The organism is Flavobacterium sp. GQ95 (assembly GCF_059758655.1).
In genome coordinates, this window is the sequence record NZ_JCAXEB010000006.1 from 115,343 (window position 1) to 230,397 (window position 115,055).

A 115,055-nucleotide genomic window follows, 5' to 3' on the forward strand; every position below is an offset into this window, starting at 1 on the left:
AAGACAAAATGATTTTCTAGGCTCTGCTTCAGATCGTTGCAGTATTTGGGAAAATTGTTTGGCAAATCAATCATTTTCCCAAATAACCAACAGAAGACAACCCAATCGTAATCTGCATAATAAGCATAAAATTCAGGTATATCCCAGATTTCATCTATATTTTCTGAAAATTTAGAAGTAAATAATTCAATATCCGTTGCAATCTGTTTATTAGCTTTACCATATACAGAAATTAGGAGTCTTAGTGAAGAGTAATTAAATTTGAAACCTTTAATGTTTAGTAGTTTGTCTGGATTTTTATCGTCGCCAAGCGCTTTTAGGTATAATTCATCATAAATAGGTTTCAATACATTATTGCGAAGCCAATAATCCTTATATTGTAAACCAATTCCTGTCTCCCAATCTATTTTTATATCAAAACGATTCCAAGCTTCTTTTAAATTGAATTCATTTGAAATTGCATAATATTCTTTCCCATCTTCAGCGACAATTCCAATACTTATTAAATCAATAGTTGGTTTTGTCTGACCAATTTTGAAACCTAAAAATGTTTTGTCCTGTGGACCTTCGATAAATTCTGTATCTAAGAAATATTTCATTATTTTAATTTTTATGAGGATTATATAAGTTTGTTTGGATCAGTCTTTTCATAGACTACTTTCTTTTGTTTCAAGAGCCACTCAGGTGCAGTTAAGTAGTATTCGGGAATACGGTTTGTTTTCTCTATTTTTTCTAGAGAACAAAGTGATATTGCAAACCATTCTAAACGGCTGGCAGAATGCCTTTGTGTTTCTTTATCAATATGAAAATCGACCAGAACGCCATAGCTTTTTTCGCTTTGCCCATGAAATCCTACTCTTACGGTATAATCAGACATATACTTTTATTATTAAGCGTTAGTTTTTTATGATCGTGTTTTATATTTAATTCTAAAAAATGCTTTATCAACTTGTCTGTTACGCGAGTTTAAATGATCTAAATGATAATGATATACTTTATTATCAATTGCAGAAACTACAATGAAAAGCGGCTTCTTGCTAATCGGAATTCTGTTCATCTATTGTCTGTTTTTAAATAATTTACTAGCCATTAAAGCATACCCAAATGCTATTACATGATCACTTTCTTCTACTCGGATTTTATATTTAGAGGCAATTTTGTGAGCTAATTCATATTTTCCAGTATTTAAACATTTTCGATGAAGTATTTTAGCTTTAGAAGTTTTTGCGTAGTGAACCATGTCATCAAGTAGTTCATTAGAATGGGAGGTCGTCTGGTTCATTTTCATTTAGGTTTGATGTTTGATTTGGTTGAGAATTTTGTGGTGATGGTGATACTGGCGTTTGTGAGGGGCCTTGTACAACCAATCTTTCAATTTTCCAGCCTTGAATTGAGTTAAAATATCTACTTTCTCCTTGAGGATTGACCCATTCTCGCCCTTTCAAATTGATTTGAATTTTTACCTTTTCACCGATTGCATACGGGTCTAATAAATCACTCTTTTGGCCTGCAAATTCAATTAGAATATGCTGTGGATATTGTTCATCTGTAGTTACTACAACTTCGGATTTCTGAAAACTAGCTGAAACTTGTTGATTCAGGTTTAAATTTTTTATTTTCCCTACTACTTCCATTGTACTTTCTAAATATTAAATTTTGAATACCCTAATTGATATGCACGATATGTAAATCCACGCTGTTTAATCAATTTTTTCCAGTCGCCGAATCTCATTTCTTTTTTCCAAATTTTACCACTTGGACTTATTTTGATAACTTCAATTAATACATGAACACTTAAATAATTGTTCGCATATTGCGAGTTACCTCGTTTTTTTACCTCTTCCTCACTCTGGTTTTTTAAATCGAATAACATTTTCTTCAAGTATTACATCTAATCCGGATTCGATAGCTTGTTTCTTTATCCAATCGAAGATAGCGCGAGTGCTAACTGCTCTTAAAATTTTCGAATCTTCCGAATCGACTAAAAAAATATCATCGCCGGTAGATTGGAATTTTTCACCTTCTCTTATTTTTGCCATTTTTGTTTTTTATTAAACCATATTTTTAATTCTATTCCGAATACACATAATTTGTAACAAAATTTTTCAGGCCCTACAAACCAAATTGAAATTCCTATAATTGTCCAATCACAATTTCTTGCATATACATGCTGCTTCCATCTATTGTAAAATGTTATTTCGTCGAATTTCATTATTTCATTATTTTAGAAAATTTATTTTGCGGAACAAATGGGATTCGAACCCATGACCTAACGATTAACAGTCGTTTGCTCTGACCAGCTGAGCTATTGTTCCTGGAATTCAACCTACTATTATTCAATTGAAATTTGTAATTAACGCTTTCCGTATATTTAGTAAGTAAGAGCTAAAAATGATTTTGTAAACTGATCTGTTTTGTTAATTACAGGGTATGAGTTTTTATTTCATGATTTTGATTATTTGAATTAGTTTTTAGTGGAAAAGGCAGGATTTGAACCTGCGACCTCTTTAATGCTTTACACTGTCTCTACTTTACGAGTATATTCGAGACTACCGTTACCGACATCATATTAGCGCTCTGGCCACTGAGCTACTTTCCCTTGCCGTCTTTCCGGCTGTCCACGAGTCCCAAACGCTTCGAGTGTCTAGCAACCCTCACTGGTATCCCACCTTTTGTGTATTTGCTAATTAATTGAGGGCTTGGTGGAGAAAAACGGACTCGAACCGCTATAGTTGCTTTCACACTAATCTATCCTTTGGTAGCTACTTCCATACTTTCGATTCCATGTTTCCATTACATCATTTCCCCATTGCCGGCTAAAAAATTTCTCTGTCGTAAAAGAAACCGACCGCATCAACTTTGCAATATTTCCGCCGGTATCTAAAAAGAGACCTAACACTCTTTTCGGCTTTGATAATATTAAAGCATTCAACTCTTTTTAGTAAAAGGCCAAACAGTACTCAATTTTCTTTAAGCTGAAATGCTTATTTGGTTTATTCCAAATGGCTAGATACTAACCAATAGCTTTGCTGCCTTGTGGGAGAAGCAGGATTCGAACCTGCATTCACGTCTGATCTTTCTACCTCGGAGGACGATACCTTTACATCTGCTCAAAAACAAATTCCTACACGTTGAAAAGCGTCTACCAATTCCGCCACTCTCCCAATATAATTTTATGTCATAAAACATAAATCGTGACCTTTATTAAATAAAAACCACTGCTTAGGTTTTGTCAAATTGAGCCAAAATTCCTCCGGCAATAATCGCTCGTCTCCAAACGATGGCGTTTTGTATTTGTCTAGCGGTACATAATGAACACTACCTTTCGGGCAGTTTTTTATAATTTTCAGGATATCCTCATTACTGAAGTGTTCCAAAAGTCCATGTGTAACCGCAAATCCTTTTTTATCAAGTGAAGAAACTGTGACAGCATCCTCAATAACTAATTCTATATTCGAAACATTTTCAGTTAGATTTTGAACGCTAAGTGATAGCATACTTACATCGATATCTGAAATAATAGCGGTGTCTTTTTTACCTAATAACGCTTTTGACACAGATGAGATTCCGCAGCCTACTTCAAAGAAGGTACTGTCAGTTTTTACCATTTGTATTGTAATGAATTCCAGAAAGGGCCCATATCTAAGTTTAAAATAATTCTCATATTCAAGATTGTTAACCCTGTTCTTGTAAAATTCAGTCCAATTGCTCATTTAGTGATTTTTTATTTTGTCTCCACCGTGTGTAACATTTTGACTCAAGCCTTATAAATGCTGAGTTTGTGAAAAAGTGATTTCGGTAAATAATCGCATTGTTTCTTAATCACTTGGCAATATTACGCCAAAAAGAAATATTACGCAAATAAATAGTGAAATAACGTATTTGTTAATGTGAAATTTAGTGATTAAAAATAATACTTTGTAAGGGGTGATTTTTATATCAGCGGTACGGTAATACGGTTTTAGGTATTTTTAAACGCCAGTGTGGCTAAAACGATCAAATTTCGAGGTATAAGTATTGTATGAACGCAATACATTGATGTTTATTCGACTTAGTAAAGGTGAGCATTGAGGCCAGACGCTCGATACAGCCTGCTTCCCCCGATCCCGAAACGCTTTATTTGGAAGGGGTGGGGTCTGTTTTATGATTTCGTTTTTCAAATCATTTCAAATCCGGCTTTGTTTCTTATCGCCTTGTCTTTGAAGGAACTAATTATTATTTGTGCTTCTACTGCTCTCTAATTAATTAAAAACTAATCTTAGTATGATTAGTATAAATTAATATTATAGTATTGATTATAAGATAATTGTGTAATTTGTATTTATTTTTACTCCGACTTTATAATTATGTTAATGTGAATCCATTTCTAAACTGATTTACAGATTAGATTTTTGACTTTAGTCTTGTTTTTGCTTTACGTTGGTAGCGCGTGCGCGCTGCTCTCTCTCGTGTCATTTCGCACATCTTAAAAGTTGCTTCAAAATGTGTTTTGCTTTGTCTTGCTCTCTTGTGTATAGATAGATGTTTTGCTATGCGGTTTATTAGTGTCTTATGTAATCGGTGATAAAGGATTGTTTGCGTTGGGATAATACAACTTGTCTATCGTTTTAATTGCTTAGAATGCTTTGTTTTGGGTTGTGACTATTTTGATGGTGTGCTATGGTAATTTGCTAGATGTTTTTATTCGGTTCTTATGTCTTGTTATTGCTGGATTGTGTAATAAATTAATTTAAAAAGTAAGTATTTTCTTTGTTTTTGTAATTCACAAGTATTTTTATTGCCTAATTTCTATTATGTCGCATGGTGCGTAATTATTGAATTTAGTGAAAATATTTCCATTTGTAAACGTTTAATGTCGTTTTATAGTGAAATTATTTCGCAATTTGTTTTGTAGAACAAATCTTTTGGCATAATATTGCCATATCAAACTGAAACAAATATCATAACAGCAGTTTGTTAGTTGTAGTTCTTCCGAATGAGTAAAGTAGGATGATAAGAACGAAGCGACTTCTTGGACATTATGTAATAACAAACGAATACCAAAGCATAGTAATATGTGTATTTATACGAGGTGATTTAATCAGGAAGATTTGCCGTGTCAGTAGTTAAGCCGTTTGTTGTTATTGTTGAGAGTTGTGACGCAAGTATCATATAAAACTACTATTAATTTAGAAAGTGATTGCAGGGTACGAGACAAGGCGCAAACTCGAATAAACGGTATTACTAAGTAGTATTTACGAGTGTTCGCAACCTCTACCGTTTACTAACTTAAATTATACAATTATGAAAAAACATTTGAACATCTTAAATATTGTTTTGGTTATAAGTCTCTTGCTACTTGGGTATTGCGGTTATGATTATTACAAATACACTCAATTCGAAGCTAAATTTGAGAAGATGAACGCCAGAATTAGGCAATTGCATGACGATGGTTACAGCTGGGAAGCAGCTCGCAAAATTGGAGCAACTGAGGCGGGTTTTATCCCTCGTGATGCTGAGTACAACTCACTAATTGACGATTAATAATTAAGCCCTTTTTGGGCTTGATTTAACACAAACAAAGTGCATTAATAATGCAATTCATTCACTAAATAATTAACGTATGTCTTATATATCAACATCACATGGTCTTTTTCTAGTTTCCTTTAATGGGAATCTACAGCAATATATTTTTAATACAGATAATGAAATACTTGGCAATTTGATTGCTGAGCATGGAAAACACGGAATAGTTTTTATTAAGCGCTTTCATCCGGTTTCATCAAGTTTTAAAAATATGTCTAAAAGAGAAATAAATTCATTCTTTTCTTATGACACGCACACAATGCAACAACTAAAAAAAATGAACTTTATTAAATAATAGAAATTATGAAACGAATATATATAGTTTACGAAATCAACGAACATAATTCGTTAAATACATTTGTTTTAAAAGTACTTAATACAAATAAAAAAATTGCTAAAGATTTTTATAAATCCCATAAAAAAGAATACAAAAAAGACTTTCGCTTAGTTTTAGCCTCATGTTTTCAAATGGATTTTTCAATTGACAACAATCTCATGCGAGACTTTAACACACTTAAAACCAGTTTCTAAATTTTAAATTCCACACTATGAATTCACAATCTAATACTTACGAAAAATATACAGCAAATGTATTTGTAGCTAGATGCGCAGAACAACATGAAAAAGGCAAAACTATTATTCTTGAAACTAAATACGGTAAAGAACACGAATGTATAGTGTTTAATTTGGTTGCCCGAGGTAAAGACGGATGTTTTTACTATTCCATTGTTCGTGCAGACGGCTTCAACTATCAGGAGTATTGCAAACAGAAAGCAGAACGTTATCAAAAATGGTCTGCGAGTGCTGAAAACAAATCAAATGCATATTGGGAAGCTTCTCACGAAGGAAGAGATTTTCTTTCTTTGGGCGAACCAATAAAAATTGGGCATCATTCAGAGAAAAGACACAGAGCGTTAATCGAAAGAAATCATAACAGAATGAGCAAATCTGTTGAAATGACGAAAGTAGCCGAACAGCACGAAAGCAAAGCGGATTACTGGAAAGCCAAAGCAAACAAAATTAACTTATCGATGCCTGAAAGCATAGAATACTACGAGTATAAAGTCGAAGAAACAAAAGAATATCATGAAGGCTTAAAATCTGGAAAATATGAGCGTTCACATTCATTTTCTTTAACCTACGCTAAAAAAGCCGTAAACGAAGCGGAAAAGAATTTAGCTACAGCAAAAAAACTTTGGGGAGAATAAATAAACTAATCAAAAGCCAAATGATATAATTCATTTGGCTTTTTTAATACTTCACATCATGGACTATTTTAATTTAGACGGTTCTTGGAAATCTTCTGAAAACTTAGAAAAAGAATGGGATTTAGAAATAAAAAAATTAAGTGCTATTGATATTTTCAATCATGCAACCCTTGAAATGTATCACGGTGGTCTTTATTCAGACCCTAAAACATTTTGCGGTCGATGTTGGCAACTAATTTCTAACGAAATTCCAGGTGAACGCCTTATTAATTGGAACATGTTTGAAGACGAAATTAAAGAAATTTTAGATGTTCTCGACTATCAAAAAGCAGATAAAACCCATAAAGATTATAAATTCTTACGCTCTAAATTAACAGCAATTCAAGCCCGAAAAAAAGCAAACTTAATCGAAGGCTTAGATTATACCGATTTAGAAGTTTCTGCGCTTTCCTTTACTGTTAATGGTAATCGTTTGGAAATCCCGAAAGATATTTTCATTGCAAATTACAATGATTTAAAAGTTGTAATGAAAAACTTTGAAGGAAGATATTTAAAAAATGGTTTCGATTTTCCTTATCCTGCTGATCAGGTTTTAAACAGAATTCGCAACAAGGAAACTATTAATCTAAAAAAGAAGTTTCAATACTTTGGCACATCAAAAAAGCTTAGTGACTTGATGTGTGATAAAGTTTTTGACCCTTATGAGAATAAGAAATTAAAAGTTGTTGAACCATCTGCAGGACAGGGAGCAATTGTAAAAGCTGTTTTGGAATGGTTTGCAACTAAATCAGTTCATTGCGAATTAGATTCGATTACGGCAATTGAATACATGGCAGAAAACTACCAAATTTTAGAAGAAACTTTTAAGGAAAATGATTTGGTCAATACTATGCATATGGATTTTTTAAAGTATGACGAATATATTAATTATTATGATGTTGTTATTGCAAATCCTCCGTTTTCTAAAAATCAGGACATCACACACTTTCGAAAAATGTATGAAATCTGCAAGCCAGGTGGCTACGTCATTTCAATTATGAGTAACGGATTTTTGTATAACTCGGGAAAAGTGCATAAAGAATTTCGTGATTTTATTGGACTGCCTTACGACGCACAAACAAGATATTCTGCAAAATCAGGTGGTTGTGTTTGCGAAAGTGAAAACGGGCAATTATATGTACAAACTTTTGATTCAGGAGGATTTAAAGAATCAGGAACAAATGTAGCGACAGCATTAATTTGTTTTAGAAAAGATACTGTAAGCGGTTTTGATGCAAAACCACTACCACAGGAAAAACCAAAGAAAATTCTAAAAGAAAAGGCTAAAGAATTCATATCAAAAAAAGAAGATCAACTTAGTTTATTTTAAATTAAATCAAAAGTCAAAGGAAAATAGCAGGCGCGATAAATAAGCCGTTTTAAACGCACAAAAAGTCGTTACTACTTTGACTTTTTTATATAAATCACATGCAAACAGATTTAACAACATGGAGCAGAGCCAGTTTAATTGACTGGCTCTCTACTAATGACCGTAACGGAGTTTATAAAGATGAAGATTCTTTAAGAGAGTTCGGAAATGTGCTCTCTAAAGAGGAAGCAATCGAAATAATAACTAAACAAATGGAAGGATGAAAGAATTATTAAAACCCTTATTTATATTCATTACTATTGTTCTACTTGGTGGAATTATGGGGTATAACATAGCTAAATATGAAATTATTCAAAGAGTAAAAGAAAACAAACAAACGTGTTACGATTTGTTGGACGTTGTCAATTTAATAAACGGCTAAAAGTTATGAAAACATATAAAGAAGCTAAAGAACACGCACACGATTCATGCGGTATTGAAACTCCCGAATTATGGCTATGGGAAAAAACAAACGGAATTTATTACCCAGTCCAAACAACACTTGAGCCCTTGACAGGCAATAGTGTTAGGAAAGATTTATTTCAATACCCTGACAAAATACCGCAAGAAGTAGCGGACATTTTAGATAAATACGACTTATCAGCTATGAGTTATGACGATTGTAAAAATCTACTGGCACAAGTTCAACAAATAGGTTACACGTTTGATTATGATTTAAGCGCAGAACCTTATGGATTACAAAGAGTAAAAATTATGAGCAAGGAAAATAAAAAGGATGTAGGATTTATTGATCTTAGAAAAAAAAGCAATGTTAATTCTATTGTCGAAAGTAACAAATTACTAGCCATTTTTATGGGTGGCGAAGATCAATCTCGATTTGTTGGAGGTGCTTCAATTATTGTATTTGACAAAAAACAATATGCAGGAGGAGTTTCAACATGCAAATTATTCAGTTATGAAGAATTGAAATATCATTCAGATTGGAATTGGTTAATGGAAGTTGTAGAAAAAATAGAATCGTTAGGTTATAATTTTCAAATAACTTCAAAAGATGCTACAGTATTGAAATATCATTCTGCAATTTATTCAAGTCTAATTTATAGAGTTGACGGACCTAAGAAAATAGATGCAGTTTATCAGACGGCTGTAGAGTTCGTAAAATGGTATAACCAACAAAACAAATAATCATGTGTACAGATTTAAAAATAAATGAATTCGAGCAATATAGAATGTTATTTGAATTCACAAACGAAGAGCCATTGAAAAATTGGGTTGATGAATCAAACTACGAAAACAATTTCAAGACAGACTGGAATAGCGCAATGGAAGTTGTGAAAAAAATCTATGAACTTGGATTAAATGGGGGAGTTTTAGAAGATATAGAGGAAGCTTTAATGAAAGCAGACATTGATGAACTTTTCACAGCATGTTTTGAATTTGTAGAATGGTACTGCAATAATAGATAATAAGGAAACCGCCTAATAAGCGGTTTTTTTATGCAAACAAATTAAGATAGTGTAAATTATTAAAGATAAGATCATGAAAGGTTTAGATGAATTTAAAAAGGAAATTGGAGAGTATTTAGAGCAAAGAGGTAAAGAAGATGCACTTTTTGCTGAAACTCTAAAGAAAAAAAATAAAGATCTTGATAGTTGCGTCAACTATATATTAATACAAGTTAAAAAGTCGCAAAAAGTAAGGATTCCTGATAATGACGTTTTTAATATGGCAGTTCATTATTATGATGAAGATGATATTAAAAACGAAGAACTTCCAAGTGGTATCGGACTTGGTGTAGGTTCGAGCTCTGCTAATGCTTCAAAATCAAAAACAGATGTAAAGCTTTCCCCCGAAGAAATAAAAGTCGCGGAAGAAAATGCAAAAAAAGTGGTTTTTGATAAAGTACTTGCTGATAGACAAGCAAAAATGCTAGAGAAAGCTAAAAAGAAAAAACCTGCAACAACGCAAGACAATCAAGAACTAACATTATTTTAAAGCTATGCAACCAAAAACTAAAATTGAAAAAAGAATTGTTGAATTAAGTTCACAGCTTCCAAATATAACAGAAAAACATAAAGAATGGGCTTCGCAGAATTTATTTGATAAGTGGGGTGTTATTTCAAGAAATCGAAATAATTGTCTTGAATGTAATCACCGATGGAAAGATGATTTGGAAGCCTGGACAACTCAAATCGAAAAGCCTATTTGTCCAAATTGTAAATCTGAGCTTAGATTTTTCGGCTACAATCAATCTCAGTTTTCAGAAAAAATGTACTTCGCAATTCTAGTAAAAAAGAAAGAATATCAAGTTGTCCGAATTATTGTTTCATATAAGTACATGTCTAAAAGCAAAAAGCCTCATTATTTTTCTACAGAAGTAATGCAACATTGGATTGATGAACAAGGGGAAGTTCGTTCAATGGCTAATATGTCCAATTCTATGGGCGCATACGGTGAAGTTGATAGATGGATATTTGGAAGTAGTTTTGAGATAAAACCCAAATACTTTATTAACGATTATAAATATCAATTAAATCCTTATAAAGTATATCCTACTAGAAGTGTTCACCCGCTTATAAAAAGAAACGGTTTTAAAGGTAGTTTTTATGGTGTTACACCTCAAAAATTATTTTCGTCTCTACTAAAAGACAATACAACTGAGTATCTACTTAAAAGCAAACAAATAAATCTACTTAAATATCATATTTCTGAATCGTCATATAAATTGAAAGATTATCTAAATTCAATTAAAATATGCAATAAAAACGGGTATCCTATAAAGGATTTTCAAACTTGGAAGGATTACATGGACTTACTAAAATTTTTCAATAAAGACCTCCATAATACAAAATTTATTTGTCCAACTAACTTAAAATCTGCCCACGATAAACTTGTTAAAAAGAAACGTGAAATTCAAAGAAAACAAAAGCTTGAAAAAATGAAAGCAGAAATTGAAATAGCACAAAAGCAATACGAACTTGATAAAAAACCTTTTATCGGCTTAGAATTTAAAGACGAGGAAATTAGTGTCAAAGTCCTTTCTACAGTTGCAGAATTTATGGAAGAGGGAGACAATTTGAAACATTGTGTCTTTACCAACGAGTATTATAAAAAAACAAATTCATTAATACTCTCTGCCCGTGTAGGTAAAACATCTATTGAAACTATTGAAATTTCTCTTTCTGAAATGAAAATATTACAGGCGCGTGGAACAGGAAATAAAGCATCAAAACATCATAAAAGAATCGTCGAATTGGTTAATGGCAATATGAATTTAATTAAATCTCGTTTCCGCAAAAAGAAAGATAAAAAATTAACTAAGCTTATATAATACTTATTAATATGAAAACAATCATAAAAGTTCTTCTGTAAATGAAAAGAAAAAAAATATCTCTAGAATTAATCATAGTGATTGTCATTTTGGCAATCACTTTTTTTATAACCCTAATCTAAATATCAGGTAATGACAGCAATAGAGAACTCAGAAAATTTCGCAGAATGGCTTTATAATATTTGCGATAATGTAGTTAGTCAAGATTATTTACTAAAACTAAATAAAGCAGATACAGGAACATTAAAATTCAGTTCCTTAAAAAAGAATCCAGAAAGGATAAAACAATTATATAACCACAAATTTAAGCTACATGGAAAGCATAGAAAAACTTGAAAATATAGACATTAAAAGCTTAGATGCATTTGAAATTACTATGTATAACGAGTATGTACGAAAAATGGATAAACCGGAAGCTTTGCAGATCATTATTAATACAACTGACGGGGATTACTCCCAATTGAGCGATAGCCTTGCTGAAATTGCAGAGCAAGAAAAAGCATCATTGCCATGAGTAAAAAAATCATTTTAGGACAAACTTACTATACTGCACATGGACGCGAATTTGTTCCTGTAAAAATGGAAACAGGTAAACCAAAGCCTAGTATTAATTTTTGGGTTGTAGGACAACGGCAGCCGTCAAGATATATTGATAAAGATGGCAACCGAATAAAAAAGACAAATCTTTACTTAGATAGATTTGGCAGTCTAAAAATTGGTTCTATTGTTTCACATGAAGATTATAGCAGTGAATTATTTAAAGTAACTCACATCGACAAAGAAACCGAAATTGTAACGACTAAGGGAGGGAAAAATGGAATTTGGATAAATCATATTGACCTCATAATTCGGAAATAATGAGAAAAATGACTTCTTACGAATGGGAAGTGTTTAATTGGTTTGTTTTGAAAGCGAAAACACTTCAAAAATTGAAAAAACTTTGCGAAAAGCATTTCGATACCGACAATGTTGATGTTTTAACGGAAGCAAAAGTTATCGAAATGTACGAAAAAGAAAATAAAAATAGGGGAAAAAGAAAGCCATATGCTCCTAATCAATTTAAATAATTAGACATGGAAAACTTTTTTTACTTACTGATATTAATTGTGGTCGTTTGGTTTATGGTGTTATATCAGCCCGAACCGCTCAAAGAAGGTGAACTTGAAAAAACAATTGAAAGTTATCTTAAAGCAGAAAAGGAATTGCAACACATAGAATGGAAATGTTCTGAAATCGCTAGAATATCCACAGAAAAAACCAACGCTATAAAATCACATGATTGGGATTTGCTTAGAAAGCTTTGGGAGGAAGAAGAATTATTAAAAATAATGTAAGCAAAATAAATCTTTTTAACGATGGAAAACTTAAAATATGCTCAAGATTTTATTAAAGCTAATGCATCCGTGAGCTGTGGATTCAACTCGTTTATAAACGGGGAATCAACACCTAAAAGATCTGATTACGGTTGTGCATCCGAATGGGCAGCAATGACACACGGATATGATCTCGCTAGAAAAATGGCACAGGAGGATGGTGTTGCATTTACCCATGTTTTTAAATGCCAACAAAGCGGATGCTTCCCTTTTAAATTTGGAGGTTCATTTGTTTGTAATAATTGTAATAAAAGTGGAGTAGATAAAAAATGGTGGGAAATAAAAGTTGAAAAATACGGCAATGAATTTTGCTGTCACGGATTAGATTTTATCAATATGCAGGAATCAGAAAACTATGCTTTTGGGAAAACATTTGAAGAGGCTATCAGTAATTATTGCACTTTAATGTTGTCTAAAATTTAAAACTAACATTTGTAGAATTAAAAATATGTTTTTATGGAAATACATCCTCATGTTGACGATTTGATTTTTTATACAATCATAAAAGTAATTGGAAAAGACCGTAATGCAATTGAAGTTTATTCATGGAAACTTCCTTTTCATTTATCAGTAAAATACAGTTGGTATTTCAAGTATAGACATGCTTTACTTCAAGTGAAATATCCTAGACTGGAAACCGTCACCTATCAAGGAAAGATTATTAAAAAAGAGCAGGAACTGCAAAAGAACTTAGATAACAAAATTAGAAATGCAAAAGCTAAAGTTACTGAACTTAAAAATAAACTTGAGAGAGCGAGAAAACTAGCTTCAAATGAATTATTTGGAATTGAAGATGAACCAATCATAATTGATTTTAAGAAAAGAATTACATCTAGAGAAAATGATTTAAAAGAACTACAAAATTTATCAATTAAAGATTTCTATATAAAATTTAAATATAGATATCCGGAAGTTGATATTTCAAAATTATAATTATGGCAAAAGTAATAACATTCAGTAGATTTTTTCCTGCTTACCATCCTCGTAAAGGCGAGCCGACATATTTTGTTGAGGCAATTTATAAATCAATGTTTGCAATGAAAGTAATTCCTGAAGAATTAAAAGAGACTTTCTCGCATGATGTTTTTTTAAATGGATTTGCTAAGCATCATACAATTAGAGCCGGTAATCGCTTTAAAAAAGGGGATTTTTTTAGTCCCAGAGTTTGGAGCGGCAAACCGTATAATTCAAAGCAAATTGCTATCGCGGCAGATACTGAAATTTTGCAGACAATAGATGTAGAAATAGACGAGCTGCAAATCATTCATATCAACGGAAAGATCCTATCAATAGGAAGAGAAACAGAATTGGCAAATAATGATGGTCTAACTTGGGATGATTTCTTCGACTGGTTTTCAGATTTGCCTTTCAAAGGCCAAATAATTTGCTGGAATCCTTCGGTAACATATTAAAAGGAAAAGCTGGGTTAATCATTCCCAGCTCTAAACCAAAACAAGTATTAAAGTACACAAAAATTAATCAGATTAAATCTAACTAAAAATGGAAAATATAAATATAGAAGCCTATTTAGAAACATACTATGAAGTAGTTGAAGCTATTACTATTGAATTACAAAAGGATAATCCCACAGGAATTATTGGAGAATATTACTTAGCAAATGGAGTTGGCGGAATGTATGAGCTCGCAAAAAAATGGACAGATGAATTTGAAGCTTTGCATGAGGAAACAGCATGGGGCGAAGAATTAGATTTCTTTGACACTATTGAAGAATTTATAAAAACTAAAAACAATGAGTGAAGATCCAGATAAGCAAAATGATGTCGATTATGTGCCGTCATTTGTAGTATTATTTATTGTAATTCTAATTCTATTTTTTATTTATAACTGACAAATTATGACTTCAGCACAAAAAATAGGTGAGATTATCAAAGCAAAACGCGAAGAAAAAAAAATATCTCAAAAAGATTTATCAATGAAAATTTTTAACGATGATACACACCATGCGCAAATATCAAGGATTGAAAACGGAAAGTATAAAAAGGTACATTTTGACACAATCTATAAAATATTAAAAGCGCTGGATATTGACTTATTTAAAATATTAGTTAACCAATAAACCAATTAAATTATGAAATTTATTTTAACTGAAGCAGAAATTCAAGGAACTGAAGCTTTTAAAAATTTAGAGCCATGTTATAAAAACATCATATTATCCTCATCGAATAAAAAGACAATTAGCCAAGGACTTTTGGTCTTTCGCAACACCGGAGCGATCCCCACAAATATTCTTGGTAACAATCTGAAAGTTTTGAAAGAACTTGTAAGCAAGGAACTAAACAATCCAGTAGATAAAGCCATTATTGGAATTATTCAAGATGCTATTATTTGGGATCGAACAAGTAAAGGAGTGGAGGCAATTATAAATTCGTATAATCCAGAACCAAACAATGAAGAATTTAAAAGCGGTCAAAAATATCAAGGATTTGAGAACGCTTTATTACTAATGGAATTAGATAACAATACTGCTTTGGAAGAATCCTTACTAGCTATTTACGGCTCCGAAACATTTAATAGTGATGCGAATGCGAAAGTATTAGCGGAAGCAATTTACTCTAAATGGTTAAAATTGCGTACGAAGTTTTAATTTATCTATTAAAACGGTTGCATAGTGACAAATACGCCCTGAAAACCGGAGGGCGTATTTTAATTCTTTTTAAGAGAGCTTGAAACTAACATGTAAACATTAATGTTTTTTATAGTTTCTGTTTTAAGTTGAATAAAATATTCATTGTATGAATATGATTGTGTCATTACGTTATTTTCATTCACTGTCTCTATATATTTTCCATTCGCTTCCAAAATTGATTTATAATTTAAATAAACTTCTTTTTGAAAAAATCCATGAATAATAATTTTAGTTCCATCGTCCTCTATGAATCTGGTTAAAGATAAATGTGCTTCAGGTAAATATTCAATATCACACATGTAATCTTTCTCTTTTGTATTGTATGAATATCCATTATTTAAAGCGAAGGTTTCAAACTGTGAAAATGAATATTCCGTTGATTTGTATAAATCATCAAATGGTATGATACATTGCGCATTTGATTGTAGTGTAATAATAAGTAAAATAAGGACTAAGTTGTTTTTCATCACAAAAGTTTAAGTACAATTGGTAGTTAAACAAATGTAATATTATTTTTATATTTTATTGTGATCTTGAATTTTATTTGTAATCCAAATCTCTAACGATATCAATATTAAAGAAATGTTTGAGTTAAAATTTCAAGACAAAAAATCCTTAGGTATCACCTAAGGATTTTTTGTCTTGAAACAATTATCGAAAGTAAATCTTTGTATATTTCATCCTCTCTGCCCCAAGCTTTACCAAAAGTAGAAATTATATATCTAATTGTTTTTTTAAGCTCTCCTTCATTATTTATGCCGGATGTTCCCTTTAATTCCTCATAGATTAATTTAGCCATATCTAAAGTTATGTATGGACCATCATCGGAAGTCTTTTTAATATCACGAATAATAGAATCAATTTCAAGACTTACATGTTTGAGATATTCGAGGTCGTGGTATTTTTTAAATGGGTTCATATCTCTTTTTTCAATAAAATAAAAATATCTTCTTCCAATTCAGAGTAACCTTGATCGTATACAAAATAGTATGTGTTGCCTGTTTTAGCGTTTAAGACACTTGTGAAAAACTCAAAATCAAAACCTTTCTTTACAAGTAATTTTTTCTCAACTTTCACTTTTTCATCTGGATTAAGTTCGTTCAAAATTCTGTAATTTTTTCGAAGTCGATTATTAACGTTTCGAACTAAATTAGTAACGTCCTTATTTTGCCTATTGTTGTAGCTATTACGACAAGAATCTGAGCAAAACATCTTATCTGATCTCCCTATTACTTCCTTACCACAATTCAAACAACATTTTTTAACTTCCTCCATTCGCATTCAATTTATTAATTTTTTCGCTCCAGTTATTTTGCATTTTTTCTGCATATTCTCTTTTACTGGTTTTATTATAATGATCCCCTTGTTTACTCGTTTTGCTCCATCCTAAAACTGAATTAAGAACATTTTTGTCCGTTCCATCGGAGTTGTTTGTTACAAATGACCTACGGCATACGTGCGAGGAAATGAGTTTATATTTTTCAAAGTATCCAACTTTTTTTCGTTTCAATTTTTTGTCAAATAATTTGCCGTACACTAAATAATCAATTTCGCAAATTTGACAGATTGTTTTAATGTGAATATTAAAGTCCGTACGACTAATTTTTGGCGGTAAATTTCCGAAGTTTGAAGTGATTACTTCTGTGACGATTGGATGTATAGGAATAACAACCTTAGTATTTGTTTTCTTCGTTCGTACTTCAAATACGCCGTTTTCCATATTGGAAGTGTCAAGTTTTAAAAAGTCTGATATTCTTAAGCCAGTGTGGATTCCGATTAAAAAATTCTGTTTTGTAATATTTAAGTCGTAATTGTTTGAAAAGTCATGTTTAATAATTGTATTAATTTCTTTTTCCGTCAGATATACACCTTCAATATCATCGTCTTTATCAAAATAAATTCTTTGTTTAAATGACAGACTTACTTCAATATCATTTTCAAGTGCCCGGTTAAGGAAAAATCTAAATCTTCCTATTTGCCTTTCGATAGTTGATACCTGGTAACTTTCCGTCTCTAAGTAATCTACAACTGAATTTAAATCTTTAATCCGAATACTTCGCAATTGTAATTTTTGGCCAATAACCTTTTCATACTCACCAAGTATTTTTATGAACTTACGATATTGACTTTTCAATGCTTCACCCATTGTTTTCTTACGTGAAACCATCCAACTATCTGATTGGGTTTCCAGCCACCAAGTAGCAAAATCAGACACATAAATTGTATGATCTGGCGTAATTAGCATTTCTTCATATTTCGGTCGCATAAAGCTTGTTTTAATCACTTTTTGTAGCCAAGATTTATCTATAACTATCCCTTTACAATAATCTTTGTTGTATTCCTTCAAAATAGAAACTTTCAATTCTTGTAAAGCAATGTTGACATCATTGTTTCCTATAATATTTTGCTCTACTGCATTCCATTCGGAATCCAAAAGCATAACAGTCGTCATAGACGAAATGTCTAGTTTATTATGATAGAATCTAACATATAATTTTTTGATTGATTTTCTCCCCTGAAGATTGTAAGTGATATTCATGGTTAGTTATTTGATAAAAACAAATTTACACATAAAAACCGATTTGACAATATATTTAGAAATAATTTCACTTTTTTTATTTTCAAATGAAATAGTTTCTCTATATTTGTCTAATAATACACATTTGCAATGAAAAAAAATATACAGATAACTCTAACTAAAGAGCAAGTAGATCATGTTATAAAAACAAATAAAGAATCTACCAAAGAGAAGCCTGCTACTTATTCAATTGCTGCTGCTGCACGAGAATTAGGTATTAGTATAGCTACAATTCGCCGATTAATCGAAAATGGTGATATATCTAAAATCTTTATTGGTACATCACCGCGAATTAAACAAGAGGAAATAGATAAATTTTTAAAAACTTAGTATGAAAAGATCAATAACAAAATTCAGATTTTTTGATAAGGAATCAAATAAATTCATGTATGACATGGATGAAATTTTTAAAGATCCGAGCGTCACACCCTCAAAAGTTTTCAGTGGACACGACAGAAGATACAAGGTAGATTTCTATGCTTGGAAAAGCGCAGCAAATGGAAACTTGATTTATGAAGGTGATGTAATTAGAGGGAAATTTGCACCGCCAGCACCTAAAAACTTTTATGGTCCGTCTCCAAGAGAAATTGTGGTTTATGGGATAGTAGTGCGAAATGCTTTTGGGTTCGTTTTGTATAATCTGCGAAAAGGGAGTACAAAAAATGCTTGGAAGTACAAGAACATGAGTAATATAAATTCAATCGAAATCATTGGTAATGAATGTCAAAATCCTGAATTATTATAATTGAAACACAATGAGCAGAGCCGGAAAAAAAATATAGCAAAATGATAACAAAAACAATTCATGAAAAAGGTTTTCAGCTAGTAAAGTTAAAATTAAAAGAAATGCAAAAAATTGGTTCGCCTGGTATTTGCGATTATTGCGCTATACAAATGACAGCTGGGACATTTATTGGTGCTTTGGATAAAATCTATTGTGAAACGTGTTTTCCGGAGTGGGAGCGAAGAGCTGTTTTCTACGATCAAGACGTACCATTCGAAACCAGAGCAATTAATCGTTTGCTTTCTGCGGTTAACATTAATGCCAAAGATTTAACTAAGCAAGACGTATAATATTTTAGTACATGGGAAAGAATAAAGATAAAATTATCATAACCTTTACTTGGGGTTGTGTTGTCTTAGGGACTATAGGTTGGGTTTGTTTTATATTTTTCCTTGTCAAATCAGTAATGTAAAATGAAAAATTCAGACAGAATTTATGTAACACTTGGAGGTAAACAATTAAAGAAAAAGCCGTACCGAGAACAGATTAAGAATTTCTTAAAATGTAATGGTACGGATTTCTTTTTTGTATGGTCTATGAACTTAAAACCTAAACAGGAATTCGTTTGGGTTTATATTGTAATAGGTGATAAGGTGCGCTGGCGTGCTCGTTTTATCGGTTGGGATGATCGTAATGCAGTGGTAGTAAATGACGGTTCAAAAGAACTTAAATCGAAACATCTCGCTCAGTTAATTGACTTCGAGAAACTACCATTTCCATACGAAGAAAGAAAAGGATTTCAAGGATTTAGATATAAGTCATGTTAGACGAAACGAAAACGTATAGCCGTAAGGAGAGTATTGTTTATGACGAAAATGGTACTCCAATCGTAAAATTTAATTCTTACTTACCTGATTTTAAAAAATTATCAGTTGACGGGATTAAATATATGAACCGATATTTCAAAGCTTCTCCCGAAAAATTTGAGGTATACGGACAAAAGGACATCAAAGAAGATAACCAACAACTACAATTATTTTAAATCATGAAACAAACTTATTTAAAATTTATTGCTCAAAGAACAACTGATAATCATACGATTTTGGTAACAGTTATTCCAAATGAAATGTTAGGTAAGGATTTAGCAAATATTTATGAATTACAAGGCTTTAAAATGCCTTCAACAATTTATACTGGCACTTATCCTCAGTTAAAACTAAATACAGACACTATTAAAGAACGTGATGATTTGAAAGGATTAGGGATAGCAGGCATTTTAACTTCTGAGCAATTCTATTGTCAAGAAGAAAATATATCTGATCCATTGGGAATTTCACTAGAAAATCGCTAATTATTTTATCATGACACAAGAAGAAAAATACGAGCAGTTTCCAGTTTTATTGGAACTAAAAAAAGAATGTGAAAACGTTAAATTAAACACGAAAGAATATTGGAAACTTCGATGTAAATATCTTGAAAAAACTCTAGATCAAACTTATACTGTTTTTGAAAGAAACAATTGTCGTGAGTTTTATAATATTCTTAAAAATAAAGAGCGAAACCATGACTAAAGAAGAAAAAATTGCCGAAGCGTATGGAGCGTATTACGACCATTTAAAAAACGGAATAAACGAAACCGGATGGATTAATATTTCTAGGAAGCAGGAATTCGTGGTAGATCTTGATTTGGATTTAAAAACTGTTTTTGAAAACGGTATAGGTCAAGATTTAGCTCGTCCAAAATCCTTACAAGGAATCGAAAACAACAACGGTTACATCAAAATTGAATCTGAATCTGATTTACCAAAAGATCATGGAATATACTGGGTTTTAAGAAGAGGCTTTAATAAGCCAATGTATCGTGTAATTGAATTTTTTGATGAAAAAGAAAATAAATACTGGATGGACTCCTATACACATTTTCAAAAGGCTCAGAGACCGGACGATTTACCGTTATACTAACCTCCTGCGAGAAAGAAACTAAATTAATAACTAATTAAAAATATAATTATGGGGAAGATCGAAAACAGAATCGAACAACTAACAATTGACCAAGCATTAGAACAAGGATATACTCAGTGTGGATATGATGGAACTGATTTTCAACATCTGATGCAAATTAAAGATTTATGTGCAGACGATTTCGAAAGATCAAACATTATACTTGTTGCCGATACAAAAGAAAATTATGTAACAATAGATAATCAGGATATTATGGATTTATTATTAGATAAATATTCAGATGAATCACCTGACGATGATAGCTACGATATTCAATCACGTTTTGAAGAACAATCTGAAAAAATAGAAGCTTTTGTTTCTGAAATAAATGAAGTGTATGCTAAAAAGCCGTGGTATTATTTATGTCACTCAATTCAATTAATACCTAACAAACCCAATTAAAAAACTATACATAAGAAACAGCTACAGAGAATTTTAGAAATCATATATGAAAGTCATTTTTAGAAATCCTGTTTCGGCAATCGAGACCAGTGCCAATTATTACAAATGTATTAATTGCAAACTTGAATTTAGATGGTCAGAAAATTGTCTCAGTCGAATAATAATTGAAGACAAATATAATGACCGGACTGATTGTCTTTGTGAAAAATGTTCTGACTTGTATTTAAGGGATCAAATAAAAATTTAAAGAGAGCCAATATTTTCATTAAAAATTAAAATGCAAGTATTGCGCGTAAATAATGATTTAGCCACCTTTGCTTACTTTGATAGTAATAAGAAAGCCCCTCATTAAAAGCGGCTTTTTCTATTCTCCCAGTAATTGCCTAAACTTAATTTGTATCTGCAATTTTAAAGGCTCAATTATTTCGGAAATCTTTTTGTATGCTGTAACAGGAATCAACCTTTCATTTCTATCTTGAGTAATTCCAGCGCGATTATTAATTTGATATAGATTATAATCACCATACAAGTTTTTAACTTCTAATAAATAACTTCCGACCAGTTTCGCAAGTTCAGTATCAAAAAAAATTACATTATCATTAAAATAACCGACAAATTCAAAATGAGCCTTTCTAAAGTTTTCCTCTAAGTTATTCTCAACTTCACTAGTTGTAGTGTTATTAGGAATAAATTTAATAGGTGCAATATAGGATTGCAGATATGAAAGCGATTTATTTAAATGCGCGTAAGTTTTTTTAAGTACATCAAATCTTTCGTCATGTAATTTATTAAATTTAAAACTTTCTTTATCTTTCAATAAATTAATTTGCGACTGAAACTTATACGTATCGAGAGCATGATTAGATTTTATTTTTTCGATCTTCTTTTCAAATATGTACTTAAGTACTCCGGCAACAAGTAGCGGGAAAACGATTGAAAACACTGGGTTAGAAACTAATTCCGCAAATGAAAAATTTTCCGTCATAATATTTTTTAGTAAATATAGATAAAATAGAATAAAATAAAATGGCTAACGGGTAGTTATATTCTACGTTTTTTAATCTTGCTTATCCTGTGTACGTAACCATCCACTATCATCACCTTTATACGTTTTTTCGGAATGGTGAAAAATAGATTTGCTCTTATAAGGTTCCCTTTTGGAGTCGATTTCTTTGATATAATAATTTGTCTTCGCATTTTCCATAAGTTCAATACCATCAGTAAAAAAACGATAACCAAGATCTATTTTATCCAATGTTTTTGCAAACTCAATTGTGTCGTTTACTCCTAGTCTGTCATTCATTAATACGCCCATTCGCAGCAAGGTCAGTAGTGCGTTGTAGCTACGTTTATCTTTTTCTAGGCCTGATGCTGCTAAAATATGATCATCAACTGTGCCTGTGTTTTTTTCGTTCGTTATCATCGATATTAAATTTAGAGATACAAAATTAATACAGATTGTAATAGGTATTGTAAATTAGCCGTTCTAAATTATAACAAGTTTATAAAAGTTTCTTATTACATGTTATAGCTTATACGATATTGTAAATAAAATAGCTCTAGGCAAAATATAAGTGGCTTGTTCGCTTATCATATAATCAGAAAACGAATAACTATTTTTCTTTCTAACATCAAACAAATTATTGATTGATAATTCAAATCCAAATGGTTTATTTTTCTCTTGATAAAAAAGAGAGGTATTTGCTATATCATAAAAACTAGATTGCTTCACATTGTTTGTGTTTTTTAAACTTTCATAGTCAATTTTGCATGTCCAAAATTTCAGAAAAGTGATTTCAAATGCTGCTGTTATAGCATCAGTTTGATATTTAGATTTTGTTACACCGGAAAATTCACTAAAACCTTTGGTATAGCCAATACTGAAATCCGGCCATTTTTTATATGCTGTTTTAAAAACCAGTCCAATACTTTGATTATTTCTTTGATTCTCCGTAGCAATATCATTTAATACCTGAGTATAGCCAAACCACGACAATTTTGCGTTTAATTTTAAATTAAAACGGTGAATTCTTTTCGAAAAACTACCATTAAGAGCAGTACTCGTTTCAGGATTATCTGTTAAAACGGGAGTGACAAATTGATTTATTCCATCGAGTTCAACCTGATCACGAATTACTTTTACTTTTTTAGAATAATTTAGCATTCCATTCCAGGTAATTCCTCTGTAAGAATTCATTTTTGAATAACGCAGGTTTGCCGAATGGTATTTTTCATTTTCTAATAATGCATTCCCTTTGTAAACCGAATTATAATATTGCAGAGTGTATCTATTTGCCAGTTGATTTACTTCCGGAAATTGATTTTCTAATTTATAATCAAAACTTAAGCTTTCTGATTTATTAAACTCATATTCACTATTCAATTGAGGTTGCAATAGTGTTCTTGATACTGAGTGATCGACATAGTTTTGAAGTGTACTTAAATTGTACCAGTGCAAATAAAGCCCCACTTTATTTAACCATTTTCCAATTATAAATTTATATTCCAGTCCGATATACGCATCATTTAACCTGTAACTAATATTATTTCCGAAACCCGCTGTTGCAAAATCATTAATAGAGCCATCAGTTAAAATTTGGCTTTCAGAAGTTTTAAAATTTGATTTTTCAAAATTATTGCCCAAATTAGTATATAAATGACTTACGTCATTTATAATCCAATAATGTTTAAAAAGAGCATCTATACTGTTAACCTCAGATCCTTTTATCTGCTCAATTCGGTAGTTTTCATCTTCCTGCAAAGGAATTAATCCTTGTAAAAAAGGTTCACTTGTAAACCATCTATTTTTTGGGGTTATTTTGTTATAAGCCTGATTTACAACAAAAGTTGTAGTGTGATTTTTATTGTAATTTTTATGCCATTCAATATATTGCTTAATCGATAAATTATCTGCTTTATTGATGGTTTCAAAAAGATTGGACCCTAAGTTTGTTACAGAATTTAAAGTGCTAACCAGGTCGTTTGTACTGGATTGGTATTGACCGTTATAATACCATTTTTCATTATTAGATGAGGAATAATCCAGTTTTACATTTCCTATTCCTAATACCGATGTGCTTTCTGCATTTCTAATCTTTCTCTCATAATCAATTGTACTATTGTTTAAATATTGATTGTTATTTTCTATTCTTGAGCCCATTAGAACTTTAGATAAAATACCAAACCCGGAAACTGAAAATTTATCTGAAAAATCATGGCTAAAGTTGATAGCACCAAACTCAGATTTATTTTTTACAACATCTGTATTGTCATTAGAAAACGAATATAGATTAGTTAGTGCTTTTCTTCCCGAAAGAAAACTGCTCGCCCCGCCATCAAATCTCATTAAATCATCAAATGTAAAAGTACTTTTACCAATATTATTGGCGTCACCTATAAAACTAACATTGGTTTTTGGTGTATAATAAAATAATGCAGCATGCGCTAAATAAAAACCATTATCTCCTGCTCCGGCTTCTATGCCTGACTGAATATCTCCAAAAACAAATTTCTTTTTATTCTCTTTTAACTTGACGTTCATCGCAAGATCATCACTGTCGGAGACTTGCTTCATAAACCCAACCTCATTAAAATGATCAATAACCTCAATTTTATCCAATGCATCTGCAGGAATATTCTCAACGGCTAATTTAGATCCGCCTCCAAAAAAAGACTTGCCTTCAACCATCATTTTAGTTACTCTTTTACCTTGTACAGTAACATTGCCTTGTTTATCTACTTCAACACCGGGCAGTTTTTCCAGAATTTCTTTCATTTTACGCTCGTTGCCGTTTGCAAAACTATTGACATCAAAAATTAATGTATCTTTTTTAACAACAATAGGCTTAAACTCATGTTTGATGATAATTTCTTTGAGTTGTGCTCCAGTTGGTTTTAATTTAAAATCATGGTTAATTTTTTCAGAATTGGATTCTAAAATTAAAACTTCTTCAATATATCCAATATAGGAAACAGTAATCTCGTATTTTACATTTTTTTCAAGTTCCAATTTATATCGCCCTTTACTATCTGCAATAGCAAATTTTATATTTGCTTTTTCCTTAACTGGTTTGGCAATAATATTGGCTGATTCTAAAGGTTTATATGTGTCATCAGATACTACTCCAATAAGAACTTTTGTCTGAGAAAATGAAAATGTAGATACTAAAAGAAAAAACATAAATAGCTTTGTCATTATCTGTCCATATTTTCTTGCTCTTTTATTAATCTTTTTTGATATTCTACCTCAGTTAAAAATTTAACATTTGGAGGATCTAAATTTATTTTAGGTGCAGAGATATTAAATTCTATTTTAGTTGCGTAGAAGTGTATACCACCTGCCCCATAGTTAGCTTCTAAAACTAGTCCTGGCACTCCATCTAAGCCCATTGGTCCAAAAGATACAGGAATTTGTGGTGTAAACCATACTTCGGAATTAAAAACAGCTGTTGAATTTCTTCTCGTATTAAATTCCTCCCATTTGCATATTGCTTTATAACATGTATAACCGCTTATTTTTTTCGTTTCTGATGTAATTTCCCAATTATACTGATCGAAAGGTATAACTATATTTAATTTTTCTCCTTCTTGTTCCTCGAAACGTATTTTTTTCTTGTTATTAAAATCTATATAATATTTATTACCAACCAGCGATGCAACAAACGAATAATAATCAAAATCTTCATTGGATAATGGTTTATCAACAATTGTAAAAAGACTTTTGCCTCTTGAATAATAAAGTTCACATTCAATTCTTTCGTAAGCGTTCTCAAATTTAATCATATCATCGATTTCCTCTTTATTGAAATCTTTGCTTTTTAGTCTTTCTGGAGGCTGAAGTTTATAAACTACCTTGTTTATATTAGAAGATAATAAATCATTCTCCAAGTCTTGAGACAAGAGAATGTTTCCAGCAAACAATAACAAAACATTCAAAATAAATTTCAATTTTTCCATTTTCAATTTTTTTATTAAAATAAGAATCAAGCCAATTTAATTAGGAATTAAATTGACTTGATTCAAAGGATATTCTAAATTAAATGCTTACAATTCAATTGAATCAAATCTCGGAAGTTCTGGTTGTAACATTTCCACCGGTTTATTTAAAGTCTTACATGCTGCTGCATATTGTTTTTTAATGCTGTTGTACTGACTTGAGGTGAAACAAAGACCATATCGATCGTGAAATGCTGCTTCTTTTTGATTAGTAATGATAGTTGCAATTTGATCACAATTTGTCACAACTTCAATACTTGTGCTTTTAACTTTTTCTTTCGCTAAAACAATACAATTAAATGCCATAATTGTTAAAGCAGTAAACATTAATTTTTTCATAAATAAAATTTTAATTAATTATTAATATAACAAAATGATTTCTGCAGATTCTTTTTGTTATTCAATATTAAATTATATCAAGTATTTACGCACATATTAAATATACTTAAATATACACGTGTATAAATAAAAAATTTAAATAAGTGAGCAGTAATTTTTTAAAACTCACTCTGCGTTGATTATAAGAAAAAAATATTTTAAATTTTGATTTAATAAGGAAAATAGATGAATTTCAAAATATCAATCATTGTTAAACAGAACTTTTTTATTGTATTCTTCTTCTGTAATTGTTTTTCCCTTAGGAAGTACTACTTGCTTTTTTTCTTTTAAATCTATAGAAGATACATAATATGTAGTTTCTCCTTCTTTCAATTCTATAATTAAACCCGGCAAACCATTATAATTTTTAGGACCATACGGAAAAGGAATACTTGGAGAAAACCAAGCTTCTACAGTCTTAATCTTAACTTTATTATCTCTTGCAACATATGACTCATTATATATTGCTTTATAACACAAATAATCTCCTATTTGCTTGTTCTCCTTACTAATTTCCCAATTAATATTTTTCCTAATCTTTTTTATAATAACGCCACTACCATCATCATAAAACTCAGTATTCTCATTTTTGTCGAAATAATAGTCATAATCACAGGTATATAAGCTTGATGCCAATTCTGAAACTGCTCTTTCATGTTCAGTTTCCAGTGCTTTATTTTGCAAAAAACAAATCTTCGAATCATTAACTATTAATCTAAATGCCTGTTTTTCTGCAATCTCTTTAACAGCTATTACTTGACGATCCATATCGTCATTGAATTGGGCTTCAAAAAAAATTGGCTTAATTTTATAGGTTACAACTCCTGATTTACTTTGTGAAAAAGTAATTCCATAAAATAAAATCATGTAAAACGACAAAATTACTTTGTTTTTCATATATTGTTTTTTTAGTATTTAGTTAAAAAGGAAATACAACGTTAAATTGTATTTCCCTTTGGTTTTTAAAATAGCTTATGGCTGAACATCAAAGACTTCGTCTTTCTCAGCGTATGGCGCCTCATAAGCTGCGGTAGCACATGTTTTATAAGCTTTTTGATATATTCTATAGGATGCTGGCCCAGATAATTTATTTCCAGGATCAGCCCTATCTAAATGTCTGCCAGCATAAGCCCAACAATCAGTAACTACCACTTGATTTTTTTCTTCCTTTTTGTCTAAATCATCTTTCTTGATAGATGAATTTGCAATGGCAGCACCACTAAATCCCAACACTACTAAAGTAGTAAATACTAATTTTTTCATAATATATAAATTAAATAATTAAATAGAACAAAAATGTTTCTGCAGAAATTTTTGTTTTTCAATATTAGAATATATTAAGTATTTACGCACATATTAAATATACTTAAAGATACACGCGTATAAATAAAAAGTTTAAATAATTGAGTAATAATTTTATAAAACTCACTCTGTGTTGGTTATAAGAAAAAAAAATATTTAGATTTTAATTTTTGACGAAAATAAATGAAATCCAAAGCAAAATAAAATATAAATTAATATTAGACTGACTTGTTTTTAAAAGTCTGGAGATTTATCTATGACCTCTTGTCTGTTTATTTCATCTTGATTTGTCAGATAAATTAAGGTTGTTTCTTTTTCAGAATGTCCAAAAACACCTTTTATTGCATCTAAACTTATTCCCGCTGCAGACTTTTTGTTTCCTCCATATTTTTTAATTGAATACATTGAGTGATTAATCTTCAATCCTTTCTTGACGATGGTTTCCCATCGTCTAGTTGCGGTATCACGATTCATGTGAGTTGGACCCGGTATAAAGTCTTCATGTTTTCCAACATTTCCTGCTCCAGGTGTTCTGAAGCTTCCAAATAAATAGTAGTTTTTTGGTAAATTCTCAAAATTCATTTTTTCAAGATCTGCTTTTAGGTATTTATTTATTGGCAGTGTTCTATATTTTTTTCTGTCTTTGGTGTTTTTTGGAATTAGCTGGATAATATCCTTATCCATATCGATCATCGAAAGTTGGATTAAAAGGATTTCTTCTGGCCGAATTCCTAAGTGAAAAATTAGTGAAATGAAATTATAAAAATTGTGATGATTTTGTTTCAGTTCATTTTTAATAATAGCCATATCCTTATCACTTGGTGGTAAATTGGCAATACTATCTTCGACCTTTAAATTATTGATTTTAAAAGCAGGGTTGTCTTCTATTATTTCCCATTGTATTAATTCACTAAGAATCGCTTTTAAATGATTTAAATGTTTGTTGTATGATTTGTTAGTCCAATTATGGGTAAACATGCATTTTTCCATTATAAGCTTTAAGTGCGCTCGCTTTGTGTCTTCTATTTTTAGATAATCTAAACCGGCTACTTTTATACCTTCCTCTATATAATTCAAAGTGGTGTTATATCCGGAATATGTTTTTTTAGCAACATGATCTTCTTTCTTCTCCAAACCAAATTTTAGAGCATCAATAATATACATGTCTTTTTGATTCTGTATCTCGTCCGGTAAATTTGGATTCCAGCCATTCTTCAGATCAATTAGTAGAGCCCTGCAGATTTCATTATATTCAGATTCTCTTTTTTTTAAATCAGTAATTTTATTGAGTCCAAAAGATTCTCTGAATTGTTTACCTTCATATCTGTAATGAATGTACCAGCCTTTTTTAGCTTTGGAAAGTTTAGGTATTGTGTATTTTATATTCATTTGTGTGCATTTTGTGTGCAATAAAGATATAAAAAAACGGGAAACCCAGTGTTTGTTGAGTTTCCCGTTAGAGTGCGGAGAAAGAGGGATTCGAACCCCCGGACCTGTTACAGTCAACAGTTTTCAAGACTGCCGCATTCGACCGCTCTGCCATTTCTCCAGTATGTTGCGATCATTTGCTGATTGCGAGTGCAAATATAAGACGCTTTTTCGGTTCTCAAAACTTTTTTAAAGCTTTTTTACTGATTATTTTAAATTAATTTTTAAGTCATTCATAATCAGTATTTATTTTAAAAACAATTTTACGTTAAATAACGGGATTAGTCCAAAATAGGCACCGGTTTTTTGTTTTCATCGACTGCGACAAACGAAAAAGTTCCTGAAACTACCGTTTCGCGAAGCTCTGAATACATTTGTTCCATGAAAATATCAACGTGAATTTTACAACTTGTTCTTCCTACACTAATCACTTTCGCTACTAATTCGATTAAAGTTCCAGCCGGAATAGCTTTTTTAAAGTCAATTTGTCCAGTTGAAATTGTTACAACTTTCTTTCTGCTGAATCTTGTAGCGCAAATAAAAGCAACTTCATCCATCAAATGAAGTGCAGTTCCTCCAAATAAAGTATCATAATGATTTGTCGTACTCGGAAAAACGGCCTTAAATATATGAGTTTCTGATTTTACGATGCGTTCTTCTAATGTACCCATATTAGTAGTTTACGTAATCAGTAATTTCAAGTCCGTAGCCAATCATTCCGACACGCTTTGTCTGTTCTGTGTTCGATACTAATCTAATTTTAGAAATATCGATATCATGTAAGATTTGAGCACCAATTCCGTAGTCTTTACTGTCAATGATTACTTTTGGAGCTTTCATTGTACCTCCTGCCTGTAATGATTTAAGCTCAGAGATACGGCTTAATAGGTTTACTGCCTGCATATCCTGATTGATAAAAACTACAGCACCTTTTCCGTTTTCATTAATAACTTTAAACATACCGTCTAATTGTTGTTCGGCATTGTTGGTTAAAGTTCCTAATAAATCATTATTTACTTGCGAAGAGTGAATTCTGGTTAAGATTGGTTCCCCAAGATTCCATGTTCCTTTAGTTAAGGCAATATGAATTTGTTTATTGGTAGTTTGTTCGTAAGCTCTAAGTCTGAAAGTGCCGAAACGGGTTTCGATATCAAAATCTTCTTTTTTAACGATCAGGCTGTCGTGCTGCATTCTATAAGCAACAAGGTCTTCAATCGAAACTAATTTTAGATTGAATTTCTTCGCCACCTTTACCAATTCAGGCAAACGAGACATAGTTCCGTCTTCATTTAAAATCTCACAAATAACACCAGCAGATTTAAATCCGGCTAATCGTGCGAAGTCAATTGCGGCTTCTGTGTGCCCCGTTCTTCTTAAAACACCACCTTGCTTTGCAATTAAAGGGAAAATGTGTCCTGGACGTGCTAAATCATGTGGTTTTGTATTACCATCAACTAAAGCCTGTACTGTTTTAGATCGGTCAGCTGCTGAAATTCCTGTGGTAACACCATGTCCTTTTAAATCTACAGAAACAGTAAAAGCGGTTTCCATATGATCAGTATTGTTGCTTACCATAGCACGTAAATCCAACTCCTTGCAACGGCTTTCAGTAAGCGGTGTACAAATTAAACCGCGTCCGTGAGTCGCCATAAAATTGATCATTTCCGGAGTTACTTTTTCAGCCGCAGCCAAAAAATCACCTTCGTTTTCGCGATCTTCATCATCGACTACAATGATTACTTTACCTTGACGAATATCTTCTATAGCTTCTTCAATGGTATTCAGTTGTATTTTTGTTGTTGACATAATTATTATTGCTTTTGAGCAGGAGTAAACCGCTCAGAAATTTTTTGAAATAGTTGTAAAATCGGAGTTGTGATCGCATCAAAATTTATTAATCCGTTGTCGTTTGTAGCGCGATACGTCAATAAAACAGCTAATGGAAGTAATATAAAGGATGACATCCATGATCCCATAAAAGGACTCATTCCGCCTTCCTGAGAAAGTCGTTTTCCAAAAGTATTGATGAAATGAAAAGTAATAAAAATTAATACCGCAAAGACAATAGGTAATCCTAGTCCGCCTTTACGAATGATTGCGCCTAGCGGGGCACCAATAAAAAACATTAAAAAGCACGCAAAAGCAATAACAAACTTCTCGTATAAAGCACTTAAGTGTTTATTGATATCTCTTTGTTTGTCTTTTAGTTCTTTTTGAGTAGCGTCTATAGAATAAGTGTTGCTGGTAACGTTGCTGGCGGCCATTTTTATTATATCCAGCTTTTGTTTATTTGTATAGAGTGATAAAAGATCGTTAGGCAACGATTTTTTCTTTTTCTCAGTTTTTATAACAACAGGAGGTTGTTTTTTAATTCCAACACGTTGATTTATATTTTCTGAAAATGAGAGGATTTCATTATCCAGGTTTTTATTTAAAGAGTCTAATGTATAACGTAATTCATTTACATTCAGCATTCCGTTGGTGCTGCTAATTTCCTGATTATCGTCAACCTTATTTAATTCAGATAAATCAATATTGATGATTTGTTTCTTAAATGCAGCTTTTACAAACGGCAATTTAGCACGGTCTTCGTATTTTTTTGGAGTAACATCCTGATAGTAATAGCCGTCATTTAAAACTAGTTTTAAAATGCTGGATTTCTCATTACTGATTAACTTACCATTCTTAGCTTTGATAACGGTTTTATTTTCACCAACGTTATTCGCTTTTTCGTGAATGGTAACTCCGGTTAAGATATTGCCGTTTTCTCCCGACTTTTTGTTTACCTTAATGTTGTAAGTTCCAACGTCGTTAAACTGACCTTCGGCAATAGCCATGGCAGGTTTTGCCTGAGCGATGTTTTTTCGGAAATTAACAAACTTGTATTCAGCGTACGGAATCACATTATTGGCAAACCAAAACGCCACAATACTCAGAACAAAGATGAATACGATTAAAACGCGCATCGCTCTTTGCAATGATATTCCGGAAGATTTCATAGCGGCGAATTCATAATTCTCAGCCAGATTTCCGAAAGTCATAATAGAAGCCAATAAAACCGATAATGGTAAAACTAACGGAATAATTCTCGGCATTGAGAAAAGAAGGAATTTTACAACCAATATCAAATCAAGGTCTTTACCTGCTAATTCTGAGATAAAAAGCCATACGGTTTGAAGTATGAATATAAAAAAAAGGATTACGAATACCGTAGTAAACGTAATCAGAAATGTTTTTAGTAAGTATTTGTCTAAAATTTTCAACCTTGTAATTAATCTAATTTATTGATGTAGTACTTTGGATATTTACTCGCTACAAAGGTAAATTGATTTTTTGATAAAGGCTGATTGGTTTTAAAAGAATTAACGGTTAAAGTGGTTTTTGTTCCATTTTTTCCGGTTTCAATCAAATTATAAATGTGTTTTGTTTGTACATCAATTCCTAAAAGAATCTCTTTTCTTTGATCTTTAGTGTTTGTTGGTGCTAATTTGATGTATTGAATTTTTCTTCCTTTAACATTTTGAACGATGTCCATATTGTATTTGTAACCAGAATTGAAAAAAGTAAGCATTTTTGAAGGTGTTATTGCATTATCATCCTTTTCGTTTACTTTAGAAATAGTAACTTCTTCATCTTCAGGGTTGATTGTGTATGTTTTTTGGCCATCGAATATTTTAGTAACACCCATAAAATTCAATACATATTGATTGCCTTTCATGATCACATTTCCTTTACTGTCCTGATTAATGTTTTCTTTGGCGTTGTTTAAAGAGTATTTAAAATCAATAGAAATATTATCGTAGCTTTTTATTTTTGCTGTCACCTGGTTCAATAAATCTTTGGCTTTTTTATCCTGTGCCTGAATAGAAGTAAAGCTCAAAAGCAATAAAATTGCTATTTGAAAGTACTTTTTAGTCATGTTAGTGATAGAATTGTTTGTGATTTCCTGAATTTTCGTTTTCATGATGGGGTTAATTTTGTTCATTGTTAAAAAATTGATCAAGAGCACTTAAGTCAGAAATATTCACGCTTCTTGCCTTACTGCCTTCAAATGGACCAACAATTCCAGCTGCTTCCAGCTGATCGATCAAACGACCGGCCCTGTTGTAACCCAATTTTAATTTTCTTTGCAATAATGAAGCGGAACCTTGTTGTGCATTGACAATAATCTCTGCAGCTTCTCTAAATAAAGTATCTCTTTCGGAAATATCCATATCAAGATTGATGCCAGTTTCTTCTCCAACGAACTCCGGAAGCAAATAAGCCGTGGCATAAGCTTTTTGTGAACCAATAAATTCCGTAATTTTTTCTACCTCCGGCGTGTCAATAAAAGCGCACTGAACACGAACCACATCATTTCCGTTAGTATATAATAAATCTCCACGACCAATCAGCTGATCGGCTCCTTGTGTGTCTAAAATCGTTCTCGAGTCAATTTTTGAGGTTACCCTAAAAGCAATCCTCGCAGGGAAATTTGCTTTAATTAAACCTGTAATTACGTTAACCGATGGTCTTTGCGTCGCAATAATCAAGTGAATACCAATAGCACGCGCTAACTGTGCCAAACGCGCAATCGGAATTTCAACTTCTTTACCGGCAGTCATAATTAAATCGGCGAACTCGTCGACAACCAAAATAATGTAGGGTAAAAATCGGTGTCCGGCTTCCGGATTTAATTTTCTTGCTCTGAATTTTTCGTTGTATTCCTTAATATTACGAACCATCGCATCCTTTAGTAAAGAATAACGATTGTCCATTTCAACACAAAGTGAATTTAACGTATTGACTACTTTGGCGTTGTCTGTAATAATGGCATCTTCAGTATCAGGAAGTTTGGCTAAATAATGTCTTTCAATTTTATTGAATAAAGTTAACTCTACTTTTTTCGGATCCACCAAAACGAACTTTACTTCGGCTGGATGTTTTTTGTATAAAAGAGAAGTTAAAACCGCATTCAAACCAACCGATTTTCCTTGTCCAGTAGCACCTGCCATCAATAAGTGAGGCATTTTGGCTAAATCGACAACGAAAGTTTCGTTCGAAATGGTTTTCCCCAAAGCAATTGGTAACTCCATTTCAGCTTCCTGAAATTTAGCAGATCCAATAACACTTTTCATAGAAACCATAGTTGGGTTCTTGTTCGGAACCTCGATACCAATTGTTCCTTTTCCTGGAATTGGCGCAATAATACGAATTCCTAAAGCAGATAATGACAAAGCAATATCATCTTCTAAACTTTTGATTTTAGAGATTCTGATTCCGGCTTCCGGTACAATTTCGTATAAAGTAACCGATGGACCAACGGTTGCTTTAATCTGGGCAATTTCAATTTTGTAGTTACGAAGTGTGTCTACAATTTTGTTTTTATTTTCTTCTAATTCTTCCTGATTAATCGTAATTCCGCCAGTCGAATATTCTTTTAATAAATCGATGGTTGGGAATTTATAATTCGATAAATCCAAAGTTGGATCAAATAAACCGAAATCAGCAACCAGACGAGAAGCTAAATTTTCTTCGATGATATCTTCCTCTTCCGCTTTTTCAATAACAAATTCCTCTGTATGAACAGGAACAGTTACTGTGGCGGGTTTAATATCCATTTGAACTGGTTTTACAACCGGATTCAAATCAATTTCTGATGAATTTGAAATCGTTGGTTTTAAAGCTTCTTTGTTGATTTCGAATTGAGTGTCTTCTGTTTTTAAATGAATATTGTCTATTTCAGGATCTTCTTGCTCAATAGCAAATTCTTCTAAATTGTAAGCACTTTCAGGTTGTTTCGATGTTTTTATAGAATCCAATTCTGATTTTAACTCATTTTTAGTTGAATCAAAATAAGATTGAATTTTCTCCGGGGATAGTTTTATTTTGAAAATTAAATACACGATCAATCCAAAAAGGAGGGCTAATAAAGTTCCTGTTTTTCCAATATAATCTTGTGAAAATAAATTTAGTTCATATCCAATAGTTCCGCCTAGTTCAGGTGCTGAAGTGGCGAAAAATCCAAATAATATAGAAACAATAATAATGGCAAATAAATCCCAGAACCAAATACTTTTCAGTCTTTTGGTTGACATTTCTAAAGCCAGAAATAATCCGGTTAAGAAAAATAAACGTACTAATATAAAAGAAGCAAGCCCAAAACCTCTGTATACAATCAGATCAGCAAGATAAGCCCCGAATTTTCCGAGCCAGTTTTGCACTTCTTCAGAACGATCGCCAAGATGGCTTACCGCACTCTGATCTGTTTGCCATTGTCCGTTGACATAAAATGAAATAAATGCAACTAGTAATGCAATAGAAAAGAGTACCAAAAGACAGCCCAGAACAAATTTTTGTTGTTTGGTTATTGTCAGGGATTTTTTAATCCCTGCTTTTGGTTCGTTTTTTTTATCTACAGTTTCTTTTTTGGTTGTTTTTGCCATTCTTGCGTTTAGTATTGCCTATATAAATTTTGGGACATAAATAATCAAACCTATCGCTATTGCTGTCATTGCGGCAAAAAATACCGCTCCAGCTGCAATATCTTTGATAAAACCGATTCGTTTACTGTAATCAGGGTGAATAAAATCGGCGATTTTTTCAACTGCTGTGTTTAATCCTTCAATGCTCATGACAAGTCCAATTGCCAGAACCTGAAAAAGCCACTCAGTTTGTGAAATATGAAAATAAAACCCGGCAATAGTCATTATGATTCCCAATGAAAATTGAACCATAATGCTATGCTCTGTTCTTATAAGTTTAACAGCTCCGTTAAAAGCATATGTCATGCTTTTTAACCGGCCTGTTACAAAAGTATTGTCTTTTTCGAATGCCATTTAATGGGTATTATAGTGCTGCTAAAGCTGCTTCGTAATTTGGTTCATTTGCAATTTCTGCAACTTGTTCTGTGTGCAATACTTTTCCATCAGCATCAACAACAATGATTGCTCTTGAGTGTAAACCTGCCAATGGTCCGTCAACGATTTCTAAGCCGTTTGTTTTACCAAAATCTCCAGCCTGGAAATCAGATAAGTTTACTACATTTTCTAAACCTTCAGCACCACAAAAACGTTTTTGAGCAAATGGCAAATCTCTTGAAATACAAAGTACAGTTGTGTTTTCTAAATTACTTGCACTTTCGTTGAATTTTCTAACAGAAGTTGCACAAGTTCCTGTATCGATACTTGGGAAAATGTTTAAAACTAATTTTTTACCAGCGAAGTTGCTTAGTGAAGCTACTGATAAATCGTTTTGTACTAATTTGAAATCAGCTAGTTGTGATCCAACTGTTGGTAATTCTCCTGAAGTATGAATAGGATTTCCTCCTAATGTTATTGAAGCCATGATTTTTGTTTAAATTAATGAGGTTCAAAAGTAAGGATTAAAATTTGAATCTAAAAGTATTTGTTGTGGGTTGTGAACACAATTAGGCGAGTTTTAAGAGTAACGGAAAAATAGGCAATTTATGTTATAAACGTGATGATTTGTCATTGCGAGGAACGAAGCAATCTCATGTAGTATGTGTATTTCAAGAATTTCTAAGGTTTGATTTTGATCGTGTGGTTGCTTCGTTCCTCGCAATGACTTTGCATGTGTTTACCTTTGTCAAAGTTTTAAACTTTGACAAAGGTTTTGTGAATCATTATTGGCATTTTGAAAACTAAAAAACTGGGACTGAAAACTGAAAACTGGTCCCGCGAGAGGGATAGGAGCTAACTGCCGAAGCAGTGTGGATAGCCCGACAGCATTAGGGAAAGGGGCGAATAAAGACAAAGTGAAGTAGCCCCTTTTTCTAATGGTGTCTCGCCCAAATGATGATTTAGATTGCGGAGTTTCTAGTGTGATCCTTCGTTCCTCAGGATGACAAGATTGCGCAAAAAAAAAAGCGTCTCTAAATATAGAAACGCTTCTTCTGTCTTTGTTTTTTGTTTGCTTTTGAAAATATAGTGGTATTCTTATTTATCAATTGAACCTAAAACACGTTTCATGAACGCATTTAAAGCTTCTTTTTTATCCGTGCCCTGAACTACCATTTTGTGTACTTCAAGCGCGCCATACATGTTGGAGATCAATTCGCCAATTACATCTAATTCTTCATCTTTTAGAGACGGAATTTCAGTCATCGCTTCCAGAACTTCAATCGTTTCGATGATGTAATCCTGATCGTTTTCTTCGATAAATTGGGTCAATTGCTTTATTACGGGTAATTTCATTTTTTAGATTTTTAGATTACTGGATGATTCGATTTTTAGATAAGATTCGAAAAATCTAACAGTCTAAAAATCTAACGATCGATTTACGCAATTGCGTTTACCAGGTCGATTAAAACTTCTTGTTTGTTGGTTTGAGTTTCACCAACCAATTGTCCGTTTACGAAAGTAGCGAAAGTAGGCAGGTTGCTTACATTAGCTAATTTTCTTGATTCCGGAGAATTCTCAGCATCAACCAAAACAAAAGTGATAGCTTCATTTTCTGTTGCTAATTTTTTGAATTTTGGTTTCATAATACGGCAATTTCCACACCATGAAGCTGAATATTGTACTACTACTTTTTCGTTTTTAGCAACTAAATCTGCTAACGTATCTTCGTTTAAGTCGATTAACATATCTTTTTTGAGTTTCTAAGTCGCTAAGTTTCTAAGATACTAAGTTTTTGATCGTAGAAGCTCGTGACTTTATTAGAGATTGTAATTTATTGTTGTGCCTAATTTTAAATCTTAGTGACTTAGTTACTTAGGAATTTTTCTTTTAGTTTCTAAGTCGCTAAGATTCTAAGAGGCTAAGTTTTTTGCTCTTAGAACCTTGTGACTTGTTATTAGAAATTGTGATTTTTAAAATTCTGTTTTATCCAGTTTGAATCTTAGTGACTTAGGAACTTAGAATCTCAGAATCTTAGAGAATTAGTTTGCGCTTAAATACTCAGCTGTACTCAATCTGTCTGCAGACATTGCTTCTTTTCCAGCTTCCCAGTTTGCAGGACAAACTTCTCCTTTAGTTTGAATGTGTGTGTAAGCGTCAACCATTCTTAAGTACTCGTTTACGTTACGTCCTAATGGCATATCGTTAACACTTTCGTGGAAGATTTTTCCAGTTTCGTCAATTAAGTAAGTCGCTCTGTAAGTTACGTTTGAACCTTCGATGATAACTGAATCAGTTTCTTCGCTGTATTCTGTAGATTCGATATCAAGAATACCTAAAATGTTAGCTAAGTTACGGTTTGTATCCGCTAAGATTGGGTAAGTTACACCTTCGATTCCACCGTTGTTTTTTGGAGTATTTAACCAGGCAAAGTGAACTTCGTTTGTGTCGCATGAAGCTCCAATTACGATAGTATTTCTTTTTTCAAATTCTGGTAATGCAGCTTGAAAGGCGTGTAATTCAGTTGGGCATACAAAAGTGAAATCTTTTGGATACCAGAACAATAATACTTTTTTGTTGTTGTTTACTGCTTCTTCAAAAATGTTGATTTTTAAGTTATCACCCATTTCTGAGATAGCATCTACTGCAATACTTGGGAATTTTTTTCCTACTAAAGACATCTTATTCGTTTTAAAGTTAAAAATTTATTTGTGCTGCAAAAGTAGGGTATAAGTAGAGTTACTTACAATAAGATGTAATTATAAATATTTATTAAGTGATAGTATTTAGTTATAGGTTGAAATCATGGTTTTGTAAGTTGCTGAAGGTCAATATTTACGGGCAAATTTCCGTTGCAAACTTTATTTTCAAGAAATTGAATTGCTGCATTTTTTTGAAACTCTTCAAAATCCTGATATACCTGAATTAATCCGGAAGCCTTAGAAAGATTCGGAATAATAGGTAAAACGTACGGATTTCCGAAAACGTAAAGGATACATTTTTTGGTTTGAAGCAAATCAGAAAGCAATGCTAAAACTTCGTCGTTAATTTCGAAATTGTTCATTGGTTTAGCCTTTGGAACAAATAAAGAAATTAGAATCGTTTCGAAATTTTCAAGCTCTTTTTTGATGGTAGCAATATCAGAAACCTCTAAGTTTTCAAAAGCAAATTCCGGAGATTTTAGTTTTGAATTTAGAGTTTGGAAAAAAGTGTTTTCTACATTTTTGTGCAAACTCAATTTGGCGAATTGATTGTTTTTTTGAGCTTCAAACGCCAATTCTGTATTTGAATTGTCAATGATTTTTGTGATAGAATCCTGAGCGATTTCGAAGTTTAATTCGGATGCTTTTTGGTAGTTTAATTCGCCTGAAGTAAAGTTGTTTTCAGATAAGATTCCAACTTTTTTCTTGGCTTTCATGATTCTGTTGAAGCTTTCTTCGATTCTTTCCGGAGAAGCATTTTTAAGAATGGATTCAATTCCTTCGGGAACATTTTCGGCAAAACATAAAACATCATTTCCAGCATTGAATGCTTCCCATTCTAAATCGCCTTTTGTTTCGTATAGTTTGGAAACGCTGTGCATATTCAAGGCATCAGAAATAACCAAACCGTTATAACCTAATTTGTCTCGTAAAAGATCCTGAATCACTGCTTTTGATAAAGTAGCCGAAGTATCTTTTCCGTCGTTTAAACTCGGAACCGCCAAATGCCCAATCATTATAGAATCGACATTATTTTCGATTCCTTTGATGAATGGGTATAATTCGTTATTCATCAATTCTTCTAAAGTTTCTTTTAAAACCGGTAATCCTAAATGCGAATCGACATTGGTATTTCCGTGTCCGGGAAAGTGTTTCAGACATCCTAAAACACCAACTTCCGACATTCCATTCAGATATTCAACGGCAAAATCAGCGACCTTTTCTTTGTTTTCACCAAAAGAACGATAACCAATAACCGGATTATTTGGATTGTTGTTGATATCTGCCAAGGGCGATAAATTATAATGAATTCCGGCAGCTTTTAAGTCTAAACCAATTTGTTTTCCAACTTCGTAAACCAAACCTGATTTGCTTTCCGGCAAAGCACCCAGTGTAATCGCGTACGGATATTGTGGTGTTTTTTCGATGCGCATGGCTAAACCCCATTCGGCATCAATACTGATTAAAAGTGGAGTAGAAGCCGACTTTTGGTAACGAACAATAAGTTCTTTTATTTTTTGATAGCTGTCATCATTAAAAACAACCTTTTTCTTGCTTTCATAATTCGTTGCCGCGCTCGCACGGCTGTGAAAAAAAGTCAGTCCGCCAATATTGTGTTCTTTTATTAAACGTTCGGTTTCCTGAATATTTTCTTCGGTATCGTTGATGAAAACTGCGGGAAAAAAGAATTGTCCCACTTTTTGTCTTAATGCTTCAGCTGTCATTTTCATTATTATAAAGTCTTTTTCATGCAAACACTATTATCCATTGTTTCGTAAGGCGGATAATTTGGAATGATAGTGTAATCTTGTTTTTGGTATAAATTAATCGCTTCCGGTTGGTTTTTTCCGGTTTCTAAAATCGTATAAGCATAACCAACTTCTTTCGCCCAAATTTCCAGTTCTCTCAGAACAGCAGATGCGATTCCTTTTTTTCGAAAATCGGGATGGACAAACATACGTTTGATTTCGACTATATCACTTTCTTTTTCCCTAAAAGCGCCACAGCCAGCAGCGATACCATTTTCGTAAAAAACGATAACGTGTTTTATTTTATCGGTTTTATTAAACTGATTGTAAAAGGCGTGATCTTCTCCGTCTCTGATGGCTAAATCCCGGTCTAATAAAACAACCAGGTTTTTAAAATCAGTATCGTCTGAGTTTGTTCTTTTGAGCGTAATCATGATAAAATGCGTAAAAGTTTATGCTTATTTCAACTTTTGCTTTTCTTTTGCTTAGCCAGTTGTTTTTTGGTTTCAATTGCTTTTTCTAAACGGTTTTTGAAACGGAAAAGTTTCGGTAAACCTTCGAGTCGGTCTTCGAGTGTGATTTCTTCAAAAACTATAATAGCTTTTTCGAGAACCCGAATTTCGTTGTCAATATCATTTTGGTTTTTGTAGATCGTAGCTAACCGATCATAAGGATGATTTCCTTTAAAGCTTTCCGCGACATTTTCTTCATATACTTCAATTGCTTTTTCAAAATCTCCTGTTTTCTCGAACTCAGCTCCTTTTAGGTTGCGTTCGGCTTGCAGATTTTCGTTGAATTCCATATTTAAGATGTTTGATTTGGGGTTAAACTTCTTCAGATTTTTTCCCAAAGTCTTTCGGGAAAATTAAAAAACGGGAAAGAATCAATCCCGGAATTGTTGCCAACAAAACCCAGATAAAAAAGTTTTGATAGCCTAAAAATTGTTGTATATAACCACTTAACATTCCCGGAAGCATCATTCCTAAAGCCATAAATCCGGTTGCCAATGCGTAATGTGCTGTTTTTGATTCTCCTTCGGCAACATGAATTAAGAACATCATAAAGCCGGTAAAACCGAAACCGTATCCAAACTGTTCTAATATAACAGTGATGCAGGTATAGAGATTAAGCGGGGAATTTATTTCGAAAAAATAAAAGTTTAAATGCAGGTGGAAAAGTTCTTCCGGTTGAAAATGAGCCAATCCAATAAAACCAATAATTGGTAAATGCATGGCCAAAAACATAGGAAACATCCATTTGGTAAGCCCTTGTTTAGAGATAGCAATACCTCCTAAAATACCTCCAACTGTTAAAGCGAAAATACCTAAAGTTCCGTAGATGATTCCGACAGCTTCAGTGTCTAATCCCATTCCGCCTATTTCTTTTTTGTCTAATAAAAAAGGACTTAGCATTTTAAGCAATTGCGATTCGCCTAATCTGAAAACCAGAATAAAAGCCAATACTAAACCAATTTGTTTTTTCTTAAAGAAACTGATAAAGATAGTGGCAAAGTTTTGATGATGAACTTCGGTATTATTTTCACCAGCATTGATTTCATTTTTTGGAGTAAAAAAGAAATTATAAACCGTAATAAAAGTCATTAATAAACCAACGGCAATCATCGTGTATGACCAGGCTTTGGTATTGTCACCATATTTATGTTCTAAATATCCGGCAAACAAAACGATTAATCCGTTTCCGGCTAAAAGTGAAAGTCGGTAAAAAGTACTTCTGATTCCGAGGAAAAACGATTGTTGTTCTTTTGGTAAAACCAATAAATAAAAACCGTCACTGGCAATATCATTAGAAGCCGAAGCAAAGGCCGCAACCCAAAAAATCGCCAATGTCATGATGAAAAATCCACTAGCCGGAATGGTGAAACCGACCAGCAAAAATGCAATCGAAATAAGCAATTGCATCGATAAAAACCATTTTCTTTTAGTTCCGTTCAACTCAATAAACGGGCTCCAAAGTGGTTTTATAACCCAGGGCAGATATAATAAACTGGTGTAAACTCCAATATCTTCATTAGAGATTCCGAGATTTTTGTACATGATAACCGAAACGGAAATGATGACGGCATAAGGCAATCCAGATGCAAAATTTAGAAGCGGAATCCAATACCAGGGTTTATTATCTGTTTTCATTTGGTTGGTTAGGGTAAGCGATTTTAAATGTGTTATTTAAGTCAATAAAAGTAGCTGTACTTTCGTTTGCAAAATAGTCAATAAATGTTACAGCGCAAGCTTTATATTGATTCATTTTTTGAGATGGTATAGAAAATGAAATTGTTCCATCAAACTGATTCACGGTTACTTTGTCAATTATTTTTGACGCATCATTAATATCCACTTTCGAAATGTGTTCTGCACCATATATCACCATGTAGCGTACTTTCGTATTCAATGGAGATTTGATATTGAAGGAATATTTTATACTATCTTTTCCAAATTCATTGACAACCGGCGTATCGATAATAACATGTTTTAAATTGGGAACCGGAGCCGGAAGCGCAGGATATTTATATTGATTTTCTTCTAAAAGCTTTGTAATATCAAAGTTTTTATCCATGAACCATTTGGAACTGAAATAAGCACTTCCGCCCACTTTTTTGAAACTTCTGGCATAATCAATTTGTGTTGGAATTTCACTTACGTAGTTCCAGCTTTTATCAGCATCGCCTCTAATTTTATAAGAAGCATGGCCAATATAAAGTGCGGTATTATCATTTGAATTTTCAGACCACCATTTTACCAATTTAGAATATGATGCTCTCGGATTATTCATGCTCCAATACAATTGCGGCATAATATAATCGATCCATTTTTGGTCCATCCATAAGACAGGATCTGCATATAAATCGTCGTAATTGGACGTGGATTGCGTTTCAGAACCTTTAGGATCTTGTGATTTATTTCTCCAAACCCCAAACGGACTTATTCCGAATTGTACCCACGGTTTACTAGCTTTAATTGTGGTAGAAATCGTGTGTACAAAGTTGCTCACATTCGCACGACGCCAGTCGGCAAGACTTAGGCCAGATCCATATTTTCTATAGGAAGCATTGTCGTTAAATGATTTTCCGGGAACGGTATATGGGTAGAAATAATCATCAAAATGAATTGCGTCGATATCGTATTTATCAACGACTTCTTTTACGACTTTTGTTAAATGTGCCTGAACTTCAGGCAACGCAGGATCGTAATATATTTTTCCGGCGTATTCGATCATCCATTCGGGATGTTTGAATACGTCATGTGTTGGACTTAAAAGGTTTTTGTTTAAATCGAAAGTCGCACGGTACGGATTCAGCCAGGCATGAAACTCAAAACCTCTTTTATGCGCTTCTTCAATCATCCAGGCCAATGCATCGTAATAGGGGTTAGGAGCCTGACCTTCTTTTCCGGTCAGAAATCGTGACCAGGGCGCCAGTTCTGAAGGATAAAAAGCATCCCCCACACTACGAACCTGTACAATTACCGCATTATAATTTAGTTTTTTATAGGCTTCTAAAGTTTCAATATAATCTGCTTTTTCTTTGGCAACGCCGTCAATGGCTGTTTTTGGCCAGTCGATATTTACGACGGTGGCGATCCACACCCCTCTAAATTCGTTTTTAGGATGTAGTAGTTTTTCCTGCGCGTTGGATGTCCATCCTAAGAAAAGTAAGAATATGATAGAGAAGAGTAGTGGCTGATTTTTATGCATTGCAATCTTTTTTAACAGAAACCAAAAATAGTTTTTTTAGCTGATTATCGTAAATAATTAATAGATTATAATTTTAACGGTATTAATTTGAATTTCTTATACGTGCCTTTTGCTAGGAAGGCGCTAGGGCACAAAGTTTTTTTGCCACATATTACAGGATTAAAATGATTAATGCTTTTTTTAACCACAAATTACACAAATTTTCACTAATTATTTTTCCCAATATTGAGCGGAAAAATTTGTGGGAATTTGTGTAATTTGTGGTGAAATTTTTTTTCAAACAGAATGATTAATCCTTATTAATCCTTTAATCTGGGGCATATTTTTTTATCAATTCGTGGCAATCCCTTTTTAATCAGGTAAAGAAATTTTTCCCATTGTGATGGAGGGAATTCCTTTTTTTGTACCGAAGTTATAATCTCCGCCGGCAACCGTTTCGTTGGCTAAAACGGCAAATAAAACCGCTTCTTTCGCGTCGCCTGAAATGCCCAGATCGTCACTTTTTTGGAACGGGCACGACAATAATTCTTTTAACCATTTTACCAATAACGGATTACTTGCGCCTCCGCCCGACATATAAACCGTGAAATTTTCGATTGGCGCTCCTGTGTTTTTTACGACAAACAGAATCGCTTCTGCAATTGTTTTTGCGCTTAGTCTTGTTAAAGTGGCCAGCAAATCTGGGGCCGAAATATTTTCGAGATTCGTTTTTGCTAAAGCCGAATCGACAAAAGCTTTATTGAATAATTCCTGACCGATGGTTTTTGGGAAGCTTTTCCGGAAGAAAGTATTGCTTTTTAATTCTGTTAAAAGGGTTTGATTTACGGTTCCGGTTTGGGCGATTTCGGCATCTTTATCGTAATTTTTTTCAGGGAAAAAGTGTTTGGTAAAAATATCTATTAACGTATTTGCGGTTCCGGTATCGGTTACAAAAACTTCCTCGGCGTTTTGGGAAGCGGGTAAATAGGTGAAATTCGCGATGCCGCCCATGTTGAGCATAATGCGGTTTTCGTCTTTTTTGCTGAACAATAGATAATCGCCATAAACTGCCAAAGGCGCGCCTTCGCCACCGCCAGCCACATGTTTTTGCCTGAAATCGGATAACGTTATAATTCCGGTTTTTACGGCAATATGATCGCCGTCGCCAATTTGCAAAGTCGCATTGGGGAATTTTTCCTGCTGATGCAAAAACTTCGGAGCGTGCAAAACCGTTTGTCCGTGCGAGGCAATTAAGTCGACTTCGTGTGCGGGAATATTCCATTTTTGAAGACAATCGTTGACCATGCCAGCGTGCAAAAGACCGATCCATTCGTTTAATAAAGCCAAATGCTGAAAATCGATCGTTTTCTGGGCAAACACTTTACGGATTTCGGTTTTAATATCTTCGGTATAGTTGATGGTTTCGAATTCCAGAATTTTTACAGCCGTATTTTCGCCCGCACCAGAAATAGCACAAAGCGCAATATCAAGCCCGTCAAGCGAAGTTCCGGACATTAAACCTATTATTTTTCGGGTCTCTTTTTGAGCGATTTCAAAAAGGGCGCTTATATTTTTATTCATTAAAATGGGGTTTTAAGGAGGTGTTGTATTTGGTAATGCTAAAATGGGATTTATTTGCATATAAATATAATGAAAAAGAAATTTTGTTAATTATTACGATGTATATCTTGCAACTGATGATAAAACAAAAGCAATCGAAACTTTTGAAAAGGCTTAGGATTATAGGTAATTGCGGAAATTAAAGAGAAGCTAGAGAAGTTGTTTTGGTTGGGTTTTTTTGAGGAGAAAATCAGGTATAAGTACTTGGTTGTTTAGAATTGTTAATTTATACTTTTGAGATATATGATTTAATTCTACAAAAAAAAGGTTTTCCGTAAATCATTTGGAAATCAATAGTCTACATTTGAAAATTGCATTAATGAGCGAAACACTCCCGCAAGTAGGGCAATCATTTTTGCTATTGTGTAGAGAATTGAATAAAACCAAATAAAATCAGTACATTTTAGAAACACCAATATATTAAGATATGGAAGCAGATTTAAGACTAAAACTTGAGCAATTACACAAAAGAGTTGATTCACTAAAAGATCAAATTAATACCGAAGAAGCTACTAAAAATGCATTCGTAATGCCATTTATTCAAATTTTGGGATTTGATATTTTTAATCCTACAGAAGTAATTCCAGAATTTATATGTGACATTGGTACAAAAAAAGGCGAGAAAATAGATTATGTAATTAAGAAAGACGGTGAACCTATTTTAATTATTGAATGTAAACATTGGAAAGAAAATGTTGATGCACATAATTCACAACTTCACAGATATTATCATGTTTCAAAATCTCGTTTTGGAGTTTTAACTAATGGTCATACTTATAATTTTTATGCTGATTTAGAACAACCAAACATAATGGATGAAAAGCCATTTTTTACTTTGGACTTGGCAAATATTTCTGATTCCAGCTTAAAAATTCTTGAAAATTTCACCAAAAGCAGTTATAATTTAGAAAATATTTTAGACTCGGCAGAAGCACTAAAATATATAAAAGCAATAAGAAATGAATTTGAAAAAGAATTACAAAATCCGTCTGATGAAATTGTAAAGCTTCTAGTAAGCAAATTTTTCAATAAACCATTAACCGCATCAAGATTAGTAGCTTTTAAAGAATACACAAAAAAAGCTTTTTCTAACTCTATAAATGAATCAATAAATTTCAGGCTTAAAAATGCATTAAATATTGGTGAAACTATTCCATCAAAAGAAAATCAAAAATTATCTTCTGTAGATGAAGAAATTGAAACTCCAAGATTTATTACAACCGAAGAAGAAATAGAAGGTTCACAAATTATCAAAGCAATTTTAAGAGAAGCAATCCCTGCTAATAGAATATTTTTTAGAGATACACAATCTTACTTTGGAATTTTATTAGACGATAATAACAGAAAACCATTATGTAGATTACATTTTAATTCTGCTAACAAATACGTAGAATTATTTCATAATGGAAAAGATAATGGTGAAAAGCAATCTTTGCAAAGTCTTGATGAAATTTATAAATTCAAAAAAGAATTACTTTCTACTATAAAAAACTATGAGTAAGAAATTACTCGATATTTTCGAAATATTTTCAATTATGTCTGCTGGCGCGAGCGTCTCGCTCGTGCGCACAAAGTTCAGTAAAAATTAAAGGTCCATGAGATAGACGCTCCCGTTAGCAAGAGGATAAACGTTATTAGTAAGCAATGAGATAACAAAAAACGAAAAATTTACAATAAAGTATGGACGCAGGTAAAAGAACGATTAATGATATTTTTAACGGAAACAGAATTTTAGAAATTCCATTTTTTCAGAGAGCGTATGTTTGGGGTGACGAACAATGGGAAAGACTTTTAGAAGATATGGAACATGTTAGTCAGACAAGCAAGCCATATTTTTTAGGTTCAGTAATCTTGAAACAACAACCAACAAATACAGGAAACAAGGTTGGTGACAAAAGAACATTAATTGATGGACAGCAACGCTTAACAACCCTTTCAATTTTTTTTAAAGTTTTATCTCTAAAATCAGGCGATGACTATGAGTTTAAGCGAATGTTTAAATTGAGAGATTTAATTGCAATTCAACATAATCATAACGATATTGATGCTTATGAACTTGTAATGAATTTGAATGAGTTAAAAGAATTAGTAGGAACAGACAACATTACTCAAGCATACAAATACTTCAAGAGCAACCTAAACGCAGATAGATTAGATATAAACAACATACTTGCTAAAATTCTATTTGTTGGTATTGACCTTGACGAAAACGAAGATGAACAACAAATTTTTGATACAATAAATTCGTTAGGTGTTAAACTAACTACTGCTGAACTTTTAAAAAACTACTTTTTTAATCGTGACGAAATTTTAACTTACACTACTTATTGGAAAAACGTTTTTGAGAAAGATGAAGAAACTAAAAATTATTGGGACAGAGAGATTACAGCAGGTAGATTAAAAAGAGAGTTTATAGATTTGTTTTTCTTTTCATACTTGCAAATTAAGATTCAAGACAAAAATCTAAATGTAAAAACAGAAGACAAAATTGAGTTTTCAAAAGTTGAACAACTTTTTGAATCATATAAGAAATTCATAAAAGAATATTTAAACAACGATAAGAAATCAATTCTATCAGAGATCAAAGACTATTCATTATTATTTAAGGAAAATTTTGACTACGATATTATAGAAAGCGAGCTTACAGACAAGTCAGGTATCGAAAGAATTAATGCTATAATTTTTGGACTTGATACTTCAACACTAATTCCTTATGTGCTTTATGTTCTAAAAAATGTATCAAATGATAATGATAGAAATGAGTTATTTGATTTCTTAGAAACATTCTTAATGCGTAGAATGGTTGCTCATGCTAATACAAAAAATTACAATCAACTTTTTACAGACAGATTAATAAATAACGAAATCCTGTCAAAGTCAAAATTTTTAGAGTTTTTAGAAGGTCAAGCAGACAAAGTAAACTTTTTGCCTTCTAACGATGAATTGAAAATTGGTTTTGAAAGTTCATATTTAATCAATAAACAATCCGCAGGAATTCTTTATTTAATTGAGTCTAAAATTCGTAACAGAAAATTACAATCAACCCAACTTTTAGGAATTAATAAATATAGTTTGGAGCACTTGATGCCAAAAAAGTGGGAAAACAACTGGGGTAAACTTTCAAGTCAAGAAGAAAAAATAAAACGCAACAGAAAACTATTGACATTAGGAAATTTGACAATTATAACACAAGCCTTAAACTCGACAATTAGGGATGCAAATTGGACAATCAAAAGAAAAGGCAAAGGTGACAAAAAAGGTTTAAATACTTACTCAGCTGGACTTGAAACAATAAGTAGTTACTTAACACTTGACGAATGGAATGAAGAGACAATAGAACAACGTGCAGAATTTTTATACGAAAAAGCAAAAGATATATGGAAGTCTTAACAAATTCCTAGCTTCTCGGAAGTTTTGACAAAATGTAGGTTAACTTCGCCAAGTATCAAATGTTGTCAAGCATTTTTACCGCAAAACGAAAATAAAAGAATGAAATATATTGTTGAATATTACAAAAATGAATTGGGAATTGATTTAGCAGATTTATCTCACCCTATATCTTTTAAAATTAATACAATTCTGGAGCACACTTATATAGAAAGAGAAATTAAAAAACATCATTTAAGAACTCTTGGTTTAGCATTAATGGATATTAAAAATTATGATGAAAACATGTATAATATTTATCTTAAAAGAATAGTAAATAATAAAGATATTTCAATTCACGGTCATATTTTTGAAATCAAAGAATGTGCGCATTTTATTAACAAATGTTTATCTGAAAAATTGGTATTTAGATTTGGAAAGGCAGATTTAAATGAACCAGATTTTATAATAGATAATTGTGGGTTTGAAATTACTTCAACTAGGTTTTCAGATACAACAAGAGAAATAAATCCTGGAAATAAACTACTAAACACTTTTAAACTTAAAAATGGAAAGCAATATGCTAAATCAAGTACTGCTTTAATAATAGATGTTTCAGAAATTACATACCAAACATTAGAAAAAAACTCTCCTGTCAAAATATCATTGAAAGATGTACAAAAAATAATGTTGACAGAAATGAATTTTGGAGTTGTTTTATGCTTAATAGAATGGACTGAAATAAACCAAAAACAGATTAATTTTAAAGGCACTGTCTATCCTGTTTATTCTGAAAATTGTACAATTGAATTAAAAGATATAATTGAAAACAAATTCATAAAAGGACAATTGAATGAATTTAAAGGTAAAACTTTTATTTCATCAAATTAAAAAACGATGTGCTAATACCCGATAGAGCGGATTTGCAATCCATGCCCGCAACGAAATCAAACAAAAAAACCTCGATCTTAAAAAAATCGAGGTTTTTCCATTTATTGTAAAATTAAAATCTTATTCCAAACTCAAATAAGGATTTAAAACTTCGGCTAATTCATTCAGCCAATAAAAGCTGTTTTCTAAGGTGTTTATTTGGGTTTGAAGGGTTTCATGTTCCCTCATAACTCCTAAAGCGAGTAAATAATTTAGCTGCCTTATTGCCTTGGCCATTCCTTCAGGTTCTATTGTGTTGTTAAAAAAATCTGTCAACCTTTTTTCGGCTTCTTTTGAAAGGGTGTTGGTACTCATAATTCTGTAATTTAGGAAATATAAAACCCATGAGGCTAAGGTGTCCTACACTTACAGAAGTGTTACGGTTGTTTCCAATACCGCCACCATACCACATGGGCAAAAGTTTTTTAGATGTCATGATTCTGTAATTTAGGAAAGGCAAATATAGTAAAACCCTTATGTGTAAAAAGAAGTTTTTGAATTAATTCCGAGTATTATTCAAAATAACCTATATTCGTTTTATTAGTTGTTGCTGTTATAATAAAGCACGAAAAAATAATTAAATAGTCAATAATAAGAAATGGATTTAATAAAAATTCAACAAGATATTTGTAATAAATACGAGTTCAAATTTGAAGCTTGTGAAATGCATTTGAAAGTTGGAATCGATTTGGATATAAAAGAAAAAAGCAAAACAATGCCGATACATGCATTGCGACTTCCAATGGTAGGAGATACAAATGGTTGGTATATTTGGTCAGGAGAATATTTAGAAGATGATGATTTTTTTAAGCCAATGCACGCTGTACATTTGGAAGAGTATTGTCCATTGATACTTCCTTATTTAGGATTGCCTCCAGGAGCCAGACTTTTGATTGCAGAAAATGGAAATTATGTAGATGTTTGGGAAGATTTGTCTTTATTGAGTGTTTAAAGTATGATAAAATGAATATTATCATCTGATTGAAATATATTTTTCTTAAATTAGAGAAACAATTAAATTCAAAAAACATGAATCCATCAAAAATAATAGGAATAATTCTAATCGTTATTAGTCTCGGTGTGGGATATATAGGTATCAACAAAATAGCTGATAATACAAAAGAAATTAATTTATTAGGACTAAAAATTAATGCGTCCAACGAATCCGGTAAACAACAGGGATACCTTTATTTAGGACTGGGCGTCATTTTACTTGTGGGCGGAATTTACACTGTCAACAAATCAAAATAAAGTGCTGTAAGCAGGGATTGTAAATATTGCAAGAGGGCATTGTTGGGTAACTATTTCTTGTCAATTAATTTTACAACAAAACTTCTTATGAAAAAGAATGCCCTAGTCCTGATGGGAGGGAAAATCCTTTTGTGCCGGGGTTCGGCACAAAAGATTTGGAAGGACAGCAGGAAAGAGCTCCTCAAATAACGAGAAATTCTATTTCCGGGCTCTAGTTATTGTCTCGTAACTCTTCACTTTAATTTAAAAAGAGTGCAAAAAAAACTCCGCACTTTAAGTGCGGAGTGATTAATTGTAATAATTTAGAAATTGTACCCAATTCTTAAGTGTAAATCGGCAACCATTTCTCCTTTTTCATTATTTGTGTTTTCTAAAAAGTATCTGTAACCAAGACCAAAACCCGTTTCATAATGGAAATGATTTCCTAAGTTTCTTCGGATACTCCATTTAGGAATAATAGAAATGTTGGTGATTGCATCTACATTACTATTTGAAACCACAAATAAGTCAGGTTGATATTTTAGATTTAATGCAATAAAATTGGCATTATTGTTTGATGTAGTTTTGTTATTACGTGCTCTTTTTTCAATATTGTAATAATATCTGGGTTCTAACGTAATTACTGGAACAAGTAGGGTACCAATTTTGGTGTCAGATCCTCCGCCAAAAAAACCGGCATCAAGACCTAATTCACTTTTTAATGATAAATTAGAAATTAGTCTGGTTTCGTTATTGACCCAAAAGCCTAAAAAACCGGTTTCTACTCCAAAAATCGAATTTTCTAATGTTCCTTTATTCTGCGATATACTCTTTGGTCCAAATGTTAAGACAAGTAAAAGAGTTATTATTTTTGATAATTTCATTGTTTAGATTATTTAGTATATTTCTATTCCTATTTTAAATCCGGCACTTTCAATATTGTGATAATCTATTTTTCGATTATCCTGATTGATAAATGTTTTATATAAATTTTGATTGGAGTAGCATAATTCAAAATTGCCAAGTACTTTTTTTGCAAGCACAAATCGATATCCAACGCCAATTCTCATTAAAACGCCAAATTTTTCTACTTGTCCCAAATGTCCTCCCAAATCAAAAGAGGTGAAAAGGCTTTCTTTTGTATCGTTTAGAATCCATTTAATTCCACCAGTGATTGGGATGTAAGCAATTTTTGGCTGGTTGATAGATTCATAACCACTACTTGTTGTAAAAGCAAAACACTTAGAAATGTAATAGTTTAAGCGTATGCTTGTACCTAATATTTTAGATTTTGTACTAGTCTCGGATATTTCATCATGTTCTGAAGCTATACTAAAATCATAGGGAAATAGAATTAGCGCTGATGCATCAACGCTAAATCCTTTATTTTTAAATTCTTTATCCTGACAATACACCATTATCGGAATTAAAAATATAATATTAAAAAACCATTTTAAACCCATGCCATGTTCCATTTTTTTTCGCCATCCCATAAATATTTATTCCTGTAACTTTTGGATTTTTAAAGTCGAATTTTAAATCATTAAAACCGGTTTTAATATTAAAGTCGCCACCATTGCCCACTCCAAAATTGTAAGTTATTTTTGGGCTGACGATTCCCCAATCAAAAGTCTTATTCCTATCAGAACAGTTCGTGCAATTTGTACCTAAATTATAATATTGCACAATGGTTTGACCTCTTTGATTTAATATTACTCCAATTTCGTTCATTGGTTTGTTCAATGATTTCATGATTTTTTCAGCCTGTCCATATATAGATCCATAAAATAATTGTCGTATTTGATATTCTGTAAGATCTTTGCCTATAAAATCTGCCGCAACTTCAATTATCATATTAAGACCTTTAATAGGTAAATTTGGGATTGGTTTGTCTGTTCCGGCATATATTGCATTATTATAACTATTTAAGCTTGTATAAAGTTTTCCATTGTCAGTTACATAATAGTTAACGATCATATTATTTGTAGTATTATTAAATACCTTTGAATTATCAAAAAACCATGTTACACTATTAACTCCCAAGGCAATTTCGTCTGTGTTTTCCTCTCTCCAAATTCCAGTCCAACCTCTAAATTGATGTTGTAGATTAACTCCAATTGAATAGGCTAAAAATAAATTCACATTGTAATATTTTAATTTTACGCGACGCTTACTTTCATAATTTGTTGTGCAGATTTTAGTTTCCCCGAAAAGATTTGCCAGCCAAGGACTTCTTGGATCACATAATTGAAGATTATTTACAAGATTGGTAAAACCAGGGTCAATTGAAACTGCAAAAGCTTCTGATGAAACTGGTTTAGCGAATTTCTTAGAAACGGGAGAAATATTTTCGCTTTCTTTTATATCGACAAATGAACTTACGTGAGTTGTGACTTGTTTTAAACCGCCTTCAGTATTAAATTTTGGATATTCTTGATTCACGTTTATTTCTCCGATATCACCTAATGAGTTAATATCATTATTTTTCATAAAGTCATAAATTTCACTTACATATTCTTTATTTGAAAATAAGAGCCCCTTGTCAGTGTATTTATATACTATATCTCCAACTTGTATTTCAGCATTTTCATTTAGTAGACTTTGGAATAAATCATCACCTAATATATCATCTAATTCATCATAGTGTTCTATAATTGCATCATCTGTTATTAAAGTACTTTTGGCATTTACTGATTTATTAACTAATTGGTTATGTTTAATTTTTGAAAAGTGTTTTTGAATTTCTTTAATTTCCGTCTCATTATTTACAAGTGGTTTTAAAGAATAAAAATTTTGGTTATAGAATTTTTCTTCCAGCATGGAAGCAATTTCATCATTGCTATCATTTTTTGAATTATTGTAGAATTCTAAAAATGCATCTTTATTAGAAAAAGATATTCTGCCATTCTCTACCGTTATTTTGTCAATTGATACTGATTGTGCTTCTTCATTGTGATTATCTTTTTCACAAGATATACAACATATCAATATTAGAAATAATACAAAAAGTGTTTTTTTACATTTCATGGTTTAAGTTTTAATTGTTAAATAACATCAAAAGTAAAACCGTGTAAACTTATATTTTATAAGTTTTAACTTACTTATATAGTTTGTAATTGTAAATTATTTTCTACTTTTATGCAAAAAAATGATTGGTGAAAAGATTAGAAAAATTAGAGTTATTAAAGGATACTCTCAGGAATATGTCTCTGATTTGTTGAAAATATCTCAAGCTGCATATTCTGATATTGAGACAGGTAAAACAAAAATGACTATGCAAAGACTAAAGGAAATAGCTTATGTTTTTGATTTGGAAATAAACCATCTGATTAACTTCAGTGAAAAAGAGGTGTTAGAAAATACAATCAATAATAATTTAAAAAAATGTCAGGATGAAAAAAAAATCATAATAGATCTTTTTGATAACGAAAGAGAATTATATAAGGACTTAATAAACAATTTAAAAAGGGAAATTATGTATTTGAAAAATAAATTGGATAAAAATTAAGATGTTATCTATTATCGAAGAATAAAAAATCATAGATAAATTTTTCGATAATTATCTTTAATTTCCAATTCTAAAAATGCCATCAAAGAAAAACCTCTGAACCTTTGTTCCTTTGCACCTCAGAACCTAAAAAAAAACTATTTTTGTAATTCATTTTCAGGTCATAAATAATGTCACTACTTAAGGATTTAGAACAATTATTAGCATCGTTGGAAGGAACACTTTTATACGATGATCTTCATAAAACACTTTATTCGACCGATGCTTCGGTGTACCGGATTAAACCAAAAGCGGTTGCGGTCCCTAAAACGATCGCAGATATAAGTAAACTGATTCGGTTTGCAGGAGAGCATCAGATTTCGATTACACCAAGAACGGCGGGAACTTCACTGGCCGGACAAACGGTGGGCGACGGAATTGTGGTTGATGTTTCGAAGAATTTTACCAAAATCCTGAATTTCGACCCGATTAAAAAAACAGTTACAGTTGAGCCCGGCGTGATTCGCGATGAACTGAATTTGTTTCTGAAACCGCATGGCGTGTTTTTCGGCCCGAATACTTCGACTTCCAACCGCTGTATGATTGGTGGAATGGTGGGGAATAATTCTTCGGGAACGACTTCGATTCGCTATGGCGTGACGCGCGATAAAATTGTGGAGATCAAAGCGATTTTGAGCGATGGATCGGAAGTGGTTTTTAAGGAACTGACTTCGGCGGAATTCATCGAGAAAACCAAAGGCGATACTTTAGAAAATAAAATATACAAAAGCGTTTACGACGAACTTTCGGTAAAAGCAACGCAGGACGAAATTGTAAAAGAGTTTCCGAAACCGGAGATTCACAGAAGAAATACGGGTTATGCGGTTGATATTTTACTGAAATCGGATTTGTTTGGCGGAACGGAACCAACCATCAATCTTGGAAAATTACTCTGCGGAAGCGAAGGAACGTTGGCCTTTACTTATGAAATTACCTTAAAAGTAGACGATTTACCGCCAGCGAATAATATTATGGTGGTGGCGCATTATCATAGCATTCAGGAATCGCTGGAATCTGTTGTGGTGGCGATGAAACATCATTTGTACACAGCAGAAATGATCGACGATACGATTCTGGATTGTACGAAAACGAATCGCGAGCACATTAAAAACCGTTTCTTTTTGGTGGGAGAACCCAAAGCGATTATGATGTTTGAAGTGGCTTCTCACGACGCACAGGATGCCGAAAATCAGGCGAATGCTTTAATTTCCGATTTAGAGAAAAACAACTTTGGCTACGCACTGGTAAAAATTTACGGAGCGGATATTGAAAAAGTAAACGAATTGAGAAAAGCCGGCCTCGGACTTTTAGGAAGTATAGTTGGCGACGACAAAGCAGCCGATTCGATTGAAGATACAGCAGTTGAGCTGAGCGATTTACCCGCGTATATTGCGGAGTTTTCGGCGATGATGCTGCGCCACGGACAAGGTGCGATTTACTATGCGCATGCGGGTGCGGGCGAACTGCATTTGCGTCCGGTTTTGAATTTGAAGAAAACATCTGACTTAAAACTCTTTAGAACCATCGCGACCGATGTGGCGATTTTGGTTAAGAAATACAGAGGTTCGCTAAGCGGGGAACACGGCGACGGAATTGTGCGCGGCGAGTTTATTCCGTTTATGATTGGCGAGACGAATTATGAATTGCTGAAACGCATTAAACTGGCTTTTGACCCGAATTCGGTTTTGAATATCGGGAAGATTGTGAACGCATTAAAAATGGACGAAAACCATCGCGTAATTTCGGGCAGAGTAGAACCGGATATTAAAACGTTTCAGGATTTCTCAGACAGTTTAGGAATTTTGCGTGCGGCCGAAAAATGCAACGGATCGGGAGATTGTCGAAAATTGCCATCGGCAGGAGGAGCCATGTGTCCGAGTTATCGTGCGACCAAAAACGAAAAAGAAACGACGCGTGCAAGAGCGAATGCGTTGCGTGAATATTTGACGTATTCTGAAAAAGAAAATAAATTTGACCAGAAAGAATTATACGAAGTTTTTGAGTTGTGTGTGAGCTGTAAAGCCTGCGCCAGCGAATGTCCGAGTAATGTGGATGTGGCAACCTTAAAAGCGGAATTTTTATACCAATACCAAAAAGCAAACGGTTTCTCGACCCGAAATAAGATTTTTGCCCACAATGCAAAACTGAATAAAATGGGAAGTTTGTTTCCGTCGATAACAAACTTTATTTCGAATCAGTCTCTCGTTAAAAAAAGTATGGGCATTGCACCGGAAAGACAAGTGCCGCTTTTAGCGAAAAAGACTTTCAGAAAATGGCACGAAAACCATAAACCTGCAGTTACAGATTTTCCGAACGGAAGATTGTATTTGTTTGTAGATGAATTTACCAATTATTATGATGTAAATATAGGAATCGATGCTTTCGAATTATTAACTAAACTAGGTTATCAGGTTCTGGTTATCGATCATGAAGAAAGTGGAAGGGCTTATTTATCTAAAGGTTTTTTGGAGGAAGCAAAAAAAATAGCCAATGACAATGTCCGCATTTTTAAAGATTTGGTTTTAGGCAATGCCCCTTTGGTTGGTATTGAACCTTCTGCCATTTTAACTTTCAGAGATGAATATCTTCGCCTGGCTGATGATAAGGAAGAAGCAGAGAAGTTATCCCGAAATGCTTTTACCATTGAAGAATTCTTTAAAAAAGAAATTATCGATGGTAAAATTAAGCCTGATTCTTTTTCGGATGAAAAGAAAGAAATCAAGATTCACGGACATTGTCATCAGAAATCATTGAGTTCTGTTGAAGCGACTTTCGCCATGTTGAATTTGCCAATTAATAATACGGTTACAATTTATAATTCGGGCTGTTGTGGGATGGCGGGATCTTTTGGTTATGAAAAAGAACACTACCAGGTGAGTATGCAAATGGGAGAAGATACTTTATTCCCAAAAGTCCGCGCTACGGCAGAAAACGTAAAAATCGCTGCTGCAGGAACGAGCTGTCGCCATCAAATTTATGATGGAACGAGTAGGGAAGCACAGCATCCGGTGAGTATTTTGAGAAGTTGTTTGAAGGCTTAACCGCAATCCCGATAGCTATCGTGAGCTAAGGTCTACGCAAGGTTCGCAAAGATTAGAAAAAATAATTCGTGAATTCGTGGCGGAAAAAATAGCCACAAATTCACGAATTGAAATAATTTAAAAACTTTGTGTCTTAGAGTCTTTGTGGCAAATTACTTTAGTGAGACTTTCTTCCCTGTTTCGGCCGCTTTGTATATGGCGTTTATGACTTTAATGTCTTTCAGGCCTTCTTCGCCGGTGATGTGGCTTGGGAGTTTTTTGTTTTCTAATAATACTTTCGCAATTTCATCCATTTGTGTTTGCTGTTGGTTGATTTCTGGGAATTTTAATGGCCCTTTTGAGGTTTTTCCTTCGTAAGGACCATAACTCAACGACGGACTCAATTGAAAATTACCCTCGTCTGCAGTGGCATAAATTCGGTCAATATAATACCCAACAGAAGAATTGCAATTTGCCATCGCACCGCTTGGGAATTCCATTTGCCAGGAAATACTTTCTTCCGTTTCTGAAAATCTGTTTTTGTCATTTACGGTTCCGAATTGAGCTGTTACGGCAATCGGTTCTTCGCCTAAAATATAACGGCTTGCCTGAATGCAATAAATCCCCAAATCCATTAATGGGCCCCCGCCGGATAGTTTTTTATTTAACCTCCATACGCTTGGATCATTTATATTGACAGGTTTTTTGGCAATGGTATCATAGGTTTTATAGCCGAGGGATGTTTCTATATAGCGTACTTTTCCGAAGACTTTCTCTTGCCCTAGTCGTTTAATTTCTATGTGTGTTGGTTCATAATGCAAACGGTAACCAACAGCCAGTTGTACCTTATTATCGTTGCAGGCTTTGATCATTTCCTCACATTCTGCGACCGTAATCGCCATAGGTTTTTCGGTAATGACATGTTTGCCGGCTTTGGCGGAACGAATAACAAAATCCTTGTGCATGCTGTTAGGCAGTATCACATACACTAAGTCAATATCTTTGTTGTTGACGATCTCATCAAAATTTTGATAGTTATAGATGTTCTTGTCCGGGATATTGTACTTCGCTTTCCATTTGGTCGCTTTTGCGGGAGTACCGGTAACTATGCCGGCAAGCGTACAGTATTCAGAAACCTCCAGGCCTTGTGCGACCTTTGTAGCGTAAATTCCCAGGCCGCAAAGCGCAACATTTAATTTTTTTCCGGTGTACGGTATTTTGTCAGGATCGGGTGCCGTTAAAAAAGAGGGCAGTGTTGTTATGATCACGGAGGCTCCAACGCCAGCCCCAAATTTATTCACAAATGATCGTCTTGAAATTTTTTCCATGTGGTTTGGTTTTTATAGTAGTAATAGTGTTTTAGTAATAAGTGTTTTTTTGAGAAATATTACATTGGTGGTTCTTGTAAAATACTCATTCAAAAATAATTAGAAATTATAGTGTGTGATTTACATTTGTCATAATGTAACAAATGTAAAAAAAAAGATGAAAGATTCTTATTAAGGTTTGAGGTAAAAAAATGTGAGAATTTTTTTAATTGTGACAAAAAACAGGGATACATTTGAAATGAGAGATGGCACGCGGATGATACGGATTTAGTCTGATTTGCGCTGAGTTTTTTTTGCTAATCTTTGTCAGTTTTTCACGTAGATTTAGCAGATTAAAGCAGATTTAATATGATTTTTTAATCTTGGCAAATAAATAATCTGAGTATATCTGCTAAAATCTTTTTAAATCTGCGTGAAAAAATAATTCGCGGCCATTAGTGCAATTCGTGGCAAAAAAAAACTTCGTGCCTTCGTGCCTTCGTAGCAAAAAATAATTCGCATTAAAACAAAATGGTTTTATATATTTGAAATCAGGATAATTTTTGCATTATTTGCAAAATAAAACCACAAAGACCGATATAAATTAATTTTAAAAAGCAAAATCATATATGGCATTATCAGGTTTATTCCGAAAAAAAACGGTACAAGATATTCTCAAGCAAGTTGCAAAGAACGAAGCAGATGGTCATAATGCATTAGGAAAACATTTAACGACCAGGGATTTAACTGCATTTGGAATCGCAGCAATTGTTGGAGCGGGAATTTTTAGTACTATCGGAAAAGCAAGTGCCGATGGTGGACCAGCTGTTATTTTCCTGTTTTTATTTACGGCTTTGGCTTGTAGTTTTGCTGCTTTTGCTTACGCTGAATTCGCCTCAATGGTTCCGGTTTCAGGAAGTGCTTATACATATTCTTATGTAGCTTTTGGAGAAATTATTGCCTGGATTATCGGTTGGGCTTTAATCATGGAATATGCCGTTGGAAATATAACCGTGGCGATATCGTGGAGTGATTATTTCACCGGACTGCTCCAGAGTGGCGGGATTCATTTACCGCAATGGGTTCAGATGGATTACCTAACAGCCTCAAACGGATTTAAAGATGCCACAGCTTTAATGCAGGGCGGAAAAACATACGAAAACTTAGGTGCAGGATTACAGGCAGCATACACCGCCTGGACAACCGCACCAACAATAGGTTCTTTTCATTTTGTGGCCGATTTACCGGCTTTATTCATCATTGTTTTAATTACCGCTTTGGTTTACAGAGGAATGAAAGAATCTCGTAATGCGAGTAATGCCATGGTTGTTGTAAAACTTTGCATTGTACTTTTAGTTATCGCAGTGGGGGTATTTTATGTAGATACAGCCAACTGGGATCCGTTTGCTCCAAATGGCGTTAGTGGTGTATTAAAAGGTGTGTCAGCTGTTTTCTTTGCTTATATTGGTTTCGACGCGATTTCGACAACGGCCGAAGAATGTAAAAATCCACAACGAGATTTACCTCGCGGAATGATGTGGGCGATTATTATCTGTACGATTTTATATATTGCCATTGCCCTGGTTTTAACCGGAATGGTACGTTATAACGAATTGAATGTTGGAGATCCTCTGGCATTTGTTTTCGATAAATTAAACTTAAAATGGATGTCTGGTATTATTGCCGTAAGTGCTGTAATTGCGATGGCCAGCGTTTTATTGGTTTTCCAAATGGGACAGCCTCGTATCTGGATGAGTATGAGCCGTGATGGTTTATTGCCAAAGAAATTTTCTACTGTGCATCCAAAATTTAAAACACCTTCATTTGCAACTATTGTAACTGGTTTTGTGGTGGCAGTTCCGGCTTTGTTTTTAAACTTAACAATGGTAACCGATTTATGCAGTATCGGAACTTTATTTGCCTTTGTATTGGTTTGTGCAGGAGTTTTGGTTTTACAAAACAAAACAGATATTCCAAGAGGGAAATTCAAAACACCTTATGTGAATTCGAAGTATATTTTGCCGGTTTTAATGATTGCCGGAATATATTACGCTTTTGCTTTCAACAATAAAGCGACAATGGCTTTTATTAATAATGAAGCGCAAACAAACGATGCAACGACCATTATTACATCGTTAGATAAAGAAGAATCAGCGAAAGTTTTCACTTATTTAGAAAGCATAGATGTTAAAAATAAAACGGCTGAAAGCTCAGATTTAGAGCATTTATTAAGTCAATATCAAGACGACGACGCTAAATATGCCGAAGTTGTAAAAGGTTTGCCAATCAATGATTCTCTAAAATACGAATCAGGTTTCAGTTTATTCAAACACAAAATTCCAATGTGGATTTTCCTTTTCGTTTTAGTTGGATTAGCCGTATGGTCATTCAGACAAAACTTGTCTTTAATTCCGCTTTTAGGATTAATCTGCTGTCTGTACATGATGGCCGAATTAAGCGTTTGGAACTGGATTTATTTCACGATCTGGTTACTAATCGGATTGTTTATTTACTTTACTTATAGTAGAAAAAATAGTAAGTTAAACTTCCCTGAAGAGGTTAGAAGTTAAAATCAAAAGTTATATGTAAAAAGCCGTTCTGAGATTGATCAGAACGGCTTTTTTGTTTTTTTGTCATCCTGACGAAGGAAGGATCACACTAGAAACTCGACAAAGATTGGAGACTTTACTATGCGAAATTACGTGTGTGGTCCTTCCTCTGTCAGGATGACAAACCGGTGCATAGTGATTTGATAAAAAAATAGCCACGAACTCACGAATTTTTAAAACAAATTAATTCGTGAATTTGTGGCGAATAAATATAATCTAATAATCTAAGATGTCTAAAATCTAAGTTAGTCTATTTCAAAATCCCAAGCTCTACCATACAAGCCTTCATCATCTCATAAGTACGCTGAATATCATTATCCAACCCAATAGAAAAACGAATCAAACCATCCGTCAATCCCATTTCAGCTTGTTCCTCTAACGGGATTTCACTAGAAGTTGAGGTTCCAGGAGCACTGAAAAGTGTTTTATAAAACCCTAAACTTACGGCCAAATAACCTAAGTTTCTCGCTTGCATCAATTCCATTAATTCATTGGCTTTCTCCAAAGTGCCGACATCAATTGTCATCATTCCCCCAAAACCATATTCCGGATTAATCATCGTTTTGTATAATTCATGACTCGGGTGACTTTTCAATCCAGGATAAACCGTTTTCAAACCATCCGCTTCAAATTGATCCGCAAGGAAATGCGCATTATGGCTGTGTTGTTTGATACGGATATGAAGCGTACGAAGATTTTTCATTACCGAAGCCGAACGCAAACTGTCCATTGTTGGTCCTAAAAGCATGCTCGCTCCGGAGTTTACATTTTTCAGTGAATTGATAAAATCTTTAGACGCACAAGTTACACCGCCGACGGTATCGCTGCTTCCGTTAATGTATTTCGTCAAACTGTGAATCACGATATCAGCGCCTAATTTTGCAGGCGAAACAGATAAAGGCGAGAAGGTATTATCAACAACTAGTTTTAAATTATGTTTTTTAGCAATTTGCGCCAAACCGGCAATATCAGCCACTTCCAATAACGGATTACTTACCGTTTCGCAATAAATAACTTTTGTGTTTGGCGTAATAGCAGCTTCCACAATATCTAATTTTGTAATGTCCACAAAACTCGTTTCAATTCCGAATCGAGGCGTGAAATTCTTCAAAAAAGCATACGTTCCGCCATAAATAGTTCGGCTTGACACAATGTGGTCACCCGCACCGCACAACTGCAATAACGTAGGCGTAATCGCACCCATTCCAGAAGCCGACACATTTGCAGTTTCCGTTCCTTCCATCGCCGCCAAAGCCTGATCCAAATATAAGTTACTTGGCGAAGAATGGCGTGAATACAAATAACAGCCTTCCATATTCCCTTCAAAAGTATCAAACATTGTTTTCGCCGAAAGGAAAGTGTAAGTAGAAGAGTCAGAAATCGAAGGATTCACGCCCCCAAATTCCCCAAAGTATTGCAAATCCTGTATTTTATCAGCCGGATTAAAGTCTTTCATATGTTTTAGTTTTTTAGTTTCAAGTTTCAGGTTTCAAGTTTCAGGTTGTTTGAGTTTAAAGCCTGTTTAGTATAAATTTTAGGAGCTGTGTCCTGCTATCCGCTATATCTTTTATGGTGAACCCCACCATAAAAGGATGCCGCTTCTATCAGGGCTAGGAGACTCGTTTTCAAAAGAAATTCTATTCAAAATAACATCTTATTAGATAATTAATCAATGATTGAGGTTATAATTAGATTTTTAAACTATAAAATAAGCTTGTTGTGGATTTTTAATTTAAATTTGTTTAACGAAATCCAAATCGATAGATTTTTTTTCATCACAACGAAAACCACAAACCACAAACCACAAACATGATCTTAGACGCCACCGATAAAAAACTCCTGGTTTTACTACAAACCGACAGTAAAAAGACAACCAAAGAATTATCCTTAAAACTGAACCTTTCCGTAACAGCTGTTTACGAAAGAATCAAAAAACTAGAACGCGAAGGAATCATAAAAAACTACGTAGCCTTAGTTGACAAATCAAAAATCGAAAAAGGATTTGTCGTTTTTTGTCATTTAAAACTCATTCAGCACACCAAAGAATTCCTAACCAAATTCGAAAGCGAAGTCATCAAACTAAACGAAGTTTTAGAATGCCATCACGTAAGCGGGGATTATGATTATATCTTAAAAGTATTAGTAAAAGACATGGAAGCGTACAGAGAATTTTTAGTTACAAAACTCACAACTTTACAGCACATAGGTAGTACACAAAGTACCTTTATGATTAGTGAAGTAAAGAATTCGACGGTGATTTTCTAAGATACTAAGGTTCTGAGTTGCTGAGGTTCTGAATTTAGGAGCAAAGTTTTTTTTGTTTCAGGTTTCAAGTTTCAGGTTGCTTTACTTTGTGTCCTTCACTTTGCTAGCAAATTTTAAAGAAGCCTTTGCGAATCTTTGTGTAAATCTTTGTGAGCTTTGTGGTAAAATGCCAATACAAAATAAAACTTTGCGACTCAGCGACTTTGCGAGATTAAAAAACAAAAACTTAGCGAACCTTGCTTAAATCTTAGCGGCCTTTGCGGTAAAATTCACAAGCCAAATTCACAATCCAAAACTAAAAAACCTTAAATTTGATTTAAAACGCAACGATAATGGAAAAAAAAGAATTAAGACGTAAACTCATAAAAGATTTTGGTAAATTCATTGAAGACGATTCTAAATTAGAAATTTTAGAAAGTGTTTTTGATGCCATAAACCATAATGAAAAAAAATCAATAGTTCCTGATTCACATTATGATTTACTTGCTGAAGAGAGAGAAAAGTATATTTCTGGAGAGAATCAGTCAAGTTCCTGGGAAGAAGTAGAAAAACGTCTGAATGCTAAATATGGTTTTTAAGATTATTATTTTACCATTAGCAGAAAAAGAAATTGACGAATCTATTGAATTTTACGAAAGCAGAAGTAAAGGTTTAGGAAAGCAATTTCTAGTTTACCTGAAATCTTACTTAAAAGTTTTAAAAATAAATCCTGAATTATTCGAAATCAAAAAGCAACCTTGTTATCGCGAAGTAACATTGGTAAAATTCCCATTTGTAATTATTTATGAAATTATCGGAAATGAAATAATTATTCATTCGGTTTTTCATACTTCAAGAAATCCGCAGAGGAAACCGTAATTTTCAGGTTCAAAGTTTCAGAGGAGCAAAGGGGCAAAGGTTTTTTTGTTTCAAGTTTCAAGTTTCAGGTTGCTTTCCTTTGTGTCCTTAACTTTCCCGGCAAATTTTAAAGAAGTCTTTGCGACCCGATAGCGATTGGGATTGCGAGACTAAAAAATAAAGCTTTGTGACCTTTGCGATTAAACCCACAACACAAAAAAAAACTTCGTGTCTTCGAGCCTTCGTGGCAGAAAACCTTTCCCTCAAATTTCACACAAAAAACATTGAAATTTAAACTTTAAACAAAACTTTATTCCTTAATTTTGTATCGCTAAAAATAAAATAGACAAACTATGAGTTCATTTGACGTAGTCATTATAGGTTCAGGTCCTGGCGGATATGTATCGGCAATTCGTTGCGCACAATTAGGTTTCAAAACAGCAATTGTAGAAAAGTATAACTCTTTGGGCGGAACTTGCCTTAACGTAGGTTGTATTCCTTCAAAAGCATTATTATCTTCTTCTCATCATTATGCAGAAATTGCTCATTTCGCAGATCATGGAATCGAAGTTTCCGGAGATGTGAAAATCAATTTAGAGAAAATGATCGCGCGCAAGCAAGCAGTTGTAGATCAAACCGTAGGTGGAATCAACTACTTAATGGATAAAAATAAAATCACTGTTTTCAATGGTTTAGGTTCTTTCGTAGACGCAACGCACATTGCAGTTGCAAAAGCAGACGGAACATCAGAAACTATCGAAGCAAAATATACTGTAATCGCTACAGGTTCAAAACCATCTTCTTTGCCTTTCATCAAAATTGATAAAGAAAGAATCATCACTTCTACGGAAGCGTTAGAATTAAAAGAAGTTCCAAAACACTTAGTAATTATTGGTGGTGGAGTTATTGGAATAGAGCTTGGGCAAGTTTACTTGCGTTTAGGAGCACAGGTTTCTGTAGTGGAATTCATGGACAGAATCATTCCTGGAATGGACGGAGCTTTGTCTAAAGAATTGACTAAGGTATTGAAAAAACAAGGAATGAAATTCTACGTTTCTCATAAAGTAAAATCAGTTGAAAGAAACGGGGATGCTGTTGTCGTTCAGGCTGAAAATGCAAAAGGAGAAACTATCACTTTAGAAGGAGATTATTCATTAGTTTCTGTTGGTCGTCGTCCTTACACAGACGGATTAAACGCTGACAAAGCTGGAGTAAAAATTTCAGACAGAGGACAAGTAGAAGTGAACGACCATTTACAAACTAACGTTCCAAATATTTACGCAATTGGTGATGTTATTCGTGGAGCAATGTTAGCGCACAAGGCAGAGGAAGAAGGAACTATGGTTGCTGAAATCTTAGCGGGTCAAAAACCACATATCGATTATAACTTAATTCCTGGTGTAGTTTACACCTGGCCAGAAGTTGCTGCAGTTGGACAAACGGAAGAGCAGGTTAAAGCTTCAGGAACAGAATATAAAGTGGGAAGTTTCCCTTTCAAAGCTTTAGGTCGTGCAAGAGCAAGCGGAGACTTAGACGGATTCGTAAAAATCATTGCTGATGCTAAGACTGATGAGGTTTTAGGAGTTCACATGATTGGAGCCCGTACAGCCGACTTAATTGCTGAGGCAGTTACAGCAATGGAATTCAAAGCTTCTGCTGAAGATATTTCAAGAATGAGCCACGCGCATCCAACTTTCGCGGAAGCGGTAAAAGAAGCAGCACTAGCAGCTACAGATAACAGAGCATTACACGTATAATTTACGTAAATCATATTTTAAAACCCATCAGTCCCCGAAACCGGGATTCATGGGTTTTTCTTTTGCTGTAATTTTCTGGTTCATATCATATAAAATTCAAAAATAATTTTGTAAATTAGATGTATAATTCTGATGCTATCTTTACTTTTTTAAAAAGATAACATTATGAAAAATAAATATATAGCTCCACTTCTAATAGGAGCAGGAATTGCATTTATACTTTCTTCGTGCAAATCAACGATTCCTAAAAAAGCAATTGCTGTCACAAATTTTGACAAAGCAAAGTATCTGGGGAAATGGTTTGAAATTGCAAGATTAGATTATAAATGGGAGAAAAATTTAAACAACGTAACGGCCGAATATTCTCTTAAAAACGACGGCACGATTAAAGTTGATAACAGGGGCTATAATGTCAAAAAAGACAAGTGGGAAGAAAGCATCGGGAAAGCCAAATCTGTCACAAAGGACGATGTTGGTATGCTTAAGGTCTCATTTTTTGGTCCTTTTTATTCCGGTTATAATGTAATTGCCATTGACCCGGATTATAAATATGCACTTGTAGCAGGAAAAAGTTTAAAATACATGTGGATTCTCTCCAGAGAAAAAACTATTCCTGAAAGTGTAAAAGCAGATTATCTTATAAAAGCACAGGAAATTGGTTATAATGTTTTAGATCTCGTTTGGGTCGAACATAAGGCCAATTAAAAATAAACCCGACAATTTTGAAATTGTCGGGTTTATTTGTTTTAAAATGAAAGTGAATTATGCTCTAAAAACACTTTTATAATTATCCCAATATCTGTAAATCAAAAATAAATTGGCCAGAAATAATAACACTGCAATTGGCAGACCTTCCGGGGCAAGGAAATAATTGATAAACAAAATATTTACCGTAATTGGCAAAATCAAAATATTAGCCAATGTTACATAACGTCCCGTTACAAATGCGATACCACAAAGTAATTCGATTGATTTAGCTAAAGGCATTAAATAAGTCGAAGCCATTAAACCTACATTAAAGGCTTTAAAATTTCCGGTCGTTTCTGGTTCTGGCATTAGATGGAAAAAATAACTGATCGATGCAAAAAGCAGTAGAAGACCAATTAAGACACGGACAATAATTGTAGCAATTTTCATAATACTTAGGATTTTTAATAGGTTAAAAAATATCGTTATCTGCTGGAAATCGTATACGTGACTTGTCCTAATAAAAATGAAATTTAATATTTAATGACACTTTATTGAGGATTTTACAATCAAAACAATCCTATTTTGGGATTAATTGAATGCTATATCAAATATAACGCTTTTTTCATTATGATATTGCTATTTTATTAACACTTTTCTTATTTCTTGCCGTATTTCTTATAAAGGAAAAATCCACCTAAACTGATTAAAATAAAAGGCCAAAGATTAAGCAGGAAAACCAAAATGGACTGCAAGATGTACCAGCCCGTTTTTAACGAATCGATAATTTGAATTCCTAAATTAGGTTTGTAATAGGCGCTGTCTTTTTCACCAGCCGTTATATCTTGTTTAATTGTTTCGTTTTGATAAAGTTGTAAAGTAATGGTGCTGAAATTAACCTGATCCTGGATGGATAAATTTTCAATGGTTTTACTGTCATTAGCTTCTTTTTGGTTCGCCAAAGCATTTTCGGCTTCCATAATATCGTTTATTTTTTTGCCTTTTGTGTCAATTGCTTTTTCAACTCTTTTTTCATTTGTGGCACTTCTTTTTTGAGAAAGCTGGTTGGCTAATAATTTCAACGAAACATCATCCGCTTTAATGACTCTGAAATCCAGAAAATCAATTTGCTTCGCAATGCTTTTAATTACCGTGTCAAGTTGGGTGTTTGGAACGCGAATTGTAATATTATTTTCTACTGAAAACTTAGTAGTTTCCAGTGTGCTGTCCTGACTAATTTTAGTTTTAATCTGATCGTGAATATTACTTTGTAAATTGGTGTAAGTAACAAAACCTCCAAATTTTGCCACGGCATTTTCAATTGCATAAGTAGATTTGACGACGTTTTTAACCTTGAATTTAATATCAGCGGTTCGAATAAATTTCTGTTTGCTGTTTTTGGGCTCCACAGCCGCTGTTGAAGAAACAGCCGTGCTGTCTGCTGTGGCTTTGTAATCTGCGGATTCTTCAGCAGCGTAATCTGCTTTTTTGCAGGAAAATAGTAATGCGATAATCACTAGGGTAGTCACACCTAATTGTGCAATTGTTTTCATAAAGGTTATAAAATTTGATTAATAAATGGACTCGCCTGTCTTTCAGGTAAGTTTTATTTTTTGCCACTCCCGATAGCTATCGGGATATAGGATTTAAATGATTTTTTAATCTTGTTAATCTGTGCAATCTGTGGTATTTTTTTCGTGAGTAATTTTTTAATCAAATGGCAGGAAAAGTTTTAATAATTAGCACTAATTCGATATACTAAAAAGTGTGCCAATAATTTTTCGGGATAATTTTATTGAAGGATTTTTTTTGTCGTAATTTTGAAGTCTAAAATTTATACTTTTTTGAGAGTTTCCATTCATAAACCTATTTCAAATCCAGAGCAGTTTAAAGAACAACTTCTAACATGGTCACAGCAATTTCGTGAGGTTGTTTTTTTAGACAGCAATTCGCATACGCAAGAATATTCGAGTTTTGATTGTGTGCTGGCTGTAGATGCTTTTACCTCTTTAAAAACCGATTTCCAAAACGCTTTTGACGATTTAAAACAATATCAGCAAACCACTAAAGACTGGCTTTTTGGTTATTTGACTTATGATCTGAAAAATGATGTCGAAACTTTAAAATCGGCTAATTTTGATGGATTAGATTTTCCGGATTTATTTTTCTTTCAACCAAAAAAAATATTCCTATTGAAAGAAAATCAGCTTGAAATTCGATATTTATTGCTTTGTGATGATGAGGTTGAAGAAGATTTTAATGAGATAGTCGAAAGTCAATCCCGAAGCGTCGGGACGAAAGTCAAAAGTGCTTCATCTTTAAAAATTGAGCAACGTATTTCAAAGGATTCATATGTTGAAAAAGTAAATAAAATGCTCGAGCATATTCATGTTGGTGATATGTATGAAGCTAATTTCTGCATGGAATTTTATGCTGAAAATGCTGTGATAAATCCGTTGGAGAAATTCCTAAAACTAAATGAAATTTCAAAGGCGCCGTTTTCGGTTTTCTTTAAAAATCACAAACAATATTTGCTTTCGGCTTCACCGGAACGTTATTTGAAAAAAATTGGAGAAACCATTATTTCTCAGCCGATAAAAGGAACTTCAAAACGGTCTGCAGATCCAGTTGAAGATGAAAAATCAAAACAATTTTTGGAATCAGATTCAAAAGAAAGAGCTGAAAATATCATGATTACCGACTTAGTCAGAAATGATTTGTCGCATACCGCACAAAAAGGTTCTGTGGAAGTTACAGAACTTTGTAAAATCTATTCGTTTCTGCAAGTACATCAAATGATTTCGACGATAACATCAAAACTAGATGCTCAATATGCTCCGATAGATGTTTTGAGAACCACTTTCCCAATGGGAAGTATGACAGGAGCTCCGAAGATTTCTGTAATGAAAATTATAGAAAATTTAGAGGAAACTAAACGCGGTTTGTACAGTGGTGCGGTTGGTTATTTTACTCCCGAAGGCGATTTTGATTTTAATGTGGTCATCAGAAGCATCTTATACAATCAGGAAAATCAATACGTTTCTTTTTCAGTAGGAAGCGCCATTACAGCACAATCTGACCCTGAAAAAGAATATGAAGAATGTTTGTTGAAAGCTAAGGCAATGCATGAAGTGTTGCGGTAAAATTTTAAAAAGTTAACCACAAATTTCACAAATTTTCGCAAATTTTTTATTAGCAAAATGCATAATTAAACCATATGTAATTAGTGAAAATTAGTGAAATTTGTGGTAGAAAAAATATAGCCGCAGATTAAAGGATTAAAAGGATTTCCTTTCACGCAGATTCTCCAGATTTAAGCAGATTTGAATAGATTTTTTATTAAAAATAAATCAGCGTCAATCTGCTTAAATCTTTTTAAATCTTCGTGAAATTTATATTAAAAAAATCTGTGCAAATCTTTTAATCTGTGGCAAAAAAATAAATCTGCTCAATCTGAGTAAAAAATAATTAGTGCAAATTCGTGAAATTCGTGGCAAAAAAAACAACCCACTTAACATTTCATTTAAAAATTGATAGAATTTAATTCTTTACATTTATCAAATGTTTTCAAAATTTCAAAATCACATCGTTTCGAGGTTTCCGTTTCTGGAAGATAAAAAACTATTTCTGGCTGTAAGCGGGGGTTTGGACAGTATGGTTTTACTGCATTTGTTGCAGCAATTACCGTATGAAATTGCCGTTTTGCATTGTAATTTCCAGCTGCGCGGATTAGAAAGTTTTGGTGATCAGAGTTTTATTCAGGACTATTGTGATCAGAACAAGATTCCTTTTTTTACTACTCAATTTGATACCGAAGCTTTTGCAAAAGACTATAAACTATCAACTCAGGTTGCGGCACGTGAGCTGCGTTACAGCTGGTTTTATGAACTTTTGGAAACCGAAAAATTTGATTATATTCTTACGGCTCATCATGCTGACGATAATCTGGAAACTTTCATTATCAATTTAACCCGCGGAACCGGTTTAGATGGCTTAACAGGAATTCCGGAACAGAACGATAAAATTATCCGTCCGCTTTTGCCTTTTTCGAGAGATGAAATCCTGAAATATGCAGAAGAACATAATATTGAATGGCGTGAAGACAGCAGTAACGCATCCAATAAATACCTTCGGAATAAAATTCGCCATGATTTAGTTCCGATGCTGAAAGAAATCAATCCTAACTTTTTGAATGCTTTCCAGAAAACACAATCGTATTTGCAGGAATCTCAGGAAATGGTTGAGGACGCTTCCATTATGATTTATCAGCAGGTTGCAAAAGAAGTGGGTGAGGATATTCATTTTGATTTAAATCAGCTTCAGAAATTACCCAATTATAAATCGTATTTATATCAATGGTTAAATGAATTTGGTTTTTTGGCGTGGAATGATATTTATGATTTAGTAGATGGACAATCAGGAAAACAAGTGTTTTCTTCAGAATTTAGATTGCTAAAAAACAGAAATACATTGATTTTAAGTCCGCTTTCAGAAGAGGATGAACAAGACGAATATCACATCAACAAAGACGATCAAGACGTTAATTTTCCCTTAAAATTGAGGCTTTGTCAGGTAGACGACATTACATTAGATTCAAATAAAGCTATCTTTGTTGACGCCGAAAAAATCCAGTTTCCTTTGCTTTTACGTAAATGGAATGAAGGCGATATTTTTCATCCGTTTGGAATGAATGGAAAATCTAAAAAAGTAAGCAAGCTTTTTAAAGACGAAAAATTATCGCTGATTGAAAAGGAAAAAACATGGATTTTGTGTTCAGATAATCAGATTGTATGGGTTATCGGAATTAGGCAGGACGAACGTTTTAAAATAGAAAATACCACAAATAGAATACTTAAAATAGAACTACAATAATGAACTTTACTCAATCCTATCAAACGATAACTTCAAAAAGTGTCTGGAATAAAACCATTGTTTTTTTGTTATTTTTAATTTTTGCTTTTGCAAAAGGTAACGCTCAGATTTTAGAACCAGTAAAATGGACGGCTAAAATTGAAAAAAAATCGGGTACAAATGCCGTTTTAATTTTTGATGGAACAATTGAAAAAGACTGGCATATGTATTCGCAATTTACGCCGGACGGAGGACCGCTTCCGTTAGAAATTGTGTTTAAAAACCAAAAAGGAAACTACAATCTGGTTGGAAAAGCCAAAGAAGGAAAAACCAAAACAGCCTTTAACGATGTCTTTGGTGTAAACGAAACATTCTTTGAGGGAAAAGCGCATATCGAACAGGAAATCACGATTACAAACCCAGCTTTAAAAACTGTTGATGTTGACTTTGACTTTCAGGTGTGTAAAGAGGTTTGTATCAATTCGAACAAAAAATTCTCTATTGCGATTCCGACATCTTTTAAAATGGAAGCGGTGGCAACAGTTTCTGAAGCAAAACCTGATGACACGAAAGTACCAGGAATTGCTATTGATACTTTATCAACTGTAACAAAAGATGTTAAATCGGAAACTGCTAAAGCAGAAGTAACAACTGCAAATGAAGATGAAATTCCGGCGCTAGCTCCAACAAGAAGTTTGTGGTCAATCTTTTTTATTGCTTTTATATCTGGATTCGCGGCATTGTTGACTCCTTGCGTTTTTCCAATGATTCCAATGACGGTAAGTTTCTTTACCAAACAAAGTAAAAGCAGAGCAAAAGGAATTCGAAATGCTGTTATTTACGGATTAGCAATTATTGCCATTTATGTGATTTTAGGTTTGATCGTAACTAAAATATTTGGTGCCGATGCCTTGAATGCTTTGTCTACAGATGTTTGGTTTAATTTGATATTCTTTGTTTTATTAATTGTATTTGCTGTATCCTTTTTGGGTGCGTTCGAAATTATGCTTCCAAATTCATGGGCAAACAAAGCAGATCAACAGGCAGACAGAGGTGGAATTGTTGGAATATTGTTTATGGCATTAGCTTTGGCAATTGTTTCCTTTTCTTGTACAGGACCAATTGTTGGTACCTTATTAGTTGAAGCCGCTTCAAACGGTGGAATCGCTCCGGTTATTGGAATGTTAGGATTTTCATCTGCGATGGCATTACCATTTATGTTGTTTGCTATGTTTCCGGGTTGGTTGAATTCATTACCAAAATCTGGTGGTTGGTTGAATACAGTAAAAGTAGTTTTAGGGTTTTTAGAACTGGCTTTAGCTTTCAAATTTTTATCCAATGCCGATTTGGTTTTACAATTGCATTTATTAGAAAGAGAAGTTTTCTTAGCGATCTGGATTGCTATTTTTGGAACTTTGGCATTTTATCTTTTCGGAAAAATTACGTTGCCGCATGATAGTCCGACCAATCATATTTCAGTAGGAAGATTGTCATTCGGATTATTAGTGTTGACTTTTACTATATATTTAATTCCGGGACTTTGGGGAGCACCTTTAAAATTAATCAGTGCGTTTCCACCGCCACAAACCTATAGCGAAAGCCCTCTTGGATTTGGAGGTTCAGCAAATTCAAATGTTAGTACTGGTGAAATAAAGGGACTGCCTGAAGGAGCAGAATTAGGGCCACATGGTATTATGGTGTTTCATGACTACGAAGAGGGATTAGCATATGCCAAAGAAATCAAAAAACCAATTATGTTAGATTTTACAGGTTATGCATGTGTGAACTGCAGAAAGATGGAAAACAATGTTTGGTCTGATGAAAGAATATTGCCAATTTTAAAGAATGATGTGGTTTTGATTTCGCTTTATGTAGATGATAAACGTGAATTACCAAAAGAAGAGCAATTTGTAACTGCAAAAGGTGATAAAATCGAAACAGTTGGCGATAAATGGACCGACTTTATGATTTCAAAATACAAAACAAATACACAACCTCTATATATTATCACTGATCTGGAAGGAAAGAACTTAAACAATTCAAAACCAACAATCAGTTATGTAGATGTTGAAGAATATTTGGTATGGTTAAAAACAGGGATTTCGAATTTTAAGTAAAGAGTAAAGAATATAGAATAAGGAGGGTAGAAATTTAAAATCTACAGTCTAAAATCTAAAATAATTCATGGGGAAAGTTAATTCAAAACAAAAAGCACTCTAAGTTTAAACTTAGAGTGCTTTTTTATGATTGGGCAAATCGGAAATTAAATTTTTATAAATATTCTCCGTGTTGAGAGATATCTAATCCTAATTCTTCTTTTTCTTCAGTAACTCTTAGAGGAGTAATTTTGTTTACAACGAAGAACAAAATGTAAGAACCAACAAAAGCAAAGATAGAAACACCTACTAAAGCTATTAATTGGTTAATGAACAAAGTTGGAGTTCCGAAAATCAAACCTTGATTGTCACCAACTACAGGGTTAATAGCTTTTGAAGCAAAAACTCCAGTTAACAACATACCTACCATACCACCAACACCGTGACAAGCAAATACATCTAATGCATCATCAATTTTTCCTTTAGGGAATTTGCTTACTACCAAGTTACTTACGATTGCAGCAAAAGCTCCAATGAAAATTCCGTGAGGGATGCTTACGAAACCAGCAGCAGGAGTAATAGCAACAAGACCTACAACAGCTCCAATACAAGCTCCAAGTGCAGATAACTTGTGTCCTAATATCTTATCAAGGAAAACCCATGCCATAGCAGCAGCAGCAGCAGCTACAGTAGTAGTTCCTAAAGCTTGTACAGCTAAACCATTTGATCCTAAAGCAGAACCTGCGTTGAAACCAAACCATCCAAACCATAATAAACCAGTTCCTAATAATACGTAAGTAATTCTTGCAGGATTTACTTTTTGAACTTTTCTTTTTCCTAAGAACATCGCTCCGGCTAATGCAGCCCATCCGGCGCTCATGTGAACTACAGTTCCTCCAGCGAAGTCAAGTACTCCCATTTTGAAGAAAACTCCATCAGGATGCCATGTCATGTGAGCTAATGGTGAATATATAAATAAGATAAACAAAACCATGAATAACAAATAAGCCCAGAAACGTACACGCTCTGCAAAAGCACCTGTAATTAACGCTGGTGTAATGATGGCAAATTTTGCTTGAAATAATGCGAATAACATAAAAGGAATTGTAGGGGCAAGACTCCAGGCAGTATTTGTACCAACACCCTGAAAGAATAAATTTGGAAGTGGATTTCCAATGATTCCTCCAATAGTAGGACCAAATGCTAAACCAAAAGCAACAACAACCCATAAAATAGTAACAATTACCATTGCCATAAAACTTTGAAGCATGGTACTGATAACGTTTTTCTTACCTACCATACCTCCGTAGAAAAATCCTAAACCTGGTGTCATTAGCAATACAAATGCAGTTGCTACGATCATCCAAGCTGTATCTCCGGTATCAAACTTTACAGCTTCTGCTGGAATTGGGTTGTCTGATAAGATGAAATTTGATACAAAAGTCAGTACCAAAATAGTGATAAGAATCACACTTAAAATAATTTTTCGCATAGTTATTTAGTTTTAAATTTTTTATAAAAGTATAAAATCATTCGACACCCCTATAAAAAATAGAGTCTAATGTTTAACTTTTGTTAATTTTTAAATTTAACCCCCTATATTTTGCATGTATTTGTTAAAATGAACTTAAATTTTACAATTTATTAATCTGAAATCTCAAACATGTAAGTTTTTTCTACTTTGTTAACAAAAAACAATGAAAATAATTCTAATTTTAAGAGTTATTATGTTTAAATATTTATAAAAATCGTCGAATCATTTCATTTTTAAATAAAAAAGGCATCAAATGAAATTTTCATTGATGCCCTTTTTTATAAAAGAATTTAAATTATTTCTGTCCGTACTTCGCTTTGAATTTGTCGCTTAGTTTGGTTTGGAAAGTGTCTAAATTAATGGTTCGACCCTGAATGAAAGCAGTAGTCAGTTTATTTGTTCGCATGTCTAGTGCATCGCCTTCAGAAATAAAGAGTGTTGCATCTTTACCCGTTTCCAAAGTTCCACAGCTTGCATCAATACCTAATAGTTTTGCTGTATTGGAAGTTATTAATTGTAAAGCGACTTCCTTATCTAAGCCAAAAGCAGCACAGGTTCCTGCTAAGAAAGGCAGGTTTCTAACGCTCATACGCTCATGATCTCCACTGTTTTCAAGCCCAACAACAATTCCTTTATCCGTTAGTATTTTTGCCATTTTGTATGGTAAGTTTACATCTTCATCAGCGCTTGTTGGCATGTCATGAACACGTCTTAGTAAAACGCCAACATTGTATTTTTTCAAAACATCAGCTGATTTGTAAGCTTCAAATCCGCCCACTATCACAATTTTTTTGATTTGGTGATCTGCCGCAAGCTGAATGGCATCTACAATTTGCTTTTCTTCATCAGCATGTACATATAAAATTTGTGTACCATCAAACAATCCTTTTGTAGCTTCTAAAACAATGTTTCTTTCTTTAGATGCAGTTTGATTATACGCTTTTGCGTTTATAAGGAATGCGTTTATTTCCTCTACTTGTTTAGTATAATCTTTATTGGCTTCAATAACTCCAGGTTCAAACCATGATCCTGATCTTTTAAAACCTGATGGGAAATTAAGATGAATTCCGTCATTTTCTTTCAAAATAGCATCTTTCCAGCTCCATGCATCTAATTGTACTACAGATGATGTTCCTGAAATTCTTCCTCCACGTGGCGTAATCTGGGCCATCAAGACACCGTTTGGACGAACTGTTTCTACAACTTTCGACTCCGAATTATAAGCAATAATACTTCTCACATTCGGATTAAAAGTTCCAATTTCTTCCTCATCAACTGATGATTTCACGGCATCAATTTCTACTAAACCTAAAGTAGAGTTTGCTGCAATGAATCCGGGATAAACGTGTTTTCCTGTAGCATCGATAGTAGTATCATAAGCTCCCGCCGCAAGTCTGATTGTTGAGGCATCTGCTACTAAAGTAAGTTTTCCGTCTTTAAACCCAATAGCACTATTTTGAATAACCGTTCCGTTACCTAAATGCGCCGTAGCATTTAAAATTAAAACGGATTTAGTTTGTTTCGGTGCAGGGATTTGCTGTGCATTTATTTGTACAGAAGCACAAAATACCAACAACAATTTATATATGTTTCTATGTGTCATAGTATCTTTTTTTATCATTATGAATTTTCTAAAGTTCTTATAACTGCTCTAAAGTATCACAGTGATATTCTTTTTTCTCTTTTCTGGTTGGTTGTTGCGTTCCGTTTCCTTTATTCTTTTCCTGCAACATTTGTCCAATCAATTCACTTCTTTCTTTAGTAATGGCCAATTGTTTTTGAGCATCTTTTTCTATATCAAAATAAACAACACCTTCAATGATTGTTTTTTCGGCTTTAGCATAAATAGAAAGTGGATTGTCGCTCCATAAGACAACATCGGCATCTTTACCTACTTTTAAACTTCCTACTTTATCATCGATATGTAAAAGTTTGGCAGGGTTTAAGGTTACAAATTTCCAGGCATCTTCTTCAGAAATATTTCCGTATTTCACCGCTTTTGCAGCTTCCTGGTTTAATCGGCGGGACATTTCGGCATCATCAGAATTATAAGCAACTACTAATCCAGCATTGTGCATTATTGGTCCGTTAAACGGAATAGCATCATTTACTTCAAATTTATAAGCCCACCAATCAGAGAAAGTTGAAGCTCCAACACCATGCTCTTTCATTTTGTCAGCCACTTTGTAACCTTCCAAAATGTGTGTGAAAGTGTTTACTCTGAAATTGAATTTCTCCGCAACATTCATTAACATTAAAATTTCAGACTCTATATAAGAGTGACAAGTAATAAAACGTTCTTTGTTCAAAATCTCAGCAAGCGTTTGTAATTCTAAGTCCACACGCGGCGCTTTTCCTTTTTTAGAACCAACGTTGAATTTTTTCCAGCTTTCATCATATTCTTTAGCCAATTGAAAATAATCGGTAAAAACTTGTTCAACTCCCATTCTGGTTTGTGGAAAACGGGTTGGATTATCAATTCCCCAGTTTGCTTGTTTTACGTTTTCACCCAAAGCAAATTTGATAAATTTAGGCTGGTTTTTGTATAACATTTCATCTGCAGAAGAACCCCATTTCCATTTTACGATCGCAGAACGACCGCCAATTGGATTCGCAGATCCGTGTAATAATTGCGAAATAGTAACACCTCCCGCTAAATCTCTGTATATATTAATGTCTTCAGAATTTACAACATCCTGAATCGTAACTTCGGCAGTCGAGTTATGACCGCTTTCGTTTACTCCTTTAGAAATCGCAATATGAGAATGCTCATCGATAATTCCGCTCGTAATGTGTTTTCCTTTAGCATCAATAACAGTTGCACCGGCATCAGAAAGGTTTTTACCAACAGCAGCAATTTTTCCGTTTTTGATTAAAACGTCCGTTTCTGTTAGGATTCCATCTTTTTCATTCGTCCAAACTGTAGCATTTTTAAATAATAAGGTTTGGGCAGTTTGTTTTTTAGTATCACCAAAAGCAACGTTCGGATACGTTACCGGCATAATTGGAAGCGGTTTTTCTACTTTAGAAGTATCTTTTACAGCCACAAACGGACTCGTTTTTACAGCGCTCCAAACCAATTCGTCTCCGTTTGATAAAACTGCTTTTCCGGATAAGGCGTCTGCTTTTTCGATGAATCCTGTTAAACGTGTATAATTAGATTTGATCGTATCCGCAGATTTGATAACCAATGAAATCCAATTTTTAGCGATAGAAAAAGTACTTTTTACTTTTTTGGCATCAACAGTAGTTACTTCCGATTTTTGAGCCTCAGCAGTTCCGTCAATTTTCCATTTATAGATATCTTTTCCAACTGTTAAGTCGTAATTTCCACGGATATCCTTGGCACTAAGATCGTTTACGATAAATTTAGATCCCTGTACCCAGTTCTCATATAGAACCGTTTTCTCGTCAAAAACTTCTCCTGAAGTAATAATGAAGTTGGCATACGTACCCACTTTCAAACTACCTATTTCGTCGCTTTTTCCTAAAATAGCTGCCGGAACTGTAGTTAAAGCCTCTAAAGCTTTTGTTTTATCAAAACCTAATTTTATAGCTTTTAGAAGATTTGGTTTAAAATCTTCAATCTTTTTCAATTTGTCTGTCGTCAGGGCAAATACGATTCCGTTATCAGAAAGTACTTTTAAGTTTGTTGGCGCCTGATTCCAGAAACGCATATCTGCCAATTCGATTTGGTTGGATAAATATGGATTTGAAACATCGTAAGCTTCAGGGAAACTTATTGGAATAATGAATTTAGCGTTAGTTGCTTTAATTTCTTCAATTCTTTCAAACTCATTTCCACTTCCTTTTAAAATATAGTTTAAGCCAAATTCTTTAGCAATTTTGGCAGCTCTTAAACTGTTTAATTTATCTTCAGAAGTAAATATCTGAACCAGTTTTTCATTATTTGCCAAAGCTTCTAATGATAAATCTTTAGTTTCAGAATTTCCTTTTTTGTACCAGTCTAAGTCCAGATACATTTGGCGTAACAAAGCCATAGATCCCATCAAAGAGCTTGGATATGCCTGATTTGTAAGGGCACTTTTTGAGAAGGATAAATGATTGGTTAACTTATTTGCAATGATTTGTTTGCTGTTGTCTTCATTGTTCAGGGCGACCAAAGCTCCGGTTCCTTGCGCAATTCCGTCTGGAATATGAGTTCCAACAACACCAAAACCAGCTTTTAATAATTCATCCGCTTTTGGCTGATCATATTTAAAAGTTTCGTAAACGTTGATTTCCGGACGAACACTTTCATTCCAATAATAACCAACTCTTTTGGTGTCATACAAAGGGTTACGATTACGTCCCGGAGTGATATTTGCTTTTGGTTTTTCAATTCCAAAACTGGTATAAATATCAATAAAAGACGGGTAAATTGTTTTTCCTTGTAAATCTATAGTAATAGCATTCTTCGGAATGGATACAGCAGTTCCAACTGCAACAACTTTACCGTCCTGAATCAGTAAAGTTCCTTTTTCGATTTTTTGAGTTGGAGTAACATAAATAGTGGCATTAGTAAAAACAGTGTAATTTTTGCTTTTGTTATGCACACTTTCATTAACAGGGAAGTAATCTTGAGCATACGTTTTTGTTAAAAAAACACTCAAAAAAAGTAGGAGTAGGGCTTTTTTCATATGTAATTGGGTAAATTTTTGCTAAAAATATGAAATATATGTTATAACCGTTTTGTTTTTGTTACTCTTTTTTCTCTATTTTAGTAAGCTTGTAAGTTAACCTTTTGATTAGAAGTGTAAAATGGACATTATGGGAAATAATAATAAGATAAATTGGGGAATTATTGGTCTGGGAAATATAGCAAATCAATTTGCAGCCGATTTAATATTGATAGAAGAGGCTAATTTAGTTGCAGTAGCTTCAAGAAGTATCGAAAAAGCAAGAGATTTTGCAGACCAGTACAATTGTCCAAAAGCATATGATTCGTATGAAGCGCTTTTTGCCGATGATCAGATTGATATTGTGTATATCGCAACACCTCACGATTCCCATGCCGAATTGTCTATTAAAGCATTAGAAAATGGCAAACATGTTTTATGCGAAAAGCCAATGGCACTTTCTTATAATGATGCGGTTCAGATGCTTGAAGCTTCAAAAAAGTATAATAAATTTTTTATGGAAGCTTTCTGGACGCGTTTTATTCCGTCTGTAAAAGAAGTTTTAGAAAAAGTAAATCAGGGAATTATTGGCGACGTAAACTATGTAAAAGCTGATTTTAATTTTTATGCAGATGAAAAAGAAGGAGGAAGGCTTTTCGATAAAAGTCTTGGTGGCGGAGCCTTGTATGATATTGGCGTTTATCCCTTATTTCTCTCTTATATAATGCTCGGAATTCCAAAAGAAATTATAGCGAAATCAATCTATAGCAAAAATGGAATCGATTTACAGACTTCAATGATTTTACATTACGAAAAGGCACAGGCGATTTTACATGCTTCAATAAATTCTGAATCTGATATGAAAGCTGTTGTAGGAGGAACTCAAGGGCATATTCAACTTAATACACCTTGGTTTGTGGCTGACGGATATGCGATTGTAAAAAATAATGAGGAAGAAGTATTTAATTTTCCAACCCTCGGAAAAGGGTATGCTTATGAAGCAATCGAATGTCATAAATGTATTAGGAATAATCAGATTGAAAGCGAACTTTGGTCACATCAGAATAGTTTGGATTTGAGTAAAATGACAGAAGAAATTAAAACACAAATCGGATTAAGTTTTGTTTAATCCGATTTATGTAGTTATTTTAATTTAGTATTTCAACTATTTCATTTTGATTCGTCATAGTAGCAAGTGAAAGTGCTGTATGTCCCTGAGAAGAAATTGATTTGTCTGCTCCGTTTGCTAATAAAAATTTCACTATTTCGATATGCCCTCTTTCCGCAGCTCTATGCAACGCAGTAAATCCTCGATCGTCCTGAATATTAATTTGAGCACCAGATTTAAGAAGCAATTGTACTTTATCCATTTTGTTAGATTGTACCGCATTCATAATAGGCGTTGCCCCTTCATGAGTTAATCCATTTGGGTCTGCACCTAATTCCAACAATTTCGCCATAGAATCGATAGTTTGTGAAGCTACTGACCAATGTAAAGGTGCTAATCCGTCTCCGGCTAAGGTATTTAAATTGGTTCCTTTTTTAAATTCTTCTTCAATTTCGTTAATTTCTCCACGAGCAACTGCAATATGTAGCAACGAATGTGTGCGCAAAGGAGATTCAGCAATAGGTAAAAAATCAGTACTAAACACACCAAATTGAGCCATATTTCCGTAGGTCGAAAATGCCCATTTAGCAGCTAGATCTGTATCGTTTTCAAATGTAGAAGGTAAAGGAGCAGGAATTATTTCTCCTATTGCATGACTAAGTAAGATAAAGTTAAGAATAGCTTTTGTAAATTCCGGACTTTCATCCTTGGTAAATTCTCCCGTAATAGATTCTATTATAAGTTGATTGTCTTTTTGAATGGTTTTGGCCACTACAAAAACTTCTCTCAACCAGCTACGAATAAAAATTACATATTCTCCGTCAAAATAAATTGCCCATTTATGTTCCATAGTATCAGGAGTAAATAAAACTCCGGGATACAGTACCTTATCAATTTTAATAGAAATATCGGTTTCTATAGTTTTGCTATTTTCAGGTCTTTGTCCAAAAAATGAAGTACCGCTTTCGCCACCGTAAGAAATGGCATTTGTAGCCATTAGTGGATTTTCTGAAGTAGAAATCATGGTTTGAGAAAAAGGACGTAAATCTAACAGTCGATGTCCCCAGGGATTTTCCTCTGCTGCTATCCAGGATAATTCCGTTTCTTCAGACGATTCTTCTTTTTGCGCTTCTCTTTTTGGTTCTACTGCTTTTAGTTCTTGAACTTGGTTTTCAATCTTTTGTTCTTCTTGTTTTTGCTCTGGTTTGTTTTTTCCGAAAAGCTTTTTAAAAAATGACATGTTTTTAGATTTTGATTATAAGATTTAGGTTTTGAAAAAACTAATATACTAAATTAATCAAGTTATGAGTGGAATTTATTAAAACCTATATTTAAGTAAAATCTTAAAATATAATATATTTAAGTAATAAATTATTTACAAAAATTATGTTTTTTTCTGCTTAATTAAATACTTTTACATTTTGATAAAGATTAATTATGTTAGTAAAAGTTTACGGAAGTGCCGTTTTTGGAGTAGAAGCAACCACTATTACAATAGAGGTTCATATGGACAAAGGTATTGGTTTACACTTAGTTGGTTTGCCGGATAGTGCCATTAAGGAAAGCAGTTTCAGAATTGCAGCCGCTCTCAAAAACAACGGCTTAAATTTACCGGGAAAGAAAATAACCATCAATATGGCACCCGCCGACCTTCGAAAAGAAGGTTCTGCCTACGATTTACCTCTGGCAATGGGAATATTAGTGGGTTCAGATCAGATCAAAGCGCCCGAAATCGAACAATATATTATTATGGGCGAACTTTCTTTAGATGGAAGTTTACAGCCTATTCGTGGTGCATTGCCTATTGCTATAAAGGCTAAAGAAGAAGGTTACAAAGGATTTTTTCTCCCAATCCAAAATGTAAAAGAAGCCGCAATTGTTGCGGGTTTAGACGTTTATGGCGTTACCAATTTGCAGGAAGTAATTAACTTTTTTAATGGAAAAGGGGATCTCCAACCTACAGTTATTGACACAAGATCTGAGTTTTATAAAACCTTAGATTTCCCAGAATTTGATTTTTCTGATGTTCGCGGACAGGAAAGCATCAAGCGTTGTATGGAAATAGCTGCAGCCGGAGGTCATAATATTATTTTGATTGGTCCGCCCGGAGCAGGAAAAACAATGTTGGCGAAAAGAGTTCCGAGTATATTACCGCCAATGACCTTGCGTGAAGCTCTTGAAACCACTAAAATTCATAGTGTTGCCGGAAAATTAAAGGAAGTTGGTTTGATGAATCAACGGCCATTTCGTAGCCCGCATCACACGATTTCAAATGTGGCCTTAGTAGGAGGTGGAAGTTATCCACAGCCTGGCGAAATCTCAATGGCGCATAATGGTGTTTTGTTTTTAGATGAATTACCGGAATTCAAACGCGATGTTTTAGAAGTAATGCGTCAGCCGCTTGAAGATCGTGAAGTAACGATTTCACGAGCCAAATTCACCGTTACTTATCCGTCATCTTTTATGTTGGTGGCGAGTATGAACCCAAGTCCGAGTGGTTTTTTTAATGATCCGAGTATGCCCAATACTTCTTCGCCGCATGAAATGCAACGTTATTTAAGTAAAATTTCAGGACCATTGTTAGACCGAATCGACATTCATATAGAAGTAACTCCTGTTCCGTTCGAGAAACTGGCCGATGACCGAAAAGCCGAAAGCAGTGTCGAAATCAGAAAACGTGTCACCGCAGCCCGAGAAATTCAAACCAAGCGATTCGAAGAAGTCGAAAACATACACTATAATGCCCAAATGAGCAGCAAATTAATTCGTGAATATTGTGCACTTGACGAACAATCAAAAGAATTACTAAAAACCGCCATGGAACGTCTAAACCTTTCCGCAAGAGCCTACGACAGAATACTGAAAGTAGCCCGCACCATAGCCGACTTAGACGCCGCACCAACAATAATCTCCCAACACATAGCCGAAGCCATTCAATACAGAAGCCTCGATCGCGACGGCTGGCTAGGGTAGAAAAAAATCTCGCAAAGACGCAAAGTCGCAAAGTTTTTCTTTTAAGTTTTCTTTGCGACTTTGCGTCTTTGCGAGATTAAAATATACACAAAGCTTAGCGAACCTAGCGTAATACCCTTGCGAACCTTGCGGTTAAATCAACGCCCAGAAAGCACAACAGTACCTCCAATATCAATTTGTTCCAAAAAGACTTCATCATGCGAAACCACAATCAAAGTACCCTGATATTCATTAACCGCCGCCGTAAGAATCTCAATATTTTGAATATCTAAATTATTAGTGGGTTCATCCAAAATAATAATATCCGGTGCCTGATTATTTATTGTCAAACAACAAAGCATCAAACGCATTTTTTCACCACCACTCAAAGCGCTGCAAGGTTTTTCTAATTCATTTTGTGAAAACAAAAAGCGATTCAGCCGCATTCTGATATCATGTTCCTGCAAACCCGAAATATTGAATTTTTGAGCCTGTTCATAAAGTGTAAGCTGATTTTCAATTAAGGAATAGTCCTGATCGATATAAACAATTTTAGCCTCAGCTTTGTAAACGGAACCTTGTGTCGGAGCTAATTTCCCTGTAATGATTTTGATTAAAGTTGTTTTTCCGGAACCATTCGATCCTTTCAAAACAATACGATCACCACTCAGAATCTGAAAATTGAGATTCTCTTTCCAAAGCAATTCTTCTTCATAACCGAAATTAATAGCAGTAGCCGTAAAAAGTATTTTGCCTTTGTGCAAATCAGCATTATTAAAACCGAATTTCATTTTGTCAATCTCAGGCAAATCAGAACGTAATTCTTGTAATTCTTTTGAAATGCCGCCAATTTTTTCCGCATGCATACTTTTCGTTTTCGAAGTGCTGTTTTCAGCATTATTGCGTAAAGTATTCATCATGATTCGGGAAACGCCTGCTTTTTCCTGTTTCTTTTTTCCACGTGTATCTAATTTTTGCTGGCGTTCCATCGTTTCGCGTTCTTTTTCTCGGGCTTTTCGCAACGCTTTTTCCTTACTCTGAATATCTTGCTGTAAGGCGTTGTTTTCTATTTGCTTTTGTTGGGCATAAAAATCATAATTTCCTCCATAAACGGTAATACCATGTTTACTTAATTCGTAAACCGTTTTCAAAAGATTCAATAATTTTCGATCATGGCTTACAATAATCAAAGTGGCCGAAGTGTTTTGAATGAAATGATACAATAATTTTCTGGCTTCAAGATCCAGATGATTACTTGGTTCATCGAGTAAAATAAGCTCAGGTTGTTGAATAGAAATTCCGGCAAGAAAAACTTTTGTTTTTTGTCCGCCACTTAAAGTTTCCAGCTTTTGTGATAAATCTAAATCAGTTAATTGCCAATATTCTAATGCTTCATTGCAACGCTCTTCAATGGTCCAGTCATCGTTCAGAATTTCCAGATTTTCTTCGGTTACATCTCCGTTCAAAATTTCTTTGAGCGCATTAAGCTTGTTTTCAACTTGCAAAGCTTGTCCAATGGTAAAATGATTAAATTGCCCGAAAATCTGTGGTACATAATAGGGTTTTGCATCGGCTTTCATCCAGCCTTCAGAAGGCTGTAATTCGCCGGCAATAATTTTTAAAAGTATCGATTTTCCAACGCCGTTGTTACCAATCAAGGCAATTTTATCCTGCTGATTAGCAGTAAACGTAATTTTGTCGAATAGCAAATCTCTATTCGTATGTAGATATGAAATGTTTTGTAAAATAAGCATAATTTCTTTCTTTTGGGAATAAACAAATAAGCATACTGTTTTGCAGCTGCCTTTATAATTGTCTGAAAGAAATTTTATTTCACATGGAATTTTCTAATTGGTTTGTGGCTGCAAAGATAAAAATATTTTTTAACTCTATTTCATTGCTTAAAAATGAAGCGGCACATTTTATTTGATAATATTCCAAAAACTTATTTTACGCCTGGTAGTAAAACCTAGTTTCTCGTACAATGCAATAGCCCCGGTATTATATTCTGCAACATGCAAAAACGGAATTTTACCCTGATCAAAAATAATGTTTGCAACATGTGTAATTAATTGTTTTGCATACCCTTTTCCGGTATGGTCAGGATGTGTAATGATCGCGCTTAGTTCGGTAAAAGCATTCATTTTCATACGCTCGCCTGTAATAGCGATTAACATGTTGTCTTTGAAAATTCCGTAATAATCTCCAAGCATCATAGTTTTGTTTTTAAAGTAACCAGGTTGTACTAAATTAACCAAATCACATAAAATTTCGTTATGGTCTTCGGTTAACTTAACGATCTCGGATTCTACTGGAAGTTGAATTTTTTCATTGATAACCATTTGAAGACAAACCAATTCTTTTGCAATTTTCAAAGTCTCAGCTATTTCAGGCTTTTCACCAACAATAAAGAAATTATCGATTAAGGCCGAATATTCTTTGGTTGCGATGGACGTATTTTCAAAATGGGTAAAGCTTCCAAACGGACAATAATCCGGATTATAAAACTTAGTATTCCCATAATCAACAGCAAATTCCTGATGGTTTTCTGATAACGAATACCAAACCGGATTGTCTAATTTATTTTCTTCTAGGGTTGTCATCGTAATGTTTTTCAAAATTAAAAATTGAAGGTGAATTTTGAAATATAAAAGTACGGATTTATAATAAATAGAAACGAAAAATCCCGCTTCAATAGAAACGGGATTCAATAAAATATAATAATAAGAATTACTTCCTTCTCGCAGAAAAAATTTCGTCCAAACCTTCCATAGCAATTGTAAAACCTTCTTTGAAACCCATTTCAATGATTTTTTCCAAATCAGAAAGGTTTTCATGTTTAATCGCAACATCAACAATAGTAGAATTACCTTGTTCGGAGAAATTCACATTCCAGTCAGAACGCGGAAAATCTTTGTTTAAGTTCCCTTCGCTATCACTAAAAGCATCCAGATATTTAAAGTTAGATTTTGGCGTAATCGAAGTAAAATCGGCAATAGCCCAATGCTCTTCGCCTTGAGGGCCAACCATGGCATAAAGTCTACGTCCGCCTTCTTTGAAATCCATACTTTTTGTTCTGGCTTTCCAAGGTGATGGCGCCCACCATTGGTCTAATATTTCTGCTTGTGTCCAGGCGGACCAAACATCGGCAAGTGGCGCATTGAATTCTCTTTTTACGTTTACCGTGCTGTTTTCTTTGTCTACGGTAAAATTCATCAATAGATTAGATTTCATTTTCTTTAGATTTTAGATTCATTAATACTTGATCTAATTGACTAAAACGGTTTTCCCAAATTTCCTTAAACTGTTCTAACCATTTGTCAATTTCTTTCATTTTGTCAATTTTTAGCTGGTAATAGATTTCTCTCCCGACTTTTTTCTCGGCTAATAATTCGCATTCATTGAGAATTTTAATGTGTTTAGACACGGCTTGTCTCGTCGTATTAAATTGCTCCGCAATGGCATTTGGTGTCAATGCATTTGTGGCAACCAAAACTAAAATTGCTCTTCGGGTCGGATCGGCAATAGCCTGAAAAATATCTCTGTTCATTTTGAATTATTTAAATACGCAACTAATTAGTTGCAAATATAAACAACTTTTTGGTTGCGCAAAATGTTTTTGTGATTTTTTAAGATAATTTTTTAGAAAAGGTGTTGAAGAGGTTTTATTTAGGCCAGTACAACACATTAAATTTATGGCCATCGGGATCTGAGAATCCAAAGAAATAGCCTTTCTCAAAACTTTGAGGCTCAGCAAAAACTCTACCACCAGCATTTTTAACCGCCAAAAGTCGTTGATGTACTTCATCTACACTTTCAGCCGAAAGCGAAAATATAATTTCATTACCTTTTTGTAAATCGGCAGCTTCGTCATTCACAGCCCATTTAAATCTGTCTTTTGTAAAAAAATGAATTATAAAATCATCATCTCCAAAACAAAAACTCGTCAGTTCTGTATTGGTTCCATTTGGTTTAAAACCTAATTCGCTATAAAATTTGGTAGTTCGCGCCAGATCTTCTACGGCTAAATTGGCCCATATTTTTTTAGTTTTCATACTATTCGATTTAAAAATTAGAACTTTATTCTCACTATTAAAAAATAGTCGGATAATAAATTTACGAATTTTAAATTAAAGCGTATAAAAAGGAAAAGATGCGTCTCACACCTGTAAATTAAATATACCGCAACCACCAATGTGAATTTCTCGCTTTATATTCTCCAAACAAAATACAAGGTTTATAAAGAATGGTTACGACACTTATCCAAATTAAATAAATTGCCAAAAGTGGCACTCCGCTTTCGAGATTTTTAGGTCTTCCAAAAGTTCCAGTTGCATATTCAAATTGCGACCAATTAAAACCTTGAAAAAGAAGCATGACAAGCGTAAGAACATGAATCACATAAAAGTGAATAACAAAGTAAAACAAAGGCACTTTCCCATAAACCGAAGTTACTTTTATAATTCCACTATTAAATTGATCAGCGAAGGCAAGCAGTAAAAATAAAATTCCTAAAGTAACCAGACAAAACACGAGCGAAGGCGGATATTTAGTCAAATTCATAAAAGATAGAAAAGTAAACAATGCATTTTTTTGAACTGACCAAAGCGCCGGATCGCCATAAATATTGATAAATCTAATTAGGGTAAACAATCCTAAAGAACCAAGACCAATTTTTACAAAAAGTTTTTTTCTTTCTGATTTTTCTTTTTCAAAAAAGCGCCCTGAAGCAAAACCAACCAGCATGATTCCCAACCATGGAATAGGAGGATAACCTACAACAAATACTTTTCCTGCAAAAAGCGGAATCACAGTCAGGTTAAAAAAGGGAGCTAAAATTGTTTTTAACAGAGAACCTTCAGCAAACGGAATCAGAGGAAAAATGTTATGGCAAAAAATAATAATCAAACCCAAAATGCCCAATTGTTTTGTGGGTATTTTTAACAACAAACCTAACAAAATAAACCCAAACCCAATTGTAGCAATTACTTGAAATAGTAGAGTGTGAAAACCAATGTCAAAGAATATTCCAAAATTGACAATCGTAAATTCAAGCAATACCAGCCAAAAACCTCTTTTGATTAAGTGCTGTCTCGTTGCTGCAAGATTGTTTTTGCTTTTAAGCGAAAGAAAAACAGAAGTTCCTGCCAGAAAAACAAAAATTGGTGCACACAAGTGCGTGATCCAACGTGTGAAAAACAATATTGGTGTTGTTGTCGCTAAATCGGTCGGACTTTGTGTTAAAGCATCAACATGCATTAAATCGCGAACATGGTCTAGCGCCATAATGATCATTACAATTCCGCGGACTATATCAATTGAATTTTCTCTTTTCATTTTTTTAAAGATTTAAAGAGTGTAATCGTAGAGGCGCACAGCAGTGCGTCTAACCTGAAGTGTTTTTTCTAATTTTTATCTGATAAACAATTTCCCAAAATACAATAGAGAAAACAGCATTAGCTAATATCGCAGTTTTGACCTGATAAGGATCATAATTTAAAAACAGATGTAAATTGGTAAACTTCAAAGCTAAGAATAAGGCCAAAGCTGCAATTGCAATAGAACAGACTATATTAAGCAAAACAGTCCATTTTAAAGCGAAGAAAGCATAAAAAATATTTAATAAAGCAAAACCAAAGCCTAAAGTGACAAAAGGATCCGTCTTTAATTTTTCGCCCAACGTTAATAAAAGTGGCGTTGAAGAAAGGTATAAAAAGAATAATATAGAGTAGATTAGGATTCGGATTTGTGGTTTCATATGGATTTTTTTAAGTACTTCTTATTTGGAATTGAATGCCATGAAATGATTATATAAATATACAAAACCTAAAATCAGAAAAAATAAACCAAAGAAAAAGAAAAGATATTTTACTAAAAAATCTTTTTTTGCAAAGTAGAATTCAGTTTCAGGATTTTTAGGATCATAGTAAACAACCGTAGTCTCATTAATTTTACAAATAGAATTACTGACTCCTTTTACTCGAATTTTATTATTGGAACTATCATTAAATTCAAAAACAGGCACAGTAACCTTCACGCCATCTGAAGTTTCTTCATCACTAAAACCGACAACTATAGCGATAGTTTTAATACCGATTTCATGAAGTTTTTTTTCTTTTTTATAAGTGTCAATTCCCAGAACCATAGCTAGAAATCCCATAATGACAAGAAAAAGATCCCAAAAAGAATCACTGAGAAAGGAAAGTATTTCCAAAATTTGCGTTTTTAAAATTGTACTAATTGTCTATAGTTTTTAACCAATGATTTTACTTTTCAAATCTCCATTTTTCTAAAACCAATGATATAATTACGTCATTCCAGGTTTCATAGTTTACTAAATTCGGAAGTATTGGAATTATACTTGTCGAAATCCATTTGTCATGTCCCACAATATACATCATTGCATTATAATTCAATTTCTTGTCAAACGGATTTGTTACTTTCAACATCATTCCTTCAGATTTATTATCCTTGACATTCTGTACGAACTCAATTTGTATCGTTTTTTTTGGTTCTACTATTTTTTCTACAACCTTCATTGCGAAGATAGTGTCATTTTTAATTTCAACCTGAATATTAATTTTTTCGGTCGGATAAATTTGTAAAATATTTTCTTTTACAAAATATTTTGATTTATCAACATTCATTTGATAAAATTGCTCGCTATCAACTAAAAGTTTCAAGGTAAATGGTTCTCTTTCTTTGACTTCATTTTGTGAATAAGAAAAACTTGCGGCAAATATTAAGACTAGATATAATAATTTTTTCATATTTCTTCTTTTGTTTTTCTGAAAGCACGAGCCAAGATAAAAGTTAATTCCAAATTGATTTTATTACTTACTGCAAAATCGCATCAATTTTAGCTTCTGATTTTTCCTTAATAGTACTATCCGGATGAAAACTCCAAATGATCAGAAATTTTCCTTTTGCAAGATACTCTTCCGGATGCTCGTCAGTTGGCTGACCGTCTTTTCCCCATAACAATCCTTGCAGAAACTTATCACCTTTGAATCTGTTTTCAAATTCAATGTACATGATTGAACCGCTATCTGCTTTACTTTTGAAACTTTGAATTTCTTTGCTTTTTACAACTCCAACAATGTTGCTGTAAGTAGTAATGTCAGTATAAAAATTACAAGCCTGATTCGTAACACAAATCTGACCGTCGCTTAAGAAATAGCTTTTTGGAATTTCTTTGGGTTTTAGTTTTAAATCAGCAATAGTCTGGCTGAATAGAGTCGTAGTAAGTAACAGGAGTAAAGCCGATAGGGGAATCGTAATTTTCATTGGTTTTGGTGTTTAATTGGCTAAGTTAAAATAGTTTTTTTTATTTCTATATATTTTGCAGGCACTATGTTAATAAAGTCAGTCCCGTTAAATTAGCTTTTCCGTTTTTCAGGAATTCATAAGTCATTCGGTCAGCAGTACAATCAATAAATTGAATACCTTTTAATTTTTGGCCTTTAAAAAAAGTATTTATAAAGGTTACATTCTTAAAAGTCACTTTTGAAAAAGAGCAGCTTTCAAAAGAACATTCTTCTATTGTACCATTAAAAACCACATCGGAAATTTGCGATAATTTAAATGAAGATAAGTTCCAAACTGCATTCTCTAAAATACAATTTTTAAGTTCGGATGTTTTAAATTCAACTCCCGAAAAATTTGCCTTTGAAAAATTACAGTTTTTAATTTCACTGGACGAAAATTCCGTGTCTATGAGTAAACATTCAACAAATTGATTGTTTTGTAAGTCAGAAGTCTGAATTTTACTATTTCTCAAATCCGAATTAGAAAAATCGCAACCTACAATATTGTTGGATTTAAGGGTTAAGTTCGATAAATCAGAATCGATTAATTTACAGTTCTTCATGTTTGAAGTACTGAATTTGTCTTTAAGGTTTAGCCCCGAAAAGTCAGCGTCAACCCAATTTTCTGATGACATATTCCAGTTTAACCCTGAATTAGTTTTAGATTTTGTTTGTGAAATTTCTGCAGCTTGTTTTTTGGTCGTTTCAACCTGGTTTTGAGAAACTGTAGATTTCAAGGTTTCAGAAAAATAGTTTAAGTCTACACCTAGAATTTCGGCAAGTCGGTTTAATGTAGTAATATCGGGCATTGATTCACCTCTTTCCCATTTACCAACTGCCTGCGGACTAATTGACACTTGCTGTGCAAGGTCTGCTTGCGAAAGGTTAATTTTCTTTCTGGCTGTAGCAATTTTATTGCCTACTGATTTTGAATTTAGCATCATGATTATATTTTTTATTTGATACTGCAAAGCTATAGTGCCCGATAGCCTGTTCGCAAATAAAGTCAGCTACCAATAGTTGTTATTGCGCTACTTATAGTTGTTATTGACAACCTGAGGTAGTTTTTAGTTTAAGTTTGAGGTTTTTGCTAAGCTAAAATAAGTTTTTATTTTAAATGTTGTGGTGAATTTTTAGTAGCAGCAATTTTCATTTTCAAAAGAACGACCCGTCCCGCTGTCCGCTAAATCTTTTGTGCCGAACCCCGGCACAAAAGGATATCGCTTCCATCGGGGCTAGATTAGAAGTTTATTTTTTCAGAAGTGTATTATGAAAACAAAGCCACATCAGGGATAGAGCCTTTTGTGAAGTGAAACGAAACAAAAGATATAGCCGAAAGCCCAACCCGCCTTTTTCGGCGCGAGACGCTTATAGAAAATCAATTCTAAGTTTAAGTTTTGAGCCCAATTATCCACAATCTTGTCATTTCGACGAAGGAGAAATCCTCGCAAGAAGCTCGACAAAGATTGGAAATTTGTACGTTGAAATCACGAAAATAAATCATTCAAAAAATCCAGATTTGGATTTATAGTCTTTATCAATTCAATTTTCTTTTCCCTGCGCCAGTCTTTTACTTCCTTCTCACGAGCAATTGCTTCCTGAACCCAGGTAAACTTTTCATAATAATAAGTATGTTGCGTGATACTTTGAGGCAAAGGTTTTGTTACCAGTTACGTTGTTTTCTTTATGTTGGCTTAAACGCATTTTTAAATTATTTGTAACTCCGGTGTAAAAAACGGTTTTATGTTTATTTGATATTATGTAGATGTAGTGCGTATGATAGCCTTCTTGTAATTTCATTTTTATTTTTTGGCTAAAGTCAGAATTAGTTTTAAGATTTTTCTTTCTTTTTTTGACTTTGAATTTGTTATACTTTATAGAGTTTCTTGCGAGGATTTCTCCTTACGTCGAAATGACAAGATTGGGGTTACTTTGTGTTGGCTTTAATTTCGGAATGATAAACATGAAGGTTACTTTGTAGAGTTTCTTGCGAGGATTTCTCCTTCGTCGAAATGACAAGCTTGGGGTTACTTTATGTTGGCTTTGATTTCGAAATGACAAACATGGTGCTCACTTTGTAGAGCTTCTTGCGGAGATTTGCTTCGCCAGTTTCTATCGCTCGAGTCTCCTTACGTCGAAATGACAATACTTTGGGGTTATTTTGTGTGGGCTTTGGATCGCTCAGCCTGACAACGTATAAATCTAAAATAAAAAAATCCCATTTCATAAGAAACGGGATTTTCAACAATTGATATTCTCTTTTTTTTATTTTAAACTGTTGCAGCAACTTCTTGTGGCAACGGAATTTGATTTTTAAGCAAATCTTCGAATGTTTCGTGTTGACGAATTAAGATTCCTTTTCCGTCTTTCCATAAAACTTCGGCTGGTTTGTATCTTGAATTGTAGTTCGAAGACATGGAGAAACAGTACGCTCCGGCGTTTCTGAAAGCTAAAATATCACCTTCAGTAATTTCAGAGATTCTGCGGTTGTTGGCAAAAGTATCGGTTTCGCAAATGTATCCTACCACAGAGTAAAAACGCTCTTTTCCTTTTGGATTTGAGATGTTTTCGATATGGTGTGAAGATCCGTACAACATTGGACGAATTAAGTGGTTGAAACCACTATCAACTCCGGCAAAAACTGTTGAAGTTGTTTGTTTTACTACGTTTACTTTTACTAAGAAATGGCCTGCTTCGCTCACCAAAAATTTTCCTGGTTCGAAAATCAACGTTAAATCTCTGCCATATTCTGCACAGAAAGCATTGAATCTTTTTGATAATTTTTTACCTAATTCTTCAATATCTGTTTCGATATCGTCTTTTTTGTAAGGAACTTTAAAGCCGCTTCCGAAATCTAAAAACTCTAGATCTTTGAAGTGTTTTGCTGTATCGAACAAGATTTCAGCAGCATACAAGAATACTTCGATATCTAAAATATCAGATCCTGTGTGCATGTGAATTCCAACAATACTCATTTTTGTATTCTCAACAATTCGCAAGATATGCGGTATTTGATGTACCGAGATTCCGAATTTACTATCGATATGTCCCACAGAAATATTAGCATTTCCACCCGCCATTACGTGCGGATTGATACGGATACATACCGGAATTTGAGGATATTTTGTCCCGAATTGCTCCAGGATAGATAAATTATCAATATTGATTTGAACACCCATTGCGGCAACTTCTTCGATTTCTTCCAAAGAAACTCCGTTTGGCGTAAAGAAAATTTTGTCAGGATCATAGCCAGCATGAAGTCCCAATAAAACTTCCTGAATCGATACAGTATCTAAACCAGACCCCATGTTCTTTAATAACTGAAGAATCGCAACGTTAGACAATGCCTTCATGGCGTAATTAACTCTCAAGTTTTCTACCTTAGAGAAAGCTTTAGTTAACCTATTGTACTGTGATTGGATTTTTTCGGCATCATAAACATATAATGGACTTCCAAATTGGTCTGCTAACTGCAGTAAATCTTTTGCTTGCATTTTTATAAACTATTTTGGGCAAAGTTATTACACTTTTGACTAACGACAAATTAATTGTAGAAAAATAACAAATTGTAACAAATTGTTTGTTTTTGAACAAAAAGTACTTTATTTCGAATTTTTATAAATTCTTTTTAGGTTCTGAGGTGCTAAGACTCTAAGGTACTAAGTTTTTGCCACAGATTAAAAGATTAGTTTTGATTAGTTTAGGTTTTTTTGAAGCATAACAATGGGCATTTTAATAAACATAGTTCCCGCTTTCGGCCTTATCTCTCCGTTTCACTACGAGGATATCGCCTCTATCGGGGATAGAATCAAACAATGGTCTTCTTTTGAAAAAAAGGTTCTTATTTTTTGAAGTTCAATAAAAACATAGCCCAAGGTTTCAACCTTGGGAACGCAATATATGATAAAATGTATAGCCACAATATGTGATCAAGATACATAATCGTAAAACGATATTATAACAAACGATCTAAATACAAGATCACGACCCGTCTCCCAAGGTTGAAACCTTGGGCTATGTTCAAACTTCGGGTTTAATCTCCCTTTTATTTTTCGGCCTCTTTGAACCTAAAAAGCCCTGACGTAAGTCAAGGCTTTTTGTTGTGTGTTGTTTATCGGAATATAAAAACTACCTAATAATTTTTAATTTTTTAAGATGCTATAGAAAACCTTAGTCCCTCAGTTCCTTAGCATCTTAGTACCTTAAAAATTACAGACTAGGTAAATCTCCGTTTCCTTTGGTTGGCAAGTTAGTAGAGCCCATTAAGAACAAATCTACTTCTCTTGCTGCTTCGCGACCTTCTGAAATAGCCCATACAATTAACGATTGTCCTCTTCTCATATCACCAGCGGTGAAAATGTGCGGAACGTTCGTTTGATAATTTTTTGCTTTATAGTTGCTTCTCATGTCAACTTCAAGACCCAATTGCTCGCTTAAAGTTTTCTCCGGACCTGTAAATCCTAAAGCCAATAAAGCTAAATCGCAAGGCCAGATTTTCTCTGAACCTTCTCTTTCGATTAATTCAGGACGCTGACCCGGAGTCATTTTCCACTGCACTTCAACCGTTTTTAATCCAACTAATTCTCCTTTTTCGTTAGCTAAGAATTCTTTAGTATTGATTAACCAGTTTCTGTCGCAACCTTCTTCGTGAGATGATGACGTTTTCAACTGCAATGGCCAGAAAGGCCAAGGAGTCGATTCGCTTCTTCCAACCGGAGGTTTTGGTAAAATCTCAAAGTTAGTTACTGATTTTGCACCATGTCTGTTTGATGTTCCGATACAGTCTGAACCAGTATCTCCACCACCAATTACGATTACATCTTTTCCGGTAGCCATTACCTGGTCTGGAATTGACTCTCCGTATAAAACTTTAGTTTGTTGTGTTAGGAAATCCATTGCCTGAACAACTCCTTTGCTTTCGATTCCTTTAGTTGGCAAACTTCTTCTTTCAGTTGCTCCACCGCATAATACTATAGAATCAAAAGCATTTAGTTCTTCAACGCTAAAGTTCACTCCAACATTTACGTTAGTCTTAAAAGTGATTCCTTCTGCTTCAAGGATTAATACACGTCTGTCGATAATTCCTTTTTCTAATTTGAAATTCGGAATTCCGTAACGCAATAAACCTCCAATAGCATTGTCTCTTTCAAAAACTGTTACGGTATGACCCGCTCTGTTTAATTGTTGAGCAGCAGCCAAACCTGCAGGACCTGAACCAATAACAGCAACTGTTTTTCCAGTTCTGGTTTTTGGCGGCTGTGGTTTGATCCATCCTTCATCAAAACCTCTTTCGATGATATTTTTCTCGATGTTTTCGATTGCAACCGGTTCTTTGATAATTCCTAATACACATGATTTCTCACATGGAGCAGGGCATAAGCGACCTGTGAATTCCGGAAAGTTGTTAGTAGATTGTAAAATCTCCAATGCACCTTGCCATTCTTCCTGATGCACCATGTCGTTGAAGTCAGGAATTAAATTTCCTAACGGACAAGCACTGTGGCAAAAAGGAATACCACAATCCATACATCTTGAACCTTGTTCTTTTTTCTTTTCTTCAGATAACGGAATAGTAAATTCGTTGTAGTTCGAAACACGTTCTGCAACTGCTAAATTACTTTCGTCGGCTCTGTTATATTCTTTAAATCCGCCTATTTTACCCATGACATTTTTAATTAAATTTTAAATGATATTTCTAAAATTCCAATCTTTAAATTCCAAATTCCAATCCTTTTTCAGGTTAAGTAAATCAAATCTAAAATCTGAACTCTAAAATCTAAAATCATTTAATTAAGCTATTAATTCTTCTATTTTTTTCTCTTCTGCAATTCGCTGTAATGCTTTTTTGTAATCAGTTGGCATTACTTTTACGAAATGTTTCTGTTCATTTTCCCAGTCTGCTAAAATTCTTTTTGCTAATGGACTGTTGGTATACAATGAATGGTTTTTGATCAATCGTCTTAGTTTGGTAACGTCTTCTTCTTCCATCGGATCAAATGCAACCATTTCCATGTTACATAAGGTAGAATCGAATTTTTTACCTGGATCGAAAACATAAGCAACACCACCGCTCATACCAGCTGCGAAGTTTCTTCCTGTTTTTCCTAAAACAACCACTGTACCACCGGTCATGTACTCGCATCCGTGATCTCCAATTCCTTCAACAACCGCTGTTGCTCCGGAATTTCTCACACAAAAACGTTCTCCGGCCATTCCATTAATATAAGCCTCTCCGGTAATAGCTCCGTAAAGGGCAACGTTTCCAATAATGATATTTTCTTCAGGTTTGAAGGTTGCAGTAGGAGGGACTTTGATAATCAATTTTCCTCCGGAAAGTCCTTTTCCTAAATAATCATTACAGTTTCCGTGAATTTTAAACGACAATCCGTTTGTTGCAAAAGCACCAAAACTTTGTCCGGCAGAACCTTCAAAATCAACTAAAATAGTGTCTTCAGGTAAACCTTGTGCGCCATATATTTTTGAGATTTCATTACTCAAAATGGCACCTACAGAACGGTCTGTATTTTTAATTTTAAATGTAACTCTTGTTTTTTCTTTTCTATAAATAGACGGAATCGCTTCTTTGATAATTGCGAAATCCAATACATTTTCTAAGTTGTGATCTTGTTCAGTTGTATTGTGATTTGGAACCGTTTTAGCTTTTTCCGGTTTGTATAGAATTGATGATAAATCTAAACCATTGGCTTTGTAATGTTTGATCGCTTTGTTCACATTTAATTTTTGTGACTGACCTACCATTTCTTTCAAGGTTCTGAAACCTAATTGTGCCATGATTTCTCTTAATTCCTCAGCAATAAAATACATGAAGTTGATTACGTGCTCCGGAGTTCCTTTGAAATTTTTTCTCAATTCAGGATCCTGAGTTGCAATACCAACCGGACACGTATTTAAGTGACAAGCTCTCATCATAATACATCCCGAAGCTACAAGCGGAGCAGTAGCGAAACCAAATTCTTCAGCTCCTAACAATGCAGCAATTGCTACGTCACGACCTGTTTTTAATTGTCCGTCGCACTCTAAAACTACACGACTTCTCAAATCATTTAAGATCAAAGTTTGTTGTGCTTCAGCTAAACCAAGTTCCCATGGAATTCCAGTGTGCTGTAATGAAGTTAATGGTGCAGCACCGGTTCCTCCGTCATAACCTGAAATAAGGATAACGTCAGCTTTTGCTTTGGCAACACCGGCAGCAATTGTTCCAACCCCCACTTCAGAAACTAATTTTACGTTTACACGTGCTTCACGATTTGCATTTTTCAAATCATAAATCAATTGAGATAAATCCTCAATAGAGTAAATATCGTGGTGAGGCGGAGGCGAAATCAAACCTACATATGGCGTAGAGTTTCTGGTTTCAGCAATCCACGGCACTACTTTTTCTCCAGGAAGCTGACCACCCTCACCAGGTTTTGCCCCTTGGGCCATTTTAATCTGAATTTCTTTAGCGTTTGTCAAATAGTTGATCGAAACACCAAAACGTCCCGAAGCAACTTGTTTGATCGCACTGTTTCTTGAATCTCCGTTGATTTCTTTCTGGAAACGTTTTGGATCTTCTCCACCTTCTCCCGAATTACTTTTTCCGCCAATTCTGTTCATTGCAATCGCTAAATTCTCATGTGCTTCTCTACTGATAGATCCGTAAGACATCGCACCTGTTTTGAATTTCTTCACAATTTCGGTCCATGGTTCTACTTCATCAATAGAAATCGGATCTAAATTATTGAATTCAAACATTCCTCTAATTGTCATTAGGTTTGAGCTTTGCTCGTTAACCATATTAGAGTATTCTTTATAACTTTCAGGACTGTTTAAACGAACGGCCTGTTGTAGTTTTGCAATTGTAGTTGGATTGAACATGTGTTTTTCTCCACCACGTCTCCATCTGTAAATACCTCCAATTTCTAAAGAAAGCAAACTTGCCACTTTTGAATTTGGAAATGCTTTTTGGAAACGTTTTTTTACTTCTTTTTCTACTTCCATCAAACCAATTCCTTCGATTCTTGAAGGTGTGTAAGGGAAATATTTAGAAGTAAAGGTTTTGTTTAAACCTAAAATCTCGAAAATTTGAGCAGCTCTGTATGAATGTAAAGTAGAGATACCAATTTTGTTCATGATTTTAACGATTCCTTTTGCAATCGCTTTGTTATAGTTTACAATCGCATAATCCGCTTTTACACCTTTAATGAATCCCTGATTCACCTGATCGTGAATGATTTCGTTTACCATGTAAGGATTGATCGCACTTGCACCGTATCCAAACAATAAAGCAAAATGGTGTGGTTCACGTGGTTCAGCAGATTCGATTATGATTCCGAATTTAGAACGAACCTGTAAAATATTCAAAGAGTGGTGAATGTAAGAACAAGCCAATAACATAGGGATTGGAGCAAATTCTTCGCTTACGCCTCTGTCTGATAAAATAATTACATTACATCCTTCAGAAACCGCTTTGTAAGTAGCCTGAACACATTTTTCAAGAGCACGCTCTAAACCATTAACTCCTTTTTCTATTTTATATAAAGTAGAAATGGTAGCCGATTTAAAATCAACATGGTCAATATTTCTGATTTTATCTAAATCCTCGTTAGAGATAACCGGATTCTGGATTTTTAATTTTTTACATTGTTTAGATTCAATTTCAAAAATATTGAAATCTCCACCAACAGCTAAACTGATATCAGTAATGATTTCCTCACGAATACCATCCAAAGGTGGGTTGGTAACCTGAGCAAATAATTGTTTGAAATAGTTGTACAACAATTGAGGCTGGTCTGATAAAACTGCCAAAGGCGTATCGTTACCCATAGAACTGATTGCTTCAGCTCCCTGGCCTCCCATTGGGTTGATGATTGTTTTTAAATCTTCAATAGTATAACCAAATAATTTTTGTCTTGTTAAGAAATCTAATTTCTCAACCGGAGTTGGATTATTTGTGTAAGGAACTTTAGATAAAGGCAATAAATTAGCATCTAACCATTCTTTATAAGGACGTTTAGTTACAATTGCTTTTTTAACTTCTTCATCTTCAATAATACGACCTTCGTTCATATCAACAAGGAACATTTTCCCTGGCTCTAAACGACCGTGCTGAATAACATCTTCCGGATCGATATCCAATACACCAATTTCTGATGACATGATTACGAAACCGCTTTTTGTTAAAGTATAACGAGAAGGACGCAAACCATTACGGTCTAATAGCGCACCAATTACATTTCCATCCGTAAACGGAATAGAAGCAGGACCATCCCAAGGCTCCATGATACAAGCGTTGAATTCGTAGAAAGCTTTTTTCTCAGGAGACATTGTCTGATGTTTTTCCCAAGCTTCAGGAACTACCATCATCATCGCTTCAGGCAATGAACGGCCTGTCATTAATAAAAGTTCAACCACCATATCCATAGAAGCAGAATCTGATTTTCCTTCTAAGATAATTGGGAATAATTTTTTGATATCATCGCCAAAAACCTTGCTTTGCATAAGCTCTTCACGAGCACGCATACGGCTAACGTTTCCACGAAGTGTGTTGATTTCACCATTATGACACATGTATCTAAATGGCTGTGCTAATTCCCATGAAGGGAAAGTATTGGTAGAGAAACGTTGGTGAACTAACGCCAAACGAGTCACTAAATCGGGATCTTTTAAGTCAACATAATAACGGCTGATGTCTTCCGGCATCAATAGACCTTTATATATTATGGTAGTTGTCGATAAACTAGAGAAATAAAACATATGGCTTTCAGAGGTTTTAGATCCTCTAATTGCGTGTTCAGCAATTTTTCTAGCTGCAAAAAGTTTTGCATTAAATTCTTGTTCAGTTAAATCCTGACCGTTTTTGCTAACAAAAACCTGTTTAACTGATGGTTCTTTTTCTGCGGCAATCTGCCCTAAATTCTCCACTTCAACTGGTACATCTCTCCAACCTAAGATCTTTAAGTTCTGATCTTTAATAGTTGCTTCAAAAGTGTTGATACAAAAAGAAACCTGGTTTTTGCTTTTTGGTAAAAACACCATTCCTACTGCATACTCACGTGTTTCAGGGATTTCAAAATCACATACTTTTTTAAAAAAATCATGTGGGATATCGAACAAAATTCCGGCTCCGTCTCCAGTTCGTCCATCAGAACTAACGGCACCACGATGTTCCAATTTTATTAAGATATCCAATGCTTTGTGAATAATATCGTTAGATTTAATACCATTCAAATTACAAATAAATCCTGCACCACAATTGTCGTGTTCAAATTCAGGCAAATAAAGCCCTTGTTCTTTAACTTTCATTCTTGATATTTTTTCTACAAAAATAAAGATTTCGTTAAACATAATGTAGTGAAATAGTAATTTGGCTTACATTTTTGTTGTAATATTAGAAAAACGGTTCTTAAATGATAATAATTTTATTTAAACCATTGCTAAATGATAAAATGGCAATATGTTTTTAATTATATTAGGAAAAATCGGCGGTCAGGTATTGTAATCACTGATATTTTTGTTAAATATCAAACGATATAGTGATTTTCTGTTAACATTAACAAAGCATTTGTTTAACGATTTATTTGCTTTCGTAAATAATTATAAAGGAATCTGAAATTGACTCATTTTTAATTGAAAAAGATTTTACTATTAAGTTGAATTTTGCTACTTTTGTCGCACTTTTATTCTGAAATAAATTCAGAACCAGACAAATTCTATATTATGAACATACACGAATATCAAGGAAAAGAAATTTTAGCTAGTTACGGAGTACGCATTCAACGCGGAATTGTGGCTAATAATGCGGTTGAAGCTGTGGCTGCTGCAAAACAATTAACTGCCGAAACTGGTACAGGATGGCACGTAATAAAAGCACAAATTCACGCAGGTGGACGTGGAAAAGGTGGCGGAGTTAAATTGGCTAAAAATCTTCAACAAGTTGAAGAAATTGCAGGACAAATTATCGGAATGCAATTGATTACACCTCAAACTTCTGCTGAAGGTAAAAAAGTAAACAAAATTTTAGTTGCTGAAGATGTATACTATCCTGGTGAAAGCGAAACTTCTGAGTTTTATGTTTCTGTTTTATTGAATAGAGGTACAGGACGTAACATGATCATGTATTCTACTGAAGGTGGAATGGATATCGAAGAAGTTGCTGAGCATACACCACACTTAATCTTTACTGAAGAAGTTGATCCTACTGTTGGATTACAAGGTTTTCAGGCAAGAAGAATTGCCTTTAATTTAGGTCTTTCTGGAAATGCTTTCAAAGAAATGGTTAAATTCATCGATTCATTATACAATGCTTACATTGGTTCTGATGCATCTATGTTTGAAATCAACCCGGTTTTGAAAACATCTGATAACAAAATTATGGCTGTTGATGCTAAAGTAAATATCGATGATAATGCTTTATACAGACAACCTAAATATGCTGAAATGAGAGATATCCGTGAGGAGAATCCAATCGAAGTTGAAGCTAAAGAAGTAGGTTTGAACTATGTAGATCTTGACGGTACTGTAGGATGTATGGTAAACGGAGCTGGTCTTGCAATGGCAACTATGGATTTAATTAAATATGCTGGTTTTGAGCCTGCTAACTTCTTAGACGTTGGTGGAACTGCTGATGCTAAACGTGTTGAAACGGCTTTCAGAATTATCTTGAAAGATCCAAACGTAAAAGCTATTTTGATTAACATCTTCGGAGGAATCGTTCGTTGTGACCGTGTTGCTCAAGGAGTTGTTGATGCTTACAAAAACATGGGAGACGCTATCAATGTGCCAATTATCGTTCGTTTGCAAGGAACAAATGCTGAAATTGCAAAAGAGTTAATTGACAATTCAGGTATGCCAATTTTATCAGCTACTCAATTCCAAGAAGCTGCTGACCAAGTTAAAGCTGCATTATCTTAATCAAATAAGAAATCAATTTATATAAAAAATCCCTCCGAGAAATTGGAGGGATTTTTTTTTGGAGTCAATTTAACCGCAAAGTGCGCAAGGTTTTTTATTTGTAGGATTTTATGTAAACGCAAAAGTTCGCAAAGCTTTATCAATATAGCTTTGTGAATTTTTGAGAATATAGCCTGCGGTTTCAACCGCAGGGACACAATGTCATATCATACAATATTCTGTGCGTCCCCCGCGGTTGAAACCGCGGGCTATATTTTAACCTTAGATTTCAAATTATTATCTTCTTTAAAACGCAAAGTTCGCAAAGCTATATCAATTTATAGCCTTGCGAACTTTGTGTAAACCTTAGCGCCCTTTGCGGTTAAACTTTCGGGCTATAATTATTTCTTATTCTTACCGTTTTTGTAAATCACTTTCTCAACCACCTGTACTTTAGGAGCAGTTTTAGTATTGTTTTTCTTGAAAGGTTTTTTAGCAGCCGGACCCGTTTTAGAAGGTGCTTTATCGCCTCTTCCTTTTTCAGCATCTTTAGCACTTGCTTTAAATTCAGGTCTTTCTTTTGTACTGTCTTTTTTAGGAATTTCAGCTTTGTGTTTCGCTAAAACATCATTCGGGTTTTTAGGATTTTCTTTGGTTCCTCTTAAATGAATTACTAATCCATTCAAAAAGTTACGCAAAACCTGATCACCGCATTCCATATAATTTTCATGATCTTCAGCTCTGAAAAAAGCCCCTAATTCTGATTTTGTAATTCTAAAATCTACTAATTCTAAAATCTCAACTATTTGATCATCACGGAGCATCAAAGCCACGCGAAGTTTTTTTAGGATATCGTTGTTCGTCATCGTTTAATTTTTTACAAAGGTACGTTTTAAAAGCAATTAGAGTAGCAGAATTGGCTCAAAGTTTTTTGCCACGAATTTCACTAATTTTCACTAATTGTATTGTATTCAAAGTTTATTTATTTTGAATTATAATGGTTTATAGTGTTGGTTAATTTGTCCAAATCTTCTTTTGTATGATTGGCTGTTACTACAATTCGATTGAGATTATCGGCGTTTTGTTTGTATTTAAAACTGGCAATTATAATTTTATTTTCTTTTAATATTTCAATGATATTTCTATCTTTTAAATAAACCAAAGGGTAGCTTTTATGAAATTTAATTGAATTGTGCTTGATGAGTTTTTGATCGATATAAGTAAGATTCTCAATTAATTTCTGATGTTGTTTTGGATATATTTCAGAAGCATCGGCCAAAGTCTGCACAAAAGCGGGATTCATTCCGGCAGCAGAACCAAAGATTGCTGATTTGTTTATTTCTTCGATAAAAGAAGCATCGCCTGCAATTACACCGCCCGTTAAGCCAAAAGCTTTTCCTAAAGAAGAAACCATAATTTTTCTCTTTATCGGAAGATTAATATCAGAATAAATTCCACAACCATTTTTACCTAAAATTCCGAGAGAATGTGATTCATCAATTAGCAATGTAATTTCTTTGTGCTTCGAAATTTTACTCAAAATTGATAAATCAATCGGATTGGTTTCAAAAGAAGGAACTCCATCGGTCAGGATTGTAATTTTTTCTTCTTTTTCATCTAATAACTTAAGATTTATTTTACCATCTATAAAAACCGGTAAACTATTATTTGTTTGAATCGCTGTGTGAACATCATCAAAATGAAAAAAAGTGTCGGTCTGTTTTTTCAGTTCATCTATTACCAGTTTACCGGCCAGCATTCCAGAAGAAAGAGTAACTACTGCCTCTGCCTTAATATAATTTGCTAAAAAAGTTTCGCCGTTCTCATAAGCTGTAACTTTTACATTTGCATTTCTGGAACTTCCATATGTCGTTCCCCATTTCAGAATATTTTTTACAACCAATTCCTGAAAAGCTTTATTTGTGGGTAATCCCAAATAAGCTGTTCCGCCAAAATACAAATACTGCTCTTGGTCGATTTCGATAATTCGATCTGGGAATTGATTGACATTCATTTTTGTTAGATTAAAGTAACTCCGGTTCCATTAAGTTCAGAATAGGAGACAACACCATTTTTTATGATAACTCCGGTTGCAATATCTTCAGCCAAAAGTAAGGCGCCGTCCATATCAACATAATCTAATTGCGGTAGTAAATGCGCAATTGCCGAAATTCCCACGGTTGATTCTGTCATACAGCCGACCATTGTTTTTAATCCCAGTTTTTTTGCTTCTTCTATCATTCTTTTGCCAGGCGTTAAACCACCACATTTCACCAATTTCACATTCACACCGTGAAAATGATTGTGGCATTTGGCAACATCTTCTTCAATAATACAGCTTTCATCAGCAATTACAGGTAAAACAGAATGTTTGAAAACTTCTTTATGTGCTTCCCAATTGTCAGCTTTCATAGGTTGTTCCAGGAATTCAACACCTAATTTTTTTAATTCTACGGCATTGTTAATTGTTTCTTCAACGCCCCATCCGCAATTGGCATCAATTCTAAAAATAGCATCTGTGTGTTTACGAAGTTCTTTTACGATCGCAATATCTTCTTTGGTTCCCAGTTTAATTTTATAAATCGGCCACGGCAACTCCTGCATTTTAGAAACCATTTTTTCGATAGAAGCAATTCCGATGGTATAATCTGTAAGCGGATTTCTTTCGGTTGTATAATTCCATAACTCGTATAGCTTTTTACCTTTTTTGCGCGCGTATAAATCATTATAAGCCAAATCTAAAGCGCACAAAGCAAACATATCGTGTTTTAAAAATGGATAAATTTTTGCCCAAAAAACTTCCGGAGTTTCATTTTCAGAAGCTTCAATTAGATTTCTGATTTTTTCTAGATCTTCCATCATCATCGGAACCGTGGTTTTGTAATATGGATTTGAAGTCGCTTCCCCAAAACCAGAAAATCCATCACTTTTTAATTCTACAATTAAAGAAGGCTGAAAATCAATTGATTCCCTTGAAATGGTAAAAGTATGTTTGAGTTTTAAATTGTATTCTCTTAAAATTAGTTCCATAATTAAAAGTAAGTTTTATTTTTTAGTTTAATAACCAAGCCAAAGAATTGCATCTACAAAACCATCACGCCAAAGTTTTTCGTTATGTTCTCCTCCTTTTACAATTTTATCTTTGGTGAGATGAAGACAATAACAGCGATTATGGTCTAAAAGCGTTTCAATTTTTTTCATTTCGGTGACCATATCATCACTTTCTTTGTCTCCACATAAAAAGTAAATTTTGGTTTTATTTTTAGGTGCTTTTTCAGTCAAAATAAAAATATCTTTTGAAAACCAAAAGGATGGTGAAAAAACGCCTGCTTTTCCAAACACTTCAGGATATTTCAGAATCGCATAATACGAAACCAAACCACCAAGGGAGCTTCCCATTATCGTTGTGTTTTTGGTCTTGGTTTTGGTTCTGTAATTTTTATCAATATAGGGCTTTAATGTTTTTACTATAAAATCAAGATAGTTATCGGCATTTCCACCGCCATATTTTTCGTTTTTATAAGGCGTTAATTCATCGATACGTTTGTCATTTCCATGTTCAATTCCCACGACAATTACTTGTGCTTTTAAGCTGTCAAGTTTTTCATCGACATTCCATTCGCCAACAAAAGAGGTTTTGGCATCAAATAAATTTTGGGCATCGTGCATATAAATGACGTTGTATGTTTTTTTGGCTGAAGCCGAATAACCTTCAGGTAAATAAACCCAGATTTTCTTGGTGGTTTTGAGTTGAGGCGCTTCAATCGTAAAAGTCGAAACGTTTTTTGAAGCCGTACTTTGCTGTGCATTTCCGAGAGTGATCATCCACAGAAAAATAAAAAAGAATAATCCTCGAATCATTAGTAATTTTGTGTTTAAATTTGAAAGCAATATTTTAGCTAAAAATAATAAATTGATGAATACAGAAGCAGAAAAGAGAAGTTTACTTTTAGAAATGATAACTTTTTCTACCGTTGATGGAAAGTTGCACAAAAGAGAGTATGATTTTTTGTGGCTTGTCGCCCAGGAATTAAATATTGATTTTGATGTTTTTAATGATTTGTTTCATCAGGAACATACAAAACAAATTATAAAATCAGAATTTCAGCGTATCCAACAATTTTACAGACTGGCTTTGATTATGCATTGTGATGGTATTTTGCACGAAAAAGAAGCAACAGGAATACAACAAATCGCCATTGAAATGGGTTTGAATCCCGGTGCAGTTAAACGAGTTTTAGATCTGATGAAAAAAGCACCAAACGCAATGGTTGATCCTAAAGTTTTACTGAAAGTTTTTCAGGAACAACACAATTAAGCCAATTGTTCCTGTAGCTTTTTAATATCATCACGCAGTTTGGCAGCTTGTAAAAAGTCTAAATCTTTGGCTGCTTTTTCCATTGATTTTCGTTTCTCGCGAATCACTTTCTCCAATTCCGATTTTGATAAATAGGCTGTTTCCGGTTCTGCGGCAACAGACAAAGTATGTCCTAACTCATATTCCACCAACGGATTTTTAGTAAATGCACTTTCAATTTTTTTGTTTAATGCCTGTGGAATTATATTATTTTCTACATTAAAATTAATCTGTTTGGTTCGGCGGTAATTGGTTTCATCAATCGTTTTTTGCATACTGCCTGTCATCTTATCAGCATATAGAATTGCTTTTCCGTTCAAATTTCTTGCAGCACGACCAATGGTTTGGGTCAAAGATTTGTGGTTACGTAAAAAACCTTCTTTATCAGCATCTAAAATTGCAACAAGAGATACTTCAGGCAAATCCAAACCTTCACGCAGTAAATTGACACCAATTAAAACATCAAAAATACCTTTACGCAAATCCTGCATGATTTCAATACGCTCTAAAGTGTCTACCTCAGAGTGAATGTAGCGACAACGAATATTAACTTTTGTTAAATATTTGGCTAATTCTTCGGCCATTCTTTTGGTTAGAGTGGTGACCAAAACTCTTTCATCTAATTCGCAACGAACCTGAATTTCCTCTATTAAATCATCAATCTGATTTAAACTCGGTCTTACTTCAATAACCGGATCTAATAAGCCTGTTGGACGAATAATCTGTTCTACATATATTCCATCTGATTTTTGCAATTCGTAATCTGCCGGAGTTGCAGAAACATAAATAACCTGATTTTGCAAAGCCTCGAATTCTTCAAATTTCAAAGGTCGATTGTCCATTGCAGCCGGTAAGCGGAAACCATATTCCACCAGATTTTCTTTACGACTGCGATCGCCTCCGTACATAGCGTGAACTTGCGAAACCGTTACGTGACTTTCATCAACAATCATTAAAAAATCATTCGGGAAATAATCTAATAAACAGAAAGGTCTTGTGCCGGCTTGTCGTCCGTCAAGGTAACGCGAATAATTTTCAATTCCGGAGCAATACCCTAATTCGCGAATCATTTCTAAGTCAAAATTAGTACGTTCTTCCAAACGTTTTGCTTCGAGATGTTTTCCTATTTCTTTAAAATAATCAACTTGTTTAACCAAATCCTGTTGGATTTCCCAAATCGCACCTTGCAGTACTTCAGGAGAAGTCACAAACATATTGGCAGGATAAATGGTTAGTCTTTTGAATTTCTCAATAACATGTGAAGTCTTTGCATCAAAAGATTCTATCTCTTCGATTTCATCTCCGAAGAAGTGAATTCTAAAAGCATCATCAGCATAACTTGGATAGACTTCTACTGTATCGCCTTTGATTCTGAATGTTCCCGGATTAAAATCGGCCTCTGTTCTTGCATATAAACTTTGTACTAAACTATGTAATAACTTAGTTCTTGAAATGACCTGATCTCTAAATATTTCAATTACGTTTTTCTTAAATTCAACTGGATTTCCAATACCATACAGACACGAAACTGAAGCAACCACTAATATATCACGTCTTCCTGAAAGCAGGGAAGAGGTAGTGCTTAAACGCATTTTTTCAAGCTCTTCATTGATAGATAAATCTTTTTCAATGAAGACGCCTGTTACGGGCATAAAAGCTTCCGGTTGATAATAATCATAGTAGGAAACGAAATATTCCACCGCATTATTCGGGAAAAACTGTTTGAATTCCGAATACAATTGCGCAGCCAAAGTTTTGTTATGCGCCAAAACTAAAGTCGGTCTTTGAACTTCCTCAATAACATTGGCAACCGTAAATGTTTTACCGGAACCTGTAACTCCTAATAAAGTTTGATATTTTTCGCCATCACGAACTCCTTGTGCTAGCTTTTCGATTGCTTGTGGCTGATCGCCTTTCGGACTATATTCTGAGGATACCTGGAAATTCATTTTTAAGTGCTGAAAGATTAAGTTTTGTAAAGATACAAAGTTTGAAACCGATAAAAAAGATAAAAAGTGAGCTTAGAATTGTTCTGTTTTGAATAATGAAATGGACTAATTTAAAAAACCAACTACTGTTTCATTCACAATTTTTGACTGATCAATGGTTAAGAAATGGCCGGCATCTAGTATCATTTTCGTTTTATTATTTGGCAGATATTTCTGTGCCCTTTCTAAACTATCTTCAGAGTTAATGACATCGTGATCACCAATTAAAACCAAAACCGGATTTGAGATTGACTTTAATTCGTCATCAGAAAAGGGCGTCATTTTGAGCATGCTTGAATTTGATTTAGCATATTTGTTTGCCAGATAAAATTGTCTTTTATAAATTGGACTAATTTTTTCAGGATGTGTTGAAAATGTCGTAAGTGTTTTGGTGAATTTCTTTTCACTTGGAAAAAGTTTCAGCATCAAGGCTGAGGATGTTTTTCCAACTTTATCAATAAATTTAAAAGTTTGCGCTGGACTCAATAGCACTATTTTATCAATATTATTTTCTTTTTGAGTCGCCAGTAAAGTCGCAATCCAGCCACCGCGAGAAGCAGCAACAATATCAAATTTCTTTAATTTATAATGACTGAAAATTTCGTTGTACCAAATCACCATTTCATCACGTGAAAGTGGTTTTGCTGTTAAAGTTGATTTATTGGGTTCCATCAAAAAATCGATGGCATAAATGCGATGATTTTTGGCTAACGCCTTAATATTCGGATACCACATTGTTGAACTGGCATCCATTCCGTGGAGTAACACTAAAGCTTTTGCATTTTTAGGTCCCGCCATAATTACATGCGCAGTTCCTAAACTAGTTTGTACATTTTCTTCGGTGTATGGAATGTCCCAAAGTTTTAATGCTTTGTTGTATGAAGTTATATAAGCTTGTTTTTCTGTTTTGGTTTCAAAGACGTAATCTTCGAATTTTACTTTTTTAGAAGAAGCACAGCTTGTCAGTAAAAGAAATAATACTATTCTAACCAATATTTTAGGCGTAGTCATAAAGAATTCAATTTACCTCTAAAGGTACTCTGAAATATATAAAGAAAGTATCAGAATTTTATTTTAAAGTATCAGAATTATAATTTTTTAGGATTTCTGCTCGTATGCCTGATTCTTAAAATTTGTATTTGTTTTAAAGTAATTTTATAGGTTACCCGATAACTATAAATTTCAAAAGCGCGATAATTACCTTTATTAGAAATTTTCATTTCGTCTAATTCATAGATTTCCCAATTTGTACTTAAGATAGTGACTGAATTGTAAATTTTATCGATGACCTTATTTGAAATATCCTCATTCTTAGATTTTTTGGACAAATACTTATATATTTCTTTAAGTTGGTTTTGAGCTGTTTCTGACCAGATTATTTCTTTTTCCATTGCTCAATTTTATCCTTAACTTCATTATGAGTATAAAAATTACCGTTTTGAATTTCTTCTTCGGCAACTTTCAATTCTTCATTATATTGTTCTGAATAAGTTTTAGGTAGCGTAATACGGCTTTCTAAAATAGTTTTTAATGCTGACAAAAAAGAGTCATCATCAATTTTTTCGATTTCTGCAATTACAATATTTCTAAGTTCAAGCGTATTCATAATGTTATAATTTACCCGAAGTTACAAAACAAAAGATTATAATTTGATTTATGATTCTTAAAGTTTTCAAGATTTTTGTTGTCACTTGCTTAAAAAGGTTATGCTATAATTAAGTTGTTTTTTTTGAAGTCAAATGATAGATCTGTACTATTGCTAAAATCGCATTCGGGATGATAACTGGTAAAAGCCATTGACTGACCTCTCTATAATCTTTCAAAAAGATGCCGTAAATCACAAAACAAATACAGCCAAATAAATTAATAAACCGGATTGTTCTGAGATTTTTCAATAAAAAGCCTCCTACAATAAAAATTGACGCGAGGTAACCAATATAATCTGCCATGTCTTTGATATTAAATGATTTAGAATCAAATCTACCAAAAGCAAATAATGAAATCAAGTTTTGTTGCTGGATATCAGGTTTTTAAATTTTCCAGGATTTTTGTTGCGCTTCACTCAAAAAAGTCCAGGCTATAATTCGGCTGGTTTTTTGGCCCTGAGCCATATCAATTGTTTTGATGGAAGCTGCGTTTACTTTGTTTAATGTTTTGTAAATGCTCGAAAGATTTTCTCTTTTAGAGACCAAAGTCGTAAACCATTGACATTGCATAGCATATTTGGCACTTTCATAAATCATTTGAGTTACAAAACCAATTTCGCCACCGTCGCACCATAATTCTGCATTATGACCTCCGAAGTTTAAAACAGGGTTTGTTTTTTTCTTTTCCTTCGGATTCAAATTAGAAACTTTACGAACCGTACTTTGATTGGCATCTTCGGCAGAAGCATGAAAAGGAGGATTACACATCGTGAAAGTAAAACGATCTTCGGGTGTAATGATGTTTTTGAAAATAAATCGGGATTCAGTTTGTTGTTGTAGACTTATAGCGTCAATCAATTTTGGATTTTCTTCAATGATTTTGGCGCAGTTTTCAATGGCTTTCAGGTCAATATCAGTTCCGACAAAACTCCAGTCGTAAATCGCATTTCCTAATATCGGATAGATACAATTGGCACCCGTTCCGATGTCTAAGCCTAAAACAGATGAACCTGTTGGAATAATTCCGTTGTTACTTTCAGCCAATAAATCAGCTAAATAATGAATGTAATCGGTTCTTCCTGGAATTGGCGGGCAAAGATAATTTTTAGGAATATCCCAGTTTTGAATGTCGTAATACGTTTGCAATAGAGCTTTGTTAAGTGCCTTTACTGCATCAGGATTACTGAAATCAATGGTTTCTATTCCGTGAACATTTATCGCAACATACTTTTTAAGTTCAGGACAATTCGTAATAAGTAGCTCGAAATCATAACGGGAACGATGAAGATTTCGAGGGTGTAAATTGGTTTTTTCAGAATTGTCTGTTGCTTTCATTTTGTAAATTTGGTGCAAAGATAGTCATTCCTTTTGGAGGAAATGGTAATTGTGAAAAGGAGTGTCCTTAATGTCACGAAGAGTCGGAAGGAGCTAGACTAAATTATGCTTTTTTATCCTGATTTGCCACCCGAGCGATAGCGAACAAGCGAAGCAAATTATCCCAAATACAAAACTATCATTCCATTAAGCCTATTGCCCAAATCCGTTGTAGTAGCTATTAAGTACAGGTTATTTATCGCTTTTTAAATTATCAACATATTTGGATGATTTTCCATTCCAATAACAGTTTATGCATCTGCCATTTTCAAATTTGTGCTCGCAATTTTTCTTTTCATACAAATAAAATGAGCATTCAGGGCATAAAGAGATCATTTCCGATGATTCTGAATAATAAAGACTTTTGCATTCGTCACATTTTTGAGTTTTACTATTCATTTAAAGATTACCTTTTTTAATTTATAACAGTATTTATATTTCCGGCTAAGGAAAATAAAACCAACCATTGCGCAAAACTGCTGTTATGGGTAGTAATTGTGTTAATCGATATTTTTTAATTTCGATTTCTCTCGAACTAAAAGCTTCACAAAAATCACAGAGCACATTAAAAAATCAAGTATATAAAAAGTTAAGACTAAATATTCAAATTTTTCTCTTGAATTATTATCAAAAATTGGAATTAGGAGTAAAGTGATAATACCTAACATTGTAATCTTAGTAATTTGGTTTAAATATTTTACACTCGCAATTCTTTGGTTTAAAAGTCCAATTATGAGAAAAGCCATCAGCCACGCAGGTACATGCACTATAAACCCGTAAAAATATCCGTCTGTCAAAGTGGTAGCACCGATTGGTTGATGGTATATTACCGCAAAAATAAAAAACAATGAGTAAGCTAAACAAGCAATACTGAATGCAGATATTAAATATCGTCTCATAAATTGAAGTCGTGTTTAATTATTACCCATAACGTCTGGTACTACAGTGATTTTGGGACTAAATTAAGCCCATTCTTCGGATTTGCCACTCGAGCGATAGCGAATAGGCGAAGCAAATCATCCCAAATATAAAACCAACTTTCTATTAAGCCATTCCCCAAATCCGTTGTAGTGGCTGTTAGCGGTAGTTGCTTAATCTGCTCCTTCACAAATTATTTCGCCTGTTTTCACTACAATTTTCGCAAAACTATGTTTTCCGTAAACTATTTTTAGGTGCTCTTTTTCGATTCGAATCTCTCGTATTTCAGATTTTCCAACCGATGGTTTTCCACAAGTTTTCATAACAGTTGCTTTCCATTTTACTTTTTCATTTTGAAAGGCAAGTATTGTTTGGGCTTTTTTTCAAAATAGAAAGTTATATGTCCACTATATTCTAAACCTTCCAGTTTGGTAAAACCTTTTGGAATAGTTTCTTTGCTTTGTCCAAAAGACATTTGATATGTCAAAAATACAAAAAATATATACTTTAGAATTTTCATATAATTAATAAGGTTGTTGGCAATTACCGCTAACGTTCTGGCACTACAGCAGGTTTGGGACTAAATTAATCCCATTATTCGGATTTGCCAAATTCTCACAAATACAAAAGCAACTTTCCATTAAAGCCAATTGCCCAATGCTCAGAAGGATAATTTAATCAATACATTCCATCAACAATAAATCACCATTTTGATGTGTTATCGTTACCAGTCCATCTTGTGCGACTGAATTGCTGCTTCCAGTTCTGTAGCCCATTGTGAGCGTATCATTTTGAAGTGGATATTCCAAATTGGTAGAATAAATGCCATTTACTACACCAATTGGAATCAAAGAAATGGGTGTTTTTGCAGTATACCATTTCTCAAATTTGTTGGGCAATAAAAATATTTTGGAGTGATCGTCGAGAATTACGATTTTAAGTAAATCTCGATAACGAACAA

At 33.6% G+C, this 115,055-nt stretch carries 122 protein-coding genes, 5 tRNA genes and 1 pseudogene (2 of these 128 running past the window's edge); 49 read left to right on the forward strand and 79 right to left on the reverse strand.

Annotated features, from left to right (window positions below; genetic code table 11):
• The 10 genes from AC6CH4_RS13005 to AC6CH4_RS13050 form a co-directional block, all read right to left on the reverse strand.
• Positions 1-599 carry the 5' portion of a 3'-5' exonuclease family protein gene (locus AC6CH4_RS13005; RefSeq protein WP_498103545.1) on the reverse strand. It extends 202 nt beyond the left edge of the window, so the window shows 599 of its 801 coding nt (coding positions 1-599); the start codon lies at positions 597-599; the stop codon falls past the left edge of the window.
• Positions 600-619: 20 nt separating this feature from the next.
• A complete protein-coding gene (locus AC6CH4_RS13010; protein ID WP_498103547.1) occupies positions 620-877 on the reverse strand; it encodes a hypothetical protein in 258 nt (85 codons plus the stop codon).
• A gap of 180 nt (positions 878-1,057) precedes the next feature.
• A complete protein-coding gene (locus AC6CH4_RS13015; RefSeq protein WP_498103549.1) occupies positions 1,058-1,282 on the reverse strand; it encodes a hypothetical protein in 225 nt (74 codons plus the stop codon).
• The gene (locus tag AC6CH4_RS13020) at positions 1,257-1,634 is read right to left on the reverse strand and encodes a DUF3127 domain-containing protein (RefSeq protein WP_498103551.1); all 378 of its coding nucleotides are present in this window, start codon (positions 1,632-1,634) and stop codon (positions 1,257-1,259) included. The genes AC6CH4_RS13015 and AC6CH4_RS13020 overlap by 26 nt, the downstream gene beginning before the upstream one ends.
• Positions 1,635-1,844: 210 nt before the next feature.
• Complete coding sequence (locus AC6CH4_RS13025; RefSeq protein ID WP_498103553.1) at positions 1,845-2,039, reverse strand: hypothetical protein; 195 nt, start codon at positions 2,037-2,039, stop codon at positions 1,845-1,847.
• 202 nt (positions 2,040-2,241) lie between these two features.
• Positions 2,242-2,315, reverse strand: a tRNA-Asn gene (locus tag AC6CH4_RS13030).
• Between the two features lie 160 nt (positions 2,316-2,475).
• Positions 2,476-2,599 (reverse strand) — tRNA-OTHER (locus tag AC6CH4_RS13035).
• Between the two features lie 101 nt (positions 2,600-2,700).
• A tRNA-OTHER gene (locus AC6CH4_RS13040) sits at positions 2,701-2,808 on the reverse strand.
• A 229-nt stretch (positions 2,809-3,037) separates the two neighbouring features.
• A tRNA-OTHER gene (locus AC6CH4_RS13045) sits at positions 3,038-3,164 on the reverse strand.
• 9 nt (positions 3,165-3,173) lie between these two features.
• Positions 3,174-3,713, reverse strand: coding sequence for a class I SAM-dependent methyltransferase (locus AC6CH4_RS13050; RefSeq protein ID WP_498103555.1), 540 nt, complete (start codon positions 3,711-3,713; stop codon positions 3,174-3,176).
• Positions 3,714-5,397: 1,684 nt separating this feature from the next.
• Between AC6CH4_RS13050 and AC6CH4_RS13055 the strand changes: the two genes are divergently transcribed.
• The 20 genes from AC6CH4_RS13055 (at position 5,398) to AC6CH4_RS13150 (ending at position 15,451) form a co-directional block, all read left to right on the forward strand.
• Positions 5,398-5,523: a hypothetical protein gene (locus AC6CH4_RS13055; protein WP_498103557.1), complete on the forward strand. Its 126-nt coding sequence runs from the start codon at positions 5,398-5,400 to the stop codon at positions 5,521-5,523.
• Positions 5,524-5,602: 79 nt separating this feature from the next.
• Positions 5,603-5,860 (forward strand): hypothetical protein, encoded by a 258-nt coding sequence (locus AC6CH4_RS13060; RefSeq protein ID WP_498103559.1) that lies wholly within the window; start codon positions 5,603-5,605, stop codon positions 5,858-5,860.
• 253 nt (positions 5,861-6,113) lie between these two features.
• Positions 6,114-6,773 carry a DUF3560 domain-containing protein gene (locus tag AC6CH4_RS13065; protein WP_498103561.1) on the forward strand — a complete coding sequence of 220 codons (660 nt, stop codon included), beginning with the start codon at positions 6,114-6,116 and terminating at the stop codon, positions 6,771-6,773.
• Positions 6,774-6,831: 58 nt separating this feature from the next.
• Positions 6,832-8,142, forward strand: a complete 1,311-nt coding sequence (locus AC6CH4_RS13070; RefSeq protein WP_498103563.1) for a DNA methyltransferase family protein — start codon at positions 6,832-6,834, stop codon at positions 8,140-8,142.
• A gap of 98 nt (positions 8,143-8,240) precedes the next feature.
• Positions 8,241-8,405, forward strand: coding sequence for a hypothetical protein (locus AC6CH4_RS13075; protein ID WP_498103565.1), 165 nt, complete (start codon positions 8,241-8,243; stop codon positions 8,403-8,405).
• Positions 8,402-8,563 carry a hypothetical protein gene (locus AC6CH4_RS13080; protein WP_498103567.1) on the forward strand — a complete coding sequence of 54 codons (162 nt, stop codon included), beginning with the start codon at positions 8,402-8,404 and terminating at the stop codon, positions 8,561-8,563. Before AC6CH4_RS13075 ends, AC6CH4_RS13080 begins: the two co-directional genes overlap by 4 nt.
• A gap of 5 nt (positions 8,564-8,568) precedes the next feature.
• Positions 8,569-9,327: a hypothetical protein gene (locus AC6CH4_RS13085; RefSeq protein WP_498103569.1), complete on the forward strand. Its 759-nt coding sequence runs from the start codon at positions 8,569-8,571 to the stop codon at positions 9,325-9,327.
• A 2-nt stretch (positions 9,328-9,329) separates the two neighbouring features.
• Positions 9,330-9,608: a hypothetical protein gene (locus tag AC6CH4_RS13090; RefSeq protein WP_498103571.1), complete on the forward strand. Its 279-nt coding sequence runs from the start codon at positions 9,330-9,332 to the stop codon at positions 9,606-9,608.
• A 73-nt stretch (positions 9,609-9,681) separates the two neighbouring features.
• Complete coding sequence (locus tag AC6CH4_RS13095) at positions 9,682-10,137, forward strand: Cas9 inhibitor AcrIIA9 family protein (protein ID WP_498103573.1); 456 nt, start codon at positions 9,682-9,684, stop codon at positions 10,135-10,137.
• A gap of 4 nt (positions 10,138-10,141) precedes the next feature.
• The gene (locus AC6CH4_RS13100; RefSeq protein WP_498103575.1) at positions 10,142-11,473 is read left to right on the forward strand and encodes a PcfJ domain-containing protein; all 1,332 of its coding nucleotides are present in this window, start codon (positions 10,142-10,144) and stop codon (positions 11,471-11,473) included.
• Between the two features lie 313 nt (positions 11,474-11,786).
• Positions 11,787-11,987: a hypothetical protein gene (locus tag AC6CH4_RS13105; protein WP_498103577.1), complete on the forward strand. Its 201-nt coding sequence runs from the start codon at positions 11,787-11,789 to the stop codon at positions 11,985-11,987.
• The gene (locus AC6CH4_RS13110) at positions 11,984-12,331 is read left to right on the forward strand and encodes a hypothetical protein (RefSeq protein WP_498103579.1); all 348 of its coding nucleotides are present in this window, start codon (positions 11,984-11,986) and stop codon (positions 12,329-12,331) included. Before AC6CH4_RS13105 ends, AC6CH4_RS13110 begins: the two co-directional genes overlap by 4 nt.
• On the forward strand, positions 12,331-12,540 hold the full coding sequence (locus tag AC6CH4_RS13115; RefSeq protein WP_498103581.1) for a hypothetical protein: 210 nt from the start codon (positions 12,331-12,333) through the stop codon (positions 12,538-12,540). The genes AC6CH4_RS13110 and AC6CH4_RS13115 overlap by 1 nt, the downstream gene beginning before the upstream one ends.
• Positions 12,541-12,546: 6 nt before the next feature.
• Positions 12,547-12,807: a hypothetical protein gene (locus AC6CH4_RS13120; protein WP_498103583.1), complete on the forward strand. Its 261-nt coding sequence runs from the start codon at positions 12,547-12,549 to the stop codon at positions 12,805-12,807.
• A gap of 21 nt (positions 12,808-12,828) precedes the next feature.
• Positions 12,829-13,269, forward strand: a complete 441-nt coding sequence (locus AC6CH4_RS13125; RefSeq protein ID WP_498103585.1) for a hypothetical protein — start codon at positions 12,829-12,831, stop codon at positions 13,267-13,269.
• A 33-nt stretch (positions 13,270-13,302) separates the two neighbouring features.
• Positions 13,303-13,779: a hypothetical protein gene (locus AC6CH4_RS13130; protein ID WP_498103587.1), complete on the forward strand. Its 477-nt coding sequence runs from the start codon at positions 13,303-13,305 to the stop codon at positions 13,777-13,779.
• Positions 13,780-13,781: 2 nt separating this feature from the next.
• A complete protein-coding gene (locus tag AC6CH4_RS13135) occupies positions 13,782-14,258 on the forward strand; it encodes a hypothetical protein (protein WP_498103589.1) in 477 nt (158 codons plus the stop codon).
• 88 nt (positions 14,259-14,346) lie between these two features.
• Positions 14,347-14,604, forward strand: coding sequence for a hypothetical protein (locus AC6CH4_RS13140; RefSeq protein WP_498103591.1), 258 nt, complete (start codon positions 14,347-14,349; stop codon positions 14,602-14,604).
• A 97-nt stretch (positions 14,605-14,701) separates the two neighbouring features.
• The gene (locus tag AC6CH4_RS13145) at positions 14,702-14,923 is read left to right on the forward strand and encodes a helix-turn-helix domain-containing protein (protein ID WP_498103593.1); all 222 of its coding nucleotides are present in this window, start codon (positions 14,702-14,704) and stop codon (positions 14,921-14,923) included.
• Positions 14,924-14,935: 12 nt separating this feature from the next.
• Positions 14,936-15,451, forward strand: coding sequence for a hypothetical protein (locus AC6CH4_RS13150; protein WP_498103595.1), 516 nt, complete (start codon positions 14,936-14,938; stop codon positions 15,449-15,451).
• A 59-nt stretch (positions 15,452-15,510) separates the two neighbouring features.
• On the opposite strand, the gene AC6CH4_RS13155 is transcribed toward AC6CH4_RS13150, so the two are convergent.
• The 4 genes from AC6CH4_RS13155 to AC6CH4_RS13170 all read right to left on the reverse strand — a co-directional run bounded on the left by AC6CH4_RS13155 (position 15,511) and on the right by AC6CH4_RS13170 (position 18,032).
• Complete coding sequence (locus tag AC6CH4_RS13155; protein WP_498103597.1) at positions 15,511-15,960, reverse strand: hypothetical protein; 450 nt, start codon at positions 15,958-15,960, stop codon at positions 15,511-15,513.
• 155 nt (positions 15,961-16,115) lie between these two features.
• Entirely contained in the window at positions 16,116-16,412 is a 297-nt protein-coding gene (locus AC6CH4_RS13160) for a hypothetical protein (protein ID WP_498103599.1), read from the reverse strand.
• The gene (locus tag AC6CH4_RS13165; protein ID WP_498103601.1) at positions 16,409-16,768 is read right to left on the reverse strand and encodes a hypothetical protein; all 360 of its coding nucleotides are present in this window, start codon (positions 16,766-16,768) and stop codon (positions 16,409-16,411) included. Before AC6CH4_RS13165 ends, AC6CH4_RS13160 begins: the two co-directional genes overlap by 4 nt.
• Positions 16,755-18,032 carry a tyrosine-type recombinase/integrase gene (locus AC6CH4_RS13170; protein ID WP_498103603.1) on the reverse strand — a complete coding sequence of 426 codons (1,278 nt, stop codon included), beginning with the start codon at positions 18,030-18,032 and terminating at the stop codon, positions 16,755-16,757. Before AC6CH4_RS13170 ends, AC6CH4_RS13165 begins: the two co-directional genes overlap by 14 nt.
• 129 nt (positions 18,033-18,161) lie before the next feature.
• On the opposite strand from AC6CH4_RS13170, the gene AC6CH4_RS13175 reads away from it, so the two are divergent.
• The 9 genes from AC6CH4_RS13175 (at position 18,162) to AC6CH4_RS13215 (ending at position 21,198) form a co-directional block, all read left to right on the forward strand.
• Positions 18,162-18,401, forward strand: coding sequence for a helix-turn-helix domain-containing protein (locus AC6CH4_RS13175; RefSeq protein ID WP_498103605.1), 240 nt, complete (start codon positions 18,162-18,164; stop codon positions 18,399-18,401).
• Position 18,402: 1 nt separating this feature from the next.
• Positions 18,403-18,816, forward strand: coding sequence for a YopX family protein (locus tag AC6CH4_RS13180; protein ID WP_498103607.1), 414 nt, complete (start codon positions 18,403-18,405; stop codon positions 18,814-18,816).
• A 41-nt stretch (positions 18,817-18,857) separates the two neighbouring features.
• Positions 18,858-19,145: an LIM domain-containing protein gene (locus AC6CH4_RS13185; protein WP_498103609.1), complete on the forward strand. Its 288-nt coding sequence runs from the start codon at positions 18,858-18,860 to the stop codon at positions 19,143-19,145.
• A gap of 123 nt (positions 19,146-19,268) precedes the next feature.
• Complete coding sequence (locus tag AC6CH4_RS13190) at positions 19,269-19,622, forward strand: hypothetical protein (RefSeq protein ID WP_498103611.1); 354 nt, start codon at positions 19,269-19,271, stop codon at positions 19,620-19,622.
• Positions 19,616-19,837: a hypothetical protein gene (locus AC6CH4_RS13195; RefSeq protein ID WP_498103613.1), complete on the forward strand. Its 222-nt coding sequence runs from the start codon at positions 19,616-19,618 to the stop codon at positions 19,835-19,837. The genes AC6CH4_RS13190 and AC6CH4_RS13195 overlap by 7 nt, the downstream gene beginning before the upstream one ends.
• Before the next feature lie 3 nt (positions 19,838-19,840).
• A complete protein-coding gene (locus AC6CH4_RS13200) occupies positions 19,841-20,146 on the forward strand; it encodes a hypothetical protein (RefSeq protein ID WP_498103615.1) in 306 nt (101 codons plus the stop codon).
• A gap of 10 nt (positions 20,147-20,156) precedes the next feature.
• Entirely contained in the window at positions 20,157-20,366 is a 210-nt protein-coding gene (locus tag AC6CH4_RS13205; RefSeq protein ID WP_498103617.1) for a hypothetical protein, read from the forward strand.
• Positions 20,359-20,757, forward strand: a complete 399-nt coding sequence (locus tag AC6CH4_RS13210) for a hypothetical protein (protein ID WP_498103619.1) — start codon at positions 20,359-20,361, stop codon at positions 20,755-20,757. Before AC6CH4_RS13205 ends, AC6CH4_RS13210 begins: the two co-directional genes overlap by 8 nt.
• A gap of 48 nt (positions 20,758-20,805) precedes the next feature.
• Positions 20,806-21,198 carry a hypothetical protein gene (locus AC6CH4_RS13215; RefSeq protein WP_498103621.1) on the forward strand — a complete coding sequence of 131 codons (393 nt, stop codon included), beginning with the start codon at positions 20,806-20,808 and terminating at the stop codon, positions 21,196-21,198.
• A gap of 364 nt (positions 21,199-21,562) precedes the next feature.
• Here AC6CH4_RS13215 and AC6CH4_RS13220 read toward each other — a convergent pair whose 3' ends face one another.
• From AC6CH4_RS13220 to AC6CH4_RS13340, 25 genes are all read right to left on the reverse strand, one after another.
• On the reverse strand, positions 21,563-22,183 hold the full coding sequence (locus AC6CH4_RS13220; RefSeq protein ID WP_498103623.1) for a hypothetical protein: 621 nt from the start codon (positions 22,181-22,183) through the stop codon (positions 21,563-21,565).
• Between the two features lie 72 nt (positions 22,184-22,255).
• The gene (locus AC6CH4_RS13225) at positions 22,256-22,621 is read right to left on the reverse strand and encodes a hypothetical protein (protein WP_498103625.1); all 366 of its coding nucleotides are present in this window, start codon (positions 22,619-22,621) and stop codon (positions 22,256-22,258) included.
• Positions 22,622-22,723: 102 nt separating this feature from the next.
• A complete protein-coding gene (locus AC6CH4_RS13230; RefSeq protein WP_498103627.1) occupies positions 22,724-25,393 on the reverse strand; it encodes a carboxypeptidase-like regulatory domain-containing protein in 2,670 nt (889 codons plus the stop codon).
• On the reverse strand, positions 25,393-26,154 hold the full coding sequence (locus AC6CH4_RS13235; RefSeq protein WP_498103629.1) for a GLPGLI family protein: 762 nt from the start codon (positions 26,152-26,154) through the stop codon (positions 25,393-25,395). Before AC6CH4_RS13235 ends, AC6CH4_RS13230 begins: the two co-directional genes overlap by 1 nt.
• 87 nt (positions 26,155-26,241) lie before the next feature.
• Positions 26,242-26,532: a hypothetical protein gene (locus tag AC6CH4_RS13240; RefSeq protein WP_498103630.1), complete on the reverse strand. Its 291-nt coding sequence runs from the start codon at positions 26,530-26,532 to the stop codon at positions 26,242-26,244.
• A 240-nt stretch (positions 26,533-26,772) separates the two neighbouring features.
• Positions 26,773-27,468 carry a GLPGLI family protein gene (locus tag AC6CH4_RS13245; protein WP_498103632.1) on the reverse strand — a complete coding sequence of 232 codons (696 nt, stop codon included), beginning with the start codon at positions 27,466-27,468 and terminating at the stop codon, positions 26,773-26,775.
• A gap of 75 nt (positions 27,469-27,543) precedes the next feature.
• The gene (locus AC6CH4_RS13250; RefSeq protein ID WP_498103634.1) at positions 27,544-27,834 is read right to left on the reverse strand and encodes a hypothetical protein; all 291 of its coding nucleotides are present in this window, start codon (positions 27,832-27,834) and stop codon (positions 27,544-27,546) included.
• A 273-nt stretch (positions 27,835-28,107) separates the two neighbouring features.
• Positions 28,108-29,262: a tyrosine-type recombinase/integrase gene (locus AC6CH4_RS13255; RefSeq protein WP_498103636.1), complete on the reverse strand. Its 1,155-nt coding sequence runs from the start codon at positions 29,260-29,262 to the stop codon at positions 28,108-28,110.
• A gap of 75 nt (positions 29,263-29,337) precedes the next feature.
• Positions 29,338-29,422, reverse strand: a tRNA-Ser gene (locus AC6CH4_RS13260).
• A 160-nt stretch (positions 29,423-29,582) separates the two neighbouring features.
• Positions 29,583-29,972: an acyl-CoA thioesterase gene (locus AC6CH4_RS13265; protein ID WP_192185583.1), complete on the reverse strand. Its 390-nt coding sequence runs from the start codon at positions 29,970-29,972 to the stop codon at positions 29,583-29,585.
• A gap of 1 nt (position 29,973) precedes the next feature.
• Positions 29,974-31,107, reverse strand: coding sequence for a 3,4-dihydroxy-2-butanone-4-phosphate synthase (gene ribB / locus AC6CH4_RS13270; RefSeq protein WP_192185582.1), 1,134 nt, complete (start codon positions 31,105-31,107; stop codon positions 29,974-29,976).
• A 5-nt stretch (positions 31,108-31,112) separates the two neighbouring features.
• Positions 31,113-32,564: an LptF/LptG family permease gene (locus tag AC6CH4_RS13275; protein WP_498103638.1), complete on the reverse strand. Its 1,452-nt coding sequence runs from the start codon at positions 32,562-32,564 to the stop codon at positions 31,113-31,115.
• A gap of 8 nt (positions 32,565-32,572) precedes the next feature.
• The gene (gene lolA1 / locus AC6CH4_RS13280) at positions 32,573-33,220 is read right to left on the reverse strand and encodes an outer membrane lipoprotein periplasmic chaperone LolA1 (RefSeq protein WP_498103989.1); all 648 of its coding nucleotides are present in this window, start codon (positions 33,218-33,220) and stop codon (positions 32,573-32,575) included.
• Between the two features lie 52 nt (positions 33,221-33,272).
• Complete coding sequence (locus tag AC6CH4_RS13285; protein ID WP_498103640.1) at positions 33,273-35,726, reverse strand: DNA translocase FtsK; 2,454 nt, start codon at positions 35,724-35,726, stop codon at positions 33,273-33,275.
• Positions 35,727-35,744: 18 nt separating this feature from the next.
• Complete coding sequence (locus AC6CH4_RS13290) at positions 35,745-36,119, reverse strand: diacylglycerol kinase family protein (RefSeq protein WP_498103642.1); 375 nt, start codon at positions 36,117-36,119, stop codon at positions 35,745-35,747.
• 10 nt (positions 36,120-36,129) lie between these two features.
• Positions 36,130-36,627, reverse strand: a complete 498-nt coding sequence (gene tpx / locus AC6CH4_RS13295) for a thiol peroxidase (RefSeq protein ID WP_026985956.1) — start codon at positions 36,625-36,627, stop codon at positions 36,130-36,132.
• A 611-nt stretch (positions 36,628-37,238) separates the two neighbouring features.
• Entirely contained in the window at positions 37,239-37,496 is a 258-nt protein-coding gene (locus tag AC6CH4_RS13300; RefSeq protein WP_017495510.1) for a DUF6952 family protein, read from the reverse strand.
• 83 nt (positions 37,497-37,579) lie between these two features.
• The gene (locus AC6CH4_RS13305) at positions 37,580-37,888 is read right to left on the reverse strand and encodes a thioredoxin family protein (RefSeq protein WP_007805605.1); all 309 of its coding nucleotides are present in this window, start codon (positions 37,886-37,888) and stop codon (positions 37,580-37,582) included.
• A 294-nt stretch (positions 37,889-38,182) separates the two neighbouring features.
• On the reverse strand, positions 38,183-38,821 hold the full coding sequence (locus AC6CH4_RS13310) for a peroxiredoxin (RefSeq protein ID WP_192185577.1): 639 nt from the start codon (positions 38,819-38,821) through the stop codon (positions 38,183-38,185).
• Positions 38,822-38,943: 122 nt separating this feature from the next.
• Positions 38,944-40,572, reverse strand: a complete 1,629-nt coding sequence (locus AC6CH4_RS13315; protein WP_498103645.1) for a glycoside hydrolase family 3 protein — start codon at positions 40,570-40,572, stop codon at positions 38,944-38,946.
• Between the two features lie 2 nt (positions 40,573-40,574).
• On the reverse strand, positions 40,575-41,024 hold the full coding sequence (locus AC6CH4_RS13320; protein ID WP_498103647.1) for a GNAT family N-acetyltransferase: 450 nt from the start codon (positions 41,022-41,024) through the stop codon (positions 40,575-40,577).
• Between the two features lie 29 nt (positions 41,025-41,053).
• The gene (locus tag AC6CH4_RS13325) at positions 41,054-41,392 is read right to left on the reverse strand and encodes a tetratricopeptide repeat protein (protein ID WP_498103649.1); all 339 of its coding nucleotides are present in this window, start codon (positions 41,390-41,392) and stop codon (positions 41,054-41,056) included.
• Positions 41,393-41,414: 22 nt separating this feature from the next.
• Positions 41,415-42,737, reverse strand: coding sequence for an MFS transporter (locus AC6CH4_RS13330; RefSeq protein ID WP_498103651.1), 1,323 nt, complete (start codon positions 42,735-42,737; stop codon positions 41,415-41,417).
• Positions 42,724-44,298, reverse strand: a complete 1,575-nt coding sequence (locus AC6CH4_RS13335) for a glycoside hydrolase family 10-like protein (RefSeq protein ID WP_498103653.1) — start codon at positions 44,296-44,298, stop codon at positions 42,724-42,726. The genes AC6CH4_RS13330 and AC6CH4_RS13335 overlap by 14 nt, the downstream gene beginning before the upstream one ends.
• A 351-nt stretch (positions 44,299-44,649) precedes the next feature.
• Positions 44,650-45,858 (reverse strand): anhydro-N-acetylmuramic acid kinase, encoded by a 1,209-nt coding sequence (locus tag AC6CH4_RS13340; protein ID WP_498103655.1) that lies wholly within the window; start codon positions 45,856-45,858, stop codon positions 44,650-44,652.
• 466 nt (positions 45,859-46,324) lie between these two features.
• Between AC6CH4_RS13340 and AC6CH4_RS13345 the strand changes: the two genes are divergently transcribed.
• From AC6CH4_RS13345 to AC6CH4_RS13355, 3 genes are all read left to right on the forward strand, one after another.
• Entirely contained in the window at positions 46,325-47,398 is a 1,074-nt protein-coding gene (locus AC6CH4_RS13345; RefSeq protein WP_498103657.1) for a type I restriction endonuclease, read from the forward strand.
• A gap of 179 nt (positions 47,399-47,577) precedes the next feature.
• Positions 47,578-49,287, forward strand: a complete 1,710-nt coding sequence (locus tag AC6CH4_RS13350; RefSeq protein WP_498103659.1) for a DUF262 domain-containing protein — start codon at positions 47,578-47,580, stop codon at positions 49,285-49,287.
• A gap of 99 nt (positions 49,288-49,386) precedes the next feature.
• Positions 49,387-50,154: a hypothetical protein gene (locus tag AC6CH4_RS13355; protein ID WP_498103661.1), complete on the forward strand. Its 768-nt coding sequence runs from the start codon at positions 49,387-49,389 to the stop codon at positions 50,152-50,154.
• A 120-nt stretch (positions 50,155-50,274) separates the two neighbouring features.
• On the opposite strand, the gene AC6CH4_RS13360 is transcribed toward AC6CH4_RS13355, so the two are convergent.
• Complete coding sequence (locus AC6CH4_RS13360; RefSeq protein WP_498103663.1) at positions 50,275-50,508, reverse strand: hypothetical protein; 234 nt, start codon at positions 50,506-50,508, stop codon at positions 50,275-50,277.
• A gap of 283 nt (positions 50,509-50,791) precedes the next feature.
• Between AC6CH4_RS13360 and AC6CH4_RS13365 the strand changes: the two genes are divergently transcribed.
• Both AC6CH4_RS13365 and AC6CH4_RS13370 read left to right on the forward strand, forming a co-directional pair.
• Entirely contained in the window at positions 50,792-51,145 is a 354-nt protein-coding gene (locus AC6CH4_RS13365; protein ID WP_498103665.1) for an immunity protein Imm33 domain-containing protein, read from the forward strand.
• 77 nt (positions 51,146-51,222) lie between these two features.
• On the forward strand, positions 51,223-51,444 hold the full coding sequence (locus tag AC6CH4_RS13370) for a hypothetical protein (protein ID WP_074656283.1): 222 nt from the start codon (positions 51,223-51,225) through the stop codon (positions 51,442-51,444).
• Positions 51,445-51,746: 302 nt separating this feature from the next.
• On the opposite strand, the gene AC6CH4_RS13375 is transcribed toward AC6CH4_RS13370, so the two are convergent.
• The 3 genes from AC6CH4_RS13375 to AC6CH4_RS13385 are packed head-to-tail and all read right to left on the reverse strand — an operon-like array spanning position 51,747 to position 54,450.
• Positions 51,747-52,307: a hypothetical protein gene (locus tag AC6CH4_RS13375; RefSeq protein ID WP_498103667.1), complete on the reverse strand. Its 561-nt coding sequence runs from the start codon at positions 52,305-52,307 to the stop codon at positions 51,747-51,749.
• Positions 52,308-52,319: 12 nt separating this feature from the next.
• Positions 52,320-52,898 carry a hypothetical protein gene (locus AC6CH4_RS13380; protein WP_498103669.1) on the reverse strand — a complete coding sequence of 193 codons (579 nt, stop codon included), beginning with the start codon at positions 52,896-52,898 and terminating at the stop codon, positions 52,320-52,322.
• Positions 52,864-54,450, reverse strand: coding sequence for a hypothetical protein (locus tag AC6CH4_RS13385; RefSeq protein ID WP_498103671.1), 1,587 nt, complete (start codon positions 54,448-54,450; stop codon positions 52,864-52,866). The genes AC6CH4_RS13380 and AC6CH4_RS13385 overlap by 35 nt, the downstream gene beginning before the upstream one ends.
• A gap of 121 nt (positions 54,451-54,571) precedes the next feature.
• On the opposite strand from AC6CH4_RS13385, the gene AC6CH4_RS13390 reads away from it, so the two are divergent.
• Both AC6CH4_RS13390 and AC6CH4_RS13395 read left to right on the forward strand, forming a co-directional pair.
• Complete coding sequence (locus AC6CH4_RS13390) at positions 54,572-54,931, forward strand: helix-turn-helix domain-containing protein (protein ID WP_498103673.1); 360 nt, start codon at positions 54,572-54,574, stop codon at positions 54,929-54,931.
• A gap of 170 nt (positions 54,932-55,101) precedes the next feature.
• Positions 55,102-58,011 (forward strand): FAD-binding and (Fe-S)-binding domain-containing protein, encoded by a 2,910-nt coding sequence (locus AC6CH4_RS13395; protein WP_498103675.1) that lies wholly within the window; start codon positions 55,102-55,104, stop codon positions 58,009-58,011.
• Positions 58,012-58,163: 152 nt separating this feature from the next.
• Here AC6CH4_RS13395 and AC6CH4_RS13400 read toward each other — a convergent pair whose 3' ends face one another.
• Entirely contained in the window at positions 58,164-59,258 is a 1,095-nt protein-coding gene (locus tag AC6CH4_RS13400; RefSeq protein WP_498103677.1) for a Gfo/Idh/MocA family protein, read from the reverse strand.
• 668 nt (positions 59,259-59,926) lie between these two features.
• Between AC6CH4_RS13400 and AC6CH4_RS13405 the strand changes: the two genes are divergently transcribed.
• Entirely contained in the window at positions 59,927-61,867 is a 1,941-nt protein-coding gene (locus tag AC6CH4_RS13405; RefSeq protein ID WP_498103679.1) for an amino acid permease, read from the forward strand.
• Between the two features lie 289 nt (positions 61,868-62,156).
• On the opposite strand, the gene AC6CH4_RS13410 is transcribed toward AC6CH4_RS13405, so the two are convergent.
• Positions 62,157-63,362: an aminotransferase class I/II-fold pyridoxal phosphate-dependent enzyme gene (locus tag AC6CH4_RS13410; RefSeq protein ID WP_498103681.1), complete on the reverse strand. Its 1,206-nt coding sequence runs from the start codon at positions 63,360-63,362 to the stop codon at positions 62,157-62,159.
• Positions 63,363-63,715: 353 nt separating this feature from the next.
• On the opposite strand from AC6CH4_RS13410, the gene AC6CH4_RS13415 reads away from it, so the two are divergent.
• From AC6CH4_RS13415 to AC6CH4_RS13435, 5 genes are all read left to right on the forward strand, one after another.
• Positions 63,716-64,171 carry an Lrp/AsnC family transcriptional regulator gene (locus AC6CH4_RS13415; RefSeq protein WP_192185559.1) on the forward strand — a complete coding sequence of 152 codons (456 nt, stop codon included), beginning with the start codon at positions 63,716-63,718 and terminating at the stop codon, positions 64,169-64,171.
• A 332-nt stretch (positions 64,172-64,503) separates the two neighbouring features.
• Complete coding sequence (locus AC6CH4_RS13420) at positions 64,504-64,749, forward strand: hypothetical protein (RefSeq protein WP_498103683.1); 246 nt, start codon at positions 64,504-64,506, stop codon at positions 64,747-64,749.
• Complete coding sequence (locus AC6CH4_RS13425) at positions 64,739-65,029, forward strand: type II toxin-antitoxin system RelE/ParE family toxin (protein ID WP_498103685.1); 291 nt, start codon at positions 64,739-64,741, stop codon at positions 65,027-65,029. The genes AC6CH4_RS13420 and AC6CH4_RS13425 overlap by 11 nt, the downstream gene beginning before the upstream one ends.
• A gap of 332 nt (positions 65,030-65,361) precedes the next feature.
• Positions 65,362-66,765, forward strand: coding sequence for a dihydrolipoyl dehydrogenase (lpdA, locus tag AC6CH4_RS13430; RefSeq protein ID WP_498103687.1), 1,404 nt, complete (start codon positions 65,362-65,364; stop codon positions 66,763-66,765).
• 165 nt (positions 66,766-66,930) lie between these two features.
• Positions 66,931-67,470, forward strand: coding sequence for a lipocalin family protein (locus AC6CH4_RS13435; RefSeq protein ID WP_498103689.1), 540 nt, complete (start codon positions 66,931-66,933; stop codon positions 67,468-67,470).
• Between the two features lie 57 nt (positions 67,471-67,527).
• On the opposite strand, the gene AC6CH4_RS13440 is transcribed toward AC6CH4_RS13435, so the two are convergent.
• Both AC6CH4_RS13440 and AC6CH4_RS13445 read right to left on the reverse strand, forming a co-directional pair.
• Positions 67,528-67,902, reverse strand: a complete 375-nt coding sequence (locus AC6CH4_RS13440) for a DoxX family membrane protein (RefSeq protein ID WP_498103691.1) — start codon at positions 67,900-67,902, stop codon at positions 67,528-67,530.
• A gap of 209 nt (positions 67,903-68,111) precedes the next feature.
• Positions 68,112-69,005: a DUF4349 domain-containing protein gene (locus AC6CH4_RS13445; protein WP_498103693.1), complete on the reverse strand. Its 894-nt coding sequence runs from the start codon at positions 69,003-69,005 to the stop codon at positions 68,112-68,114.
• Between the two features lie 291 nt (positions 69,006-69,296).
• Here AC6CH4_RS13445 and AC6CH4_RS13450 point away from each other — a divergent pair, with 291 nt between their 5' ends.
• The 3 genes from AC6CH4_RS13450 to AC6CH4_RS13460 all read left to right on the forward strand — a co-directional run bounded on the left by AC6CH4_RS13450 (position 69,297) and on the right by AC6CH4_RS13460 (position 74,420).
• The gene (locus tag AC6CH4_RS13450) at positions 69,297-70,595 is read left to right on the forward strand and encodes an anthranilate synthase component I family protein (RefSeq protein ID WP_498103695.1); all 1,299 of its coding nucleotides are present in this window, start codon (positions 69,297-69,299) and stop codon (positions 70,593-70,595) included.
• A 418-nt stretch (positions 70,596-71,013) separates the two neighbouring features.
• On the forward strand, positions 71,014-72,324 hold the full coding sequence (gene tilS, locus AC6CH4_RS13455; protein ID WP_498103697.1) for a tRNA lysidine(34) synthetase TilS: 1,311 nt from the start codon (positions 71,014-71,016) through the stop codon (positions 72,322-72,324).
• Complete coding sequence (locus AC6CH4_RS13460; RefSeq protein WP_498103699.1) at positions 72,324-74,420, forward strand: protein-disulfide reductase DsbD family protein; 2,097 nt, start codon at positions 72,324-72,326, stop codon at positions 74,418-74,420. Before tilS ends, AC6CH4_RS13460 begins: the two co-directional genes overlap by 1 nt.
• A 154-nt stretch (positions 74,421-74,574) precedes the next feature.
• On the opposite strand, the gene AC6CH4_RS13465 is transcribed toward AC6CH4_RS13460, so the two are convergent.
• The 3 genes from AC6CH4_RS13465 to AC6CH4_RS13475 form a co-directional block, all read right to left on the reverse strand.
• Complete coding sequence (locus AC6CH4_RS13465; protein ID WP_498103701.1) at positions 74,575-75,891, reverse strand: ammonium transporter; 1,317 nt, start codon at positions 75,889-75,891, stop codon at positions 74,575-74,577.
• A gap of 337 nt (positions 75,892-76,228) precedes the next feature.
• Positions 76,229-77,536: an amidohydrolase family protein gene (locus AC6CH4_RS13470; RefSeq protein ID WP_498103703.1), complete on the reverse strand. Its 1,308-nt coding sequence runs from the start codon at positions 77,534-77,536 to the stop codon at positions 76,229-76,231.
• Positions 77,537-77,573: 37 nt separating this feature from the next.
• The gene (locus AC6CH4_RS13475) at positions 77,574-80,573 is read right to left on the reverse strand and encodes an amidohydrolase family protein (RefSeq protein WP_498103705.1); all 3,000 of its coding nucleotides are present in this window, start codon (positions 80,571-80,573) and stop codon (positions 77,574-77,576) included.
• 130 nt (positions 80,574-80,703) lie between these two features.
• On the opposite strand from AC6CH4_RS13475, the gene AC6CH4_RS13480 reads away from it, so the two are divergent.
• Positions 80,704-81,681, forward strand: coding sequence for a Gfo/Idh/MocA family protein (locus AC6CH4_RS13480; RefSeq protein ID WP_498103707.1), 978 nt, complete (start codon positions 80,704-80,706; stop codon positions 81,679-81,681).
• A gap of 19 nt (positions 81,682-81,700) precedes the next feature.
• Here the strand turns inward: AC6CH4_RS13480 and AC6CH4_RS13485 are convergent, their stop codons facing one another.
• Positions 81,701-82,900: an ankyrin repeat domain-containing protein gene (locus AC6CH4_RS13485; protein ID WP_498103709.1), complete on the reverse strand. Its 1,200-nt coding sequence runs from the start codon at positions 82,898-82,900 to the stop codon at positions 81,701-81,703.
• Between the two features lie 197 nt (positions 82,901-83,097).
• Between AC6CH4_RS13485 and AC6CH4_RS13490 the strand changes: the two genes are divergently transcribed.
• Entirely contained in the window at positions 83,098-84,633 is a 1,536-nt protein-coding gene (locus AC6CH4_RS13490) for a YifB family Mg chelatase-like AAA ATPase (protein ID WP_498103711.1), read from the forward strand.
• Between the two features lie 137 nt (positions 84,634-84,770).
• Here AC6CH4_RS13490 and abc-f read toward each other — a convergent pair whose 3' ends face one another.
• The 15 genes and pseudogenes from abc-f to gltB all read right to left on the reverse strand — a co-directional run bounded on the left by abc-f (position 84,771) and on the right by gltB (position 102,224).
• Positions 84,771-86,366: a ribosomal protection-like ABC-F family protein gene (abc-f, locus tag AC6CH4_RS13495; protein WP_498103713.1), complete on the reverse strand. Its 1,596-nt coding sequence runs from the start codon at positions 86,364-86,366 to the stop codon at positions 84,771-84,773.
• Between the two features lie 168 nt (positions 86,367-86,534).
• Entirely contained in the window at positions 86,535-87,215 is a 681-nt protein-coding gene (locus tag AC6CH4_RS13500) for a GNAT family N-acetyltransferase (protein ID WP_498103715.1), read from the reverse strand.
• 127 nt (positions 87,216-87,342) lie between these two features.
• On the reverse strand, positions 87,343-87,846 hold the full coding sequence (locus AC6CH4_RS13505) for an SRPBCC family protein (RefSeq protein WP_498103717.1): 504 nt from the start codon (positions 87,844-87,846) through the stop codon (positions 87,343-87,345).
• Entirely contained in the window at positions 87,836-88,162 is a 327-nt protein-coding gene (locus AC6CH4_RS13510) for an ArsR/SmtB family transcription factor (protein WP_498103719.1), read from the reverse strand. The genes AC6CH4_RS13505 and AC6CH4_RS13510 overlap by 11 nt, the downstream gene beginning before the upstream one ends.
• A 115-nt stretch (positions 88,163-88,277) precedes the next feature.
• Positions 88,278-88,667, reverse strand: a complete 390-nt coding sequence (locus AC6CH4_RS13515) for a VOC family protein (protein WP_498103721.1) — start codon at positions 88,665-88,667, stop codon at positions 88,278-88,280.
• A 118-nt stretch (positions 88,668-88,785) separates the two neighbouring features.
• A complete protein-coding gene (locus tag AC6CH4_RS13520) occupies positions 88,786-89,949 on the reverse strand; it encodes an acetyltransferase domain-containing protein (RefSeq protein WP_498103723.1) in 1,164 nt (387 codons plus the stop codon).
• 49 nt (positions 89,950-89,998) lie between these two features.
• The gene (locus AC6CH4_RS13525; protein WP_498103725.1) at positions 89,999-90,370 is read right to left on the reverse strand and encodes a hypothetical protein; all 372 of its coding nucleotides are present in this window, start codon (positions 90,368-90,370) and stop codon (positions 89,999-90,001) included.
• Positions 90,371-90,391: 21 nt separating this feature from the next.
• Positions 90,392-90,826: a hypothetical protein gene (locus AC6CH4_RS13530; protein WP_498103727.1), complete on the reverse strand. Its 435-nt coding sequence runs from the start codon at positions 90,824-90,826 to the stop codon at positions 90,392-90,394.
• A 52-nt stretch (positions 90,827-90,878) separates the two neighbouring features.
• Complete coding sequence (locus AC6CH4_RS13535; protein WP_498103729.1) at positions 90,879-91,382, reverse strand: hypothetical protein; 504 nt, start codon at positions 91,380-91,382, stop codon at positions 90,879-90,881.
• Positions 91,383-91,449: 67 nt separating this feature from the next.
• Positions 91,450-91,899, reverse strand: a complete 450-nt coding sequence (locus AC6CH4_RS13540; RefSeq protein WP_498103731.1) for a hypothetical protein — start codon at positions 91,897-91,899, stop codon at positions 91,450-91,452.
• Between the two features lie 64 nt (positions 91,900-91,963).
• Positions 91,964-92,863: a helix-turn-helix domain-containing protein gene (locus AC6CH4_RS13545; protein ID WP_498103733.1), complete on the reverse strand. Its 900-nt coding sequence runs from the start codon at positions 92,861-92,863 to the stop codon at positions 91,964-91,966.
• Between the two features lie 543 nt (positions 92,864-93,406).
• A pseudogene (locus AC6CH4_RS13550) lies at positions 93,407-93,719 on the reverse strand (GIY-YIG nuclease family protein).
• 470 nt (positions 93,720-94,189) lie between these two features.
• Positions 94,190-95,413 carry a diaminopimelate decarboxylase gene (lysA, locus tag AC6CH4_RS13555; RefSeq protein WP_498103735.1) on the reverse strand — a complete coding sequence of 408 codons (1,224 nt, stop codon included), beginning with the start codon at positions 95,411-95,413 and terminating at the stop codon, positions 94,190-94,192.
• A gap of 715 nt (positions 95,414-96,128) precedes the next feature.
• Complete coding sequence (locus AC6CH4_RS13560) at positions 96,129-97,583, reverse strand: glutamate synthase subunit beta (protein WP_498103737.1); 1,455 nt, start codon at positions 97,581-97,583, stop codon at positions 96,129-96,131.
• Positions 97,584-97,709: 126 nt separating this feature from the next.
• A complete protein-coding gene (gene gltB / locus AC6CH4_RS13565) occupies positions 97,710-102,224 on the reverse strand; it encodes a glutamate synthase large subunit (protein ID WP_498103739.1) in 4,515 nt (1,504 codons plus the stop codon).
• A 414-nt stretch (positions 102,225-102,638) separates the two neighbouring features.
• Between gltB and sucC the strand changes: the two genes are divergently transcribed.
• Positions 102,639-103,832, forward strand: coding sequence for an ADP-forming succinate--CoA ligase subunit beta (sucC, locus tag AC6CH4_RS13570; RefSeq protein ID WP_498103741.1), 1,194 nt, complete (start codon positions 102,639-102,641; stop codon positions 103,830-103,832).
• 380 nt (positions 103,833-104,212) lie between these two features.
• Here the strand turns inward: sucC and AC6CH4_RS13575 are convergent, their stop codons facing one another.
• From AC6CH4_RS13575 to AC6CH4_RS13590, 4 genes are all read right to left on the reverse strand, one after another.
• Positions 104,213-104,677 (reverse strand): DUF1456 family protein, encoded by a 465-nt coding sequence (locus AC6CH4_RS13575; protein WP_140505950.1) that lies wholly within the window; start codon positions 104,675-104,677, stop codon positions 104,213-104,215.
• Between the two features lie 116 nt (positions 104,678-104,793).
• Entirely contained in the window at positions 104,794-105,825 is a 1,032-nt protein-coding gene (locus AC6CH4_RS13580; protein ID WP_498103743.1) for an aminotransferase class I/II-fold pyridoxal phosphate-dependent enzyme, read from the reverse strand.
• 5 nt (positions 105,826-105,830) lie between these two features.
• Positions 105,831-106,841 carry a dipeptide epimerase gene (locus AC6CH4_RS13585; RefSeq protein WP_498103745.1) on the reverse strand — a complete coding sequence of 337 codons (1,011 nt, stop codon included), beginning with the start codon at positions 106,839-106,841 and terminating at the stop codon, positions 105,831-105,833.
• Positions 106,842-106,868: 27 nt separating this feature from the next.
• Positions 106,869-107,672 (reverse strand): alpha/beta hydrolase, encoded by an 804-nt coding sequence (locus AC6CH4_RS13590; protein WP_498103747.1) that lies wholly within the window; start codon positions 107,670-107,672, stop codon positions 106,869-106,871.
• A 55-nt stretch (positions 107,673-107,727) separates the two neighbouring features.
• Here AC6CH4_RS13590 and AC6CH4_RS13595 point away from each other — a divergent pair, with 55 nt between their 5' ends.
• Entirely contained in the window at positions 107,728-108,129 is a 402-nt protein-coding gene (locus tag AC6CH4_RS13595; RefSeq protein WP_498103749.1) for an excinuclease ABC subunit B, read from the forward strand.
• On the opposite strand, the gene uvrB is transcribed toward AC6CH4_RS13595, so the two are convergent.
• The 9 genes from uvrB to AC6CH4_RS13640 all read right to left on the reverse strand — a co-directional run.
• Positions 108,126-110,117, reverse strand: a complete 1,992-nt coding sequence (gene uvrB, locus AC6CH4_RS13600) for an excinuclease ABC subunit UvrB (protein ID WP_498103751.1) — start codon at positions 110,115-110,117, stop codon at positions 108,126-108,128. The two genes, AC6CH4_RS13595 and uvrB, sit on opposite strands and share 4 nt — an antisense overlap.
• A gap of 105 nt (positions 110,118-110,222) precedes the next feature.
• Positions 110,223-111,167 carry an alpha/beta fold hydrolase gene (locus tag AC6CH4_RS13605; protein WP_498103753.1) on the reverse strand — a complete coding sequence of 315 codons (945 nt, stop codon included), beginning with the start codon at positions 111,165-111,167 and terminating at the stop codon, positions 110,223-110,225.
• A 77-nt stretch (positions 111,168-111,244) separates the two neighbouring features.
• Entirely contained in the window at positions 111,245-111,547 is a 303-nt protein-coding gene (locus tag AC6CH4_RS13610) for a type II toxin-antitoxin system RelE/ParE family toxin (RefSeq protein ID WP_498103755.1), read from the reverse strand.
• A complete protein-coding gene (locus tag AC6CH4_RS13615) occupies positions 111,532-111,762 on the reverse strand; it encodes a hypothetical protein (protein ID WP_498103757.1) in 231 nt (76 codons plus the stop codon). Before AC6CH4_RS13615 ends, AC6CH4_RS13610 begins: the two co-directional genes overlap by 16 nt.
• Before the next feature lie 109 nt (positions 111,763-111,871).
• On the reverse strand, positions 111,872-112,162 hold the full coding sequence (locus tag AC6CH4_RS13620; protein ID WP_498103759.1) for a uroporphyrinogen decarboxylase: 291 nt from the start codon (positions 112,160-112,162) through the stop codon (positions 111,872-111,874).
• 24 nt (positions 112,163-112,186) lie between these two features.
• Positions 112,187-113,137, reverse strand: coding sequence for a 23S rRNA (adenine(1618)-N(6))-methyltransferase RlmF (gene rlmF / locus AC6CH4_RS13625; protein ID WP_498103761.1), 951 nt, complete (start codon positions 113,135-113,137; stop codon positions 112,187-112,189).
• Positions 113,138-113,676: 539 nt separating this feature from the next.
• Positions 113,677-114,075, reverse strand: a complete 399-nt coding sequence (locus tag AC6CH4_RS13630) for a hypothetical protein (RefSeq protein WP_498103763.1) — start codon at positions 114,073-114,075, stop codon at positions 113,677-113,679.
• A 192-nt stretch (positions 114,076-114,267) separates the two neighbouring features.
• Positions 114,268-114,417, reverse strand: a complete 150-nt coding sequence (locus AC6CH4_RS13635) for a hypothetical protein (protein ID WP_498103765.1) — start codon at positions 114,415-114,417, stop codon at positions 114,268-114,270.
• A gap of 351 nt (positions 114,418-114,768) precedes the next feature.
• On the reverse strand, positions 114,769-115,055 hold the final stretch of the coding sequence (locus tag AC6CH4_RS13640) for a thiamine diphosphokinase (RefSeq protein WP_498103767.1). It continues 376 nt past the right edge of the window; the window shows 287 of its 663 coding nt (coding positions 377-663); its start codon lies off the right edge, out of view; the stop codon is at positions 114,769-114,771.

Excerpts from the sequence above, each read along its gene's own strand:
- AC6CH4_RS13350 (WP_498103659.1), top strand. The coding sequence starts at position 47,578 with ATGGACGCAGGTAAAAGAACGATTAATGATATTTTTAACGGAAACAGA.
- tilS (WP_498103697.1), top strand. The coding sequence starts at position 71,014 with ATGTTTTCAAAATTTCAAAATCACATCGTTTCGAGGTTTCCGTTTCTG.
- AC6CH4_RS13300 (WP_017495510.1), bottom strand. The coding sequence starts at position 37,496 with ATGAAATTACCCGTAATAAAGCAATTGACCCAATTTATCGAAGAAAAC.
- AC6CH4_RS13090 (WP_498103571.1), top strand. The coding sequence starts at position 9,330 with ATGTGTACAGATTTAAAAATAAATGAATTCGAGCAATATAGAATGTTA.
- AC6CH4_RS13135 (WP_498103589.1), top strand. The coding sequence starts at position 13,782 with ATGGCAAAAGTAATAACATTCAGTAGATTTTTTCCTGCTTACCATCCT.
- AC6CH4_RS13120 (WP_498103583.1), top strand. The coding sequence starts at position 12,547 with ATGGAAAACTTTTTTTACTTACTGATATTAATTGTGGTCGTTTGGTTT.
- AC6CH4_RS13355 (WP_498103661.1), top strand. The coding sequence starts at position 49,387 with ATGAAATATATTGTTGAATATTACAAAAATGAATTGGGAATTGATTTA.
- AC6CH4_RS13365 (WP_498103665.1), top strand. The coding sequence starts at position 50,792 with ATGGATTTAATAAAAATTCAACAAGATATTTGTAATAAATACGAGTTC.
- AC6CH4_RS13245 (WP_498103632.1), bottom strand. The coding sequence starts at position 27,468 with ATGAAAAACAAAGTAATTTTGTCGTTTTACATGATTTTATTTTATGGA.
- AC6CH4_RS13410 (WP_498103681.1), bottom strand. The coding sequence starts at position 63,362 with ATGAAAGACTTTAATCCGGCTGATAAAATACAGGATTTGCAATACTTT.
- gltB (WP_498103739.1), bottom strand. The coding sequence starts at position 102,224 with ATGAAAGTTAAAGAACAAGGGCTTTATTTGCCTGAATTTGAACACGAC.
- AC6CH4_RS13220 (WP_498103623.1), bottom strand. The coding sequence starts at position 22,183 with ATGACGGAAAATTTTTCATTTGCGGAATTAGTTTCTAACCCAGTGTTT.
- AC6CH4_RS13435 (WP_498103689.1), top strand. The coding sequence starts at position 66,931 with ATGAAAAATAAATATATAGCTCCACTTCTAATAGGAGCAGGAATTGCA.
- AC6CH4_RS13375 (WP_498103667.1), bottom strand. The coding sequence starts at position 52,307 with ATGAAATTATCAAAAATAATAACTCTTTTACTTGTCTTAACATTTGGA.
- AC6CH4_RS13590 (WP_498103747.1), bottom strand. The coding sequence starts at position 107,672 with ATGATTCGAGGATTATTCTTTTTTATTTTTCTGTGGATGATCACTCTC.
- uvrB (WP_498103751.1), bottom strand. The coding sequence starts at position 110,117 with ATGAATTTCCAGGTATCCTCAGAATATAGTCCGAAAGGCGATCAGCCA.
- AC6CH4_RS13320 (WP_498103647.1), bottom strand. The coding sequence starts at position 41,024 with ATGATTACGCTCAAAAGAACAAACTCAGACGATACTGATTTTAAAAAC.
- AC6CH4_RS13230 (WP_498103627.1), bottom strand. The coding sequence starts at position 25,393 with ATGACAAAGCTATTTATGTTTTTTCTTTTAGTATCTACATTTTCATTT.
- AC6CH4_RS13200 (WP_498103615.1), top strand. The coding sequence starts at position 19,841 with ATGAAACAAACTTATTTAAAATTTATTGCTCAAAGAACAACTGATAAT.
- AC6CH4_RS13480 (WP_498103707.1), top strand. The coding sequence starts at position 80,704 with ATGGGAAATAATAATAAGATAAATTGGGGAATTATTGGTCTGGGAAAT.
- AC6CH4_RS13535 (WP_498103729.1), bottom strand. The coding sequence starts at position 91,382 with ATGAAAAAATTATTATATCTAGTCTTAATATTTGCCGCAAGTTTTTCT.
- sucC (WP_498103741.1), top strand. The coding sequence starts at position 102,639 with ATGAACATACACGAATATCAAGGAAAAGAAATTTTAGCTAGTTACGGA.
- AC6CH4_RS13210 (WP_498103619.1), top strand. The coding sequence starts at position 20,359 with ATGACTAAAGAAGAAAAAATTGCCGAAGCGTATGGAGCGTATTACGAC.
- AC6CH4_RS13540 (WP_498103731.1), bottom strand. The coding sequence starts at position 91,899 with ATGAAAATTACGATTCCCCTATCGGCTTTACTCCTGTTACTTACTACG.
- AC6CH4_RS13265 (WP_192185583.1), bottom strand. The coding sequence starts at position 29,972 with ATGGGTACATTAGAAGAACGCATCGTAAAATCAGAAACTCATATATTT.
- tpx (WP_026985956.1), bottom strand. The coding sequence starts at position 36,627 with ATGGCTTCAATAACATTAGGAGGAAATCCTATTCATACTTCAGGAGAA.
- AC6CH4_RS13370 (WP_074656283.1), top strand. The coding sequence starts at position 51,223 with ATGAATCCATCAAAAATAATAGGAATAATTCTAATCGTTATTAGTCTC.
- AC6CH4_RS13580 (WP_498103743.1), bottom strand. The coding sequence starts at position 105,825 with ATGAATGTCAATCAATTCCCAGATCGAATTATCGAAATCGACCAAGAG.
- AC6CH4_RS13240 (WP_498103630.1), bottom strand. The coding sequence starts at position 26,532 with ATGAAAAAATTAATGTTTACTGCTTTAACAATTATGGCATTTAATTGT.
- AC6CH4_RS13165 (WP_498103601.1), bottom strand. The coding sequence starts at position 16,768 with ATGGAGGAAGTTAAAAAATGTTGTTTGAATTGTGGTAAGGAAGTAATA.
- AC6CH4_RS13050 (WP_498103555.1), bottom strand. The coding sequence starts at position 3,713 with ATGAGCAATTGGACTGAATTTTACAAGAACAGGGTTAACAATCTTGAA.
- AC6CH4_RS13420 (WP_498103683.1), top strand. The coding sequence starts at position 64,504 with ATGGAAAAAAAAGAATTAAGACGTAAACTCATAAAAGATTTTGGTAAA.
- AC6CH4_RS13465 (WP_498103701.1), bottom strand. The coding sequence starts at position 75,891 with ATGCGAAAAATTATTTTAAGTGTGATTCTTATCACTATTTTGGTACTG.
- AC6CH4_RS13520 (WP_498103723.1), bottom strand. The coding sequence starts at position 89,949 with ATGAAAAGAGAAAATTCAATTGATATAGTCCGCGGAATTGTAATGATC.
- AC6CH4_RS13015 (WP_498103549.1), bottom strand. The coding sequence starts at position 1,282 with ATGAACCAGACGACCTCCCATTCTAATGAACTACTTGATGACATGGTT.
- AC6CH4_RS13485 (WP_498103709.1), bottom strand. The coding sequence starts at position 82,900 with ATGTCATTTTTTAAAAAGCTTTTCGGAAAAAACAAACCAGAGCAAAAA.
- AC6CH4_RS13395 (WP_498103675.1), top strand. The coding sequence starts at position 55,102 with ATGTCACTACTTAAGGATTTAGAACAATTATTAGCATCGTTGGAAGGA.
- AC6CH4_RS13175 (WP_498103605.1), top strand. The coding sequence starts at position 18,162 with ATGAAAAAAAATATACAGATAACTCTAACTAAAGAGCAAGTAGATCAT.
- AC6CH4_RS13195 (WP_498103613.1), top strand. The coding sequence starts at position 19,616 with ATGTTAGACGAAACGAAAACGTATAGCCGTAAGGAGAGTATTGTTTAT.
- AC6CH4_RS13615 (WP_498103757.1), bottom strand. The coding sequence starts at position 111,762 with ATGAATACGCTTGAACTTAGAAATATTGTAATTGCAGAAATCGAAAAA.
- AC6CH4_RS13180 (WP_498103607.1), top strand. The coding sequence starts at position 18,403 with ATGAAAAGATCAATAACAAAATTCAGATTTTTTGATAAGGAATCAAAT.
- AC6CH4_RS13305 (WP_007805605.1), bottom strand. The coding sequence starts at position 37,888 with ATGTTAATCGACTTAAACGAAGATACGTTAGCAGATTTAGTTGCTAAA.
- AC6CH4_RS13140 (WP_498103591.1), top strand. The coding sequence starts at position 14,347 with ATGGAAAATATAAATATAGAAGCCTATTTAGAAACATACTATGAAGTA.
- AC6CH4_RS13560 (WP_498103737.1), bottom strand. The coding sequence starts at position 97,583 with ATGGGTAAAATAGGCGGATTTAAAGAATATAACAGAGCCGACGAAAGT.
- AC6CH4_RS13145 (WP_498103593.1), top strand. The coding sequence starts at position 14,702 with ATGACTTCAGCACAAAAAATAGGTGAGATTATCAAAGCAAAACGCGAA.
- AC6CH4_RS13525 (WP_498103725.1), bottom strand. The coding sequence starts at position 90,370 with ATGAAACCACAAATCCGAATCCTAATCTACTCTATATTATTCTTTTTA.
- AC6CH4_RS13635 (WP_498103765.1), bottom strand. The coding sequence starts at position 114,417 with ATGAAAACTTGTGGAAAACCATCGGTTGGAAAATCTGAAATACGAGAG.
- AC6CH4_RS13250 (WP_498103634.1), bottom strand. The coding sequence starts at position 27,834 with ATGAAAAAATTAGTATTTACTACTTTAGTAGTGTTGGGATTTAGTGGT.
- AC6CH4_RS13345 (WP_498103657.1), top strand. The coding sequence starts at position 46,325 with ATGGAAGCAGATTTAAGACTAAAACTTGAGCAATTACACAAAAGAGTT.
- AC6CH4_RS13075 (WP_498103565.1), top strand. The coding sequence starts at position 8,241 with ATGCAAACAGATTTAACAACATGGAGCAGAGCCAGTTTAATTGACTGG.
- AC6CH4_RS13610 (WP_498103755.1), bottom strand. The coding sequence starts at position 111,547 with ATGGAAAAAGAAATAATCTGGTCAGAAACAGCTCAAAACCAACTTAAA.
- AC6CH4_RS13475 (WP_498103705.1), bottom strand. The coding sequence starts at position 80,573 with ATGAAAAAAGCCCTACTCCTACTTTTTTTGAGTGTTTTTTTAACAAAA.
- AC6CH4_RS13460 (WP_498103699.1), top strand. The coding sequence starts at position 72,324 with ATGAACTTTACTCAATCCTATCAAACGATAACTTCAAAAAGTGTCTGG.
- AC6CH4_RS13235 (WP_498103629.1), bottom strand. The coding sequence starts at position 26,154 with ATGGAAAAATTGAAATTTATTTTGAATGTTTTGTTATTGTTTGCTGGA.
- AC6CH4_RS13255 (WP_498103636.1), bottom strand. The coding sequence starts at position 29,262 with ATGAATATAAAATACACAATACCTAAACTTTCCAAAGCTAAAAAAGGC.
- AC6CH4_RS13390 (WP_498103673.1), top strand. The coding sequence starts at position 54,572 with ATGATTGGTGAAAAGATTAGAAAAATTAGAGTTATTAAAGGATACTCT.
- AC6CH4_RS13215 (WP_498103621.1), top strand. The coding sequence starts at position 20,806 with ATGGGGAAGATCGAAAACAGAATCGAACAACTAACAATTGACCAAGCA.
- AC6CH4_RS13470 (WP_498103703.1), bottom strand. The coding sequence starts at position 77,536 with ATGACACATAGAAACATATATAAATTGTTGTTGGTATTTTGTGCTTCT.
- AC6CH4_RS13205 (WP_498103617.1), top strand. The coding sequence starts at position 20,157 with ATGACACAAGAAGAAAAATACGAGCAGTTTCCAGTTTTATTGGAACTA.
- AC6CH4_RS13115 (WP_498103581.1), top strand. The coding sequence starts at position 12,331 with ATGAGAAAAATGACTTCTTACGAATGGGAAGTGTTTAATTGGTTTGTT.
- AC6CH4_RS13605 (WP_498103753.1), bottom strand. The coding sequence starts at position 111,167 with ATGACTACGCCTAAAATATTGGTTAGAATAGTATTATTTCTTTTACTG.
- AC6CH4_RS13500 (WP_498103715.1), bottom strand. The coding sequence starts at position 87,215 with ATGACAACCCTAGAAGAAAATAAATTAGACAATCCGGTTTGGTATTCG.
- AC6CH4_RS13340 (WP_498103655.1), bottom strand. The coding sequence starts at position 45,858 with ATGAATAAAAATATAAGCGCCCTTTTTGAAATCGCTCAAAAAGAGACC.
- AC6CH4_RS13385 (WP_498103671.1), bottom strand. The coding sequence starts at position 54,450 with ATGAAATGTAAAAAAACACTTTTTGTATTATTTCTAATATTGATATGT.
- AC6CH4_RS13510 (WP_498103719.1), bottom strand. The coding sequence starts at position 88,162 with ATGAACAGAGATATTTTTCAGGCTATTGCCGATCCGACCCGAAGAGCA.
- rlmF (WP_498103761.1), bottom strand. The coding sequence starts at position 113,137 with ATGAAAGCAACAGACAATTCTGAAAAAACCAATTTACACCCTCGAAAT.
- AC6CH4_RS13505 (WP_498103717.1), bottom strand. The coding sequence starts at position 87,846 with ATGAAATCTAATCTATTGATGAATTTTACCGTAGACAAAGAAAACAGC.
- AC6CH4_RS13290 (WP_498103642.1), bottom strand. The coding sequence starts at position 36,119 with ATGGCATTCGAAAAAGACAATACTTTTGTAACAGGCCGGTTAAAAAGC.
- AC6CH4_RS13125 (WP_498103585.1), top strand. The coding sequence starts at position 12,829 with ATGGAAAACTTAAAATATGCTCAAGATTTTATTAAAGCTAATGCATCC.
- AC6CH4_RS13100 (WP_498103575.1), top strand. The coding sequence starts at position 10,142 with ATGCAACCAAAAACTAAAATTGAAAAAAGAATTGTTGAATTAAGTTCA.
- AC6CH4_RS13225 (WP_498103625.1), bottom strand. The coding sequence starts at position 22,621 with ATGATAACGAACGAAAAAAACACAGGCACAGTTGATGATCATATTTTA.
- AC6CH4_RS13085 (WP_498103569.1), top strand. The coding sequence starts at position 8,569 with ATGAAAACATATAAAGAAGCTAAAGAACACGCACACGATTCATGCGGT.
- AC6CH4_RS13360 (WP_498103663.1), bottom strand. The coding sequence starts at position 50,508 with ATGAGTACCAACACCCTTTCAAAAGAAGCCGAAAAAAGGTTGACAGAT.
- AC6CH4_RS13315 (WP_498103645.1), bottom strand. The coding sequence starts at position 40,572 with ATGAAAATGACAGCTGAAGCATTAAGACAAAAAGTGGGACAATTCTTT.
- AC6CH4_RS13105 (WP_498103577.1), top strand. The coding sequence starts at position 11,787 with ATGGAAAGCATAGAAAAACTTGAAAATATAGACATTAAAAGCTTAGAT.
- AC6CH4_RS13095 (WP_498103573.1), top strand. The coding sequence starts at position 9,682 with ATGAAAGGTTTAGATGAATTTAAAAAGGAAATTGGAGAGTATTTAGAG.
- AC6CH4_RS13065 (WP_498103561.1), top strand. The coding sequence starts at position 6,114 with ATGAATTCACAATCTAATACTTACGAAAAATATACAGCAAATGTATTT.
- AC6CH4_RS13130 (WP_498103587.1), top strand. The coding sequence starts at position 13,303 with ATGGAAATACATCCTCATGTTGACGATTTGATTTTTTATACAATCATA.
- AC6CH4_RS13405 (WP_498103679.1), top strand. The coding sequence starts at position 59,927 with ATGGCATTATCAGGTTTATTCCGAAAAAAAACGGTACAAGATATTCTC.
- AC6CH4_RS13010 (WP_498103547.1), bottom strand. The coding sequence starts at position 877 with ATGTCTGATTATACCGTAAGAGTAGGATTTCATGGGCAAAGCGAAAAA.
- AC6CH4_RS13060 (WP_498103559.1), top strand. The coding sequence starts at position 5,603 with ATGTCTTATATATCAACATCACATGGTCTTTTTCTAGTTTCCTTTAAT.
- AC6CH4_RS13415 (WP_192185559.1), top strand. The coding sequence starts at position 63,716 with ATGATCTTAGACGCCACCGATAAAAAACTCCTGGTTTTACTACAAACC.
- AC6CH4_RS13325 (WP_498103649.1), bottom strand. The coding sequence starts at position 41,392 with ATGGAATTCAACGAAAATCTGCAAGCCGAACGCAACCTAAAAGGAGCT.
- AC6CH4_RS13575 (WP_140505950.1), bottom strand. The coding sequence starts at position 104,677 with ATGACGAACAACGATATCCTAAAAAAACTTCGCGTGGCTTTGATGCTC.
- AC6CH4_RS13110 (WP_498103579.1), top strand. The coding sequence starts at position 11,984 with ATGAGTAAAAAAATCATTTTAGGACAAACTTACTATACTGCACATGGA.
- lysA (WP_498103735.1), bottom strand. The coding sequence starts at position 95,413 with ATGCAAGCAAAAGATTTACTGCAGTTAGCAGACCAATTTGGAAGTCCA.
- AC6CH4_RS13380 (WP_498103669.1), bottom strand. The coding sequence starts at position 52,898 with ATGGAACATGGCATGGGTTTAAAATGGTTTTTTAATATTATATTTTTA.
- AC6CH4_RS13025 (WP_498103553.1), bottom strand. The coding sequence starts at position 2,039 with ATGGCAAAAATAAGAGAAGGTGAAAAATTCCAATCTACCGGCGATGAT.
- AC6CH4_RS13310 (WP_192185577.1), bottom strand. The coding sequence starts at position 38,821 with ATGTCTTTAGTAGGAAAAAAATTCCCAAGTATTGCAGTAGATGCTATC.
- AC6CH4_RS13630 (WP_498103763.1), bottom strand. The coding sequence starts at position 114,075 with ATGAGACGATATTTAATATCTGCATTCAGTATTGCTTGTTTAGCTTAC.
- AC6CH4_RS13185 (WP_498103609.1), top strand. The coding sequence starts at position 18,858 with ATGATAACAAAAACAATTCATGAAAAAGGTTTTCAGCTAGTAAAGTTA.
- lpdA (WP_498103687.1), top strand. The coding sequence starts at position 65,362 with ATGAGTTCATTTGACGTAGTCATTATAGGTTCAGGTCCTGGCGGATAT.
- AC6CH4_RS13330 (WP_498103651.1), bottom strand. The coding sequence starts at position 42,737 with ATGAAAACAGATAATAAACCCTGGTATTGGATTCCGCTTCTAAATTTT.
- AC6CH4_RS13055 (WP_498103557.1), top strand. The coding sequence starts at position 5,398 with ATGAACGCCAGAATTAGGCAATTGCATGACGATGGTTACAGCTGGGAA.
- AC6CH4_RS13585 (WP_498103745.1), bottom strand. The coding sequence starts at position 106,841 with ATGGAACTAATTTTAAGAGAATACAATTTAAAACTCAAACATACTTTT.
- AC6CH4_RS13170 (WP_498103603.1), bottom strand. The coding sequence starts at position 18,032 with ATGAATATCACTTACAATCTTCAGGGGAGAAAATCAATCAAAAAATTA.
- lolA1 (WP_498103989.1), bottom strand. The coding sequence starts at position 33,220 with ATGACTAAAAAGTACTTTCAAATAGCAATTTTATTGCTTTTGAGCTTT.
- AC6CH4_RS13545 (WP_498103733.1), bottom strand. The coding sequence starts at position 92,863 with ATGATGCTAAATTCAAAATCAGTAGGCAATAAAATTGCTACAGCCAGA.
- AC6CH4_RS13160 (WP_498103599.1), bottom strand. The coding sequence starts at position 16,412 with ATGAACCCATTTAAAAAATACCACGACCTCGAATATCTCAAACATGTA.
- AC6CH4_RS13335 (WP_498103653.1), bottom strand. The coding sequence starts at position 44,298 with ATGCATAAAAATCAGCCACTACTCTTCTCTATCATATTCTTACTTTTC.
- AC6CH4_RS13150 (WP_498103595.1), top strand. The coding sequence starts at position 14,936 with ATGAAATTTATTTTAACTGAAGCAGAAATTCAAGGAACTGAAGCTTTT.
- ribB (WP_192185582.1), bottom strand. The coding sequence starts at position 31,107 with ATGTCAACAACAAAAATACAACTGAATACCATTGAAGAAGCTATAGAA.
- AC6CH4_RS13080 (WP_498103567.1), top strand. The coding sequence starts at position 8,402 with ATGAAAGAATTATTAAAACCCTTATTTATATTCATTACTATTGTTCTA.
- AC6CH4_RS13440 (WP_498103691.1), bottom strand. The coding sequence starts at position 67,902 with ATGAAAATTGCTACAATTATTGTCCGTGTCTTAATTGGTCTTCTACTG.
- AC6CH4_RS13490 (WP_498103711.1), top strand. The coding sequence starts at position 83,098 with ATGTTAGTAAAAGTTTACGGAAGTGCCGTTTTTGGAGTAGAAGCAACC.
- AC6CH4_RS13515 (WP_498103721.1), bottom strand. The coding sequence starts at position 88,667 with ATGAAAACTAAAAAAATATGGGCCAATTTAGCCGTAGAAGATCTGGCG.
- abc-f (WP_498103713.1), bottom strand. The coding sequence starts at position 86,366 with ATGCTTATTTTACAAAACATTTCATATCTACATACGAATAGAGATTTG.
- AC6CH4_RS13190 (WP_498103611.1), top strand. The coding sequence starts at position 19,269 with ATGAAAAATTCAGACAGAATTTATGTAACACTTGGAGGTAAACAATTA.
- AC6CH4_RS13285 (WP_498103640.1), bottom strand. The coding sequence starts at position 35,726 with ATGGCAAAAACAACCAAAAAAGAAACTGTAGATAAAAAAAACGAACCA.
- AC6CH4_RS13070 (WP_498103563.1), top strand. The coding sequence starts at position 6,832 with ATGGACTATTTTAATTTAGACGGTTCTTGGAAATCTTCTGAAAACTTA.
- AC6CH4_RS13595 (WP_498103749.1), top strand. The coding sequence starts at position 107,728 with ATGAATACAGAAGCAGAAAAGAGAAGTTTACTTTTAGAAATGATAACT.
- AC6CH4_RS13445 (WP_498103693.1), bottom strand. The coding sequence starts at position 69,005 with ATGAAAACAATTGCACAATTAGGTGTGACTACCCTAGTGATTATCGCA.
- AC6CH4_RS13155 (WP_498103597.1), bottom strand. The coding sequence starts at position 15,960 with ATGAAAAACAACTTAGTCCTTATTTTACTTATTATTACACTACAATCA.
- AC6CH4_RS13020 (WP_498103551.1), bottom strand. The coding sequence starts at position 1,634 with ATGGAAGTAGTAGGGAAAATAAAAAATTTAAACCTGAATCAACAAGTT.
- AC6CH4_RS13425 (WP_498103685.1), top strand. The coding sequence starts at position 64,739 with ATGGTTTTTAAGATTATTATTTTACCATTAGCAGAAAAAGAAATTGAC.